97 protein-coding genes and 10 pseudogenes (1 of these 107 running past the window's edge) are annotated in these 115343 nt (G+C 67.9%); 42 read left to right on the forward strand and 65 right to left on the reverse strand.

Annotated elements, in window-relative coordinates; genetic code table 11:
• The first annotated feature begins 65 nt into the window (after positions 1-65).
• Positions 66-2555 (forward strand): DEAD/DEAH box helicase, encoded by a 2490-nt coding sequence (locus F8R89_RS00005; protein ID WP_225994248.1) that lies wholly within the window; start codon positions 66-68, stop codon positions 2553-2555.
• A gap of 37 nt (positions 2556-2592) precedes the next feature.
• Here the strand turns inward: F8R89_RS00005 and F8R89_RS00010 are convergent, their stop codons facing one another.
• The gene (locus F8R89_RS00010; protein WP_151781997.1) at positions 2593-4194 is read right to left on the reverse strand and encodes a hypothetical protein; all 1602 of its coding nucleotides are present in this window, start codon (positions 4192-4194) and stop codon (positions 2593-2595) included.
• A gap of 1335 nt (positions 4195-5529) precedes the next feature.
• On the opposite strand from F8R89_RS00010, the gene F8R89_RS36030 reads away from it, so the two are divergent.
• Both F8R89_RS36030 and F8R89_RS00015 read left to right on the forward strand, forming a co-directional pair.
• Complete coding sequence (locus F8R89_RS36030; RefSeq protein ID WP_192805992.1) at positions 5530-5667, forward strand: hypothetical protein; 138 nt, start codon at positions 5530-5532, stop codon at positions 5665-5667.
• A 316-nt stretch (positions 5668-5983) separates the two neighbouring features.
• Positions 5984-7177 carry a helix-turn-helix transcriptional regulator gene (locus F8R89_RS00015; protein WP_151781998.1) on the forward strand — a complete coding sequence of 398 codons (1194 nt, stop codon included), beginning with the start codon at positions 5984-5986 and terminating at the stop codon, positions 7175-7177.
• Positions 7178-7277: 100 nt separating this feature from the next.
• Here the strand turns inward: F8R89_RS00015 and F8R89_RS00020 are convergent, their stop codons facing one another.
• The 3 genes from F8R89_RS00020 to F8R89_RS00030 form a co-directional block, all read right to left on the reverse strand.
• Entirely contained in the window at positions 7278-8702 is a 1425-nt protein-coding gene (locus tag F8R89_RS00020) for a hypothetical protein (RefSeq protein WP_151781999.1), read from the reverse strand.
• 305 nt (positions 8703-9007) lie between these two features.
• Positions 9008-9331, reverse strand: coding sequence for a helix-turn-helix domain-containing protein (locus F8R89_RS00025; protein ID WP_151782000.1), 324 nt, complete (start codon positions 9329-9331; stop codon positions 9008-9010).
• Positions 9331-10326: a tyrosine-type recombinase/integrase gene (locus F8R89_RS00030; RefSeq protein WP_225994249.1), complete on the reverse strand. Its 996-nt coding sequence runs from the start codon at positions 10324-10326 to the stop codon at positions 9331-9333. Before F8R89_RS00030 ends, F8R89_RS00025 begins: the two co-directional genes overlap by 1 nt.
• A gap of 253 nt (positions 10327-10579) precedes the next feature.
• Here F8R89_RS00030 and F8R89_RS00035 point away from each other — a divergent pair, with 253 nt between their 5' ends.
• Together F8R89_RS00035 and F8R89_RS00040 are read left to right on the forward strand one after the other, a co-directional pair.
• The gene (locus F8R89_RS00035; protein ID WP_151782001.1) at positions 10580-11026 is read left to right on the forward strand and encodes a TadE/TadG family type IV pilus assembly protein; all 447 of its coding nucleotides are present in this window, start codon (positions 10580-10582) and stop codon (positions 11024-11026) included.
• A complete protein-coding gene (locus F8R89_RS00040; protein WP_151782002.1) occupies positions 11026-14544 on the forward strand; it encodes a LysM peptidoglycan-binding domain-containing protein in 3519 nt (1172 codons plus the stop codon). The genes F8R89_RS00035 and F8R89_RS00040 overlap by 1 nt, the downstream gene beginning before the upstream one ends.
• A 193-nt stretch (positions 14545-14737) precedes the next feature.
• On the opposite strand, the gene F8R89_RS00045 is transcribed toward F8R89_RS00040, so the two are convergent.
• Both F8R89_RS00045 and F8R89_RS00050 read right to left on the reverse strand, forming a co-directional pair.
• Positions 14738-15337: a DUF6058 family natural product biosynthesis protein gene (locus F8R89_RS00045; RefSeq protein WP_151782003.1), complete on the reverse strand. Its 600-nt coding sequence runs from the start codon at positions 15335-15337 to the stop codon at positions 14738-14740.
• 360 nt (positions 15338-15697) lie between these two features.
• Positions 15698-16282: a 3'-5' exonuclease gene (locus tag F8R89_RS00050; protein WP_151782134.1), complete on the reverse strand. Its 585-nt coding sequence runs from the start codon at positions 16280-16282 to the stop codon at positions 15698-15700.
• A gap of 1037 nt (positions 16283-17319) precedes the next feature.
• Here F8R89_RS00050 and F8R89_RS00055 point away from each other — a divergent pair.
• A complete protein-coding gene (locus F8R89_RS00055; protein ID WP_151782004.1) occupies positions 17320-17511 on the forward strand; it encodes a hypothetical protein in 192 nt (63 codons plus the stop codon).
• A 308-nt stretch (positions 17512-17819) separates the two neighbouring features.
• Entirely contained in the window at positions 17820-18479 is a 660-nt protein-coding gene (locus F8R89_RS00060) for an HNH endonuclease family protein (protein ID WP_151782005.1), read from the forward strand.
• 13 nt (positions 18480-18492) lie between these two features.
• On the opposite strand, the gene F8R89_RS00065 is transcribed toward F8R89_RS00060, so the two are convergent.
• Entirely contained in the window at positions 18493-19221 is a 729-nt protein-coding gene (locus F8R89_RS00065; RefSeq protein WP_151782006.1) for a prepilin peptidase, read from the reverse strand.
• Positions 19222-19381: 160 nt separating this feature from the next.
• Between F8R89_RS00065 and F8R89_RS00070 the strand changes: the two genes are divergently transcribed.
• Positions 19382-20674, forward strand: a complete 1293-nt coding sequence (locus tag F8R89_RS00070; protein WP_151782007.1) for an IS256 family transposase — start codon at positions 19382-19384, stop codon at positions 20672-20674.
• An 88-nt stretch (positions 20675-20762) separates the two neighbouring features.
• On the opposite strand, the gene F8R89_RS00075 is transcribed toward F8R89_RS00070, so the two are convergent.
• Entirely contained in the window at positions 20763-21743 is a 981-nt protein-coding gene (locus tag F8R89_RS00075) for a hypothetical protein (protein WP_151782008.1), read from the reverse strand.
• Positions 21744-21754: 11 nt separating this feature from the next.
• Positions 21755-22726, reverse strand: coding sequence for a serine hydrolase (locus F8R89_RS00080; RefSeq protein WP_318841255.1), 972 nt, complete (start codon positions 22724-22726; stop codon positions 21755-21757).
• Between the two features lie 875 nt (positions 22727-23601).
• On the opposite strand from F8R89_RS00080, the gene F8R89_RS00085 reads away from it, so the two are divergent.
• Positions 23602-24264: an HAD family hydrolase gene (locus tag F8R89_RS00085; protein ID WP_192805994.1), complete on the forward strand. Its 663-nt coding sequence runs from the start codon at positions 23602-23604 to the stop codon at positions 24262-24264.
• Here the strand turns inward: F8R89_RS00085 and F8R89_RS00090 are convergent.
• On the reverse strand, positions 24245-25468 hold the full coding sequence (locus F8R89_RS00090; RefSeq protein ID WP_151782011.1) for a helix-turn-helix domain-containing protein: 1224 nt from the start codon (positions 25466-25468) through the stop codon (positions 24245-24247). The genes F8R89_RS00085 and F8R89_RS00090 overlap by 20 nt on opposite strands.
• Positions 25469-26022: 554 nt before the next feature.
• On the opposite strand from F8R89_RS00090, the gene F8R89_RS37275 reads away from it, so the two are divergent.
• On the forward strand, positions 26023-26466 hold the full coding sequence (locus tag F8R89_RS37275; protein WP_225994250.1) for a DUF6415 family natural product biosynthesis protein: 444 nt from the start codon (positions 26023-26025) through the stop codon (positions 26464-26466).
• 329 nt (positions 26467-26795) lie between these two features.
• Entirely contained in the window at positions 26796-27200 is a 405-nt protein-coding gene (locus F8R89_RS00095; RefSeq protein ID WP_151782012.1) for a hypothetical protein, read from the forward strand.
• 229 nt (positions 27201-27429) lie between these two features.
• Here F8R89_RS00095 and F8R89_RS00100 read toward each other — a convergent pair whose 3' ends face one another.
• Positions 27430-27789, reverse strand: coding sequence for a hypothetical protein (locus tag F8R89_RS00100; protein WP_151782013.1), 360 nt, complete (start codon positions 27787-27789; stop codon positions 27430-27432).
• 53 nt (positions 27790-27842) lie between these two features.
• A complete protein-coding gene (locus F8R89_RS00105; RefSeq protein WP_151782014.1) occupies positions 27843-28913 on the reverse strand; it encodes a hypothetical protein in 1071 nt (356 codons plus the stop codon).
• A gap of 382 nt (positions 28914-29295) precedes the next feature.
• On the opposite strand from F8R89_RS00105, the gene F8R89_RS00110 reads away from it, so the two are divergent.
• The gene (locus F8R89_RS00110) at positions 29296-29577 is read left to right on the forward strand and encodes a hypothetical protein (RefSeq protein WP_151782015.1); all 282 of its coding nucleotides are present in this window, start codon (positions 29296-29298) and stop codon (positions 29575-29577) included.
• A 92-nt stretch (positions 29578-29669) separates the two neighbouring features.
• Here the strand turns inward: F8R89_RS00110 and F8R89_RS00115 are convergent, their stop codons facing one another.
• Both F8R89_RS00115 and F8R89_RS00120 read right to left on the reverse strand, forming a co-directional pair.
• Complete coding sequence (locus F8R89_RS00115; protein ID WP_318841242.1) at positions 29670-30410, reverse strand: hypothetical protein; 741 nt, start codon at positions 30408-30410, stop codon at positions 29670-29672.
• Positions 30407-30943 (reverse strand): RNA polymerase sigma factor, encoded by a 537-nt coding sequence (locus tag F8R89_RS00120; RefSeq protein ID WP_151782016.1) that lies wholly within the window; start codon positions 30941-30943, stop codon positions 30407-30409. Before F8R89_RS00120 ends, F8R89_RS00115 begins: the two co-directional genes overlap by 4 nt.
• A 1063-nt stretch (positions 30944-32006) precedes the next feature.
• Here F8R89_RS00120 and F8R89_RS00130 point away from each other — a divergent pair.
• On the forward strand, positions 32007-32912 hold the full coding sequence (locus F8R89_RS00130) for a hypothetical protein (RefSeq protein WP_151782017.1): 906 nt from the start codon (positions 32007-32009) through the stop codon (positions 32910-32912).
• Between the two features lie 180 nt (positions 32913-33092).
• Here the strand turns inward: F8R89_RS00130 and F8R89_RS00135 are convergent, their stop codons facing one another.
• Together F8R89_RS00135 and F8R89_RS00140 are read right to left on the reverse strand one after the other, a co-directional pair.
• Positions 33093-33248 carry a hypothetical protein gene (locus F8R89_RS00135; RefSeq protein WP_192805995.1) on the reverse strand — a complete coding sequence of 52 codons (156 nt, stop codon included), beginning with the start codon at positions 33246-33248 and terminating at the stop codon, positions 33093-33095.
• A gap of 27 nt (positions 33249-33275) precedes the next feature.
• The gene (locus F8R89_RS00140) at positions 33276-34568 is read right to left on the reverse strand and encodes an IS256 family transposase (RefSeq protein WP_151782007.1); all 1293 of its coding nucleotides are present in this window, start codon (positions 34566-34568) and stop codon (positions 33276-33278) included.
• 197 nt (positions 34569-34765) lie between these two features.
• On the opposite strand from F8R89_RS00140, the gene F8R89_RS00145 reads away from it, so the two are divergent.
• Positions 34766-35551: a hypothetical protein gene (locus F8R89_RS00145; protein ID WP_151782018.1), complete on the forward strand. Its 786-nt coding sequence runs from the start codon at positions 34766-34768 to the stop codon at positions 35549-35551.
• A gap of 28 nt (positions 35552-35579) precedes the next feature.
• On the forward strand, positions 35580-36182 hold the full coding sequence (locus F8R89_RS36435) for a NucA/NucB deoxyribonuclease domain-containing protein (RefSeq protein ID WP_225994251.1): 603 nt from the start codon (positions 35580-35582) through the stop codon (positions 36180-36182).
• Positions 36183-36242: 60 nt separating this feature from the next.
• Here F8R89_RS36435 and F8R89_RS00155 read toward each other — a convergent pair whose 3' ends face one another.
• On the reverse strand, positions 36243-36710 hold the full coding sequence (locus F8R89_RS00155) for a hypothetical protein (protein ID WP_151782019.1): 468 nt from the start codon (positions 36708-36710) through the stop codon (positions 36243-36245).
• 107 nt (positions 36711-36817) lie between these two features.
• On the opposite strand from F8R89_RS00155, the gene F8R89_RS37280 reads away from it, so the two are divergent.
• On the forward strand, positions 36818-37054 hold the full coding sequence (locus F8R89_RS37280; protein ID WP_192805996.1) for a transposase zinc-binding domain-containing protein: 237 nt from the start codon (positions 36818-36820) through the stop codon (positions 37052-37054).
• Between the two features lie 407 nt (positions 37055-37461).
• Here F8R89_RS37280 and F8R89_RS36440 read toward each other — a convergent pair.
• A pseudogene (locus F8R89_RS36440) lies at positions 37462-37724 on the reverse strand (transcriptional regulator); the annotation flags it as partial.
• On the opposite strand from F8R89_RS36440, the pseudogene F8R89_RS36445 reads away from it, so the two are divergent.
• The 3 genes and pseudogenes from F8R89_RS36445 to F8R89_RS00175 all read left to right on the forward strand — a co-directional run.
• Positions 37721-37991, forward strand: a pseudogene (locus tag F8R89_RS36445) (hypothetical protein); the annotation flags it as partial. The pseudogenes F8R89_RS36440 and F8R89_RS36445 overlap by 4 nt on opposite strands.
• Positions 37992-38461: 470 nt before the next feature.
• A complete protein-coding gene (locus tag F8R89_RS00170; protein WP_225994252.1) occupies positions 38462-40003 on the forward strand; it encodes an FAD-binding oxidoreductase in 1542 nt (513 codons plus the stop codon).
• Positions 40004-40015: 12 nt separating this feature from the next.
• Complete coding sequence (locus F8R89_RS00175; protein ID WP_151782021.1) at positions 40016-40918, forward strand: LLM class flavin-dependent oxidoreductase; 903 nt, start codon at positions 40016-40018, stop codon at positions 40916-40918.
• Positions 40919-41092: 174 nt separating this feature from the next.
• Here F8R89_RS00175 and F8R89_RS36040 read toward each other — a convergent pair whose 3' ends face one another.
• Positions 41093-41272, reverse strand: coding sequence for a hypothetical protein (locus F8R89_RS36040; protein ID WP_192806010.1), 180 nt, complete (start codon positions 41270-41272; stop codon positions 41093-41095).
• Between F8R89_RS36040 and F8R89_RS37285 the strand changes: the two genes are divergently transcribed.
• Positions 41240-41527 carry an aldehyde dehydrogenase family protein gene (locus F8R89_RS37285; RefSeq protein WP_225994268.1) on the forward strand — a complete coding sequence of 96 codons (288 nt, stop codon included), beginning with the start codon at positions 41240-41242 and terminating at the stop codon, positions 41525-41527. The two genes, F8R89_RS36040 and F8R89_RS37285, sit on opposite strands and share 33 nt — an antisense overlap.
• Before the next feature lie 257 nt (positions 41528-41784).
• Here F8R89_RS37285 and F8R89_RS00185 read toward each other — a convergent pair whose 3' ends face one another.
• Positions 41785-42510 (reverse strand): NAD(P)H-binding protein, encoded by a 726-nt coding sequence (locus F8R89_RS00185; RefSeq protein WP_151782023.1) that lies wholly within the window; start codon positions 42508-42510, stop codon positions 41785-41787.
• A 384-nt stretch (positions 42511-42894) separates the two neighbouring features.
• On the opposite strand from F8R89_RS00185, the gene F8R89_RS00190 reads away from it, so the two are divergent.
• The gene (locus F8R89_RS00190; protein ID WP_151782137.1) at positions 42895-43416 is read left to right on the forward strand and encodes a MarR family winged helix-turn-helix transcriptional regulator; all 522 of its coding nucleotides are present in this window, start codon (positions 42895-42897) and stop codon (positions 43414-43416) included.
• 34 nt (positions 43417-43450) lie between these two features.
• Here the strand turns inward: F8R89_RS00190 and F8R89_RS00195 are convergent, their stop codons facing one another.
• From F8R89_RS00195 to murQ, 4 genes are all read right to left on the reverse strand, one after another.
• Complete coding sequence (locus tag F8R89_RS00195; RefSeq protein ID WP_151782024.1) at positions 43451-43993, reverse strand: hypothetical protein; 543 nt, start codon at positions 43991-43993, stop codon at positions 43451-43453.
• A gap of 559 nt (positions 43994-44552) precedes the next feature.
• Positions 44553-44807, reverse strand: a complete 255-nt coding sequence (locus F8R89_RS00200; RefSeq protein ID WP_151782025.1) for a hypothetical protein — start codon at positions 44805-44807, stop codon at positions 44553-44555.
• A gap of 362 nt (positions 44808-45169) precedes the next feature.
• A complete protein-coding gene (locus F8R89_RS00205; protein ID WP_151782026.1) occupies positions 45170-46735 on the reverse strand; it encodes a PTS transporter subunit EIIC in 1566 nt (521 codons plus the stop codon).
• A 34-nt stretch (positions 46736-46769) separates the two neighbouring features.
• Entirely contained in the window at positions 46770-47717 is a 948-nt protein-coding gene (murQ, locus tag F8R89_RS00210; RefSeq protein WP_151782027.1) for an N-acetylmuramic acid 6-phosphate etherase, read from the reverse strand.
• Between the two features lie 698 nt (positions 47718-48415).
• On the opposite strand from murQ, the gene F8R89_RS00215 reads away from it, so the two are divergent.
• On the forward strand, positions 48416-48787 hold the full coding sequence (locus F8R89_RS00215; protein WP_151782028.1) for a hypothetical protein: 372 nt from the start codon (positions 48416-48418) through the stop codon (positions 48785-48787).
• A 223-nt stretch (positions 48788-49010) separates the two neighbouring features.
• A complete protein-coding gene (locus tag F8R89_RS00220; RefSeq protein ID WP_151782029.1) occupies positions 49011-49355 on the forward strand; it encodes an SsgA family sporulation/cell division regulator in 345 nt (114 codons plus the stop codon).
• A 210-nt stretch (positions 49356-49565) separates the two neighbouring features.
• Here F8R89_RS00220 and F8R89_RS00225 read toward each other — a convergent pair whose 3' ends face one another.
• Positions 49566-50264: a TetR/AcrR family transcriptional regulator gene (locus F8R89_RS00225; protein ID WP_225994253.1), complete on the reverse strand. Its 699-nt coding sequence runs from the start codon at positions 50262-50264 to the stop codon at positions 49566-49568.
• A 206-nt stretch (positions 50265-50470) separates the two neighbouring features.
• On the opposite strand from F8R89_RS00225, the pseudogene F8R89_RS36450 reads away from it, so the two are divergent.
• Positions 50471-50626 (forward strand): annotated as a pseudogene (locus F8R89_RS36450) (transposase); the annotation flags it as partial.
• 74 nt (positions 50627-50700) lie between these two features.
• Here F8R89_RS36450 and F8R89_RS37290 read toward each other — a convergent pair.
• Positions 50701-50883 (reverse strand): annotated as a pseudogene (locus F8R89_RS37290) (DUF5959 family protein); the annotation flags it as partial.
• Positions 50884-51225: 342 nt separating this feature from the next.
• On the opposite strand from F8R89_RS37290, the gene F8R89_RS00240 reads away from it, so the two are divergent.
• A complete protein-coding gene (locus F8R89_RS00240) occupies positions 51226-52032 on the forward strand; it encodes an IS5 family transposase (RefSeq protein WP_151782032.1) in 807 nt (268 codons plus the stop codon).
• Here F8R89_RS00240 and F8R89_RS00245 read toward each other — a convergent pair.
• Both F8R89_RS00245 and F8R89_RS00250 read right to left on the reverse strand, forming a co-directional pair.
• Positions 51950-52489 (reverse strand): hypothetical protein, encoded by a 540-nt coding sequence (locus F8R89_RS00245; protein ID WP_151782033.1) that lies wholly within the window; start codon positions 52487-52489, stop codon positions 51950-51952. The two genes, F8R89_RS00240 and F8R89_RS00245, sit on opposite strands and share 83 nt — an antisense overlap.
• A 116-nt stretch (positions 52490-52605) precedes the next feature.
• On the reverse strand, positions 52606-52983 hold the full coding sequence (locus F8R89_RS00250; protein ID WP_225994254.1) for a winged helix-turn-helix transcriptional regulator: 378 nt from the start codon (positions 52981-52983) through the stop codon (positions 52606-52608).
• An 84-nt stretch (positions 52984-53067) separates the two neighbouring features.
• Between F8R89_RS00250 and F8R89_RS00255 the strand changes: the two genes are divergently transcribed.
• Both F8R89_RS00255 and F8R89_RS00260 read left to right on the forward strand, forming a co-directional pair.
• On the forward strand, positions 53068-53967 hold the full coding sequence (locus F8R89_RS00255) for an LLM class flavin-dependent oxidoreductase (protein ID WP_151782035.1): 900 nt from the start codon (positions 53068-53070) through the stop codon (positions 53965-53967).
• On the forward strand, positions 53964-55268 hold the full coding sequence (locus F8R89_RS00260; RefSeq protein WP_151782036.1) for an FAD-binding oxidoreductase: 1305 nt from the start codon (positions 53964-53966) through the stop codon (positions 55266-55268). Before F8R89_RS00255 ends, F8R89_RS00260 begins: the two co-directional genes overlap by 4 nt.
• Positions 55269-56492: 1224 nt before the next feature.
• Here the strand turns inward: F8R89_RS00260 and F8R89_RS36465 are convergent.
• The 16 genes and pseudogenes from F8R89_RS36465 to F8R89_RS00350 form a co-directional block, all read right to left on the reverse strand.
• A pseudogene (locus tag F8R89_RS36465) lies at positions 56493-56674 on the reverse strand (thiazolylpeptide-type bacteriocin).
• A 749-nt stretch (positions 56675-57423) separates the two neighbouring features.
• Positions 57424-58155: a DedA family protein gene (locus F8R89_RS00280; protein WP_151782037.1), complete on the reverse strand. Its 732-nt coding sequence runs from the start codon at positions 58153-58155 to the stop codon at positions 57424-57426.
• Positions 58155-58787 carry a hypothetical protein gene (locus F8R89_RS00285; protein ID WP_151782038.1) on the reverse strand — a complete coding sequence of 211 codons (633 nt, stop codon included), beginning with the start codon at positions 58785-58787 and terminating at the stop codon, positions 58155-58157. The genes F8R89_RS00280 and F8R89_RS00285 overlap by 1 nt, the downstream gene beginning before the upstream one ends.
• A 1030-nt stretch (positions 58788-59817) precedes the next feature.
• Positions 59818-60807 (reverse strand): GTP 3',8-cyclase MoaA, encoded by a 990-nt coding sequence (gene moaA, locus F8R89_RS00290; RefSeq protein ID WP_151782039.1) that lies wholly within the window; start codon positions 60805-60807, stop codon positions 59818-59820.
• A gap of 110 nt (positions 60808-60917) precedes the next feature.
• The gene (locus F8R89_RS00295) at positions 60918-61757 is read right to left on the reverse strand and encodes an SDR family NAD(P)-dependent oxidoreductase (RefSeq protein WP_151782040.1); all 840 of its coding nucleotides are present in this window, start codon (positions 61755-61757) and stop codon (positions 60918-60920) included.
• A gap of 263 nt (positions 61758-62020) precedes the next feature.
• The gene (locus tag F8R89_RS00300) at positions 62021-62779 is read right to left on the reverse strand and encodes an SDR family NAD(P)-dependent oxidoreductase (protein WP_151782041.1); all 759 of its coding nucleotides are present in this window, start codon (positions 62777-62779) and stop codon (positions 62021-62023) included.
• Between the two features lie 34 nt (positions 62780-62813).
• Complete coding sequence (locus tag F8R89_RS00305) at positions 62814-63437, reverse strand: SDR family oxidoreductase (RefSeq protein WP_151782042.1); 624 nt, start codon at positions 63435-63437, stop codon at positions 62814-62816.
• A 13-nt stretch (positions 63438-63450) separates the two neighbouring features.
• Positions 63451-64593: a thiolase family protein gene (locus tag F8R89_RS00310; protein WP_151782043.1), complete on the reverse strand. Its 1143-nt coding sequence runs from the start codon at positions 64591-64593 to the stop codon at positions 63451-63453.
• Complete coding sequence (locus tag F8R89_RS00315) at positions 64593-65027, reverse strand: Zn-ribbon domain-containing OB-fold protein (RefSeq protein ID WP_151782044.1); 435 nt, start codon at positions 65025-65027, stop codon at positions 64593-64595. Before F8R89_RS00315 ends, F8R89_RS00310 begins: the two co-directional genes overlap by 1 nt.
• A 26-nt stretch (positions 65028-65053) precedes the next feature.
• Complete coding sequence (locus F8R89_RS00320) at positions 65054-65857, reverse strand: enoyl-CoA hydratase/isomerase family protein (RefSeq protein WP_151782045.1); 804 nt, start codon at positions 65855-65857, stop codon at positions 65054-65056.
• Positions 65858-67075: a CaiB/BaiF CoA transferase family protein gene (locus tag F8R89_RS00325; RefSeq protein ID WP_151782046.1), complete on the reverse strand. Its 1218-nt coding sequence runs from the start codon at positions 67073-67075 to the stop codon at positions 65858-65860. It lies immediately after the preceding gene.
• Between the two features lie 4 nt (positions 67076-67079).
• Positions 67080-68288: a CaiB/BaiF CoA transferase family protein gene (locus F8R89_RS00330; RefSeq protein ID WP_151782047.1), complete on the reverse strand. Its 1209-nt coding sequence runs from the start codon at positions 68286-68288 to the stop codon at positions 67080-67082.
• A gap of 2 nt (positions 68289-68290) precedes the next feature.
• On the reverse strand, positions 68291-69370 hold the full coding sequence (locus F8R89_RS00335) for an SLC13 family permease (RefSeq protein ID WP_225994255.1): 1080 nt from the start codon (positions 69368-69370) through the stop codon (positions 68291-68293).
• Between the two features lie 11 nt (positions 69371-69381).
• The gene (locus F8R89_RS00340) at positions 69382-69711 is read right to left on the reverse strand and encodes a hypothetical protein (RefSeq protein ID WP_151782048.1); all 330 of its coding nucleotides are present in this window, start codon (positions 69709-69711) and stop codon (positions 69382-69384) included.
• Between the two features lie 71 nt (positions 69712-69782).
• Positions 69783-70652, reverse strand: coding sequence for an IS5 family transposase (locus tag F8R89_RS00345; RefSeq protein WP_151782049.1), 870 nt, complete (start codon positions 70650-70652; stop codon positions 69783-69785).
• Positions 70653-70701: 49 nt separating this feature from the next.
• Positions 70702-70965 (reverse strand): annotated as a pseudogene (locus F8R89_RS00350) (hypothetical protein); the annotation flags it as partial.
• A 334-nt stretch (positions 70966-71299) separates the two neighbouring features.
• On the opposite strand from F8R89_RS00350, the gene F8R89_RS00355 reads away from it, so the two are divergent.
• Positions 71300-72115, forward strand: coding sequence for an IclR family transcriptional regulator (locus F8R89_RS00355; RefSeq protein WP_151782051.1), 816 nt, complete (start codon positions 71300-71302; stop codon positions 72113-72115).
• Between the two features lie 110 nt (positions 72116-72225).
• Here F8R89_RS00355 and F8R89_RS00360 read toward each other — a convergent pair whose 3' ends face one another.
• From F8R89_RS00360 to F8R89_RS00385, 6 genes are all read right to left on the reverse strand, one after another.
• The gene (locus F8R89_RS00360; RefSeq protein ID WP_151782052.1) at positions 72226-74439 is read right to left on the reverse strand and encodes a xanthine dehydrogenase family protein molybdopterin-binding subunit; all 2214 of its coding nucleotides are present in this window, start codon (positions 74437-74439) and stop codon (positions 72226-72228) included.
• Entirely contained in the window at positions 74436-75371 is a 936-nt protein-coding gene (locus F8R89_RS00365) for a xanthine dehydrogenase family protein subunit M (RefSeq protein WP_318841245.1), read from the reverse strand. Before F8R89_RS00365 ends, F8R89_RS00360 begins: the two co-directional genes overlap by 4 nt.
• A gap of 40 nt (positions 75372-75411) precedes the next feature.
• Positions 75412-75942, reverse strand: coding sequence for a (2Fe-2S)-binding protein (locus F8R89_RS00370; RefSeq protein ID WP_151782054.1), 531 nt, complete (start codon positions 75940-75942; stop codon positions 75412-75414).
• Between the two features lie 821 nt (positions 75943-76763).
• The gene (locus tag F8R89_RS00375) at positions 76764-77408 is read right to left on the reverse strand and encodes a TetR/AcrR family transcriptional regulator (RefSeq protein WP_151782055.1); all 645 of its coding nucleotides are present in this window, start codon (positions 77406-77408) and stop codon (positions 76764-76766) included.
• Positions 77409-77501: 93 nt separating this feature from the next.
• Positions 77502-78713 carry an acyl-CoA dehydrogenase family protein gene (locus tag F8R89_RS00380; protein ID WP_225994256.1) on the reverse strand — a complete coding sequence of 404 codons (1212 nt, stop codon included), beginning with the start codon at positions 78711-78713 and terminating at the stop codon, positions 77502-77504.
• Positions 78714-78766: 53 nt separating this feature from the next.
• Positions 78767-79480 (reverse strand): alpha/beta fold hydrolase, encoded by a 714-nt coding sequence (locus F8R89_RS00385; protein ID WP_192805999.1) that lies wholly within the window; start codon positions 79478-79480, stop codon positions 78767-78769.
• Positions 79481-80089: 609 nt separating this feature from the next.
• Between F8R89_RS00385 and F8R89_RS00390 the strand changes: the two genes are divergently transcribed.
• Entirely contained in the window at positions 80090-81214 is a 1125-nt protein-coding gene (locus F8R89_RS00390) for an XdhC family protein (protein ID WP_151782140.1), read from the forward strand.
• Between the two features lie 302 nt (positions 81215-81516).
• Here F8R89_RS00390 and F8R89_RS00395 read toward each other — a convergent pair whose 3' ends face one another.
• Positions 81517-85014, reverse strand: coding sequence for a S8 family serine peptidase (locus F8R89_RS00395; protein WP_225994257.1), 3498 nt, complete (start codon positions 85012-85014; stop codon positions 81517-81519).
• A gap of 643 nt (positions 85015-85657) precedes the next feature.
• Between F8R89_RS00395 and F8R89_RS00400 the strand changes: the two genes are divergently transcribed.
• Entirely contained in the window at positions 85658-86656 is a 999-nt protein-coding gene (locus F8R89_RS00400) for a helix-turn-helix transcriptional regulator (protein ID WP_151782059.1), read from the forward strand.
• Positions 86657-86883: 227 nt separating this feature from the next.
• The gene (locus F8R89_RS00405) at positions 86884-89283 is read left to right on the forward strand and encodes a SpoIIE family protein phosphatase (RefSeq protein WP_225994270.1); all 2400 of its coding nucleotides are present in this window, start codon (positions 86884-86886) and stop codon (positions 89281-89283) included.
• Positions 89284-89501: 218 nt separating this feature from the next.
• Here F8R89_RS00405 and F8R89_RS00410 read toward each other — a convergent pair whose 3' ends face one another.
• Positions 89502-90362 carry an MBL fold metallo-hydrolase gene (locus F8R89_RS00410; RefSeq protein ID WP_151782061.1) on the reverse strand — a complete coding sequence of 287 codons (861 nt, stop codon included), beginning with the start codon at positions 90360-90362 and terminating at the stop codon, positions 89502-89504.
• A 153-nt stretch (positions 90363-90515) separates the two neighbouring features.
• Between F8R89_RS00410 and F8R89_RS00415 the strand changes: the two genes are divergently transcribed.
• The gene (locus F8R89_RS00415; protein WP_192806001.1) at positions 90516-91217 is read left to right on the forward strand and encodes a TetR/AcrR family transcriptional regulator; all 702 of its coding nucleotides are present in this window, start codon (positions 90516-90518) and stop codon (positions 91215-91217) included.
• A 2070-nt stretch (positions 91218-93287) separates the two neighbouring features.
• On the opposite strand, the gene F8R89_RS00425 is transcribed toward F8R89_RS00415, so the two are convergent.
• Both F8R89_RS00425 and F8R89_RS00430 read right to left on the reverse strand, forming a co-directional pair.
• A complete protein-coding gene (locus F8R89_RS00425) occupies positions 93288-93938 on the reverse strand; it encodes an FMN-dependent NADH-azoreductase (RefSeq protein WP_151782064.1) in 651 nt (216 codons plus the stop codon).
• A gap of 324 nt (positions 93939-94262) precedes the next feature.
• The gene (locus F8R89_RS00430) at positions 94263-94916 is read right to left on the reverse strand and encodes an FMN-dependent NADH-azoreductase (RefSeq protein WP_151782065.1); all 654 of its coding nucleotides are present in this window, start codon (positions 94914-94916) and stop codon (positions 94263-94265) included.
• A gap of 334 nt (positions 94917-95250) precedes the next feature.
• Between F8R89_RS00430 and F8R89_RS00435 the strand changes: the two genes are divergently transcribed.
• Positions 95251-96006 (forward strand): SDR family NAD(P)-dependent oxidoreductase, encoded by a 756-nt coding sequence (locus F8R89_RS00435; protein ID WP_151782066.1) that lies wholly within the window; start codon positions 95251-95253, stop codon positions 96004-96006.
• Positions 96007-96843: 837 nt separating this feature from the next.
• Here the strand turns inward: F8R89_RS00435 and F8R89_RS37035 are convergent.
• The 3 genes and pseudogenes from F8R89_RS37035 to F8R89_RS00445 all read right to left on the reverse strand — a co-directional run.
• A pseudogene (locus tag F8R89_RS37035) lies at positions 96844-97129 on the reverse strand (HNH endonuclease); the annotation flags it as partial.
• 30 nt (positions 97130-97159) lie between these two features.
• Positions 97160-97291, reverse strand: a pseudogene (locus F8R89_RS37295) (transcriptional regulator); the annotation flags it as partial.
• A gap of 54 nt (positions 97292-97345) precedes the next feature.
• Positions 97346-97663, reverse strand: coding sequence for a helix-turn-helix domain-containing protein (locus F8R89_RS00445; protein ID WP_151782067.1), 318 nt, complete (start codon positions 97661-97663; stop codon positions 97346-97348).
• Positions 97664-97863: 200 nt separating this feature from the next.
• On the opposite strand from F8R89_RS00445, the gene F8R89_RS00450 reads away from it, so the two are divergent.
• A complete protein-coding gene (locus tag F8R89_RS00450) occupies positions 97864-98133 on the forward strand; it encodes a hypothetical protein (RefSeq protein ID WP_151782068.1) in 270 nt (89 codons plus the stop codon).
• Positions 98103-98810, forward strand: a complete 708-nt coding sequence (locus tag F8R89_RS00455; protein ID WP_151782069.1) for a hypothetical protein — start codon at positions 98103-98105, stop codon at positions 98808-98810. The genes F8R89_RS00450 and F8R89_RS00455 overlap by 31 nt, the downstream gene beginning before the upstream one ends.
• Here F8R89_RS00455 and F8R89_RS00460 read toward each other — a convergent pair.
• A pseudogene (locus tag F8R89_RS00460) lies at positions 98797-99927 on the reverse strand (IS256 family transposase); the annotation flags it as partial. The gene F8R89_RS00455 and the pseudogene F8R89_RS00460 overlap by 14 nt on opposite strands.
• A gap of 178 nt (positions 99928-100105) precedes the next feature.
• On the opposite strand from F8R89_RS00460, the gene F8R89_RS00465 reads away from it, so the two are divergent.
• The 6 genes from F8R89_RS00465 (at position 100106) to F8R89_RS00495 (ending at position 108273) form a co-directional block, all read left to right on the forward strand.
• Positions 100106-101563: an aldehyde dehydrogenase family protein gene (locus tag F8R89_RS00465; protein ID WP_151782070.1), complete on the forward strand. Its 1458-nt coding sequence runs from the start codon at positions 100106-100108 to the stop codon at positions 101561-101563.
• Between the two features lie 731 nt (positions 101564-102294).
• Complete coding sequence (locus F8R89_RS00475) at positions 102295-102543, forward strand: hypothetical protein (protein WP_225994258.1); 249 nt, start codon at positions 102295-102297, stop codon at positions 102541-102543.
• Positions 102540-103781, forward strand: a complete 1242-nt coding sequence (locus F8R89_RS00480; protein WP_151782072.1) for a low temperature requirement protein A — start codon at positions 102540-102542, stop codon at positions 103779-103781. The genes F8R89_RS00475 and F8R89_RS00480 overlap by 4 nt, the downstream gene beginning before the upstream one ends.
• A gap of 238 nt (positions 103782-104019) precedes the next feature.
• Positions 104020-106779, forward strand: coding sequence for an ATP-binding protein (locus F8R89_RS00485; RefSeq protein ID WP_225994259.1), 2760 nt, complete (start codon positions 104020-104022; stop codon positions 106777-106779).
• 244 nt (positions 106780-107023) lie between these two features.
• Positions 107024-107848, forward strand: coding sequence for an alpha/beta fold hydrolase (locus tag F8R89_RS00490; protein ID WP_151782074.1), 825 nt, complete (start codon positions 107024-107026; stop codon positions 107846-107848).
• 53 nt (positions 107849-107901) lie between these two features.
• Positions 107902-108273 carry a putative quinol monooxygenase gene (locus tag F8R89_RS00495; RefSeq protein WP_151782075.1) on the forward strand — a complete coding sequence of 124 codons (372 nt, stop codon included), beginning with the start codon at positions 107902-107904 and terminating at the stop codon, positions 108271-108273.
• Between the two features lie 16 nt (positions 108274-108289).
• On the opposite strand, the gene F8R89_RS00500 is transcribed toward F8R89_RS00495, so the two are convergent.
• From F8R89_RS00500 to F8R89_RS00530, 7 genes and pseudogenes are all read right to left on the reverse strand, one after another.
• Positions 108290-109081, reverse strand: a complete 792-nt coding sequence (locus tag F8R89_RS00500) for an FAD:protein FMN transferase (protein WP_151782141.1) — start codon at positions 109079-109081, stop codon at positions 108290-108292.
• Between the two features lie 49 nt (positions 109082-109130).
• On the reverse strand, positions 109131-109361 hold the full coding sequence (locus tag F8R89_RS37180; RefSeq protein WP_318841249.1) for an FMN-binding protein: 231 nt from the start codon (positions 109359-109361) through the stop codon (positions 109131-109133).
• A 255-nt stretch (positions 109362-109616) separates the two neighbouring features.
• A pseudogene (locus F8R89_RS00510) lies at positions 109617-110776 on the reverse strand (ferric reductase-like transmembrane domain-containing protein); the annotation flags it as partial.
• 122 nt (positions 110777-110898) lie between these two features.
• Positions 110899-111768, reverse strand: a complete 870-nt coding sequence (locus F8R89_RS00515) for a universal stress protein (RefSeq protein WP_151782076.1) — start codon at positions 111766-111768, stop codon at positions 110899-110901.
• Between the two features lie 200 nt (positions 111769-111968).
• Positions 111969-112718, reverse strand: a complete 750-nt coding sequence (locus F8R89_RS00520; protein WP_151782077.1) for an SDR family NAD(P)-dependent oxidoreductase — start codon at positions 112716-112718, stop codon at positions 111969-111971.
• Positions 112719-112773: 55 nt separating this feature from the next.
• Positions 112774-113514, reverse strand: a complete 741-nt coding sequence (locus F8R89_RS00525; protein ID WP_151782078.1) for a hypothetical protein — start codon at positions 113512-113514, stop codon at positions 112774-112776.
• A 313-nt stretch (positions 113515-113827) separates the two neighbouring features.
• Positions 113828-114790 (reverse strand): zinc-binding dehydrogenase, encoded by a 963-nt coding sequence (locus tag F8R89_RS00530; protein WP_151782079.1) that lies wholly within the window; start codon positions 114788-114790, stop codon positions 113828-113830.
• 166 nt (positions 114791-114956) lie between these two features.
• Here F8R89_RS00530 and F8R89_RS00535 point away from each other — a divergent pair, with 166 nt between their 5' ends.
• Positions 114957-115343 carry the 5' portion of a TetR/AcrR family transcriptional regulator gene (locus tag F8R89_RS00535; protein WP_192806002.1) on the forward strand. The gene runs 258 nt beyond the window's last position, so only the first 387 of its 645 coding nucleotides appear in the window; the start codon lies at positions 114957-114959; its stop codon lies beyond the right edge, outside the window.

Raw genomic sequence — 115343 nt, forward strand, 5'->3', positions numbered from 1 at the left:
TGGGATCTGGAATGAGACAGGATTCCCTCTGAATACGTCCGGGAATGCGAGGCATTGTGGCTCAGATGGAATTGCGTCCGCATCAGGCTGAGGCTGTCGATAACGTTGTTCGTATTCTCGGGACTCCGGCTGGTGGCCATATGCCGCCAGAGGGGCTGCGTACGCAGGTAATCGCCGCCACCGGCTCAGGGAAAAGCCTCATCGGCGCGGAGTCCGCACGTCGTCTTTCCGCCCGCCGTGTGCTGGTGGTGGTGCCCACCCTGGACCTGCTCACGCAGACGGCCGGCGCCTGGCGCCGGGCGGGCCGGACGGGCGCGATGATCGGCGTCTGCTCGCTACGAGCGGAGGAAAGTCAGGGCCTGCCCTGCACGACCGACCCGGATGAGCTGGTGGCGTGGATGGAGGGGCTGGAGACCGTGACGGTCTTCGCGACCTACGCGTCGGTGGGCCTGCGGATCCTTCAGCGCGCGCACGCGGCCGGCCTCGGTGTATGGAGCCTGATGGTCGTGGACGAGGCGCACAGGACCAGTGGGGATGGTCTGAAGCCGTGGGCTGCCGTGCACGACCAGGCGCAGCTGCCTGCGGAGCGGCGGTTGTACATGACGGCGACGCCGCGGGTGTGGGAGGCGGAGGGTGAGCGGCCGCGTCTGGTGGCGTCGATGGAGGATGGGTCGCCGGTGTTCGGGCCGGTGGCGTACCGGTTGTCGCTGTCGGAGGCGATCGGGCGGGGCATCGTCGCGCCGTACCAGGTGCTGTGTCTCGATATCCGCGATCCAGAGCTCTATGCGGCGCTGACCACGGAGGCGACCGGCTCTGATGCGGTGCGCGGGGCGCGGCTGGCGGCCGTGCAGAGCGGGTTGATGCGCGCCGCGGCTGAGGAGCGGTTTCGGCGGGTGCTGTCGTTTCACAGCCGGGTGAGCGAAGCCGAAGCGATGGCGGCCGCCGTGCCGGTGACCGCGGGCCGGCTCGCTGAGGACGACCCCGGCACCTACCCGCCTGCGGACCGGGTGTGGGCGGACTGGCTCTACGGCGACCACTCCCCCGGACACCGCCGCCAGGTACTGGACGAATTCGCCTCCGACTTTCTCGGTGGGTCCGGCTTTGAGAGCCGGGATGTGCGGGCGGAATTGCGGGTGCTTTCCTCGGTCCGTGTTTTGGGTGAAGGGGTGGATACGGCCGAGTGTGATGCGGTCCTTTTCGCGGATGCTCGCGGCTCGATGGTCGATATCGTGCAGATGGTCGGGCGTGCCCTGCGGCTGGATCCGGGGCGTGGAAAGCTGGCCACGTTGATCGTTCCGGTATTCCTCGGGCCGGACGAAGATCCCAACGAGCTACTCACCTCTGATGCTTATGGCAGCCTGTCGAAGGTGCTCGGAGCCCTGCGGGCGCACGATGCGGAGACGATCGAGGCTCTCGCCGATCCCCGTGTGCGCAGTGGCAGTTGGCGTCCCGAGGGCGTCGACGGCGACGGGCTGGTGCAGGACGCTGAGGGGGAGGACGGCCAGGAGCAGGACCTGGTTCCGCCGGTGGGGGCCGCGGCGGCGGGAGTGCTGCGGTTCACCGAGGAACGCGACCCTGCCGCCCTCACCCAGTTCGTGCGACTGCGGGTCATCGACCCCGAGGGGGCGTATTGGCGGCGCGGTATCGAGGCGGCCAGGCGGTGGCTGCGCGAGACCGGCAGTACGGAGCTGCGGGTGCCGTTCACGTATGTCACGCCGGAGGACTGGCCGGGCGTGGGCTCGCATCCGCTGGGGGTGTTCGTCGCTGATCAGCGGAAGTACTACGCGGCCGGGGTTCTGGAGGCGTCGAGGGTGGCGGAGCTGGAGGCTCTGGGCATGGTCTGGTCCGTGCATGCATCCGCGTGGGAGGCCGGCCTGGAGGTGGCCCGCTCCTACGCCGACACGCATGGGCACTTCCTGCCGCCGGCGTCCGCGGTGTGGGGCGGGGACGGTTTCCCCATCGGGGTGTGGGCCAAGAACCAGCGTGCAGCGGCCAAGAAGGCGCGTGAGAACGCCGTACGGCGCGCGAACGGGGAAACGGGGGTGTCCAGTGCCGGGGAGCTTTCCCCGGCGCGGATGGATGCGCTGGACGAGATCGATCCTGGGTGGTGCCCGGCGTGGGAGATCGGGTGGCAGAGGTGTTACCGGCTCACCCTCGCCCACGTGAAGGCTGGCGGGGCTCTCCCGGCCGGCACGGGAGAGGTCGTCGTCCAGGGCGAAGACCTGGGGACCTGGATCGCAGGGCAGCGCGCCGGGTGGGATCGGCTGGTTCCGGCCCAGCAGTGGCTCCTGGAATCCCTCGGGATCGACTCCGAGCAGGGGCGGGAGCTCCGGCCGGTGCGGCGGTCCCAGGACGAGATCTGGGAGCAGAACATGGCCGCAGCCCGCCAGTTCCACGCCCGCGAAGGCCACCTACGCGTCCCCCGCCAGCACCGCGAGGAAATCGACGGCAAGCAGCTCGGGCTGGGATCGTTCATCGCCAACGCACGCCGCCGCGCAGCCAAACTCAGCCCTCAACGCAAGGCCGCGCTGGACGCCCTCGGCATGCGCTGGTGAAAGGCGGTCGAGCACGGGCCAAGATGTCACGTGTTGGCTACCACGGGCGGTGGAGTTGTGTGCGTTCTGCGGCGAGCTGGTTGATGAGGTCGGCGTCGTTGGGGGGCAGGGGCCGGCTGAGACGGTGCGAGACGTCGCGGTGGAGGCGTAGCGCGGCGCTGTCCCCGTCAGCGGCGAGAAGAGCTGACCACAGGGGGGTGTCAGGGGCGGTGTCGCTCTCCACGAGCGACAGCAGTTCCACCTTGTCCTCGTGGTCGAGGCGACCCAGCTGGTGCAAGCCGGTCTTCTGCTGGATTTCCGACCAGGTGGTGGTGCGTTGCTCGCGGGCCGCCTTCTTCAACGCACCGCGGACGGCCGGAGCGAGTTTCTGCGCCTTCTCCACGCGGGCCTGGAGGACGGAGCGTTCTTTGGCCTCTGCCTTCTCGGCTGCGCGCCTTTCTGCTCTCTCGGCCCATTCGCGTTCTGCAGTTGCGCGCCGCTCTGCCCTCTCACGGTCCTCGGCTTCGCGCCTGGCGGCCCTCTCCTGCTCCCGGGCCGCTCGCTCCTGCTCCTGAACACGCCGGGCTCGGGCCTCGACGGCAGCGACGATCTCCCTTTCCTCTGCCGAGGCGTCGGGGTCCTTCATCAGCTCAGCGGCCTGCCTGTACAACTCAGGGGCCGGCCGTTCCTGAAGCCGTTCCACGACAGCCCGCCGACGCCGTGCGCGCTCCTCCAGCCAGCGCTCACCGCGGCCCAGGGCGATGCGCAGCCTTGCCGCTTCGTGCGGTTCCTGGTCGGCCTCCAGGAGCCGCCGGATGGTCTCCACTGCGGGCAGGACTCCCCTTGGATGGTCACGCAGGGCGATGTCGAGACGAAGGAGCGCCCGCCGGACGGAATCGGCCTGCCGCGCCACGGACGCGGTGTGGGCGGTGGAGGGGGCTACGGTCACGATCGCCCGCCCCGCCGGAGCGGTCACCTGCTGTACAGCGGGGGCCGGCGCGTGGATGGCGGCGGGCTTGGTCGTGTGGAGCAGGTTCTCGGGGGTCAGGACGGCGTCGACCAGGCTGCCCCAGGTGGTGCCCTCGCCGGGGAGCTCGGTGCCGAATTGCATGGTGCGGCCGCCCTCGGGACGGTCGTCGAAGCGGATCCGGTGGACGTAGCCGCGCTGGGCAAGCACGCCCGGGGCCATGCGTACGCCGGGCCCCAGAATGGTCTCCCACGCCTCGTTGTTCCAGGCGACGGGTCGGTTTCGGTCGAGGTGGACCAGGAGTGACCGTCCGTCCTCCAAGCGGATCACCACAGCGGACCCGCGCGGCTCGGGGTAGGTGAACTCGGCAGCGATGCCGAGCTCACGCAGCCAGGACGCCAAGTGGGCCTTGGCGAAGAGATGGTCGGCGCTGTCCTTACCGCGCTCCTTGCGGCCGCACTGATGGCCTTCCCCGCCGCTTCCGTAGTGGGCGAAGTGGCAGATCTTGTCGGTGCACCGCCTGGTCATGAGCTGACGGCCACACCCGCCCTCGAACATGGTGCCGCACCAGATGGTGACGTCTTCGTGCTCACGCCGGAAAGCATCCAGTTCCTCAGGGGTCTCAGGACACAGAGCTGGCTCGTCAGAGTCCGGGCTGCCGAAGACCGCGGTACGGATGAGGCGCCTGTCCATCCTGCTCCTGTTGCTCCAGGTGAGTGACTTCTCATCATTGTGCTCCCGGGCACTGACAACAGGGCCGCGACGCACAGCAACGCACCACTGTCAGGAGAACGCAGTCGGCCCCTATGGGACGGCGGCGTTGGACGATGCGGCCCCCGAGCCGGGCCCCCGGGGGATGTCATGGCTGATCCCCCCGGGGGCCTGCGGCATCTATATGCCCTGCCAGGACGCGAGCGGATTCCCTCGCTGACCGGTGACTCGATCGGCCTCCTCACCCTGATCCTGATCACCGCGTGTCATGGGCTCGGTGCGGGTCCGGGTGCCGCTGGTCGCGCGGCTAGGCCGGTACTCGTGTAGCGGCCCGCACCAGCCTGCCTCGGATAGGGCGCGTCGTGTCAATGTTCCTGCTCCGCTGCGGGCTTGCGCCGCTAACACCTGACTCGATCACAGTGCGTGCCAAGGATTCTCCTGCTTTGGCACTGTCCAACCGCTGCTTGAACGCACCAGTGGGTGAAGCCTCCGTCTCTGGCCCGCCTTGTCTTTGTGGAGTTCCGACGTGACCGCGCCCCTCATCCCTGACAGCCTCAGCCCCACCGCGCTCGCAGGCCTGGCAGTACTCCCCGTGTGGGTCGTGCTTGCCCTCGCGCTGCCTCGAGTGCTCACTGCGGTGAGCCAGAGCGTGAGCGAGGCCCTCGCGGCTTTCTCCCGCTTTCGTACGGAGTCGATGCGGCGCCGGCACGAAGACCGTCTTCTCAGTCAAGTCACCGGGGCGGCAGAAGGCTTGGGCCACCTCGAACGCGTACGCAAGGCCACCCCACCCCCCACCGACGCACCGGCCGTCGAGACGGCGGCGCGGACGGATCCGCCGCCCGGATCACCTCCATGACCGCAGCCGGTCCTGGGCGCCTGGGCGGACAGGCGGACAGTGGCTGCGCGTCGCGTTTGTAGGTCCGTATGGCCGGAGCAGGGGCCTGGCTCGTGGTGGAGGCCCGTCGCCATCCGACAGCTGGCGACGCTCTTGTCGCGTGGGAACAGCGGGAACAAGCCGATGATCTTCTCGGCCCTTTGTTTACGTTCGGTCCAGGGCATGTGGAGCGCAGAGCGGCTCGTGTTGTTGCGCCTTTTGATCGTTTTCGCGCGAGAGCGGGTCCTGGTGACGTGTGCTCAGGAGCCTGATCTGGCTGGTGAGTTCGTTCTCACTGCTGATCTGCGCGCGTAGAGGAGAGGTGCGGTATGTGTCTCGGAATTGACGCCTGTGGATGCCGCTACGATGGTTCCCACTCCTTCCCATCGAGGGGCCCGGCCGACTCCGCGCGGGTCGACCGAACCCGGGAAAGGAGGACGACCATGTCGGTCGAAAGCTCGCCCCCCGCGGGCGAGAAGGAGCCCGGCAAGAAGCGTTACCGCCGGCGGCTTACCCGACTGGCGCTGAAGGCGGCCATTGCGGCTGCAGTTCGCGCGCTGTTCGAGTGGCTCTGGCCGTAACGAAAACGGTCCCGGCTGCGCCAACAGCCGAGACCGCTTCTGGTCGGACAAGGTGCCGTGTGCTCGAACCGTGGCAGGGGAGGGCACGCGGCATCTTGGTTTTCTGCAACAGATGAGTACCCCCGGCCAGGGGGCGCATCCGAGCTTTTGGTTCCATGTGCAGGGTTGCACATGGCTCCCAGCATGGGGAGTCAGCGCTCTCATGCCAACCATCTTTTGCATCTCAACAGTACCCAACTGAGGCTCCCGCCTACAATCAGGCTGCGGTATTACGCCTCACGCAGAGCCGCCTCACAAGGCAGCATGGTGAGCCTCCATGCACTTAAGCAGTTCCACGATTGGTCAGGATGCCATGGCACGGGGTGTCACAGGCTTCGACGGCGCGGCCCTGAAGTCCGCCCGTTTAGAGGCTAAATGCGAGGAGCACGGCCATACGCTGACCGCTGCCTGCCTGGCACGCAGCGTCGGCACGTCCAAGGCACTGATTCTCAGCTACGAGAACGGCCGCAGCAGTCCCTCCCCGGTGCGCCTTGCGCAGCTCGCCGCCTCTGTAAAAGTGCCGGCCACCGCTCTGCTGACCAGCGACATCCAGCTCTGCGACCTGCGGGTGGCGCGCGGGCTGACCATGAGCGAGGTTGCGTCCAGGCTTGGGGTCGCAGTGAACACCTATCGCCGGATCGAGCTCGACGGAGCCCTGCCCAAACGGCGTGCCGGGATCATCTGGGACCTGGCGGGGGTCTTCCACGTGGATCACACCAGGCTCCACAGCGCTTTCAGGCGCATCCCCGCAGTCGAGACACGTCTGAGGCTCGCCACCTCTCTGCTGAGTGACGTGGTGGCGCAGGCGCTCAAGCCGGGGGCCTTCGCACCGGTCGAGGACACAACGGCCGAAGCGCACGGCCTGGCCATCCTGTTCCGGTCCAGGCCGACGGTCGTGAGCCGACTGCTGAACATCCATCTGTCGGACCTTCGCCAGATCGCTTCCCAACGGGCCCAAGTCCAGGCACGACTGGACTTCTCAACAGCCAGCCACCGGTTCAACCAGCACTACGAGCGGGAGTTGCACAACCTGCAGGGCGAGATGGACAGGATCCAGCGGCAGGGGCCTGAACTCCTGGAGCAGTACCTGACTAACCCCATGTCCCAGCAGTGCTGGCAGACCCTCGTGCAGCTCTACACCGCAGGACCGATGGGGATGGAGCCTCAGCAGTTGGAGGCCTCGACCGTCGCCTCGCTTGAGAAGATCTTCGACTACTACCTCATCGAGAGAACGCTGAGCAGCGTCACTCTCTCCGCAGGCGGCGTCCTCTTCTTCGTCGACACGCTGCCCTACTACCGGGCCATCTATCCCATCCAAGGGGCTATCCGCCCCGACATGCAGCACTACGGCTGGCTTCCCTCATCCTTTCCGCGGGCTTCGATGCTCCGCCGGCACCTGCGTACCGCGCACGTCCTGGGACACGACCCGTACTTCTTCTGGAACGACAGCCGCCTGACCAACCGCCGCTGAGCGACCACAGACACACGACACGGACCTCCGCGTTCAAGCTCTGCTACCCGATGCCGTCCGGTGGTGGCAGGAGCGGCCCCGGGCGCAAGACCGGTCGGCGTTACGGGTGGGAATGACCCGGTTGCGGGCGCTGGAGGTCGGGGTGGCTGATGGTGCTGGCGTAGCGGTGGGCGGTGCGGGTGCTGATGCCGAACAGGTCCCCGAGTCGTTTGGCGTCGCCTTCGGTGGCGAGGGCTTCGTGGAGCAGGCGGTCGTTGCGCAGGGAGCGGCAGGTCAGGTGGGGGCCGAGGTGCAGGTTGATCCATCGGTGGCCGACGTGCGTGGTGGTGTTGGCGCTGCGGAAGTGTACGAACAGGTGCGGGTTGGCGGTGTCGGGCCAGTGCCGGCGGCGATGCTCGAGGTAGGAGGCCAGGCGATCGCGGACCGGGTCGGCGAGGGTGATCGTGCGGCCGTCGACGTCGAGGCGGGCGCCGTGCAGGTGGGTGAGCTGGAGGTGTTGCAGCTGGTGTGCGGACAGAGCGTGGAAGGCGATCAGGGCGCACAGCAGGGCCTGGGCAGGGTCGGTTGAGGTGAGGGCGTGGCGGACGTGGTCCACGCGCAGCGGCATCGGGATGGTGGGGTCCGGGTGAGCGGTCTTGATCTTGCTGGCGGGGTTGGTGAAGACGCGGCGGTGGGCTTTGAGGACACGGAAGAGCGAGCGCAGACCCTGGCCCATCTGAGTGCGTGCGGCACCGGCTGCGGGGAGCACGGCACGGACGTCGGCGGGGGTGATCTCACGCAGGGACGTCTTTCCCTGGGCGGCCCACTGGGTGAGGGCGGGCAGGGCCCAGCGCAGGTGGAGTCGGGTGGTGGTCTCGGAGCGGGGCCGGCGCCGCGGCATGGTGGCGTGGCCGTCTCGCATGACGGCGTACCAGGCCCACACCTCACCGGCCATCGCGGCGGGCAGGTGGGTGATGCGTGAGGCGGCCCAGGCGGTGAGGGTGGGAACACGGTCGTCGTCGGCCAGGAGGCCGGCCGCCTCGAGGACGTCCGTGACGTGCGCGTGGGGCAGGTTCGCCTCCGTCAGAACCGCGAGGTCGTCGGCGGTGACGGCCGCGCCGGGAGCGGTGAGGAAGCCGAGAATGATGGTGACGCCGGTCCTCACGCGCCAGGTCAGATCCCGGCTCCACCCGTGGCGGGCGGCCCGCTCGATGGTGAACCGGTCCACCCAGGCGGCCAGGTGAGGGTCGGCGCGCTCGGCCAGGCCCCGGAAGCCGCCGCGGCGGCTGAGGGTGCGGGCGGCGGTGAAGAGCAACAACTGGCGGTACGCCGGCGGCGGTGCCGGGAGGGGGCGAGAGGGAGCGGGCGCGGTCATCGCAGCGCCGCGGTGGCGGCTGGAGAACAGATCAGCGATGAACAGCTGCTGCCCACTGCGCGCGACCTCGCTGTAGGGGGTGCGCGCGTGCGGGCTGCGGATCAAGGCGGTCTGCTTGCGGCACAGCCGGCACACCCCGTCGGCGTCCAGGACCGCCGTATGCGCGCACACCGCGCAGGGGCCGATACGGGTGTATTTGCGGCACCAGGAAGCGCAGCCCTTGCACCGCCAGCCCAGATTCCGTGTCGCACCCCAGGCCAGGCAGCCGGTACACGAATCCGGCGGCGGGATCGCGCCCGGGTGGCAGCGCATGCACAGCCCCGCAGCCCAGAACAGACGGGACGACCCGCAGCGCAGACACGGCGGCGCCGCCACCGGCCCGCCCGGCCAGCACGTGAAACAGAACTCCACCCGCGCCATCGCCGGCGGCCGCACCCCACACACCCCGCACCTCGCCCTGGCACGCGCCGGACCTTTCACAGCGGCGGCACCAGACGCGTCCGGGAGAGCCCTGCGGCCGCGGGCAGAAAAGGCGGCGCGGCCGGCTGGTGGCCGGCCGCAGGAGCGAAGTGAGGCGGCGGGGCGGGTTCCTCCGGCACCAGCAGATCCGACGGCCGGCAGGCCAGCACCGCGCAGAAGACATCCAGATCCTCAAGGCGGACCGTCAGGGGCCTGCCCGACCACAGATGGGACATCTTGCCCGCGCTGACCCTCAGCCCCTGGCCGGCCAGCCGGCGGCGCATCTCCGCGGCCGTGACAATCCCCCGCTCGACAGCCCGCGCCCTCAGCTCCCAGCGCATCAGCCGCCCACCCCCAGACGAGAAGCCACCCGCGCGTTCGCCCGCACCCACGCCTGCTCGATGTGCTCGCTGCGCACATGGACGTAGCGGGTCGTCGTCACCAGCCACTCATGCCCGAGCAACTCCTGGATCGCCTTGAGATCCACCCCCCGCTCATACAGCGACGACGCACAGAAATGGCGCAGCGTGTGCGGGGTCAACCGGCCCGCCCACGCGGGCAGATGATGCAGCACAGCCCCCGCCAGTGCCGCACGCAGACTCGACGCCGCCACCCGGGACGGCCGGCCGTCCGGCCGGCGCCGCTCACTCGGAAACAACGGGGCACCCGCCGCACCCAGATCGTCACCGAACCGCGGACGCAGCTCCGTCAGCCACCACTGCAGCAGCACATCCACCCCATCGATACCCGGCACCAGCCGAGCCCGGGGCCCCCGCCCCATGCTGCCCTTGCCGAACCGCACATGCAGCTTCCCGAACCCGCCCAACTCCGGCCGCCAGTCCGCCACATCCAGCATCACCGACTCATTGATCCGCAGGCCCGCCCGCCGCCACAACGACGCCACCACATAATTACGGGCCGCCGGCAGATACTTCCGCGCACCCGCCACCTGCCCCCGCCAGCCGTCGAACAAGCCCGCCACCTCCGCCACCGACGGCGGAACCCGGACCATCCCGTAATCGGTGTGCCGGGGCCGGTTGAACTCATCAACCGGCTGCACCACCACCCACCCCGTACGGGCATACACCTCCTGCTGACAGCGGGCCAGCACAAAGCCGTAGAACCGGGCGACCGTGTTGGCCCGGTCATACACCGTCGCCCGCGCCAACCCCCGCACCCCACGCAAATACACCAGCCAGCCATCCACCACCGCCGGCCGCACCGTCCACAAGCCTGCGCCCACAAAGGCAGCGAACTCCATGAGGACCTGACGGTCCTCCGCCAGCGACCGATCCGAAACCCCCGCCCCCGCCCCCGCGAGGACGAACCGGTCCACCAACTCCCCATCCAACCCACCCGGGCCCGACCGCCCACCGGTCCCTGGCCCGGACGACTGCACCACCCGCAACACCACACCCACCCCCCGACCTCGCCACACCCCCTCCGGGATACCCCGCACCCATCAGGAATCCCGACGCCCACCGACCAAACCAACCGACCGAGCGAACCCAAAACTCCCAGACCAACACACCAACCAGCCACCACACCACCACCCACCAACCCAGCACCTTTCGCACACGAGGTACGTGATGCTCTTTCGGCGGTGGCGGGTGGACCCGCAAGAGGACGCAGGAGGCGTCACCGTGTTCGTCGCGGTGTGCGTCCTGGCGTTGATCGGCATCATCGGCGTCGCCGTGGACGGCGGCGGCAAGATGCGCGCCATCCAGCGCGCCGACCACATCGCCGGGGAAGCCGCCCGGGCGGGCGGGCAGGCCATCGACCCCGCCGAAGCCATCCGTGGCAACGCGATCGTCGTGGACCCGCAGGACGCGGCGGCCGCCGCCCAGGCCTATCTGCGATCCGCCGGCGCAACCGGCACCGTCAGCGTCTTAGGCGACGGCACGACCCTCAGCGTCCTTGTCACCGGCTCCTACGACACGACGTTCCTGGCAGCGCTCGGCATCGACTCCCTGCCCGTGACCGGCCACGGCAAGGCGAGCCTCCTGCACGGCGTCACCGCTCCCGAAGGAAGCTGATGCACACCACCACCCGCTCCCCCGCCGCAGCGGCAGGCCACACCCTGGGCCGTGTCATCAAAGCCGGCTCGAGCCTTGCCGCCCTGACGGCCTCGGTCGCGGGGCTGCCGCTGCTGCTGGCCTGGGCCACCCCGGTCATCTGGACGGCAACCCACGACGACCTCACCCACCTGCTGGACCGTCAGGACACCGGCAGCGTCTTCCTGCTGCTGCTCGTCTGCACCGGTTGGATCGGGTGGGCGCAGTTCAGCTACTGCACCGTCCGCGAACTGATCGCGCAGCTGCGAGGGCACACCTGGCACGCCCCGCGAGGCCTGGGTGCCTCGCAGCGAGCCGCTGCCCTGCTCGTGGGCAGCATCCTGGTGCTGCTGCCCACCAGCTCGGCGATCGCCTCCGACGCCCAGGCCGCACCCGCATCCACCACCGCACGCATCCCCACGGCCCACGATGACTCGCAGGAGAGCGGCCCCACCGGCCAGACGTCACCCGCATCCCCCGCAAACACCCCTGCCTCGCCTACGTACACAGTGCGCGAGATGCGGCCGGCACAAAGCCTGTGGGCCATCGCCGAACACGCGTTGGGGGACGGCGAGCGATGGCGGGAGATCGCCGACCTCAACGAGGGACGGACCATGACCGACGGCACCGTCTTTCACGCCAACAGCTTTCTGCAGCCCGGCTGGCAACTGCACATGCCCGCGACCGCTATGGCCGCACAAGGTGCCCGTACCCAGCTGGGCGAGCGCGCCCCGGCCGGCGACGAGCAGAAGGGCCAGCACGTCGTCACCGTCCAACCCGGCGACTACCTGTCGAAGATCGCAGAAGCAGAACTCGGCGACGGCGACGACTGGCCGCAGTTGTTCCAGGCAAGCCGGGGCACGCCGCAGCCGCACGGACTGCCCGAGATCACCGACCCCGACGTCATCCACCCCGGACAGCAGGTCACCGTGCCCGGTACCCACTCCGACCAGCCGTCCCACGACCACGACCAGGACCAGGACCAGGACCAGGACCATGGTGAGGAGTCCGGCAGCCAGGAGACCATTGCCCCGGGCGCCCAGAACCCGGACGACACGCAGACTCCGGGCGCCAGCAACGAGGGTGCGCCAGCGCCCGCCCCCAGCCGGACGGCGCCCGCACCGCGGACGTCGGCGCCCGGCGTGCCGTCCCGTCGCCCGGCCGACCAGCCCGGGCAGGATCAGTCCTCACCGTCCGCTGCCGCGTCCGCGACACCCGGGCCCAGCGCGGGCACGTCGGCTTCTGGTGCCACACCGTCGGCGCCGGCCGTGCCGTCGGGCTCCGCTGCATCCTCCCCCGCCGCCACGACGCCCAAGCCCCCACCGGCAGCTTCGGCCGACAGTCCGCTGAACCTGCGCACCGTCCTCGGTGCCGGCGCGCTGCTCGCCGCCGCCATCACCGGGGCCCTCGCGCTGCGCAGGACCCTGCAGCGGCGCCGCCGCATGCCTGGCGAGAAGATCGCCATTGCGTCGCAGCCGTCCACGGCAGAGGCACAGATGGCGGCGGCCGCCGAGCCAGGCGGGGCGCTCCGCCTGGACGTGGCGCTGCGGACCCTGGCCCACCAGACGGCTCAGGAAGGCGACGCCGGAGCCGTGCCGCCGCTGCGGGCCGCCCGGATCGGGGCCCGCACGGTGCAGGTGCTGCCCGAGGACCTGGCCCACAGGCCGCAGGCGCCGTTCGTCTGCGGGGAGGACGCCTGGTGGGTTCTGCCCTCCGATGCGGTCCTCCTGGACGAGGAGGCTTCCCGCGACGTGCCCGCACCGTATCCGGGGCTGGTCACGATCGGCAGCACCGAGGCGGGTGACCTGCTGCTGGTCAACCTCCCCCAGTTGCCCGCGCTGCTGCTGGACGGCAACCCGCTCCACATCACCGAGGTGTGCACCTCGCTCGCCCTGGAGCTCGCCATGAGCCCCTGGGCGAGCGATGTCGAGGTCGTCACCGTCGGGTTCGGCGAGGACCTGCCACAACTGCTGCCCACCACTCGGATCACCCACATGCGGCAGGCCGCGCACGCGCTGCGTGATCTGAGCGAACGGCTGCTGGAGGCGCACCAGATCCCCGAAACCCGGCATCAGCCCTACCTGCTGCTGTGCACGTCCGTCCTGGACGAGGACACGGCCTGGCAGTTCGCCGACGTGATCTCCCGGGCCGGGGCGGTGCCCGTCACCCTGATCGCCCCCGCGACGACGGTGGCCGCTCGTTTCCCCGAGGCGGAGATCCTCAACGCCTCTCTCAGCGAGCCGCAGCCCCTCGAGTGCGCCGGCACCGACATCACGGTGCAGCGCCTGGAGCACGCCGCCTACCTTCAGATCACCACCGCGTTGAAGATGTCCGGGCAGCCGCCCCACCCGGCCGGCGGCCCCTGGCAAGACGTCCCCGACGAGCACGACACGCAACAGCCCAAGCACCCGTCGCCGCAGAAGTCCGCGCCCGCGACCACTGCCTCCTCGATCCCCTCACCGGCAACGGCAACGGCAACGGCAACGGCAACGGATGTGAGCAGCGGCATCTTCCCGGCCGTGCTGGCCGCCGGCACCGATCCGTCCGAGCTTCGGTTCCTCTCCCCCACCCCCACGCCGTCGACCCGGCACGACGAAACCGGACCGGGCGCCGAAGCAGCGGTGCCTGCCTCCCCGGCGGCCACCGGGGAGGGCGCCGGCACGGCACAAACCGCGGTAGCCGACCTCCCGGGGGCGGTCCTCGAAGAGCCCGCGGCGCCGCAAGGAGACGAGAGCGAAGCACGAGACCTGCACGCCCCGCAGATCCGGGTGCTGGGGCCGGTCGAGGTGACGGGGGTGGACAGCACCGGGCACGGCCCCAAAATGGCGCAGCTGGCCGCCCTGCTGTACTTCCGGCCCGGGCGCAGCGCGGACGTGCTGTGTGCCGACATGGATCCCGTCAGCCCATGGTCGACCAGCACCCTCAATGCCCGCATGCAGGGCCTGCGCAGCTGCCTGGGCAGCGACCCGGCCGGCAACCTCTACGTTCCGCGTCGCAAGGCGCGCGAAGACCCCTACCGGCTGGCCCCCGGCGTCCGCTGCGACTGGACCCGCTTCCTCCGACTCGTCGAAGGCGCCCTGCCGCAGGGCCCAGCCGGCCTGACCGACCTGGAGAAGGCACTGACACTGGTGCGTGGCAAGCCCTTCGGCGGCCGGCCACTGCCCTGGGCCGAGCCCCACGCCCAGGAAATGATCACGCGGATCATCGACGTCGCCCACACCATCGCCACCCATCGCATCCCCCCAGGCCCCCACCACGACCTGGCCGCCGCCCGCCGAGCCATCACCACCGGCCTCGACGCCGACCCCACCGCCGAACTCCTCTACCGCGACTGGATGCGCCTGGAAGCCGCCCACAACAACCGCACCGGCCTGCACACCGCCATCACCCGCATCCAGCAGGTCAACCGGGACCTGGACTGCTCACTGGAGTTGGAGACCTCCCAGCTCATCGACCACCTCCTCAACCACCCGAACACAGCAGAAAACACGACCCATTAGGGCGTGTGCCGGGCATGCTGCAGGCCGGCTCACGCGAGTGCGCGGGGGCGGGGGCGGGCTGTGAACGCTCCCCGCCTCGTCGCCCCTCGCCCGCGTCGGGGCCCACTTCGACGGCCCACCTCGTAGAACATCTGGAAGTCCGCGCCACAGGAACGGCCCGACCGATCCGCGGAACGCCACCCACGGCTTCGGGTCACGGGCGCGGGAAGCGGGCGCGCACGGCGTTGATGCAGGTGTCCCGGGAGGTGGGTCCGCCGAATCGAAGGCGGTCATAGCCCGTGAACGCCGGCTCCAGGGTGTCGAGTTCGTCGACAAGAGCGTGCAGCCGCTTCGACCATTGCACTGAACCGGCATCCGGCTCGTTCACTGCGGCACCGATCGCGGTCGTCAGGGAATCCTTACGCTGAATGGTGGCGGGGGTCACGGAGTGCAGGCACACGTACTGTCCGCTGAGATACGCATTCCACTCCGCCTTCCCCGTCATCGGGTCGGCCCAGTGAGCGGTGAACCATGCTTCGAGCAGGTCTACGCCGCCGGCCTCGTCGGCGAGAGCGAACAGGTCGGCCGGTACCATCTCAGCACCGTCGGAGCGCAGATATCCCGGAAGCGGCAGACGCTGCTCGAGCATCAGCCGGCGGACCGTATCGGCTTCGCGGCCATGGACTGCGCACAGTTCCTCCAGGGCAACGAACTGTGCGCTGACGTACACGTCATCCGCGTCGGTCATCGGATGGCCGCCGTTGACCTCGCTGAACCGCTCGGCGAGCTGCTGCTTCAGGTCCGTCTCCGACACAGGGGGCCTCCGGCGTCATCGGCGCGGGCGTCTCCCGCACAGGGGTTCTGCACGCTACAAGCCGGACGGTTCGGCACCCACCGAACAATCGATGAAACCACGAAGAACCAGGGCACCTCGCTCTCACCTGCGCCCGCCGAACCACGATCCTCGGCATTGACCGGGCGATACGCAGCACCCCACCATGCGAGCCGACCAATCAGTGCTCACAGCCGTGCGCTACCGCACCCGCGTGTTGGGCCAGGCGCCACTGTTCTTGGCTTCGCTGCCGGGGTGCAGGGGTTGAAGCCGACGGTGGTCAGCCTGCCCGCGAGGACCGTTCGTACCAGCGCATGATGACCTTCAAGCCGGGCGGGTGCGTCAGGCGGGGTGTTCTGCCGTGGCTGGCCAGACCCCCCGTTCACAGAGGTGAAGGACGAGGGCCGCGATGTTCCAGGCGTCGTCCTCGCCCCGGTGGTGACGGCCTTCGAGCCGCTGCCCGGCGATCCCCAGGGCCTGCGCCATACCGGGGCGCTTGCGCAGACCATACGCCTCGGTGAAGACAGCCTTGGCGTTGGTGTGGCAGCGGCCGAAAGGGTAGGGCGTCCGTGTGGCCTGACACTGCCGTGTGAACTGGTGGCGGTCATAGTCGCCCCAACTCACCCACGGCCGGGCGCCCGCGTGGTGCTCGGCCGCCAGCAGCCGGCACGCCTCGGCGAAAGTGACCCCCTGATCGACTTCCTGCTGAGTGAGACCGGTCAGCTCCGTGCAGAACTCACTGACCATGGACCGGGCGGGCCTCACCAGGATCCCGTGCCGGGCGAGGCGCTCACCGGCGGCCAGGTCGACGACAGTCAGCCCGATCTCGATGATTTCGCTGACCTCGCCACGCGGCTGGCCCCCAGCCCAACACGTCGCTTCGACGTCCACGACGTTGACGAGGCCCTCGGCCCAGGCGCTGTCCATGGCAGGCAGCGTAAGGAGGCGCAACAGGCTGGAGCACGTCATTTTCGACCCCGCCCTGACGCGGACCCGCCCCACACCGCCACAAGCAAAAACCTGGCACGACCTCGCCAAAGGAGCCAGATCAAGTTCGTCCGCCATGGAGCCGCTTTCGGCGGCACCGCGCCAGGAGAACTCGCCGTGCAGGTGGTGGGCGAGCCGGCCGACGGCAAACACGAAGACGAGGTCCAGCGGCGCGGCGCTGCGGCGCACGGAGGCGAGCCACGCGCTGCTCATGCCGGTACGCCGCTACGGAGTCCGGGGCGGCTCTGCACGATTCTCACGATCCAGGCCCCCCAGCACGACGCGCAGACTCTGGGTCTACTCCCCTGGCCTGGCGGCGGGCAACCGGGCAGGGTCATGCCGCGGAAGCGTGGTGGAAGAGGGCGATGACCAGGAAGGCGACCGCGCCCGCCGCAATGCTGTCGCAAGATCGCTCACCGGCCGGGCCTCTCCGGGCGCCAGCGGGAAGAGGCCGTGCTCATGGGCACGGCGGGGTCCTGACCGCTCGGACCGCCTCGGCCAAAGACTCCGATGCGTGGCGGCTTCGTCGAGCGCCTCTGGGCACGTGGCGTCGTGCATCGGCCGGGCCCTTGCCAGGAACCGAAAACCGGTGGCCGTGATGTCAGTGTCGACGCCGCGGCGGCCGGTCGGGCACAGGTGCCGCGCCATCAAGCCGCAGCCCTCCAGCCGGCTGACCCAGCGCGTGGTGGACCGGACGCCAAGCCGTCCGGGCCGAAGGGAATGATCGCCGCCTGACGGCCTCTTGCCACGACACGCCGTAGGTCCCCCGAAGGAACTACCCGACAAGTCGACCACCAGGTGCAAGGCAGTTGCCGGACCAGCTACCTCGGGGCGAAGCGACGGCCGAACGCCAAGGCCCTCGACGGACACGGAGGCTTCTGCCAGTCCCTGGGCGAGGCCGGGTCTCGCGACGAAGAGCGCGGCGCCGTGTTGACGACGCGCCCCGACGGCGAATGATCGTCTGCCAAGCTGACGCGATGAGCGTTCGCCCGTTCCCCTCCCGTGACCGCGCGCTGCGGCAGGTCATGCGCCGACACCGCAACGAGATCCCCGCCGCCTTCCGCGCCGCCCAGCCCGGCGGCCCCGAATCAGCACAGCGGATGCGTGCCGTCGTCGCGGCGCTTCCCGGCGCGCCCTCCTATGTCCTGTCGACGCGCCGCTCGGTATAGGGCCGCTCCCCCGCGCCCGCGGCCGTGTCCGAGAGCGAACCTCCCGCAACGGCTGTCCACTTCGGGAGGGCTCACGCACGAGCGGATCACCGAGGCGCGGGACGACGCTAGGGCAGGGTGAAGGACCGGTGCGAACAGCCGCGCCATGCGCCTCGCTCCAGTCGTGTGCAAGCCGATCTTGTTCGCGTTTCAGCGGTGTGCACCGAGGCGGAGCGAAGCGTTTCTCCGGTATGACCTTTCCCCCCACACGAGCGAGACACGGACGAAGCCGCTGATCAGCCCCTGCAGTGGGCGGCTATCAACGGTGCATGGTCAACGCCGTTCTTCGCGGTCTTGCTGCCGCAGCCCTCGCCGTCCTGCCCGTCCTCGCCCCCGCACCCGCGCAGGCCGCCGAGACCCTGCCGCTGGCCGACGCCGTCACCGGCCTGCCCGTGGCCCTCGAATCCCGCGACGGCTACGACCGCAACAAGTTCCGCCACTGGAACACCGGCGACGACCCGGCTGATGGCTGCAACACGCGCGCCGAGGTCCTCCTGCACGAAGCGATCACCCCGCCCACGATCGGTGCCGGATGCCGCCTTGGTGGCGGCAGCTGGTATTCCTACTACGACACCACCGTGGTGACAGCCGCCGCAGGCCTCGACATCGACCACATGGTCCCCCTCGCCGAAGCCTGGGACAGCGGAGCATCCGCATGGACCGCGCAAAGGCGCGAAGCCTACGCCAACGACCAAGGCGCCGAAGCCTCCCTCGTCGCCGTCACCGCACGCTCCAACCGCAGCAAAGCCGACCAGGACCCCGCCCAATGGCTGCCGCCGGCCACCGCCGTGCACTGCCGGTACATCGGCGAATGGGTGGCCACCAAACTCCGCTGGAACCTGACCGTCGACGAGGTGGAGCTCACCGCCCTGCAGGACGCGGCGGCCGGCTGCCGCGGACAGACGGTCACCTACGAACCCGCCCCCTAACAGGCGCCCGGCTTCAGGACATCGCAGAGCCCAGCAGCACTCCCGCAAGCGCTCCCGCGAGGAGAAATGGGCCGAACGCAAGCCTCGAGCGCCGACCGGCCCGGCCCGCCATCACAAGACCGATGCCGTACACCGCGCCGAACAGGCACCCGGCGAACACCCCGACCAGCAGAACCGGCCAGCCGTACCAGCCCAACACCGCACCCAGTCCGAGGGCAAGCTTCACATCACCCAACCCCAAGCCCCCGCTGAACAGGAAGAGCACGAAGAAGCAACCACCCAGAACAAGCAGGCCGAGCAGCGCAGACGTCCAACTGCCCCCGGCACCCGGGAACAATGAGGCACCACCCAGCAGCACACACGCCCCCGCGGCAAGCGGCAGCGTCAGCACATCAGGCAGCCGGTGAACGGAAGCATCGACGACGGCCAGCAGCACGCAGACCGGAGCGAGCAAAAGCCACACCACCAACTCCGGGCGAGCACCGGAAGTGGCTGCGAGCAAGGCACAGACCCCAACCGTCACGGCCGTGATCGCCAGGCTACCGGGGCCGCACCGATCCCCCGCCGAACAGCGAGCCGGGCCAAACCATCCGCCGCCAGTGCCCACGAGAGAGTGGCCCGCCGGACACTGCGACCGCCAGGGATCCCCGACAGGCACCGACAGCCGGTAAGCGGGACGGGATATCAGCACACCCGTGGCACCACCCCACACAACAGCAGCCGTGATCAGTAACGCCTCCACCCCACCGAGCCTAGACGCACCCAGCGGGAATCACGGGGCTACTTCTGACAGAGACGACACGGGCGGCTGTTGCATCCGCAGCCCTCCCTTTCTTCCGCCTGCCATCGCTCAGGGGACTGTAAAACGATCGGTGTAACTCCTGATCAAGGAAAATGCATCGATGACCAGCGACAACGTGACCGAGGCCGAGTCCGTCAAGGCTCCTGAGCCGCAGTCGGCGAAGAAGGTGGACGACCAGCTCATCGACGAGTTGGTCGGCCGCGCACAGGCCGAGGGACTGCAGCTGACCGGCGAGGGCGGGCTGCTCCAGCAGCTGACCAAGCGGCTTCTGGAGTCCGCCCTCGAAGGCGAGATCACCGACCATCTCGGCTATGACAAGCACGACCCGGCCGGGAAGAACGGCGGCAACAGCCGCAACGGCACCCGGGCCAAAACCGTGCTGACGGATGTCGGCCCGGTCGAGATAGCCGTGCCCCGCGACCGCGAGGGCAGCTTCGAGCCGAAGATCGTCAAGAAACGGCAGAAGCGCCTGTCCGGCGTGGACGAGATGGTGATCTCGCTGTCCGCGAAGGGCCTGACGACCGGTGAGGTCCAGGCCCATCTGGCCGAGGTCTATGGCGCCGAAGTCTCCCGCCAGACCATCTCCACGATCACCGACAAGGTCATGGACGGCATGGCCGAGTGGCAGAACCGGCCCCTCGACGCCGTCTATCCGGTGATCTTCATCGACGCGATCCACGTGAAGATCCGCGACGGCGCCGTGGCGAACCGGCCGATCTACGTGGCTCTGGCCGTCACCGTCGAGGGCCGGCGGGACATCCTGGGCCTGTGGGCAGGCGACGGTGGCGAGGGCGCCAAGCACTGGATGCACATCCTCACCGAGATCAAGAACCGTGGCGTGAACGACGTCCTCATGCTCGTCTGCGACGGCCTCAAGGGCCTGCCCGACGCAGTCGAGGCTGTCTGGCCCCGCACTACCGTCCAGACCTGCGTGGTCCACCTGCTGCGGAACTCCTTCCGCTATGCCGCCCGCCAGGACTGGGACAAGATGGCCAAGCTCCTCAAGCCCGTCTACACCGCTGCGACCGAGGAAGCCGCACTCGAGCGGTTCGCGGAGTTCGCCGACGCGTGGGGAAGGAAGTATCCGGCGATCGTCAGGCTCTGGGAGAACGCGTGGGAGGAGTTCACGCCGTTCCTCCGGTTCGACACCGAGATCCGCCGCATCGTCTGCACCACGAACGCCATCGAGTCGGTGAATGCCAGGATTCGGCGGGCAGTCAAGGCACGCGGCCACTTCCCGAACGAGACCGCGGCCTTGAAATGCGTCTACATGGCCATCATGTCGCTGGACCCCACCGGCAAGGGCCAGGCCCGCTGGACCATGCGCTGGAAGACTGCCCTGAACGCCTTCGACATCACCTTCGACGGCCGCCTCTCAGCAGCCCGTCAATAGCCCCAACACCCTGGTTACACCGCTCGTTTGACAGACCCTCGCTCAGCCCGGATGGTCACCGTACGGGCCGCACGATTCCGTTCTGTTCTTATGGGGTGACGTCGGGGGCTCGTGGGGGGTGTCCGCGGTCGATGCTGAAGACGACGCTGCTCCCGGTCTGCAGCGGGGTGGTGAAGATAGCGTGTGCCGCGACCTTTCCGAAGACATCGGGGTAGGTCTGGCCGTAGTGGGCCATGCCGCCAGCACCGAGCCGACTGAGCCCCGACACTTGCGTGTTGAGGATCTGCGCTCCAACCGCCTCTCCGACGGTGAGTCGGTACTCGGCATCCAGGACCGGCCGGAACACGTACACCTGGACGCGGATCTCCCGGTCCCGTCCCAGATATTTGCGGGCCGTGACGGTGAACTCGACCGTGTGGAAGCCGTTGTGGCGGCGTGGTTCGGACACCGGATAGCGGTACTCGACCGCGGGAGCCCCATGCAGGTTCGTCGAACGAGGTGCGGCGGCTCGCAGGACCTGCCCGTCGACGCTCACGTGGCCGACTGTGAAGCAGCCCGGGTCGCCTGGCATCAGGCCTTCGTCGACCTGCCAACGAAAGACGTAACGAGGGTCTCCCTCAAGGCGGGTGAAGGATTCGTCAGTCAGTGAGGACACGCAGATGAATCGCAGCTCGCGCGGTATCTCATGCACCTGATAAGACACGCGCATGGCTTGCCGTGCATAGCCATCCGGGTCGGGGGCTCCGAGGTGGCAGTCCCATCGGTAGCGCGCCAGCGCCCCCGCGAAAAGGTTCTCCCTGATCGGCTCCAGAACTTCACGCAGGGCGTCGTCGATGGCCTGGTCGACCTGCAACGTCGTGTCGCGGATGGTGATCTGTCCGAAGATGAAGCTCACCATCGCGGCCGATACGAGTGTGGTGCCGATGACTTCCAGCGACTTGATAACGACGTCGTCATGGGCGCGGTTGACCGAGAGCACGAGCGCAACCGCCCCTACCACGAACACCAGCAGGTTGTAGATGCGGACGGTGCGCCGCACCTCGTTCATGAGGCGGCGTTGGTCGCTCATCGACGGTCCCGTCACACGGCTTCGCCGAGCAGCCGCCAGACGTCTGCGATGCAGTCTCCGATCTCCATGCCGACGTGCGCCGTGTCTGACTGGTCGTCCGTGAGGAAGACCGCCACCACATCCCTGTCCCGTCCATAGAGAATGCCCGCGTCGTGAGCAAGTCCCCGGAGGCTACCGGTTTTGTGCGCCACGGGCAGTTCGTCCGGCAGGCGCAGCGGGAGCCGGAAGTTACGCATGCTGTTGCGCATGGCCCGAACCATGGTCTGCAGGTGTGGCTGAGATGCGGTGTACTCAAGGATGAGGGACATATCGGCGGCCGTTGTCGTGCTTTGCCGTGCCGGCGCTGCGAGTTCGTCATCAGTGAATCCGACACGCATACAGGTCTCAACCGCTCCGATTCTGTGTGCGGTCTGCGTCACGGCTGTCATGCCCACCCGGTCCGTCAGGTAGGAGCCGATGGGGTTGTCGCTGGTGGAGAGCATGAGGCAGCACAGCTCCCGCAGAGTGAACGTGTGCTGTTCGTCGAATACTTCGAGCAAGGACGGATACGCCGTCGTGCCAAGATCTGATCGAGACACAGTCTGCTCGGCGTCCAGCTGCTCCAGAGTCGTGATGGCCAGGGGAACCTTCATCAGACTCGCGGCCGGGAACACTCGACTGGCATGGCGTTGGACGCACACGGGGCTGCCTCGCAAGGACTGCACCACGACGGCTCTCGAAGGATGGGTACTGACGAATGCGTCGATGCGACTCTCAACATCCATTCCAGCCCCCGTGTTGGCTGTCTCCGGCTGCCTCAGGGTAAGGCGCCGGCGACCTGGGCGTCTATGCGACCCCAGCCCGCAGCCCGGGCCTCGGAAGGCGGTCACGTGTGATCGGTCCTGGTCCGTCCCTGCTGTGCGGGCTCGTCGCGCACGTGCCGATGCGGGAAGAGCGGGGCGGTGCTGTACCGCCTCCGGGGCCAGACGGGCAGGCCCCGGCATTGGGGCGAAGCGCTTCCTCGGTATGACCTTTCGACTCACACGAGGGCCCCTGTAACGAAACCGCTGGCCATGGACCCCGCCGTATCTGCAGCTGTCATCGCCGTGCCCACTGCGGTGCTCGCTGCCACCGCCGCGTACGCCGGGGGCGATCTCAGGCTCGGAGCGCCCATCGCGGCCCTGTTGATGCGGTGCGCCGTCAACATCAACGCGACGCGTATGCCGCCTTCCTGGCGGCTCTCCACGCCTACCAGACGGCAACGCAGTGGGACGCGTGCTACAAGCGCGTCACGGCCGAGATGCACGCCGTCGGCACATCTCCTGTGGACTGGGCCGAGACGGCTGCGGACCGTACCCGCGTGCTGGTCGCGGACGCGTCGTTGGATGACCTGATGCGGACTGGTGCTGCTGTCGACTTGGAGGGGCCCGAGCACATCGCTGCGTGTGCCGCAATCACGTTGGGTACCGCTCGTGAGCTCCGGAGGGTGGCCAGTTGGCCACTCTGGTCTTACGACGATCCCTCCGCTGTGGTTGCAGCGCACGGACGACTGGGGGTCGCGATCACAGATTTCGTACAGGCGGCGCGCGCTCATCTCAACGACTTCGACGGATGAGCCGCCGAGCCTAGTGCGCCTGCGGGCAACCGGCCCTTGCAAACCCAGTTGTCCTGCTCAGGCCTGTGACTGGCTGAGGGTGCGTCCGGCAATGTCCCGGCGGAACTGCGGGGCGTTATTGGCGATGACGTGCCGAGAACGTCCCTACCGGCCAGTGACGCCGTCTCGAGACCGGACCCTGGCGGCTCATGCGCAACAAGGAGAAGGCGTTCCACAGGCAAGCCGACCCACTTTCTCGGCGTGGGCCGTGGGTACGCTGCCTGCATGATTCGCGCTGTGATCTTCGACGTCGGTGAGTGTCTCGTGGACGAGACGACCGAGTACGGCACCTGGGCGGACTGGCTGGGGGTACCCCGTCACACCTTCCATGCGATGTTCGGCGCGGTCATCGCTCAGGACCGCGACTATCGGGAGACCTTCCAGGAATTTCGGCCCGGGTTCGATCTCAATGTGGAGCGGGAGCGGCGGGCGCAGGCAGGACGGCCGGAGGCGTTCGGTGAGGAGGATCTGTATCCGGATGTGCGTGAGGCCCTGGCGGCCTTGCGCGCGGGTGGTCTATGGCTGGGCATCGCGGGGAACCAGACGGTGCGCGCCGGGCGGATCCTGCGGGAGCTGTTCGCCGGGGACGTGGACCTGATCGGGACGTCGGACGACTGGGGCGCTTCAAAGCCGGCGCCTGAGTTCTTCGAGCGGGTGGCGCAGGTGGTGCCGGTCGAGGTCGAGGAGATGTTGTATGTCGGGGACCGGGTCGACAACGACATCCGTCCGGCTCATGCGGCGGGGATGCATACGGCGCTGGTGCGGCGGGGGCCGTGGGCGACGATCCAGTGGCGTAGCGAGGAGGCGTTGAAGCTACCGACCTTTCGGGTGGAGAGCTTGCTGGAGCTGTCGGGTTTGATCGCGCGGTTCAACGGCTCAGTGCGCTGATGGCGGTTGCCCAGCCGTAGAGGCGGTCGTCGAGTTCGCGTACGCAGGGTTGGTGCTGGTGGTCGGTGAGCAGGCGGCGCACTTCCCGTATGCGGTCCATGCCCATGGCGTACCAGGTGCACTCGAGGGCGTCGAGGGCTTGAAGGGCGTACTGGCAGGCTTGTTCGGGCTGGCCAGACATGGCCTCGACTGCGGCGAGGTCGCCCAGGACAACTGTTCGCTGTTTGTCGTCGGTGGGGCTGAGGGTGCTGAGGGCTTGTTGGAGAGTCTGTCGGGCTTGGGGCAGGTGGCCTGCGATGAGTTGCGTGTTGCCTTTGAATGCGGCGAGGCGGACGGGGGTGAACCAGTCCAGCCATTCGGGGCTGGTAGGGCTACTGCCGGCGCTGAGGACATGCTCCGCGTGGTCGATGAGCTGTAGTGCGGTGCGGGGCTGGCCGCAGCGTGTTTCACATTCGGCTTCTACCGCGTCCAGCCAGGCCAGGAGGTTGGCGCAGGCTGGACCTCGGCGGGCGTAGGTGCGGGCGGCGGTCATCCGCTCGAGGGCGGCTTCCCTGTTGCCGGTCCAGGCGGGAATGAAGGCGGAGTGCGCGAGGATGGCTGCGCCGAGCAGGGGAGCATCGGCCTCGCCTGCTGCCTGCAGCGCGCGGACGAGGGTCTGCTGGGCGCGGTCGGCGTCGCGTAGATCGAAGAATTCGATCCGTGCGGTCAGCAGCCACGTCTCGCCGAGCGCTGCGGCGATGTATTGGCGGGTCTTGCCGGCCGCTTCTGTGAGCAGGGCGCATCCCAGGGTGGCGTGAGCGAGCGTCGTGGGGTGGAGAGTGGCGGGTGCGACGGACCAGTACAGGCGGCGGTGGGATCGAGTGATGGCGGTGTAGTCGTCCGCCGCGGTGGCCGGCTGCAGGGAGGCAGGCCGCCTGGGTACGGACGGTAGACCTGATTTCGTTCCAGGGGCGGCGAAGGCGACGTGCCGAGTGCGGTCGGGGTCCGGGCCGTTCGGTGGGGTGAAGCCCAGGGACACCAGGTCTTGGCCAAGGAGGCGGGAAAGGGCGTGGCCCACTTCTGGCTGTGGCCACGGTGGAGTGCTGGACTCCCATCGGCGGACCTGACGTACTCCGACGTGCAATGCATCTGCGAGGGCCTGCTGTGAGTGGTAACCGGCCGCCACACGGGCGGATTTAAGTCGAGTGTTGCCTGCAGTGGGCACGGTGTCTCACCTCCGCGTCATGGATGCTGACGGCAAGTGTCGCCGAAAGTCCTCCACTTGACCACTCTGCATCCGTGTAGGCCTGGAAGTCCTTTTCTGTGCCGCGAGAAGACCTATTGAAGTCCTCGGATTCCCGCTCATTGAGGACCAGGCTGACACTCCTTAGTTGATTCTCAGGCGCCAAGGAGTCACGTGATGCCGCACACTGTCCCGCCCTCAGCCTCGCAGCCCCACGTGCCGACAGATCAAGACAGGCTCGCGGCCAGCATGGGTCGACGGCACAGTGTCGGATCTATCGCGCTCCTCACGGAAGGAGGCTCGGCACCAGCCGGACTGCCCTTCGCACTCCCCCAGAGCACCGGTGAGGAGCCGCGCCGGGTAGACCGGCCTGTCAGACTGAGCCTCTGCACGCTTGGGGCACTAGCTCATACGCCCGAGGACGATCGCGCACACCCAACTCCGCACCGGACGCTCGCCTTTACCCCATCGGGCACGGCCCGATGAACCGCGCCCCGTCGGCTACGTCAGCGGCCCAGCCCCTCGACATCGACACCATGCGCCACACCATCAGCCGACTCCTCGGCCCGGACGCACCCCCGCCAGCGAGTGAGGAACTGGGAGTGTGGGAGGTCCTGGTCCGCGGGCACATGCAGTTGATCATTCCCGAGGTCGAACGTGCTGCTCTGGCTCGTGGTCTGGATGATGTGTCCGGCTACTGTGCTCTCGCCTGCGTCGGGGAGGCCCGCGGCAAACTCCGTTCAGCGGTCGGGCCGGGAGCGGAGCGTGCTGTAGTGCACGCGCGCCGGCTTACCCGGTGCCTGGCCGCGCTGTGTGACCACTACGAGGCACTGACCGGTGTCACGACGTGTCTGGCCTGCGATGAGCCGTTGCGGAACGGTGAGGAAACACTCCCCTACGACCACAGCCGCCCCAGCGGAGCGGCCACCCGCGCAGGGCGCATCCACGCCCACTGCGCCAACACCGTCCGCCGTCACTGACCCTCCCTCCACCCGCGATCGGCACCAGCGCCCCTCGAGCCCGAGCACGGCTGCCTTGCGGGCGGGCCTGATTCCCTCAACGTACGCCGACCGGCTCGCCCCCAACGCGACATACACGCACCCCCGGCCCTGACACCGACCCTTAATACCGCCACCGGAGACTCCTGATGAACACGCACGCCGATCCCCCACCCACCAGCCCACCGCCTCACCCGCGATTACCGCTGCGCAGCGAGCGGGCGCCTGATGCTCCTCACGTGGTCCGTGAGTGGCTTGCCAGCGCGCATGAGGTTCCCGCTCGGGCGCAGGCGGAGTGGAGTGATCAGGGTGTGGCGCTGTTGCCGCTGGGGCATCGGTTCGCCGCTGTGCGTGTCCCCGGTGTGCTGGTCCATGCCGCCGCCGGCACCGACATGCCGGAGCAGGTTGCGGACATGCTGCGTGCGGTGCTGGACGGGCCGGTGATCCATGATCACCTCAGCGCCGGGCCCGTCTACTACGCCCTCGTCGCTTACGGCCGCGGTACCAGTTGGTGGGGGGCGGACGACACCCCTCTGCTGACCACTGGTAGCTATCTCGGGGTGCCCGTCCTCCATCGGATCGCGCCGCCTGGCACCTACTGGGTGATCCCGCCCCGCTACCGCAACGACCTCTGTTCGCGGGAGGCCGTCTTCGACCTCATCCTCAAGGGCCGACGGCAGTTGCGCGCGGTGACGCCCCCGCCCGGCAGAGCCTGATGGCCTTCGGCATGTGCACCGTTCGGATCCGGTGGAACGGACGCCGGCAGCACAGCTGAGGGATTGTCACTGCTGGCCGGCCCACCCTTCCGGGGCGGACCACTGACCGATCCCGGTTGCTCGTTCTTTCCCCCGAGGCGGGCAGCCGGGGCCACCCCCTCAGCGCCCACGCGCACGAGCGTGGGCGCTGAGCTGGAGGGGCCGTTGCCTCGCGCTCCCCCGCCACTGGTCAGGCGGTGCGGCGTGAAGGGGTGTTGTTCGTGGTCGGGGTGCTGCTGGTGGAGGTGTTGGTGGCGGAGCCGTGCTTGGCGCGGCAGACGGCGATGGTGGTGTCGTAGCCGACGGTCAGGGAGGTCAGTCCGAAGGCCATGAGGCTGTCGCCGGCCTGGATGGTGTGGGTGAAGTGCAGGGTGGCGGTGGTGGCGATGGCGGGCAGGGCGAGGCTGCCGATGGGGCGGCGCATGGCCTTGATCTTGCGGACCCAGCGTTCGCGGATGTGCTTGGGCGGGATGACCTTGAACCAGTTGCTGCTGGAGGAGGGGTCGTGCGGGGTGTCGTTGTCGACGAGGGCGAGGGGGGTGTCGTTCATGGTGGTTCCTCGAAGGGGGCGTGCGGGTTGCGGGTGCGGGGTGGTTCGGTGGGTCAGGCGTCGTTGAGGTCGAAGCCGAAGTCGTCGTCGAGATCGTCGGGTACGGCGAGGGGGTCGAGGTCTTCGGCTGCGTGGGCTTCGGCGGTGAGGATGCGGCGGATGCGGCGGGCGGCCCACAGGTCGCGGGCGATGATGAAGTCGCCGAAGGACTGTTCGCCGGTAACGGCCTTGAACATGTAGCGGCTGGCGTCCCAGGGCTTTTCGAGGACTTCGCCGCTGTCGAGGAAGAGGACGATCATGCCGTGGCCGGTGGCGACGGGGATGATCGCGGAGTTGAGGACGGGTTCGGTGAGGTGGAAGGCGACGGGGACCTTGCCGCCGAGGACGGCCTGGGCGACGGCGCTGCTGGTGTCGTAGGGGAAGAGGGGTTCGGGGTAGTGGCGGCGCATGCGGGAGGCGCTGTCGGTCATCGAGTGGGGCAGGACGATGTAGTTGGGGTCCTCCTCGGCGACGGCGGGTTCGCCGGTCATGGCGAGCCAGCCGTCCTTGAGGGTCAGGCGCCAGGAGCCGGAGCAGTCGCTGAGCAGGGCGGTGGCGGCGGTGACCTGGGCGGCGTACAGGGGCCGGCCGGGGATGTAGGTGGTGACGGCGATCGAGGTGGCCTGGGGGTCGCCGGTGGACAGCCAGCGGCGCAGGGAGCCGGTGAAGCAGACGCTGACGACGGGGCGTTCGGCGCGGACGTGGGCGCGGAAGGCGGCCTCGCGCTCGCGGGGGGTGCCGTCGGCGCCCAGGACGGTGGGGGTGCGGCCGCCTTCGGTGTCGAGGCTGTGCAGGGTTTGTTCGACGGCTTCGACGAGGCGGCGGCGGCATGCCGCGGCCTGGGTCTCCTCGTGGGCGTCGCGGGAGGGGATGCCGGGCGGGATGTAGCGCTGGCCGAGGAGAGCGAGGACCTTGCGGTCCTGTTCGTCCTGGGTGAGGGGCTGGTCCAGGTCTTGGCCGTAGATCTTCTCGCGGGCGAAGGTGTCGAACATGTGCAGGGCGGTGCCGCAGACGTGGGCGGTGACGCCGCCGGCGCCGAGGGGCTGCTGGGGGCCGTTGGTCAGGGCCTGGGGAAGGTCGTGCACGTGAACTCCTCGGTGGGTGCTCGTCACTTGCCACTGTGCGCGGGGCGTGCGCGGCTCATTGCGCTGCGTAGCCTCGCCTCAAGCGGGCATTCATGTAGTCCAGTTGGAGGATTGCATGTCCGACTACGACACGCCCTCAACACGCCAGATTTCCGGAAGTGTTGAAGGCCACACCAGAACCTGTACAACCGGTGACCGGTAGTTGACGTCTAAGGCGACACATAGCGGTAAGGCACTACGGGAATGCTTGTAGTGCCGTAGTCTGAGCGGCGTTCAGTCAGCGGGGGGCCGGGACCTGCGTGTTCCGACCACCCTGATACGACAGTGGCGTGCCCCGGTCCCTGGCACGGACGGGGTAGCAGCCCCGACGAAGGGAACACGCGTGTCGAACGATCACAGGAAGAGCCCCGGCGAGGACAAGGACCGGCAGGTCGTCGTCTCTGTCAGGTTTCCCTCAGAGCTCCTGGACCGTATCCAGGCCATGGCCGCGGTGACGTCCACCACCGCAAACGCCCTCATCCGCGAGGGCATGGAGGCCTACGTGCAGCAGCGGGCGGCCAGCCCGGAGTTCAAGAAGGCCAGCGAGACCTACATCGCCCAGGCCCAGGCCCGGGTCGCCACCGTGCTCGGCACCGCGGGCGAGGCCCGCGCAGCGCGCGGCTGACATCGATATCCCGGATCGCCAGGCGACAGGTGTGCACCCGTGCCCACTTTCATCGATCCACTCCCCTACGGTCCCCACACGCCGGGGCCCCTTCACCGGGCCCCGGCATCCCCGCACTCGAAACGCACGGCGTCCTGAACCCGCTCGGCGAGCTCGCGTTCGGGCAGCACCAGGACGTGGCCGTCGTCGCTGCGGGTGGCCAGCCGCTCGACCTCACGGGTCAGCCCGTGCTGCAGCCGCCGGGTGGTGCCGTGACGGCGGACATAGCCGGCGAACTGCTCCACCCCCAGAAGGAATTCATCGTCCGGGCCGTCGACGTGCCCCTGAAGCTGATCGCGCCAGTGCTCGGCCTCCTTCAGCTCGCCGAGCTGGAGATGGTGCAGGTGCAGGCAGTAGGCGGCGGTGCGGTCCCCCGCGCCGGCGGCGAGCTGCCACCAAAACGACGCACTCTCGGGATGACCGGCGAGGTAGAGCATGCAGGCGAAGACGAGAGCGCCCTCGATGTCCATGTCCTTGAGCGGGGCGCACCGGTCCGTGCCCGCACCGGCCACGCCGATCTCCTCGGCCAGCCGCTCGACATGACCGGCCGCCTGCGGCAGGTTCAAGACCCACCGGGCCACCACCGCCAGGTGGTGCCCCGCCCTCGGCCCCGGCGGCACCTCCCGCTCACCGGGCACACACGACAGTGCGCGCCGCCTCGGTACGCTCGGCGCGCTCGGCGCGTACCCGGCGTCCTCGGCCAGGCGGCGCAGTCCCGCGCCGGCGTCGAAGGGTCGCCGCTCCTCGCGCAGGGCCCTGCCGGCCGCGCCCAGGCGTTCTGCCACACTGCTCACGTGCGGTCTCCTTCCTTCTTCAGATGGGTGGAAACGGCCTGCTCCAGACGCTCCTTGGCCTTGCGGCAGTGATAGTCGACCGTGCTCGCCGACACACCCATGTACCAGCTGATCCTGCCGGTGTCGCACATCAGGACGTGCCGCAGCACGATGGCGTCGAACTGGCGCGGAGGCAGGCTGCACATCGCACGGAACAAGCCGATGTCGCCGCGCAGCAGCGACAGCTTCCTGCGAAAGCCGTCCAGCGCCTGCGACAGGACCACACGGCGCAGGATCGCCCAGGCCTGCTGCTGCAGGTTGCGCTCCTCCAGCAGAGCGCCCCAGTGGTTGAGGATCTCCAAGAAGGCCCGGTGGACCGCCTCCTCGGCGGCGTCGTTGGTGCCCAGGTAGAACAGGGCGTACTCGTGCCAAGCCTCCTGGTTGGCCACATAGAGGGCCTCGAACTCCAGGGGCAGCGCCAGCACCGCCCCGGCGTCGGCGCCGACATCGGCGACAGGACTGTGGCCGTCCTCGGCCCGAAGGTCTTCGGTCATGAGTCCTCTTCATCGAGGGCTGGAAAGAAAGATGTCAGCGCCGCGGCCCCGCACGGTTCCGCCGCCCGCTGCTGGTGACCACTCAACCCGCCGATCGGCCCGAACACGCATGCCCGCAGGGACGAAAATCACGCAACGAACATCACCGAACGCCGTAAGTGATCACCGAATGCGGGCGCATCCGCCGTGAACTGCGCCGATGTGCCGAGCCGCCCCCGGCGCACGCACCCCCACCCCACGCCCCCCTGTGATCCACATCACAGACCATGCCACGCCAGACCAGCACCCCCGGCCCCACGAACGGGTGACATGCGCCCAAAACTCCCACCCACAGCACCCGGGACATGCCGTACCGAAACCTACCCACACGTCAACAACGGCCGAAAACAGCGTGAGTGCGGTGGTACTCGGCCTCGAAAGCGCCTCCGCGCAGCGCATCCGCACATCTCGCGTCTCGGCCTTCGTCAGCGCGCGGCACAGCTGCTCACCGACGTGCTCCAGAACCTGCTCGATCTCGCGGTTGAGTTCGGAGAGTTCGGCCAGGGCCGGCCCGAGTCGGGCGGCCTTCATGGCCCGCTTCGGTGAGGCGCCGGAGGCCAGGTGGCGGGCGGCGATCCCTCGGCATCGGGATGCATGCCGAGCCCGAACAAGGCCCGCATCTGCGCATCGCTCACGACCCCGGACAGCCCCAGACCGCTCCCTCCCTACCCGTGCCACACCCCCGGTGGCACTCGGGCACGTTGGAGAACACCGCCGGCTCGGCACCCCGGGCGCCATCCCCGCGGGCGAGCTCCAGCCGGTAGTAGCGCTCGCGCCCCGCGGTGAACGCGTTCGCTGTCATCCCCACCAGGTAAGAAGATCACCGTCGCGAGGGCCGGTGCGGACGGAGACCCGCCTAAGAGGGCGATACGCGAGCTGATGTCCGGTTCGGGACCGCGGGTTGAGTGAGGTTGGCGGGTTGGGTGTCCGGTCGGAGGTCAGGGGCCGAGCCGGGCGAACACGCCCCTGGTCGGAGTGGGTCTGGGCGGTGAGCCCGTCGAGGTGTTGTGGCACCATCCCGGTTGTGGATGAGCGTACGCATGACGTGGACTGGTCCGACTTGTTCCATGCCTCAGGACCTGCCGGCGACACGCCGCGGCATCTGGCAGCTCTCCTCGACGACGATGCCCGGGCTTCCGCCGACGGGTATTCGCACCTGTGGTCGGCGACGCTTCGCCGCGAGGGAAGGGCCTGGCCTGCAACGGCGCCCACCGCGCTGCTTGTCGTCGAACTCCTGGACAATCCGTTGCTCGGACCCGACGATCCCTCCCTGCGCGATGCCATGCTCGCCTACCTCTACGAGGTCGGCGTCGCCGCTGACCTCGGCGATCGGGCTGGGGAGATTCGTGATCGGATCCAGGATCGCGCACCGGAGCTGCGGGCCTGGACCGTGGACTACCTTACGGCCGATGCGGATGGCCGGGCGCGGATGTGGCAGGACGGCACGGGGCTGGGTGAACTCGTCCTCGATCAGGCGGCGCTTGCCTGCTTCGACCTCGTTCCCGCGCTCCTGCGGCGGACAGTGCCGCACCTCGCGTCGGAACGGTCCAGACGCAGGACATGCGCCGCGGCGGCGGTCGGGTCACTGGCGCGGCATCCCGCAGCCGCCGCACAGCGTCCGGGGCTGCTGAAGGAGTTGACGTCGATGGCCCGAGCCTCCGATTCCTCGTACGATCTGGCAACGATCCTGATTGCCATTGGCCATCTCGGCGGGGATACGCGGCCCTGGCTGACTGATCGGCACCCAGGCGTTCGGGTCTGCGCGGCCCTGGCACCCGGCCTTGCCCATGACGCCACGGCGAGCCAGATGCTGTTGGAGCTGGAGCGGTCGCCGCAAGCGTTCGGCAAGTCCTTCGGCGACATGGCTCCGCCCCTGCAGCTCCAGTCCAAGTCGTTCCAGGATCTGCTCGCAGGACGACGCGCGAGCTGACGGCCCGTGTCTGCGACGGGATTACGGTCGCGGCAAGGTGAACAGCCCCTGCTCGGCCTCAAGCAGGATTCCCCGGTCGGCGAGCCGCTTGAGCTTCTGGCGGACGTTGTTGATGTTGCTGTGCGCGATCTCCACGTCCATCGCCTCACGGCCTGCCCGGTTCCGCAGTGGGTGATGGTGTCAGGTCGCGCCGAGGCCGTTCAGGAGGGTGTCGGCGACAAGATCGGCGGCCTGCGGGGGTTCCAGGTCGGGGAACCGGTGGGCGACGGTGTCGACGAGTTCGTCCAGGATCGTGCGTGCCCAGGCCTCGTCGACGCCTGCTTGCGGGTCTGTCAAACGAGCGGTGTAACCAGGGTGTTGGGGCTATTGACGGGCTGCTGAGAGGCGGCCGTCGAAGGTGATGTCGAAGGCGTTCAGGGCAGTCTTCCAGCGCATGGTCCAGCGGGCCTGGCCCTTGCCGGTGGGGTCCAGCGACATGATGGCCATGTAGACGCATTTCAAGGCCGCGGTCTCGTTCGGGAAGTGGCCGCGTGCCTTGACTGCCCGCCGAATCCTGGCATTCACCGACTCGATGGCGTTCGTGGTGCAGACGATGCGGCGGATCTCGGTGTCGAACCGGAGGAACGGCGTGAACTCCTCCCACGCGTTCTCCCAGAGCCTGACGATCGCCGGATACTTCCTTCCCCACGCGTCGGCGAACTCCGCGAACCGCTCGAGTGCGGCTTCCTCGGTCGCAGCGGTGTAGACGGGCTTGAGGAGCTTGGCCATCTTGTCCCAGTCCTGGCGGGCGGCATAGCGGAAGGAGTTCCGCAGCAGGTGGACCACGCAGGTCTGGACGGTAGTGCGGGGCCAGACAGCCTCGACTGCGTCGGGCAGGCCCTTGAGGCCGTCGCAGACGAGCATGAGGACGTCGTTCACGCCACGGTTCTTGATCTCGGTGAGGATGTGCATCCAGTGCTTGGCGCCCTCGCCACCGTCGCCTGCCCACAGGCCCAGGATGTCCCGCCGGCCCTCGACGGTGACGGCCAGAGCCACGTAGATCGGCCGGTTCGCCACGGCGCCGTCGCGGATCTTCACGTGGATCGCGTCGATGAAGATCACCGGATAGACGGCGTCGAGGGGCCGGTTCTGCCACTCGGCCATGCCGTCCATGACCTTGTCGGTGATCGTGGAGATGGTCTGGCGGGAGACTTCGGCGCCATAGACCTCGGCCAGATGGGCCTGGACCTCACCGGTCGTCAGGCCCTTCGCGGACAGCGAGATCACCATCTCGTCCACGCCGGACAGGCGCTTCTGCCGTTTCTTGACGATCTTCGGCTCGAAGCTGCCCTCGCGGTCGCGGGGCACGGCTATCTCGACCGGGCCGACATCCGTCAGCACGGTTTTGGCCCGGGTGCCGTTGCGGCTGTTGCCGCCGTTCTTCCCGGCCGGGTCGTGCTTGTCATAGCCGAGATGGTCGGTGATCTCGCCTTCGAGGGCGGACTCCAGAAGCCGCTTGGTCAGCTGCTGGAGCAGCCCGCCCTCGCCGGTCAGCTGCAGTCCCTCGGCCTGTGCGCGGCCGACCAACTCGTCGATGAGCTGGTCGTCCACCTTCTTCGCCGACTGCGGCTCAGGAGCCTTGACGGACTCGGCCTCGGTCACGTTGTCGCTGGTCATCGATGCATTTTCCTTGATCAGGAGTTACACCGATCGTTTTACAGTCCCCCGCGGTGCTGATCTCGGTCAAAGTGAGGCTGCGATCACGCCATGGCAGGCTGGTCGCCGAATATTCGAACAGTCTGTTCGATAGAACTGTCCCCGACCCGGTGTCAGTCATCAGGCCTGACACCGTATGAGCTCGGGGGTTCGATCGAATGAAAACGACGTGGTTCAGACGCCGCGCCGCGCAGGTCACGGCCGTGATGCTGCCGGCTGCCCTGCTGACGGTAGTGCCGTCGGCAGCGACTGCGGCAGATGCCGGCGAGCTACGGGTGGAGACGTATGTGCTGCCTCTCGGGGCGGCGAAGCCTTCGCTTGAGGAGTTGCAGAACGGGGACGGCACGGCTCGGTTGCGGCAACTGGCTGCTGCGGCACCGCAGGCGCAGTCGGCGCTGGAGACAGTCGGCCCTGCCGCTTCTTTCGGTTCGTTGTCGACGCAGGCGTCCGGCGACGCGCCTTCAGTGTCGGAGCGGGATCGGTCGTCCGCGGCTGCTGGGCCGCGGGCAACTGCTCCGGAGCCGGCGAGGAAGATGAGCTTGGATGAGTGCGCGAAAGGTCTGGGCACCGACAAGAAGTTCTTCGTCAAGTCACGGTTCGCGGTGTGCGACGGGGCATCGTTCGTCCAGACCTGGTTTCGGAACAACCGCCCTGTGGGCGAGAGCATGTTCAACGTTCGCGTGATCGGCACCGTCGCGCGCAACAGCCGCACGATCAACTACGCGTACCACTTCAGCGACTTCCTCAAGACCGGCAGCAACGCCGCCGACGGGCTGTCGATCACGACCAAGGGGAGCACCCCCGCAGAGCTGGCCTTCCAACGTGCGCTACACCCGTGGTGGCGACCTGCCGACGGGGGCGAGAACCTTTGCTCAGCTGAGGACGCAGGGCACCTACAAGCAGACGGTTCTCGCAAAGCCGGGTCAGGGCACGGGATCGGCTGACCTCGTCTTCGCCGTCTACGAGCCGACTGTGAAATACACCGCCCCGGCGCCCTGGACTCTCAACGGCAACGGCGGCAACCTGTTCATGCTCGCCCCTCGCTGGGATGCAGCGTCCTACCTGGCCAACTCCACCGGAGGCGGGAATCCGGACAGGAAGGGCGCCGCGACGTTCAGCTACATAACCCCGCTCACCCTGAGCGCGAAGCCGGGCGCGGAGGAACGGGCAGAAGCCCAGCACATCCGACAGGCATTCCTGGTCCCGCAGGACACCAAGCCGTACATGTCCGCGAAGAAGGTGCCCGGCCAGACGGCCAAGGAACCACTGCACCGGACCGTCAGCGAACCCCGCAACAAGAAGAACAGAGCGGCGGCGGTCAAGCAGTGCAAGCGCTACTGGGGACCGAACTACACCAACGGCGGCAAGGAATGCGATGAGTACCCGTTCGCCAGCACCTACGAAGGCGCCGCAGAAGTGGACTACGACCCGGAGGCCAAGAAGTTCAACTTCTCCGCGAAGCCGATCCCGGGTGATGACAACCAGGCCGGCGGCCTGATCCTGAAGAGCTACTACGCCAAGAACCGCATCATCGACGGATTGAATGACGGCTTCATCGTCAAGATCGTCACCTAACCGGATGCCTTACCGGCGGGGGCGGCGCCCAGGGCCGCCCCCGCCCACCGGTTCCGCGTGCTACGCGTCGGCCGGCCAGAACTGCACGAGGTAGCGCTCCACACCGTCACCGGTGCCTTCGCCCTCCGAAAGCGCCGCAGCCGCGGCCCGGCCAACGCAGCCGACGCGCACGCGCCAGGAGCCGCCTGCTTCAGCCAGCGTGATGACCTCGCCCGTCCGGCCCGTGTGCATGGACCACACCGCGACCTGCCCGCTCGTCGACTCGAAGTCAGCTTCAGCCTGCTCGTCCCAATCATCGGGATCGTTGGGGGGCGGCGCCCCGTCCCACACCTCGACGTCGACCGTGGCGGTGTGGGTATGCCCGCCACTGGTGATGTCCAGACGCCCCGGATGCATGCCGAGGAAAGAGCGGCGGTGAAAGTCGTCAGGGAAGGGGACGGGCAAGTCCGCGTCGTCGGACTCCTGGAGTCCGAATGCGTGGTACCCCACCAAAGCGCTCACGCGCTGTCGCCGGACAAGCTGCGCCACAACTACCCCTTCACTTGAGAACACGGCCCTTCTCCAGGATGCTAGATCGCTACCTGCAAGGGCACACAGCACAGCAAATCAGCCGCAGTGACCGTTGAGGGACGTTGATGTGCCCTTCGCGTGCGTGGAAGGCCCGTGCGGCGGCCAGGCCGCGCTGGAAGGCGCGCTCGCGCGCCGGCAGGCGGCTCTCCACCTGCGAGGAGGCGGATGTGTCAGATAGTACGACTAGCCCCAACTCCTGCAGCAACAACTTCTGTTCAGGGTGTAGGCGGTCGGAACGGGCGCGCTGGGCCTCAATCCAGCTCTCTGCCTCGGCGGCCGTCTCGTTGGCTGCCAGGTTCTGACGGGCAGCGTGGTAGGCCCGTTGTTAGGTGATCGGCCAGGGCGGGTTCCACCACCGGTCCAGGACGGTGAGGAGGGAGCCGTCCAGATCTACTACGTCCTCTATGGAGCGGCGCAGGCTCTCATGGCCGGGGTTGCCTCGTCCCCGGCGCCGTGAAATGACGGTCTGGGCTGCGTGACCCGTGGTGGAGTGACGCCGACGAAATCAGCGTCGAGTGGCAGGATGCGACCGTGCTGCGTGCGTCGGTGTCACAACAGTACGAGTTGCCGACGCAGCGGCTTCAGCTTTGAGCATGCCAAGTGCGGTGACGGGCGCCCGGTGGACATTAAGATCTGGTCCTTCACTTAGCGGTCGGCGGGACGCTGGGAGATGCGCACCGTCCGGGCGACCGCTTTGGCACTCTTGAGTGAAGTCCAGCGGCGACGTGCCGTCGGCCGCGTAGACGACGCAGCCGGACAGGATCGCACCGGGTACTGGCCGGTGAACGCCGCGCGCTTGACGATCTTGCGGTGCAGGTTGATCCGGGTGCGGGAGATGAGCGCGCCCGGATGGCCCGCCGCCACGTCGGCCCGCCACGGTTCGCCCGGCCACCAGCCCTCACCGCGCGGGCGCCCGCGGAGCTTGCCCAGGCATCCCTGGACCGTCACCTTGATCGCCGAGACGATGCTGGCAGCAGGGGCTTACCGACCTGGGTGCGACCGGCAAGCTCACGCGCGCCTACCAACCGCAGACAACGGCAAGGTCGACCCTGCTCGACTAATGGGCCGACCTGCGGCTACACCAGCAAACACAGAACCCGCGGCACGGACAGCCTTCCTACACACCTACAACCACCACCGCTGCCACACCGCAGTGGCCAGCCACCCATCAGCCGCGTGGACACTGCGGGTCATCCACACCTGGGCGCCAGCCACCACGTCGGAATATACTCTGCTTAACAGATGGTTTGCTGTGATGGCAGTCATTTGAGACGCGCATGGTGGATGGACTGAAGATGGAACTGGGAATCGCACTCAACCCGTCGGAACCCGGGGCTTCCGCGGACGCGTTCGGCAAGCTGGCGAGGCAGGCGGAGGAACGAGGCCTCACGCTGGTTGTCGTGGAGACACCGGGCGGACCGGGCCGCCTCACGGACCGGAGGGACGCGGTGGGGGCGGAAACCTCCGCTGCAAAGCAGCCGCCCGACGGTACCGGCGCACACGCCCTGGAGACCGGTCTCGACCCGTGGACCGCGGTCACCTGGCTGGCGGGCAGGACTGAGAGCATCGCCCTCGGGCTCGCCCTTCCACAACCCGCGCAAGCGTCACAGAAGGATGCCAGGGCGCCCTATCCGACGGTGGTGGCGAAGGCCCACGAGAGCTTTGACATCCTCGCACCGGGTCGGCTCCTCACGGACGCGTCCGCATGGGTGACCGCCCCCCGCGGTGCCTCGCAGGAGGAACTGTCCGCCCTGGCCGCGGGTGGCAAGCCCGTCGTGGTGCCCGTCGACTCGGCGCAGGAGGTGGACTGGCTCGCGGCCCTCCAGCCCACCACCTCCGAAAACCCCGGCCGGCGGCGTTCGCGTGCCGTACGCGCGCGCCGCCACCCGGGTATCGACTACGAGTCGATACCGGATTCCCTGGCGGCCGGGGCGGTGGAACCGGGCGACGGGGACTACCGCGGCGTCTCCTCCAACTATCTGCGCGGCGGTGCCCCCGGACTCGTCCTGCGTCCCGGCACCCCAGACGAGGTCGCCGACGCACTCGCCTACGCGCGGCGCCACACCCACCTGCCACTGGGTATCCGCAGCGCTGGCCATGGCGTGAGCGGCCGCTCGACCAACAAGGGCGGCCTCGTCATCGACGTGCGGCGGATGAACTCCATCGAGGTGCTCGACCCTGGGCAACGCCTCGTACGCATCGGCCCTGGAGCGACCTGGAAGCAGGTGTCAGCCGCCCTCCACCCGTACGGCTGGGCGCTCGGCTCTGGTGACTACGGCGGCGTCGGGGTCGGAGGGCTCGCGACCGCGGGTGGCATCGGGCTGCTCAGCCGCGCCCACGGGCTCACCATCGACCATCTGCGCGCCGTCGAGATGGTGCTCGCCGACGGCAGCCGGGTTAGGGCGAGCACCGATGAGCACTCCGACCTTTTCTGGGCAGTGCGAGGTGCCGGAGCCAACTTCGGTGTCGGCACCGCGTTCGAGTTCAAGGTGGACGAGGTCACCGAGGTCGGACACGCCGAACTGGGGCTGATCACCGACAACATCGGTCAGGCGCTGGCCGATTTCGGCCGGATCGCCTCCGAGGCGCCTCGTGACACCACCGTCTTCCTCGTCACCGGGCGGCCTCGGCAGGGCTACTGGAACATCCAGCTCTACGGTGTCGTGGACAACCCGGATCCCGACGTCATCGTGGAGCGGCTGACCCCCTTCGCCCAGATCGGCATGCTGACGCAGCAGCAGGTCGTCGTCACCCCCTACGCGGGCGTCATGAGCAAGGCTGCCGACGTCGGTCCCGAGGGCCACCAGGGCTTCGGCGATCCTGTCTCCCGCTCGGCTTTCCTCCCGGAGCTCACCCCCGAGTTCGCGCGGGACGCCGCAAGGCTCCTGAGCACGGGACAGGTGTACTTCTTCGAATTGCGCGCGATGGGCGGCGCCATCGCCGACGTCCCTCCGGAGGAGACCGCCTTCGCCCACCGGTCGTCCGCCTTCCAGCTGACCGCCATGGGAGGCGACGAGCAGGCGCTGAACCAGGTCTGGGATCCGCTGCGGCACCACTTCCACGGTCTCTACTTGAGCTTCGAGACCGACCTGCGGCCCGAACGCCTCCGCGACGCTTTTCCCCCCGCGACCCTGGAGCGGCTGCGCCGGATCAAGCGCTGCTACGACCCCCACAACCTCTTCCGGGACAACTTCAACATCATTCCGAACCCGGGCGAACAGGCCGCCCCTGTTCCCGCCCCCCTCAGCTAAGGACGCACCCGAATGACCGACTACGGACATGACCTGCTCTTCGGCTCGTTCGTCACGCCGACCGCGGGCAGGGCCGGCCAGGCCGTCGAGCTGGCCGTCACCAGCGAACGCGCCGGCCTCGATCTGGTCACCTTCCAGGACCACCCGTACCAGGCCGCGTTCTTGGACACCTACACGCTGCTCGCCTACGTGGCGGGCCGCACCGAACGCATCCACGTCAGCGGTAACGTCACCAGCCTGCCGCTGAGACCACCGGCCGTGCTGGCGCGGGCGGCGGCCTCCCTGGACATCCTTTCCGGGGGCCGGTTCGAACTGGGCATCGGCGCAGGTGCGTTTTGGGACGGCATCGCCGCCATGGGCGGCCGGCGCCTCACCGCAGGACAGGGCGTCGAGGCGCTGCGCGAGGGCATCGCCATCATCCGCGATATATGGGACACCGACACCCGAGGCGGCGTACACCACCGCGGTCGCTACTACGAGGTCGACGGGGCCAAGCGCGGCCCGCGTCCCGCGCACGACATCCCGGTCTGGGTCGGTGCCTACAAGCCCAAGATGCTTGCCCTCACCGGCGCCGTGGGCAACGGATGGCTGCCCTCCATGGAGTACCTGCCGCGAGGGGTGGGCTCGCTGCCCGAGATGAATGCCCTCATCGACGAGGCTGCCCAGTCGGCCGGCCGTTCCCCGTCCGACGTACGCCGCCTGATGAATTTCATGCGGGCTGAGTTCTCGCCCACCTCGCGCGGTCTGCTGAACGCCCCGGCCAAGGCGTGGTCGCAGCAGATCGCCGAGCTTGCGCTGGAACACGGCCTCAGCACCTTCATCATCGGCGGCGACGACGCGGCCACCATCGAGCGCTTCAGCGCCGAAGTGGCCCCGGCCGCCCGCGAACTCGTGGCGCGCGAACGGGGCCGCTGACGGAAGACAGACCTTCCTCCTGAGTGCAATGTCCTCCGCCCGGCCCCTGGGGCCCGGGGAAGGACGCTCCTGGCGATGAAGGTGTATAATCGCGTCCCCAGGGCTCCCTTTCCACCGGCGACATGGCGTCACGAACCGTTGCCGACAAGACCTCGGAGCAGTCGCCCCGCGACATCAGCTAACCGAGAACGGGGCATCACTCAAGACGGCTTTGCCCTCCCCCTCCCCGATAAGGACGATCTGGACTGGACCGCTGCCAACGGCTTCATTGTGCGCGGCGAAGAAGGTCTGATCCGGTATGTCGGCGAGGAGAAGCTCGCCGTGAAGGATCTTCGGGCCTGCGCTCGTGGTCATCTCCTACCAGGACGACGACGTGGCTGTCGCATTGCCAACGACTCCCCCTTCGGTCTGCAGGCACACGTCTTCTCGAGCAACCCCCAGCGAGCTCACCAGGTCACCGAACGAATCGAAGCCGGAACCGTCCTCGTCAGCAGGATCTTCGACGACTCCGAGGCTCCCTTTGGCGGAATGCAGCAGCCGGAGATCGGGCGCCACCATCACAGATACGGGCTCGTGTCCTACCTGAAAACCCGAGCCATCACCGCGTGACATCCGAGAAGCGTCGCCGTGGAGCATGCGCACCGCAGACCGTTGGCCGCGATTCTCGGTTGGTCTTCTGCCATCTGCCGGTTGTGTCCCATCGCCGGCTTGGGTAGACCGACCAAGCGGATCATGTTGTGCCGACTACGGCGGCTAGTGAGGCCAAATGATGGCGGCACTGCCGCCTCGGCGGCTTGCCACAGCTAGCGCCGCCGTCAGACAACGCCCATCGTGCCGACGTCCCAGACTGGTGACCGACTCGCTCGCTACACCAGGGCGGCGACGGCTTGTGCGACCGGTGTCTCTCCGCTGATCAGTTCAACCGTCCGCCCCGCTGCGCCGGGTGTATCAAGCAGCGCGGCCAGCACTGCGGCAACATCTTCGCGTGGGACACCGCCCACCCCGGTCGCGGGTGCCAACAAGACCTTCCCAGTGCCCTTGTCATCGTTCAGCAAGCCAGGCCGCAGAATCGTCAAGTCGAGCGTCTCGCGTGCGCGCAGAGCCTCATCAGCAGCCCCCTTGGCTCTCAGGTAAGCGCCGAACAAGGGCGAACTGCCGTGCTCGTCCTGTCCATTGTTCGGATCGTGTTGCCGCAGGTAGGCCCTGAATTCCGGATCGACAGCCCCGTCTACCGCTTGAGGATCAGCCCCCATCGACGACACGACCAGATATCTGCGCACGCCGGCGGCCTCCGCCCCGTCAGCAAGGAGCAATGCTGCATCGCGATCAACCAGTTCCTTGCGTTCTGTCCCTGTGCCTGCGCCGGCAGCCGCTGCGAAAACGACGGCATCCGCGTCCTGCACCAACTCCGCGATGCGCTCGACAGATGCGGTCGCGAGATCCGCCACAAACGGTTGGGCACCCACAGCGACTAGGTCATCCGCCTGCTCAGGTTTCCGGATGATCCCTGCGACGGAATCCCCGCGCTCGGCAAGGATGCGTTCCAAGAGGAGCGCGACTCTTCCATGTCCGCCGGCGATGACGATACGCATGATCGTGACCCTAGCGGCCGGACGCCGCCTCGCCGGCTCTTCGACACACCTGGCGCCCCAGTTGAGCTACGCCGACCGACCGGCAGGCAGGCAGGCAGGCAGGCAGGCAGGCAGGCAGGCAGGCAGCGAATGATGCGGGTGGGAGCACTGGCGCTGAATCCCGCTCCGCACCGCACCTGCCACGACGCCGGCACTCGACGCGGGTGTCGGCCCCTACTGAATTTCAGCTCACGTCTGCTTGATAGTCACTGAAGGCCATTGGTGTTGCATACCTTCTGCCAATAAGACTAGTGTGGAGTGTGCAGTGATCTGATTCGTGTCGAAGGTTGGAGGTTCACGGTGACGTCACGAAGCACGGCCGGCCGGGCAGACTCACCGACGGTGATGCCTCTGCTGGAGGACGACTTCGGGTTCTCGATCGGCGTGGTCTTCCGCGCCTACGCAAGATCTGTCGAAGCGGCCGTCTCGAAGCTCACCGGCGGCCCGCGAGGCTACTTCATCCTTGCGGCCGCAGTTCGAGGAGAGGCGTACAGTCAACGGTTCCTCGCCGACCGACTGGGCGTTGACCGGACCATGATGACCTACCTGCTGGACGACCTGGAAGAAGCCGACCTGGTCGAACGCAAGCCGGACCCGGCGGACCGCAGGAGTCGACGCATTGTGGCCACCTCGCGCGGCGCAGAGTTGTACAAGGTGCTGCATGCGGAGGTCAGCGAGATCGATGGGCTGTTGCTGTCCGCTCTGCCCGATGAGTCACAGGCCGCGTTCCGGGAGATGATGTACGCGGTCGCGCGCAAGGTCACGGCGAACGAGCAAACCGAAACCGGCGAGAGCGCAGCGGAGTCGGCTGGTACCGAGAAAGCCGCGCAGCCTGTCCGGCGCAGGCGCTCGCGCCCCAACGTCTGACCCGTTTACTTAAAAGAGCAAGCTTTCACTCCTCTCAATCAGCCGGTGCCTGATACAGACCCTTGCCTGCGCGTCGCGCCCGAGACGTAGCGACGAGCCGGTCGAGGGTGCTCCGGACCGCGTTGATGCTGCCCGCGTTCTCGTCGCGGCCGAGAGCCTCGGCCACATCCCTGGCGCGCAGCGCCACACTTGGGTTGCGCGCCAGAACAGCGATCACCTGTTCGGTGAAGCGGCTGCCCCGTGGCGCGGACTCTGCAGGGGAAGCTGCTTCGAACTCGACCTCCCGTCCGGTCGACTCCGGTGCGGCCTCTGTGTCCTCAGGCTCTGGAGCAGGAACGACGTGCGGTCGCTCCGCACCGGTCTCCGGCGCGGCGGACTCGACGGACGGCACCGCGCTCAGCGCGGCCAGTGCTCCACGGATGGATTCGATATTGCCCGAAACGACCGCCAGGTTCGTCTGCACCAACTGCAGCTGGTTCTGCAGATCCTTCCGTTGCTCCTCAAACCGGCTCAGCTCCGACTGAAGCAGCGCGGTCGCCGTCTCGATGCTGTTTGCCGCCGAGGATGGCGCTGACATATGTACTCCTGCTCCTGAGATGACCGTCGGTGTGATCGAAACGAGTGTCGCCGCAGAGCATCACTTGGACGGTCTCGGGTATCTCCACCGCACATGAGCATACGTCGGGGCAATCAGGCCATTGAACAGGTGTACACCTCGTCAGCGGCTCATTGCTCCGGCAGCTCTGATCACCGGACTGCCCGCAACCGACCGGTTGCTCCCCCGTGGGGCCCCGACTGCAGCGGTGCCGCCGGCCGTGGGGCGTCCTGTACAGCAGGCCGGTTCCAGCAAGAGCACTTCATGCACGAAGTGGTGTGCCCGTTCTGCGGTGCGAGTTGCTCAGGATCGCAACCGCGAGGGACTCGCGGGCCATCTGCATTGCAGTCACTCACCACCGATGTCTGGGCCAGCCCCACCCTGGCCATGTCTGTCAGGAAAAACATGAAGGGTAGCCAAGCCCGGATTCGCTGGGGATCGCTCCCTCCCACCACCGCTGACCGGCTGTGCTCGGTCGGCACAGAAGCGACGTCCATCTTGCGTGCCGCGCGCGGAATCGGCTGTGCCGTCTGTCCCGCTATCACGGCGTCGGTGGAATGTTGAAGTTCTGATTGGACACCTCGTGCGGATCCCATTCAGCCTTGAGCCGGCGCAGGCGGGTAAGAACCGGCTCCGGAAATGCATCAAGCAACCGCGCGGGATCGGTGCCCGTCTCGAAACCCAGTACATGCCGTTCAGCAGTGGATAGAGCCTGCCCCAATGTTCCTCGAGACGAGGCGCCTTGGTCGGGGCTGTCGCAGCGAGTACGGAGAAGTGCTGGGTGCGGTGCGCTCATGCCATACGGTCCCACGGAACATCGTGCACCGCTCCTCCCATCGACCGGAACTGCATGATCATGATGTCGCCGGACTTTATCGCCATCTCAATGTTCGCTGCGCCTGCACGGCACTCCCTGGAAACTCACCATTGCTGCGTCGTACAGGCCGGCGGTGTGGCCAGGCGCCTCGCCAGCGGCGGACTGACCAATGCCCCCGCTCGCCTCCGGCGGACGAACAGCCGCTCTGTAGCGGCGGCCCCCACGGGCCCGTCGCTGTTCGATCAGCCTGGCGCCTACCAGTCCCGAACGCCCGTGTCTGGCCGACCGGCAACTGGTCGGCCAGACGAACGGGGTGAAGCTCCTGCACGTACCTTGGATGGTCAGACGTCCGCGACGTCCCCTCGAGATGAGGCCACCACCAGTTCTTCGTGAGCCACAGGAGACGGTGCATCGGAGGCAGGAACAGTGGGCTCGGCAGTGCCCACGTTCAGTTCGGTGAGCATGGTCTTCGTGAAGCCGTAGTAGTACGTCGCGAGAAATCCCCCGACGTAGCCGACAAGCAGTCCTCCTGCGTAGATCGCGATCGATACGCCCAGACCCTTGTTCCCGTCGAGCAGAGGGAAGAGCGCCCAACCGGAGGGGCCGATCGCGGTGGAGCCGACCGCGTCACCGAGTTGGTTGAAGAAGCCCACGAACGCCCCACCGAGCGCACCGCCGACGGAGGCCGTGATGAACGGACGACCGAGGGGGAGCGATACACCGTAGATCAGCGGTTCGCCGACACCAAGGAACCCGGGCCATAGCGCGGACTTGATAGTGGTGCGGATCGAGGTGTTGTGAGGAAGGCGGAGGTAGACGGCGATCGCCGCGCCAACTTGTCCCGCACCCGCCATGGCGAGGATCGGAAGGAGGACGGTGAAGGAGTCCTGCTCGATCAGCGTGGTGTGGATGGGAATCAGTGCCTGGTGCAGACCCAGCATGACGAGCGGCAGGAAGAGCCCGCCGAGGACCAGACCAGCTCCTGCACCACCGTTGGCTAGCAGCCAGTTCGCGAAGTCACCGATGGAAGTCGAGACTTCCCCGGCCGCGAACATCAAGCCGAAAAGGGTGACCAGACCGGCGACGAGTACTGTGATGGTGGGGGTCACCAGAACGTCAACAGCTTCCGGCACCCAACGGCGGGACCACTTCTCCACCTGTACGCCGAGCAGCGCCGCCCCCAGTGCGCCCAGCACGCCGCCCTGGCCCGGGGAGAGGCTCTGGCCGAATGCCTCGACATTGGCCACGCCGGCGTAGACGATGACGGATGCGACGGCGCCGCCGAGGATCGGTGTGCCGCCGAACTCCTTCGCCGTGTTGTAGCCGACGAAGACCGCTATGAGTGCCATGAAGCCGGAGGCTATGGCGGCGAGGGCGGGGGTGACGCCCGGCAGCCACTCCATGTTGATCAGCAGGCCGTTGATGCCCGCGATGATGCCGGATCCGATGAGTGCCGGGATCAGCGGAACGAAAACGTTCGCGATCCTTCGCAGGAAAACCTTGAACGGTGTGGCGTTCCTGGCCTTGCGTTCGGCCCTCAGTGCGGCGCCCTGCGCGGCCAGCTCCTCGGCGGTGACGGGCGCAGGATCACTGGGGGCGGAGGCGGTGTCTTGAGGAGCGGTGGGGACCACCGGCGCGGCCGCGCGCTCCTTTTGGACAAGTGTCTCGAACTCTGGGGTGACCCGGGCTACGGTGCCTGGCCCCAGCACGATCTGGTAGGTGTCGTCGTCGACGACGCCCATCACCGCGGGCAGCGCCTTGAGTGCCTCCTCCTGAACCAGCGAGCGATCGCGCAGCCCCAGCCGCAGCCGGGTCATGCAATGGACGACCGAGGTGACGTTCCCGGCACCGCCGACCAGCGGAAGGATCGCGGCCGCGGTGTCGCGGTGCTTGTTGTCGTTGCTCATGGAGCGGGTGCCTTGCTGTGAGGTGGTGAGTGCGTTACGCGGCGGCGGCCTCGAGGGCCTTTCGCAGATGCCCGTGGGCGTCCTCCAGGAGACGTGCGGCGGTCGGGCCGTCAACGGAGCCAAGCAAGGAGAGGATGGCGTTCTTGACCTCACCATCGGTGGCGGCGAGAGCCTGCTCGATCGCGTTGTCAGACGCCTCGGTCGCCAGCTCGACAATGCGGTGCGAGCGTGCCCTGAGCTTCTCGTTCGAGGCACGGAGGTCGACCATCAGGTTCCCGTAGGTCTTGCCGATTCTGACCATGGTGATGGTGGAAAGCATGTTGAGAACGAGCTTTTGGGCTGTCCCCGCCTTCAGGCGGGTGGAGCCAGTGATCACCTCAGGGCCTACCACAACCTCAATGCCGTGCTCGGCGGCTGCCGCCAGTGCGCTGTCCGGATTGCACGACAGGCCTACGGTGAGTGCTCCTCCGGTGCGCGCGTACCTGACCGCTTCAACGGCGTACGGTGTGCGCCCCGAGGCGGAAATGCCGACCACGATGTCGTCCGCGCTGAGCACCAGCTGGTCCAGGTCCTGCCGGGCAAATTCCTCGGAGTCCTCCGCCCCCTCCACGGCCTTGACCACGGCGGACGGGCCGCCCGCGATGAGACCGACGACCTGGGAGGGGTCGGTGTTGAAGGTGGGCGGGCACTCGGAGGCGTCCAGTACACCCAAGCGCCCAGCCGTGCCGGCACCCGCATAGATCAGCCGGCCGCCACGGGCCATTCGCTCGGCTATGGCATCGATAGCGGTGGCGATCCGAGGCAGCTGAGCCTCGACGGCTTTGGTGACGATGGCGTCCTCGCCGTTCATGAGCCGTGCGATGTCCAGGGTGGACATACTGTCGATATCGGCCAGCTCGGGCCGATACTCCTCTGTGGCCATGGTGGCCAGCTGCGCGCGCAGTTGGCCATGTCCGGGGGTGGTGTCAGCGGTGGAAGTCATCAGAAGTACTGCCTTCGCGTGCGGGAGCGTGGTGGGGAGCATGGGTTATGGCAACGTCTGCGGCGATCGAGGGTGGTCTGGCGACTCGCGTCTTTGCGCCGCGTGCTCCCTCGTGGACAGCAGCCCTACTGCTCAGGGCGGCTGGCACCGGGTGGTCCCAGAAGACACCCGGTCGGCCATAGAAGGTTTTTTTCACCTTTACCATTACCTCTGAAAGATATTTTCAGGCCTGAGATGGAGTCAAGGGGGCCCACTGATCGATGAGTCACACCACTCAACCCAACACCTCATCTCCGCCGGGGTGACACTGCCACGCTTTCAAGTCGCCCCTAGGGCCGCCGACACCGGATCCCCCTCACATCTGCCACTGCGTATGCGGTGCCGACAGGGGGGGCCAGACTGCAAGGCCTCTAGGGCCACCCACCCAACAGTCGCCAGGAGGCCGCACCCTCCGTCCGTCCGCAGCCCCAAACCGATGGGGTCGATTGGTCAACGGCCCACCTTCACTCCGAGCAGCCGCCGACCTCTCGTGAGGGGCAACACACTTAACCTGAGGGGACCCTCATGTACGCTAGCGTAGCACTTAACCTGAGGGAGCCCTCAGGTTAAGTGTCCTCGGGATCGAGCCGTCGCCGGTTCTCCTGGAGGAGGCCCACACCTGGGCGGAAGAACCCAGCACAAGCACATGGAGACTGACGATGAATACATTTGCCAAGCGGGTCTCGCTCGCGGTCGCTTCGGTAGCGATTGCAGGCGGCGCAACTCTCGCTGCCCCGGGGCACGCGATGGCAGCGTCTGGAAACCTCGGCCACCACTCGGAGACTGACGGCCGCGACGACCGACGCGCCTGGTCCGCGGACCAGGCCCACCCTGCTCTGTCCGCACAGGAACGGGACCACCGGTGGGATGAGCGACAGCGCAACAACCGGACCTGGGACAAGGTGGAGTACCGCTGGGATGGTCATCGGTTGTACCGCCTGATGGACGGCCGGTGGATCGATGTGACGCCATACCGCCACGGCGTCGTCGATCGTTGGTACGTAGACCAGTTGATCATGACCCAGCACTGAGTGTCCGTCCGGACGAGACTCGCTTGTCTGCAGGCGCCCCGGTCAGGTTGCCGGGCGGTCGTCCGCACAGCCGGCGTGCGCTGTGCCTCTCCCGCCCGGCAACAGGTGTCCGGCGAACCGATCAGAGTGACCGGAGTGAAGAACCGTGGAATCGAGCAGGACTGCTGACACAGAGCTGTCCGTGAGTTTGTTCGTGCATCCCACAGGCAGTGGGCCTTGCTGCATGCGCATGCAGTATGAGGCCCACGATCCCTATGCCGTCCGTGCGACCTTCTACCTGGACGGCAGTCCAGCCACCGCAGTGGAATGGGCTCTTAGCCGCGACGTACTGGCCGAAGGACTGAAACATCACGCCGGCCATGGCGATCTGCGGGTATGGCCGGGGACCGGCCCGGAACCGGACGTGCTGTACATCGCTCTCGGTCCGGTGTGGAAATCGGCACTAGTCGAGGCCCCTTACCGGGATGTGGAGCAATTCCTGGGCCGAACGCAGCAACTGGTCCCTCTGGGCACCGAGCATGAGCAGTTCGATATCGAGGCCGTGCTTGCCCGCCTGCTGTCGAACTGAACTGTTGCCGACAGCACCGGGCTCCCGGAGGGAGCAACTGACCGTACGATGACCGCAACTGACGATCACTGACCGGGATGCGCGACCGGCTCAGGCCGCTGATGCCGGCGGCCTGTCGGCGGGCACCGGTGGACTTGTGCCCGCCTGCCTACATTAGGACGGCACCAGCATTGGCTTGACGGAGTGTCCGGCGCATTAGAAACAGGCAGATCACTCCGCAGCGAAAACCTTGCAGATGGCGCGGTTCTTCGTATCGTCCTGTGCGCTGCCCTTCACCCCTCGCGCGATGGCGTGAAGCGGGGGCACAGGAAGAGGTGTCGCCCGCTCCGCCCGGAACCCATCGAGCATCAGCGCCAGGTGACGGCGCCAGGCCTCTGGCGCGACATCCTGGATGGCGGCCATGATGCCGCCGTGGGCCCAAATGACGAAAGCCATATCGTCCGGCGACACATCGGCCCGCAGAGTGCCCTGGCTCTGCGCGCGCTGGACGATGGTCTGCCCCAGGGTGCGAATGCGCGCCAGACGACTCTCAACGCACTCAGCCAGGGGCGTACTCATTGAGGTGAGGTCGCCTAGACCCCGGTCATCAGCTTGCAGTTCGCAGATCATCTCAAGGTACTGGGCGAAGCCTGACCACGGGTCCTCCGCCGTCGCGGCCTTCTGTGCCGCGTCCAGCCACGCATCGATCTTCTCCTCGAAGACGATCTCCGCCAACTCGAGCCGGGTGGGGAAATGACTGTAGAGCGTACCGATCGCTACGCCAGCTGCTTTGGCAATGGGCTCAAGCGGCGCCCCCATGCCCTCCCGGGCGAACGCGTCCGCCGCCGCAGCCACAATCGCCTCACGGTTGCGCTGGGCATCCCGCCGCAGGGGACGTCCTGCGCGTTTAACCGACTTCGCTCCATGCATGGACAGACACTACCAAAAGTTGAGGACCCCCTCAAGTTGCCCGAGGTGAGATCAGCCGCACACTGACAGGCCAACTCCGTGGGCGTCGAGACGCTGTGCTGTGCTGAACAAAGGATTCAGGCCTTCGCGGGGGATTGCACCGCGCTAACGCTTCGAGGGCCGGCCCGGCATCCGGGACGCAAGTGGCATCCGGACCCGTATTCCAGGGCATCCTGTTCGTGCTGCACACCGGGATCTCGTGGGAACACCTTCCTCGGGAACTCAGCTACGGCTCGGGCATGACCTGCTGGCGCCGCCTGGCGGAGTGGACCGAGGCCGACTTGTGGCCCCGAATGCACGAGTTCCTCCTCGCCAGGCTCCGCGGCGCGAACGCCCTGGCCTTCACCACCCGTCCAAGCAGCCTTCGCTGCTCGTCGATCCAATCCTCTTCAAGGTTCACGGAGACGCACGACCTGCCCGGATCCTCTACATAAACAGCGGGAGCCTCGTGCTCTTCGTTGTGCGGCTGGATCCTGATCTCAGGGCTGTGATCGTCGTCCCTCCAGCAGATGTCCTGCCCTGGGTCCAGAGCCCGGGACCAGCGCTCCAGGTCGGCAGGGCTCTGCTTACCTTCACCCACGAGGGCTCATGATGCCGAAGCAAAGCTGCAGCCACAACCAGATTGCCCCAGTCTCATTCCGTTAGGAGTTCTTACTGCCTGTTCTCTATCCGCTCGCGTGGTCGGGCAGGTTCGAACGGGGTCCTGGTTCGGGTGAGTTGTCCGGGGCGGGTGCATGAAGGAAGGGCCTCTTGGTAGCTCGCGGATGTCGAGTCCAGCGAGGAGCAAGAGGCCCTGTTGTCGAAGTGTCGCGTGGTCGTGGTCGCCGGGTCCAGTTCGTCCACTCGTGGGTGTGACTGCCTCGCTCACAGGTTCGGGAACGCTGTCGACCGGCCGCAGCGCCGGCCCCGGTACGGCTCGGACATGAGCGATGCCGAGTGGGCCGTGGTGAGGGACCTTCTGCCGGTTCCGGGCTGGCTTTCGGGCCGCGGCGGGCGTCCGGAGGGCTACTGTCACCGGCAGATGATCGATGCCGTGCGCTACCTCGTCGACAACGGCATCAAGTGGCGGGCGATGCCTGCGGACTTCCCGCCCTGGCCGCGCGTCTACGCCTTCTTCGCCCGCTGGCGGGATGCGGGACTGGTCACCGAGCTGCACGACCGGCTGCGGGAAGCCGTCCGCTCCCGTGAAGGCCGCAGCGCCGAGCCGAGCGCGGGAGTCGTGGACTCGCAGTCGGTGAAGGCGGACGCCACCGTCGCTCACACCTCACGCGGGTTCGACGCGGGCAAGAAGATCAACGGCCGCAAGCGGCACCTGCTCACCGACACGCTCGGACTTCTCCTGGCCGTGGCTGTCACACCGGCGTCCGTGACCGACCGGGACGGCGCCCGGTCCCTTCTGCCGGCGGCGGCCGGGCGCTACCGGCGGCTGGCCCGGGTCTGGGCCGACGGCGCCTACACCGGCCACCTCACCGACTGGACCAGCCAGCACCTCGGCCTCGTCCTCGACATCGTCCGCCGCAGCGAGGACGTCCGAGGCTTCCAGGCCCTGCCCCGCCGCTGGGTCGTCGAGCGGTCCTTCGCCTGGTTTCTGCGCAGCCGGCGTCTGGTGAGGGACTACGAACGACGCACCGACACCAGCGAAGCCGTCATCCGCTGGTCGATGACCGCCCTGATGAGCCGCCGCCTGGCCGCACAATCCGGTCGGCCTGCAGTCCTGACGGCAGGGTGAACCTCCCGGGCTTTGCTTCCACCAGCCAGCCCCGTTCCACCAGCCTCTTCAACCGTGCTCTGGCACCCTCGACGCGTGAGGCCGAGGCGCTGTCCCAGCCGAGCACCACGGCCGCCCGCCGGGCACCCAGCCCGTCGCTTCCGGCCCCAGCCGCGGCTGCCATCACCGCCTGGTAGTCCACCGACAGGTCTTCGACCCCGGCCGCGTTCTGCCGATGCGGCACCGCACGGCGCGGGCCCACCGGCCTCCTCCGCAACGGACCGGCGTCTGTCCCGGCCGGCTGTTCCTCCTCGGCGAGCGCTTCCAGATACTGCTCCAGGCCGATCGTCCGAAGCCTGAGAACCTCCTCGGCATCCGCCAGCCCTGCCCGCACCCGCTCCAGTTCGGCTTCGAGTTCCTCCACCCGCACGGCAGCGGCCTTCCGCCGCGCTTCCAACACCGCCCGCATCGACGGCATCCGCCACCCCCACCGACTCGATCAGCAACGAGTCGAGACTCCCGCCACAGCCGCAATCTCATGCCTGACCAGCGGAATCCGCACACCACATTCGGAAAGAGAACGGCCTCTTAGAGCTACCCGCCGTCAGTGCTTGTATAGACGGAGGCATGAGCCGCCGCGGCAGCCCTTCGCATGTTCCACTTCACCAAGGGCTGCAACGCATCGATCAGGGCTTCCCCCGTAGGTGTAAGGCTGTAGGTGATCTGGACGGGTGTGGTCGGCACCACGGTCCTCTTGATAAGTTCCTGGCGCTCGAGCTCCTTGAGCCGCTGGGAAAGCAGGCGGTCGGATATACCATCGATCACTGCCCGGTACTCACCGAATCGTCTGGCACCTTGTGCGGCAGCAACCAGGATCGAGCCCGTCCAGCGACGGCCGACGACTTCGAGAGCCTCCTGGAACCTTGGGCAAGTCTCGTCATGGATGGAACTGCGTTCAAGCTGTCGAGGCACGCGATCACTCCTTTGTTGCTTACTATACATTAGCACCTTATGGGTTATTTGTCATGGGTTAGGTGACTGCCGCAGTGTGATGACATGACCGACTACGGACACCAGCTGTCGTTCGGCTTGAGCCTCAACCCGGCGGCGGATGCTCTTGAAGAGACTCGTCGGCTCGCACGCCGGGCTGATGAAGACAGACTGGACTACCTTGCCGTCCAGGACCACCCGTACCAACCCGGATACCTGGAAACCTGGACGCTGATCAGTCACCTATCAGCGGTGACCAACCGCATCTCCTTCGTAACCGACGTGGCCGACCTCCAGCTGCGCCCTCCGACCATGCTCGCCAAGGCCGCCGCCTCCCTGGGCATCCTCACAGATGGCCGCATCCAGCTCGGAGTCGGCGGCGGCGCCTTCGCCGACGCGATCGCTTCGATGGGCGGCCTGCCCCGGCGCGGCGCGCAGATGGTCGCCTTCACCGAGGAGTCCCTCCACCTCATGCACCAGGCTCTGGCCGGTGGCGTGGTAAGGATGCAGACCCCCCACCATGCCGTGACGGGATACCGTGCCGGCCCGGTGGCGTCCACACCGGTGCAGCTGTGGCTGGGCGCCCAGAAGCCGAAGATGCTCAACGTGACGGGCCGGGCGGCCGACGGATGGATCTCCCCGCTGAACATCTACGTACCTCCCGAGGAGGTACCCGCGCGCCAGCAGATCATCGACGAGGCGGCCACGGCCGCCGGGCGCGATCCGCGATCCATCCGGCGCATCTACAACGTCATCGGGACCATCGGGGCGCACGGCGCCGGTCAGGGGCTCGTCGGAGACGTCCAGGTGTGGGTGGACACCCTCAGCGACTGGGCTCTGCGACTGGGCTTCGACACCTTCATCTTCTGGCCCACGGGGGACGCGGAGAACCAGCTCGAACTCTTCACCTCACACGTCGTACCCGCCGTGCGTGCACGCGTCGCAGCCGTGAGGGGACAACGATGAATCGGGAACTCGCCACCGTGTCGGCCGCACTGTCCGGCAAGTTGATCACCCCCGACGACAGTAGCTACAGGGAGTACCGCTCCACGTACACCACCGTGGGCAGCCCCGCCGTCGTCGCCGTCCCCGAATCCGCCGGTGACGTCGCCGCCGCCCTGCTCATGGCTCGGGAGCGCGGGCTTCCTCTCGCGGTGCGCAGTGGCGGGCACGGACTGTCCGGCAGTGGCACCAACAGCGAGGGCATGGTCATTGATCTCCGGCGGATGAACAAGATCACGGTACTCAACCGCAGGAAGCGTCTGGTGCGGGTTGAGGCCGGGGCCCGGTGGGCGCAGGTAGCAGAGGCCCTGAGTCCGCACGGCCTGGCCATCAGCTCCGGTGACCACGGCAATGTCGGTGTCGGCGGGCTGGCCACGGGCGGTGGCGTCGGATGGCTCGTCCGGAGCTTCGGACTGACTGTGGACCGCATACGCGCCGTCGAGGTGATGCTTGCCGACGGTTCGGCCGTGCGCGCCGATGCCTCCAACGAGCCTGACCTCCTGTGGGTGATGCGCGGTGCGGGAGCAGGCGCGGGTATCGCCCTGGCCTTCGAGTTCGAGGCCATCGAGCTGCGCAACGTGGGAGTCGCGCAGCTCATCGCACGGGTCGATCCCGCGGGCCATGTGCTCCAGCGCCTGGACGCGGCTCTAAAGGACGCCCCGCGGGAGCTCACGACCGCTCTCATGCTGTCCTCACAGGACTTCGTGACGAGTGCCTTCATCACAGCGGTTGTGGCCACGGACGATGAGCACGTCATCCGACGTTCGATCGAACCGCTTCTCAGCATCGGTGACGTGGCACTCCAGCAGGCCGGGATCACCCCCTACACGAACCTGGTGCCGCGTCAGCACATGCACTCCAATATGGGGCAGATGCGCTCCTCTACGACGAACGGCCTGATCACTGACCTCACACCCGCCGCTGCCCGTGCGATCGTCGACATGGCGAGCGGTCCCACTCCCGCGCACATCCAGATGCGGTCGCTCGGTGGCGCCGTGTCCGACGTCGATCCCGCGGCTACTGCGTTCCCCCACCGGCATCAGCGGTCCCTCGTCATCGCCTCCACCTTTCCCCCTTACGGCCACGAAGCCCTGGGCCGGGCATGGGAGCCGGTGGCGCAACATACAGAAGGGGCGTACGTAAACTTTGTGAGCAACCCAGACAAGGCCACGTTCGACCAGATCTACCCAGGGCCCACCGGTACCCGCGTCGCCGAGCTGTGGAAGCGCTACGACCCCGAGGGCATGCTGCGTCCAGGTAACTGACCACGGAGCAACCCTCGTCGCCGAGTGCTGCCAGCAGACGAGCGCTGTGGCTTTTGTATCGACGGGGTTCTTACCCCCGGAACACCAGCATGACGTCGGCAGCCCGCACAAGCGGAAGGGCGCAGCCATCCGTCCGTGTCCCCGCCGCGCCACTTGATGCCGTGCGGTGTGCCGGAACCGATCGGGAAGGGAGGGCCCCGGCCGAGTACGGGGGGAACTCGACCGGGGCCCGGATCACGGGGTGGGCACATCACTGACGCACCACGCAAATCGCGTTGGCTCGCAGCTGGGCACTGGATCAGCGGCTACGGCTGATCATGTTGTAGACACTAACATGCCGGTGTGACCTCCCTCTGCGAGCACACTGCTTCCGTAGTGTCATCGGTGTCAGTGGTGTTACGCACGACAGTGATAGTTACTCCTCACCACTGATGCGGTCGTTCCCTGCCGGCCACGGTGGTCCGTGGTTTCCACGGGGCACTGCTTAGGCGCAACGATCTTCTGGTCAAGGGATCGACGTGCGTGCACCAGGTGGCTATTGTGTCGGTGGTACACCGGAAAGCCCATGTGGCCCCGTACCGGCAGCCACGGGCCGTGCGCTCAATGGGGGGACGTCTACGCTTCGTGGGAGGCCACACGTCCGCCCACTCACGACTGGCCGATGACGTGCGTTTCTGCCGCGATGAACGCGGGCCATGATGTCGGTGTGGTGAATCAAACCACACCCGAACAGCAGGGCATGGGACTGCGTACGGTATGTGTTCTGACGCCCGGCCTGCTGCCGATCGACTTCGGCTGGACTCGGCAGCGTGCGCTGACCCTGCCGCGTCTGCGCACCGCCGCCGTCGGGGCGGATTGCGCGAGACAGACCTGGCCGAGTCGGAGATCCGGCGGACCCCTCATCCGTTTCCGTAAGACGCTCCCGCTCGCGTGATCACGCGCACGCCGGGGACGGGGGCTTCTCTCTCCCTGCGGCACTGCGGACGATCCCACAGGCTCGCACCGTCCTACAGCGGCGTGACCCGTCACGCGAGTCTCCTCATCCACCGGTGAGGAGGCGGGAGGCCGACACGGACCCGGTAAGCCGTGCCCGGTCTGTGCTTCGACGCCAGGCCCCTACCTCGCTGCCGTTCTCCCGCTCCCCCGCTCCCCCGCCGGACCGGTACAGCGAACCGTGGGTGCCTTTATTTCCACTGACGCAGGCACCGTCGACCGGCGAGGCTGTCATCGCGTCAGGCTGCTGGAGGTGGTGGAAGTGGAGGAGCAGCTCGTCGAGCTGGCGAGCACGACCTCGCTCGCGTCCAGTAGTTCGAGATCTCGAAGGTCTCCGACTCAAGCTCCAGGATTTCGTCGGCGAGGGAGACGAGGACCGGCTTGTCAACCGTAGTGACTCCTGATGTCAACATGTCCTAGCCGTTCCCGGGGCTGTCTGGCTCTCCCATTGCGCCGGTCGCCGCTGACGCCTGCAGCCTCCCTTCGCTGGCACTTCGCTGCCCCCTGTGTCGTACTGCGAGGGCTGCCGTCGCTGATACGTCCCCTGACGGTGTTCGCACTACCGAGCCGTCCGGAGGGGAAGCACGCACTGCGGCCTGTCTTGCCGACGGAGGGCTACGACGTGGCTCGGGGTGTCGGCGGTCACGGGGTGGTCGGTGTACTCGTCAACGGCAGTGGACGGCGCGTCATGTTCAGGGTGGAGTTGGACGCATTGCCCGTGGAGGAGCAAACAGGCTTGCCGTAACCGCCGTCGGGCCGCTGGCCCAAGCCTGCGGTCACGACTTCTAGACTGCGGCCGTCTTGGGGGTCGCGATGTTACTGGCCCGCGCGAGAGCGTATTGGTGGCGAAGCTGGCCACTCGGTTCACGGCTGCGGGGCGGTGCCGCTCTGCTATTGATGGTGGGGATCGCAGCCCGCGGCAGTGGGCCCATGTGCCCGGGTCGAACGTGGCGGAGCGGCTCGCTGCTCTGCCACCCAATCACTCACCGGGCTTCGCCCCGCATCTTCCCACCGCACTGCCTGCCGCGACGTCCACGATGACCGTCGCCGCGCTGATACAGCTGAGTCCGTCCTGTAAGCCGTCGCCGCCCTAGCTGAGGCTGCGGTGTTCGCCCGGCTAGCGAGACGGTCCGAGCCGTTGCCGCCTGATCGGCTGTTCTATCTAGGAAACAGACCTGCGGACGGCCTGCCCCTGCGGGGGCAGGAGTTCGGTGTCGGCATCGAGAAGGGCCCGGTCCTGGACTGCCTCTTGGAGGGAGCGGTGAGAGGCCACGATTGACGAGCCGGCCCTGCCTGTGTGCCGACGCCGCTTGAGCAGCCGCAGTCCGACGAACATCGCCAGCGCCATGGCGGCGAGTGCAAGCGCTCCGACGGCTCCTGCCGAGTGCAGGAACTCGGTGGCCGCCGTGCCGGCGAAGTATCCAAGTCCCACGTTCCCGACCCCCCAGACCACCGACGCGAGAGTGCTGAAGAAGAAGAAGCGTCTGTAGGACATTGCGGACGCGCCTGCGGCGAATGGCAGGAAGGTACGGATGAATCCGATGAACCGCCCGGCGAACACCGCCTTCCCTCCGTGCCGCACCAGGAAGGTCTGGGCTCTTCGAAGGTGGGCATCGAGGCGGAATCGGCGGAGTCGTCCGCTGCTGGGACGTCGTCCGCACCGGCGCCCCAGCAGGTAGCCAAGGTTGTCCCCGATGATGCCACCGGTCACCACCGCCGCTGCAAGGATCACCGGGTTGAGGTCGCCTTTACCGGCCAGTGCAGCAGCGATGAGGATGGCGGTCTCGCCGGGCACCAGCAGGCCGAGGAAGGCGCTGGTCTCGCTAACCGTCACAGCGAACACCAGCAGGTATGCCCACCAGCCAGCCGATTCGATCAGGGTATCGATGTGCATTAGTGGGCCTGCCTGCCGATGCGCCGAGGAAGCATGGAACTTTCCGCTCGCTGAAATCGGGGCGAGGAGAGAAGGAATGCTGCGGCGTACCACGCCAGAAGTGGCAGGGCTCCGGCCAGGAGAGCGCTGAGGAGCCGGTTCTCCGCAGTCAGTACCGCGGAGGCGCCGATGAGGACAGCCGCCGCAAACGCACCGAGCCGCGCCCACGGCGCACGGGTGGCGGCGATCAGCGCCAAGGCCATCAGGACGTACCAGCCGGCCCGTACGCCGGGCGCCTCCAGGTAGTGGAGGGCTAGTGGTGTCTCACGCGCAGAACACCGGAATACGGCAAGGACAGCAAACCCGGCACCGCTGGACAACAGCAGAGCAAGAGCACCGCGCGTGTAGAGAGCTTGGTGTCGATGGCCCAGCCAGAGCAGAGTCAGCGCCATCAGGGGCCAGTGGGCAACACTGTGCACGCCTGACAGCACATGCGCCGCGCTCTGCCCGTACTCCCCCCATCCTGTGGGCATGTCGGTATGGCGAGAAGCGATCGCGGAAATCCAGCGGACCGCGCCGCTGGGCGTGGCGTCCCTGGTCCTGGTGAGCAACGCTGCATAGAGCAGCGCGGCACCGGCCGCCATGACCGTCATCCGCCGAAGTCGGCCTCGGACCCCGGCCCACGCTGGGTGGGGCTCCCCAGTGCGGGACTGGCGGTGAGCGCGTGCGCTGAGAGACCATCCCTGTCCGGTCGGGGAGAGTTGAGATCCGTGGGGGGCGGGGGAAGCATCGACGTGCCATTGCTGGCGTGCCTCTCGTGAGGTCGCGAATTCCTCGCCTCGCTGTTCCGTTGTGCAGGGCGGCGCGGCGCCGCCAGCGGCACATGTGGACGGGTTCACAGCACCTCCTGAGCGCTCTGGGCCGCAACGCGCGCGGCGCCGCCCCTCGCTCACGTTGAAATGACAGTTGCCTGCTCGAGCGCTGGCGCATGAGCCATGACGAGGGATGGCCCCCGTTCGTCCGCGAATACCGCGAGAACTTTTTTGAGGCCACCCTCAAGTTTGCTTGGCAAACATAACCCGAGGGTTGCCTCATTTTATTGTTAGCATCGTCACAGATGGGCGGCGGGCTCCTGCAAGGACACCCGCGGCGTACCTCGGGGTGAAGCAAGAGAATCCGCCGGAAGAGCCCCGCGCCCGTCGGTTGGCTCGCCGGATCCCGGCGGCCCGGCCGCCGGCCTTAAGGCTCTGGTCAGCGGATCATGGCCAGCCCCATATGCGAATCACTGCTGCAGACAGGGCTATGGAGAACGCACGCCTCTTGCCCTCACGAGGGCCGGGCCCGTTCGATTTCGGTTCCTGCAGAGATCGCAGGCCGAAAGTGGCTGGCCAGCCTGCACTGCCTGTGAGTCGTCCGAGGCCAAGACGTCCTTGAGCTGCTGAGACGTGCGTACATTGCCGGTTCGGTATGCGACAGGAAGGGCAGGTCATTACCTGAGAGGGGATTAGTGCATCCCCGCGGGTGACGTGTGTCACCAGCAAGGCCTAGTCGCTCGGCGCGTCTGCGCCTGCGCGGGAGCCGCGGCAACCACGGCGGCAGGTCAACGGCCCGTCGCCCGCAATCTCTGCAAGCGCCGCAACGAGGTGGAACGTCAACCGGCTCACGTGCTGCCTCGCCTTTCCGCTAGCCCCCGATCGCTGACATGGGACGGTCGGGTTGCTCGAAGTCCGGAGCGTCGAGGCCTGCGCCGGCCTTCTTTCCCCACGTGGCCACGCGCCAGATCCGGGCGATCTCCTCATCGGGAGCACCGTGGCGCAGTGCACCGCGCAGGTCGGTCTCCTCGGTGGCGAACAGACAGGTACGGATTTGGCCGTCGGCGGTCAGTCGGGTCCGGTCACAAGCACGGCAGAACGGGCGGGTCACAGAGGCAATGACGCCGACACGGTGCGGGCCTCCGTTGACGAGCCAGCGCTCGGCCGGAGCGGAGCCCCGCAGCTCCTTGTCTTCCGGAGTCAGGCAGAAGCGGCTGCGTAGAGAGATAAGAATGTCGTCTGCGGTGATCAGGCCCTCACGCTTCCAGCCGTGCTGGGCGTCGAGCGGCATCTGTTCGATGAACCGCATCTCATAGCCGTTCTCGATAGCCCAGGCCAGTAGGTCGGGGGCCTCGTCGTCATTGAGTCCTGCCATCAGCACCGCGTTGACCTTCACCGGTGTCAGTCCTGCTTCACGGGCGGCCTGGAGACCGCTGAGCACGTCGTGGTGCCGGTCTCGTCGGGTCAGGCGCTTGAAGACGTGGGGGTGCAAGGTGTCCAGTGAGACATTGACCCGGTCCATCCCGGCGCCGGCCAGCGCCATTGCGGTGCGTCGCAGGCCGATGCCGTTAGTGGTCAACGACATGCGAGGGCGCGGTTCTAGGGTTGCGCACTGTTCGACGATGCCCATCAGGCCGGGCCGCAGCAGAGGTTCGCCGCCGGTGAAGCGGACCTCGGTGATCCCCAGTTCGGTGATGGCGATCCTCACCAGCCGGACGATCTCCCCGTCGGTGAGCAGGTCCGGTTTGGCCAGCCACTGCATGCCTTCCTCCGGCATGCAGTAGGTGCACCTGAGATTGCACCGGTCAGTAAGTGACACCCGCAGGTCTGTGGCCACCCGGCCGAAGGTGTCAGTAAGCAAGCCGACCACCCCTGACAGTGAATACCTCTATAAAATTACACAATCTTCCGTTTTGCCACTCAGGGGATATATTGCATGCGCACGTCTTGTTCACCCACGGCGCCGCTCCGTCAGGCACCGTCCAGGCCGGCGGAGGAGGACCTGCCGTCGGCAGATACATGTCGCGTCAGACGGAACGTCTGCATCATGAGCCGGCTTCTGAAGTCGGGGTCTAGCGCGGAGGGGTTCGGCTTCGCGGGCCGATCTTCAGCCAGATAGCGTCCGCCCCAGGCCTCGGCGGACAGAGCCGCCTGCACCACATTCCGCGCGCCTTGCTCCACAGGCGCTCCGCCGATGTCGTACATCGCATGCAGCAGTGCCGTGTGAATGACACCTGGATGCACACTCACCGCATCGAACCGAGGTGAGGGCGCTTGATCGGCGAGCCATCGTGCGTGCGCTACGAGCCCCAGCTTGGAACGTGAGTAGGCGACGGTCGGGGTGTAGGCCGTGTGTTCCATGTTGAGGTCGTCGGGGTCCAGCGACGCCGACAGGTGCGTGGCCGAGGAGACATGGACGACGCGTCCGTGTGCGGCGCGGAGCAAAGCGGCAAGACGATCGGTCAGCAGCACGGGCGCAAGGTAGTTGGTCTGCAGGGTGAGTTCGTTGCCATCCGTACTGAGCTGCCGAGTCGGGGGGCCCGGGCGTCCTGCATTGTTGATGAGCACGTCAACCCGGTCGGTGAGGGCGGCGATCCGGTCGGCGAGGGCGCCGACCGCAGTGAGGTCGCCGAAGTCTGCCAGGACATAGTGCACCTCACTTTGCCCCAGGTCCCTGAGCTGTCCGAGGAACCGGTCCACGTTCGCGGGATGCTGAGGGCCGTGCACAATCAGCCGGGTCGCCCGTGAGGTCAGCAGACGGGCGACGGCTTCTCCGATACCGCTGGTCGCGCCCGTAAGCACCAGAGTCATGGAAACAGGACCGCCAGAAGACATTTCGGATACCGTTCAACGCAGACAGTCGGCGGCAGGGCTACCCGCGAGATCCGCAGCGTGCGGATGCCCCGCCCTGCCATGAGCCCAGCCTCGGCCGACTCCTCCAGCACCGCAAGCCCACCTCGATCCGAGATTACGAATGCATATCCAGATTTTCGGATGAATGGAGGCTGCGATGCGGTCCGGCACGGTAACAGGCATGCGCGCCGGGACCACTCACCAGCTGTACGGCGACATGCTCAGACCCGAGCCGGCTGGGCGTAGAGGCTCTTGCCTCCGCAGACGTACATCACCTGGCCGGTGACAGCACGGCTGGCGGGAGAAGCGAAGTAGTGGGCGGCCCAGGCCACGTCGGTCGGCGCGCCGATCGTTCCCATGGGCTGGGCGGTCAGGAGGCGGTCCATGACCTCCTGCGGTTCCCGGCGCAGCAGCGGGGTGTCGATCAAACCGGGGGCAAGACAGTTGACGGTGATGCCGTACTTGGCCACCTCGATGGCGAGGGACCGGGTGGCTGAGACGACCCCGCCTTTGGATGTGGCGTAGGCGAGCTGCCCGTACCAGCCGAGCCAGGCCCGGGAGGCGATATTGATGATGCGGCCGGTACGTCGAGGGATCATGGAGGTGAGCGCCGCCTGACTGCACAGGAAGACGCCGGTCTGGTTGATGGCTTGCGTCTTGTTCCACTCGTCGTCCGTGATGCGCCGTATCCCTCGGTCGATGCTGATACCGGCGTTGTTTACGAGGACGTCTACCGGGCCGAGCCGGTCCTCGACCTCGGTGAAGAGTGCGGAAACGGCTTCTCGGGAGCTGACGTCCACGGGCAGTCCCACGGCCGTCGCGCCCGTGTGAGTGATTTCGTGGGCCGTGGCCTGTGCTCGCTGTTCGTCGATGTCGGCTATCGCCACTTGCGCGCCGGCGGCGGCGAAGTCGCGGGCGATAGCGAGGCCGATGCCGCTGGCCCCGCCGGTGACGACTGCGACCTTTCCGTCGAGATTCATTGTGTCTCCTTCAGTGTTGATCATGGTCGGTTCTTTAGACGGACAGGCTTGACAGGAGGCTGGCACCACCGCAGCAGTGCAGGACCTGACCGGTGATATAGCCACTGCGGGGGTTCAGGAAGAAGGCTGCGGTCTCCGCGATGTCGTGGACGGTGACGGGGTCGGGGGTCAGCGCCTCGGGTTCGTACAGGTGGGTGTTCTCGGGGTGTCCGGCCTCCCGCAGAGGGCTGCCCTCGGGGGGCAGTGCAGCTATGACGTTCACAGTCGTGCCCGTGCGACCGAGTTGGAGTGCCAGGCTGCGCGCTGCCGAGACGAGTGCCCCGCTCTGGGCAGCCAGGTCGGGACGGCTCGGCCAGCCGAGGCCGTCCCGGCTGGCGATGACGACGATCCGTGACCCGCCTTCCTCGGGTGTGCGCAGGAAGGGAATCAACTGCGCTACGCGCGTGAGCAGCTGTTCGGCCGCGCTGCGGGTGGGTGTGCCGTCCAGAAGGCCAGGATCGTAGACGAATGCATCGATCGGGCCGGTGGGCTCGGTGAAGGCCGCGTCTGCGTCGACGCTGTAGCCGGCGGTTTTCAGACGGGTGGTGACGGCGTCCGCTGTGGCGGTGCCGGCCGGGGCCAGGACGAGGGCGCGGCGTGCGAGATTGCGGTGGGACATCTGGCAGTGCCTTTCAGTCGGCGGTGAGGATGTGCACGGAGCAGGCGCCGTTGTCGACGCCGAAGATGCCGCCGCCGGTCACGTGGGTGAGAGCCACGGATGCTCCGGGCACCTGCAGGGAGCCTGCCTGGCCGGTGAGCTGCCAGTAGGCTTCGCAGATCTGTGTGGCCCCGGTGGCCCCCACGGGGTGGCCGCGGGACATGAGGCCTCCGCTGGGGTTGACCGCGATGCGCCCGTGCCGGTCGAAGTCGCCGTCGCGCACGGCCCGGTGTGCCGTGCCGCGCTCGGCAAGTCCCAGTGCCTCGGAGTGGAGAAGCTCAGCGATGCTGAAGGCGTCGTGCAGCTCGACCAGGTCGAGGTCGGCCGGGCCGAGCCCTGCCATCGCGTACGCCGCCTTGGCGGTGCGCTCGGTGATGTCGGGCCACGTCATGTCGCGGTACTGGGTGTGGAAGGTGCCGGAGCGCACCACGCTGGCGCGAATCCGTACGCGGGGTGTGTGCAGTTGTTCGGCGACTTCCTGGGAGCACAGCAGGACCGCGGCGGCGCCGTCGCTGTTAGGGCAGCAGTGCAGCAGGCGCAGGGGGTCGGCGACCGGCCGGGAGTTGGCGACGTCCTGCGCGGTCACCTCGTGCTGGAAGTGGGCCCGCTCGTTGAGAGCGCCGTTGGTGCGGTTCTTCACGGAGACCGCGGTCAGGTCGTCCACCGTGGCGCCGAAGTCGTGCAGGTAGCGCTGAGCTCGCATGGCGTAGGCGGCGGGCATGACCATGCCCTGCTCGATCTCGATGTCGTTGGTTGTCAGGGGGAGGGTTCCGCCGCCGAAGGACGAGAGGTTTTCTGCTCCGAAAGCGATGACGGCGTCCGCAGCGCCGGAGGCCACGGCCTGCCAGCCCAGATGTATGGCGGATGCGCCGCTTGCGCAGGCGTTCTCCACGGTGAAGGCGGGCTGGCCTGATATACCGACTCGCTGGAGGACTCGCTGGGCCAGCAGGGATCCGCCGTACGAGGAGCCGGCGAAGCCGGTGTCCACGGTGTCCGGGGTGATTCCCGTTGTCTCGAGCAGGGAGTGGACGGCACGGTAGCCGAGTTCGGCTGCGTTGAGCTCCGGGTGCTTGCCGAAGGGGTGAACGGCGGCGCCGGCGACGTAGACAGGCTTCATCACTGCTCTCCGGTGGTTGTGTGCTGGTCGTCGAGGGCGGTGACGACGTAGGAAGTGACAGCGCCTTCGGGGGTGTCTGCGATGCGGGCCACCGTCAGTTCCACCGGGGTGCCGGGTGCCAGAGCGCGGTCGGAGGAGGGGCTGTGGGCGAGAAGGCGCACGCCGCTGATGTCGACGTATGCAAGGACGTAGGGAGCCTGGAAGCCGCGCGGAGCGATCCTGACGACGCTGGAGGCATAGACGCTGCCGCGCGTGTGGCTCGTGATGTTCTCCACGTCGGAGGAGGCGCAGGTCGAGCAGGTGTCCCGGGGCGGGAACCAGCGGCCGGAACATGCATGGCAAAGGGTGATGGTGAGGGTGGCGTGCTCACCGTCCTGGTGGGTCCAGTGGGCGCCGATCTGGTGTGCCGCTGGTTGCGTCTGAGGGAGTGTCATAAGTTCGGTCCTTGTCGGAGTTCTGCTCAGTGGCCGTGGTACTGGGGCGGGCGGCGTTCAGCGAAGGCGGTTCGTCCTTCCACTCGGTCGTCGGTGTCCCGCAGAACGCCCCACAGCAGTTGCTCGAGGGCGACGGACTGGGTGAGCGGCATGTCCTGTGTCCGGTCGGCGAGTGCCTTGAGGCTCTTGATCGCCAGAGGTCCGTTGGAGGTGATCCGCCCGGCCAGTTTCATCGCTGTGGGCAGAAGCTCATCGGCCGGGACGACGTCGCTGACCAGGCCGACGCGGTGGGCTTCCTCGGCGCTGATGCGGTCGCCGGTGAGGATCATTTTCATGGCGACGGCCCGCGGGACCGCCCGCAGCAGTTTGGATACGCCGCCCACCGCGGGAACGCTGGCCCAGCGGGCTTCGGGCAGGCCGAAGGTGGCGTTCTCACTGGCGATGCGCAGGTCGCAGTCGAGCGCGATCTCGGCTCCTCCGCCCAGGGCGTGGCCGTTGACGGCGGCGATGAGCGGCTTGCCGATGTTGAGTTCGCTGAGTGTGATGGCCCGTACGTATAGGCCGTCCTCGATGCTCTGCTCGTACGGTGCGAAGTAGGCCTGGGCGAAGGAGGCCTTCGGCGGCAATGTCTTCTTGAGGTCGGCGCCGGTGCAGAAGGCGCGGTCACCCGTTCCGGTGACGATGCCCACGGCGAATGTGGGGTCCTCCCGGAAGTCCCGGAGGACCTGGTTGAGGGTGTGCATGGCTTCGACGTCCAGCGCGTTCAGCGCTTCGGGACGGTTCAGCCGGATGATGAGTGTGGCGTCGGCGCGCTCGGTCTGGATGGTCATTCAGCCCACGACTCCTTCTGCTGCGAGGTGCTGGTATTCGTCCGGGGTAAGTCCGAGAAGGTTCAGGCAGACGTCGCGGGTGTCGGCGCCCAACAGGGGGGCCGGCTCGCGCAGGCGGCCGGGGGTGGCGGACAGCCGGTAGGGGATGTTGTCGTACACACTGGGACCCATTTCCGGGTGGTCGAGGACCTTCCAGTGCTCCCGGGCGTTGAGCTGGGGGTCGGTGAGGACTTGTGCGGCGTCGCTCACAACTGCTGCGGGCACACCAGTGGCGGCGAGGGCGTCGGCCAGTGCTTGCGCGTCGTAGGCAGGGGTGATGGCTGCGATGCCGTCGTCGAGTTCCTCTCTTGCTGCCTGGCGGCCGTCGGCGGTGGCGTAGAGGGGCTTGGCGGCCCATTCGGGGCGGCCCAGGACGTTGGTCAAGGCCTCCCATTGGTCGTCTGTGGTGACGGCGATGGCACACCACCGGTCCTTGCCCGCGCAGGGGTAGACGCCGTGGGGAGCGGCGGAGGTGTCGTGGTTGGCTTCGCGGTCGATGCGCTGGCCTGCTGCTGCGGCCAGCAGCGCGGGCCCGATGACGTTGACCGTGGACTCCAGTTGGGCCAGCTCGATGTACTGGCCCTTGCCTGTCCTGCGGCGGTGACGCAGGGCGGCAAGGACGGCGACTGCTGCGTGCAGGGGGTTGGGAACGTGGTCGGGGTAGTTGGTTCCCGTTCCCACGGGCGGGTGTCCGGGGTAGCCGGTGAGGCCCAGGAGCCCACCGGCTGCCGCGATGGTCAGACCGTATCCGCGGAAGTCGCGGTGCGGTCCGGTGTTGCCCTGCATGGGCATCTCGAGACAGATGATGTCGGGCCGGACGGTGGTGAGGTCCCGGTAGCCCAGCCCCAGCCGGTCCATGGTGCCTGGTGTGAAGTTGCTGGTGACGATGTCGCTCTTGGCGATCAGGGCGAGCGCGAGCTCCTTGCCCCGCGGGCTCTTCAGGTCCAGACAGATGGATCGCTTGCTGGAGTTGCGGTTGGCGAAGTAGCCGCTGCGGTTGGGCCCGGGCCGGCCGTCGCGGAAGGGTGCCATGCTGCGGATGGGGTCGGTGCGCGTGCGCGATTCGACCTTGATGACATCGGCGCCGTGATCCGCGAGCGGCTTGGTGAGGAAGGGTCCTGCGCCGACCCAGGTGAAGTCGGCCACGCGCACCCCTTCGAGCGGGAGCGGAGAGGTCATGCTGCTATTCCTTGTTTTCTGCGGCCGTGCGAGCCGCGGGGAGGGTCTCCAGGACGGCCTGGGTGTCAGCACCTGGCTGTGCTGGTGGAGCGCCTGGCGCGACCGTCATGCCGTCGAAGCGGTAAGGCGAGCCGGGGAAGGGGAGGGTCCGGCCGTTGACGGGGAGGGCCAGGAAGAAATTGCGTTCGAGGAGTTGCGGGCTGGTCAGGAGGTCATCGGGCGTGGAGACCGGGGCGATGCTGATGCCCCGGCGCTGTCCGTCCTCGTAAAGAGCCTGCTTCGTTCGCCCTGCTGCGAAGCGCTCGAAGAGACCGCGGAAGGTTCGTACTGCTTCGCCGCTGCGGCGCCAACTGCGGTCGTGCCAGCGGGGATCGTGCAGTTGTGCGGCCTCGTGGAGGCCGCTGTCGACCAGCCATGTGGTGATCGATTCCCAGGCGAGGGGGAGGCCGCCGAGGCCTCCCACCAAGTAGATCCATCCGTCGGAGCACGGGAAAAGGCCCGTCCCTGCTTCCACTGGGCCTGATCCGACACGGTGACGGACCGTCTTCTCAAGGTCGACGTATTGCACGGCGTTTTCCAGGGAGTGGGCGACCGCCTCTTGCACCGATACGTCGACAATCTGTCCCTGGCTGGTTTCCTCCAGCACGAGAACGGCCATGAGTGCTGCGGTAGCAGCGTGGACGCCCGCGATGACCGAGGTCTGGTTGCCCCAGGCGCGCACGGGCGGCAGGGCGGGATCTCCGGCAAGCGCAAGTAGTCCGCCGGCTGCGAGGAGGGTGAGGTCGGTTGCCGGCCGGTCGGCCCATGGGCCGCTGAGACCGAAGGGGCTGATGCAGACGTGTATGAGTTGCGGGTGTCTGTGTGTGACGTCAAGGGGGTGCAGTCCACGACGGCGCAGACTGCTAGGCCCTTCGCTGGTGAGCAGTATCTGCGCTGTTTCCAGCAGACTTTCCAGCTGCTCACTGCAGGCGCCGATTTCGTTGCCGTCGAGGACGATGCTGCGTTTACCCGCTTCGGTGAAGGCGAAGGGGAGGCTGGTCCCGTCGTCGGTTAGCGGAGGACGGGATCGCTCGGGGGCGCCGCCCTTGGGTTCGACCCTGATGACGTCGGCTCCGAGGTCGGCGAGGAGTCGTCCTGTATAGGTGCCGAGGCTTGTGCTGAGGTCGACGACGCGGAGGCCTTCAAGGGGGCCGGGGGAATTGATGTGTGTCATGGTCACCACCCCGCCAGGACGGTGAGGGCAGTCCAGCTGACAAGAGGGGCGGCCAGGACGAGGCCGAAGCCCCACTTCATAAGTTGTCGGTAGACCATGGCTTGTTGTTCCTTGGGAGCGTTGGCGACCACCATGGCGCCGTTGGTGGAGAAAGGGCTGCTGTCCACGACGGATGACGAGATGGACAGGGCGGCCACGAGACCGATCGCGGTGACCTGGCCGGTGGCGATGAGGGGTACCGCGAGGGGGATCAGGGCGCCCAGGATGCCGGTGGTCGAGGCGAAGGCCGACACGACGGCGCCGATGTAGCAGATGAGGAGCGCCGCAAGAAGCGGTGCGTCGACCTTGGAGATGGCGTTGCCGAGATAGTCGACGGTGCCGATCTTCTGCATCAGTGCGACATAGGTGACGATGCCGCAGACGAGCAGGACGACGCTCCAGTTGATCTGGGTCACTGCTTCCTTGGCGGTGCCGGGAGAAAGAAGCGTGAGAAGGACGGCAGCTGTCAGGGACATCAGGCCGACATCGAGGTCCAGGACCAGGGCGCCGATCACCAGCGCGACCATGCTCCCCAGGGTGACGAGGCGGTCCCGGTCCAGCGAGAGGACGGCAGTTTCGACCGATGCGGGTTCGGTTGCGATGACGGCTGTGGTGGACGGCCCTGAGGTCGTGTGGTGCAGCTTCGCGCTGACAGGGTTGTCGCCCGTGGCGGCTCGGGAGGCTACGCGTCCGGCGGCAATGAGGTGACGGCCGCCGAATCCAAAGTAGATGCCGGCGCCGAGCAGCACGTTGAAGACCAGGTTGGACAGGAAGAGGACCGCAGGGTCCCCGGCGATTCCGCTGGTGTCGACGACGCCGTTGGTGACGACGCCCAGCACTCCCAGGGGAGAGAAGTTCCCGGCGGCAGATCCATGGACAACCATCAGCCCCATGAGCAGGGGGTTGATGCCGTACCTACTGGCGAAAGTCATCCCGATGGGGGCGATGATCGCCACGGCTGCCGGGCTTACGGCACCGAGGGACACCAGTACACAGCTGACGGTGAACATCACCCAGGGAATCGCTGCCACCTTGCCGCCCACTAGGGCGTGTTTTAGAACTCGCTGACCTGCTTGGTGGGCCGTCCGGGGAAGTCGCGGGCGGCCATCCAGATGGTGAGGTCGCGGGCGATGCCGTTGACACTCGTGGCCGTGGTGACCTCGTGCTCGTTGCGGGAGGTGTCACGGCGGACGATCTCGTAACCGCCTTCACCGACGACGGCCACGGAGGCGAACCAGACAGGATCGTCCTCGTCCGGCTGGACGACCACGAACGTGTTGTCGGAGTCGTTGAGGTCGCTGATCATCATGAACAGCGCGTCTTCAGAGGGGTCGTCGATGCGGTCGCCGTTCTCGCTGTCGGCGCCGTAGTACTGAGCCCCCATCGTTGCCTCTCCCTCACCCTGAGCACCTGGTCGCGGTCAGCATGGCACGTGGCACCGACAGTTCAGGCCGGTCATAACCATTCGCCGATGGCGGCGATCAGAACGGTGGCTTCGAAGCGGACGGCGAGTTTGTCGAACCTGGTGGCGACCGCGCGGTTGCGCTTGAGCCGGTTGATTCCGCACTCGACCGCGTGCCGGGCCTTGTAGTCCTCGCGGTCGAACGCTGGAGGCCGCCCGCCGGCTTTGCCGCGCCGTCTGCGGTTGGCGGCCTGGTCGGCGGGCTCCGGGATCGTGCAGCGGATTCCGCGCTTTCGAAGGTAGGCCCGGTTGGCGCGGGAGGAGTACGCCTTGTCGCCCCGTACCCGCAGCGGCCGGACACGAGGACGGCCCGGTCCGGTGCGGGGCACCCGGATGCCTTCCAGGACGGCGGCGAACTGAGGACTGTCACCACGCTGACCTGCGGTGACCAGCAACGACAGCGGCCGTTGGCCTTGCTCGCAGGCCAGATGGATCTTGGTGGTGAAGCCTCCCCGTGACCGGCCCAGGCCGTGGTCGTCGGGCTCGGTGCGGATTCCGCCCGGCGGTTCCTTCTGGGCCTGTCCGTCACGGCGGGCGCCTGCGGCGTGTTGATGGGCTCGGCAGATCGTGGAGTCCACGTTGACCTCCCACGTGATCAGCCCGTCCGCATCCGCCCGGGCCTGCAGCCGGGTCAGCAGTTCGGGCCAGGTGCCGTCACGTTGCCAGCGGCGAAAGAGCCCGTAGACGGTCTGCCACGGCCCGTACCTCGACGGCAGATCCCGCCACGGAGCACCGGTCCGCACCCGCCAACGGATCCCGTCGATCAGCCTCCGCCGACCCAACGATGGCCGCCCCAGCACCGCGACCGGCAACAGCGGCTCCAGCACGGCCCACTGCCCGTCAGAAAGATCCCCTCGCCCCACACCGCGATCATCACGGCACAGGGCAAGGGGCGAAGCCCACTTCTAAAACACGGCCTAGGCGTACCGCCGCCTGGACGAGCCACTCCACAGTGCCGTTGTTCCGGGCGATCGCGAACAGATAGGTGACCCCGACAAGGATCACGAAGAGCTCGCCCGGGAAGCCAGCGAGCACCTCGGGGGTCCTCATCCCCAGAACGCCGGCTCCGACTGCGAACGAGGCGACGAGGGCCAGGGCGCCGAGGTTGACCGCACGCAGTGTGCCGATCAGGAAGATCACCAGCAGGGCGAGGATCGAGATGAGCTGCTCAGACAAGCGTGTCTCCTTGAACCGGATCGTGTGCCGTCTGGCCAGTCGTCCGCGTGTGAGCCAGACGGGGCGCCAGGATCAGGAGTTTCGAGATCTCGAAGTTAACTCCGTATTTACGTAGCAGTGAGCCTAAGGAGGCCACCGAGCGGCGTCAAGAGCCGTCCTCGCCGCAACCGGTGTCTGGTGCGCTCACCTGGGGGTCACCGCTGTAGCTGTCCGTCGGGCCCGGTGCCGTCGTGCAGGCCTGCCGGGACGACGGGAGCGCTTCTCGAATACTGTTTCTGGCAGGGCGGACGTCGGTGCGCCCTGGGCATCAGCAGTGGAGTGAGAGGGGTTGCCGATGAATCCGGCCCGCATCGACCGGGCGCTGGCCATCCTGGGCTACCTGGCCGAGCATCAGGAGGGCTCCACACTCAAGCGGTTGAGCGAAGACCTCGAGCTACCCATGAGCAGCGCGCACGATCTGCTTCAGACGCTTGTCGGGCTGGACGTGGTGAAGATGCTGGGGCAGCGAACCTACGGACTGGGGCCCAGGTCGGTCGTCCTCGCCCTGTCCATCGTCGACAGCGTGGACCTGCGGCATGTAAGCCAGCCCTATCTGGCTGAGCTGTGCGAGGAGATCAACGAGAATACCTACCTGGCCGTCCGGAGCGGTGCCGGCGTGGTCTACGCCGACCGGCATGAGGCGGGTCAGACCCTGTCGGTCGTGATGAAGTTGGGCGGACAGCGCCCGCTGCACGGGTCGAGTGTTGGCAAACTCATGGCTGCCCATAACCCGGACTTGGAGCAGCGAGTTCTTCAGGCTGCCCGACTTGAGCAGTTCACGCCGCGCACGCTGGTCGACCGCGGGGAGCTGCGGGAGGAGTTCTCATCGATCCGTTCCCGGTGCTACAGCGTGAGTGACGGTGAGAGCGTGGAGGGCATCCTGGGGCTGGCAACCCCCATCGTTGATGCTGCTGGCACGGTGAGCGCGGCTGTGCACGTCTCCGCTCCCAGAGGCCGTCTGTCCGCGGACCGTCTGCCCTTCGTGGTGGCTGCGATGTCCCGTGCAGCAGCACAGATCTCGCGGCAGCTGGGGGCGGCAGAGGACAGTGTGCCTTCACGCGGCATTGATGAAGTGCGGGCCTTCGAGGAGCAGCGCAGGGGCACGGAGTAGTCGGAGTACTCCGGCACACACCGGCGTGGTGTGGGATGCGAGGGCTGTGAAAACGCCCCACCGGTGCGACGAGGAGGGTTCCTCGTCGCACCGGTGGAGGCGGTGTGCGGTCAGAAGAGCTGGTCGATGGTGAAGGGGAGGGAGCGCAGCCGGCGGCCGGTGGCGTGATGAACGGCGTTGCCGATGGCGGCCGCGATGCCAACCAGACCGACCTCTCCGACACCCTTGGTGCCGACCTTCGTGGCCCAGTCTGGCGTGCCACAGAAGATGACTTCCATGTCGGGGATGTCTGCGTTGACGGGCATCAGGTAGTCGCCGAAAGTTGCGTTGGCGATGCGCCCGGTGCCCGCGTCAGTGGCTGTGGCCTCGAACATGGCCTGGCTGATGCCGCCGACGGTGCCGCCGTTGATCTGGCTGGTGGCGGTCTTCTCGTTGAGGATGCGTCCGCCGTCGATGGCGGAGACCACCCGTGCCACCCGCAGCAGACCCAGTTGCGGATCGAGGCGTACCTCGACGAACTTGGCTCCGAAGGCACCGGCAGTAGCCATGCCGATCTTCTGCGCGTCGGGAGGCACACTGCGGCCGTCGGCGCTGAGCTCTTCCAGTCCGTGGCGGGCGAGGATGTCGGTGTAGGCCTCCCCCTGATCCGGAGCGTCCGTGCGGTGCAGACGCCCATCACTGGCCGTGACCTCCTCCGGCGTCGCTCCGCGCAGTGGTGACTTCTCGTCGTCGCGCACGACGTCGAGGAACTCCCGGACGAGGTTGCCGCATGCGGTGTGAACCGCATTGGCCAGCGCACCGGTCAGGCCCGAGCCGCCAGCCTGAGGGGCATAGGGCATGTCCGAGTCGCCGAGGTCGAAGCGGACACGCCCGAGGTCCAGGCCGAGGAGTTCGGCCGCGAGTTGAGTCATGACCGTGTAGGTACCGGTGCCGATGTCGGTGGCGGCGCTGGTCACGTAGGCCGAGCCGTCACGGCGCAGCGACGCCCGTGCCTGGCAGGGAACCTGGTAGTAGGGGTAGGACACTCCGGCCATGCCGTAGCCGATGAGCCACCGGCCGTCCCGCATGGACCCGATTTCCGGGTTGCGGCGCGACCAGCCGAACCGCTCCGCACCCAGCGTGTAGCACTCGCGGAGCGCCTTGCTCGACCAGGGCAGTCCGAGTACGGGATGGTTCTCGGCGTAGTTGCGCAGCCGGAACTCCAGCGGATCCATGCCGATCGCGTGGGCCACCTCGTCGATGGCGCTCTCCAGGGCGAAACTCCCCTGGCCTTCCGCGGGGGCTCGCATCGATCCCGGGCAGGGGATGTTGAGGCGGGCTTGGCTGTCACGCGTCCGTACGTTGGGGCATGCGTAGGAGACGGCCGAGCCGAAGGCGACCGGCTCGTAGTCGTCGTCTTCCATCGCTACCGACGAGATGCTGTGGTGCTCGAGGGCTACCAGGTCACCGGCGCTTGTCGCGCCGATCTTGATCTGCTGGACGCTGTTGGGGCGATGTCCGACCGAGGTGAACATCTGCGGCCGCGTCAGCACCAGCTTTACCGGGTGCTTGACTTCACGTGCGGCCAGCGCGGTGAGGATGGTGTGGGACCAGACCCGCAGGCCGGCGCCGAAGCCGCCGCCGACATAGGGGGCGAGCACTCGCACGCCGCTCTCGGGAATCTGAAAGATCTGGGCGAGTGAGGTCCGCACGTTGTGCGGCCACTGCGTGGAGTCGTGGATGGTGACCGAGTCGCCGTGCCAGGAGGCGATCGTGGTGAACAGGCCGAGCGGATTGTTGGTGTTGTCCGGTGTCGTGTACCGCTCGTCGATCACGGCGTCGGCCGTGGCGAGTCCGGCCGATACGTCGCCTCGCTCGGTGTCCAGGCCCCAGGGGTTCTCGACGATCTCGGCACGCGGGTCCTCGACGTCCAGCAGCGCTTCGGCAGGCTCGTATTCCACACGCACGAGGGATGCGGCGTGCCGGGCCTGCTCAGGACTGTCGGCAACGACGATCGCGATGTGCTGGCCGTAGTGCAGGATTCGGTCGTCCTGCATAGGCGCCGGAGGCGACGGCCCCAGCAGCGTCATCGGCCCGCGCTCCAGCTGCGGTGCGGTCAGGTGCGTGATCACCGTGAGGACGCCCGGGGCGGACTGCGCGTCGGATGCGTCGATGCTGCGAATGCGTCCCGCGGCAATCGTGCTTCCCACCACAGCCGCGTGCACCATGCCCGGATAGCTGAAGTCGTTGGGGTAGTGAGCCGCCCCGGTGACCTTCAGCGGGGCGTCCACACGGTCCACACCCTCGCCGACGACCGTGTCTGTGCGGGTTTTGACGGTGGTCATGAGTGGGCTCCTGCAACGGTCTCCAGAGTGCGCACCAGGGTGCGCTTGGCCAGTTCTACCTTGAACGCGGTGCCCGGCAGGGTCTGCGCGCCCTCCAGGGCTGCTTCTGCCGCTGCCCGGAAGGCATCCTCCCCCGCCTCGGCTCCCCGCAGAACTTCTTCAGCGCCGAAGGCCCGCCACGGGATTGTGCCGACCCCGCCCAGTCCGATCCGGGCCTCGCGGATGGTGTTGCCCTCGAGCTGAAGGGCGACGCCGGCCGAGGTCAGAGCGAACTCGTAGGACACACGGTCGCGCACCTTCAGGTAGTGCGACCTGGTTCCTTCCGGGAGCAGGGGGATCTCGACCTCGGTGATCAGCTCGCCGTGCTCCAGTACGTTCTCGATGTGCGGTGACGTGCCAGGCTGCAGGTAGAACTGCGTCAGGGGGACCGACCGAGGGCCGTCCTGGCCCTGGATGTGGACAATCGCATCGAGTGCTACGAAGGGGATCGCAACGTCCGAAGCGTGCAGGGCGATGCACTGATCGCTCGTGCCGAGGATGGCGTGCATGCGCTGAATACCTGTGATGGCGGCGCAGCCAGATCCGGGGTCTCGCTTGTTGCATGCGCCTACCGTGGGGTCGCGGAAATAGCGGCAGCGTGCGCGCTGCAGAAGATTGCCGCCGATGGTGGCCATGTTCCGCAGCTGCGTGGAGGCTCCCAGGAGAAGCGCCTCCCTGACGAACGGAAGCCTTTCACGCAGCAGGGAATCCGCCGCCAGCTCCTCCATCGTCGTCAGCGCGCCGACGTGTACCGCAGCGTCGGCGTGCATGATGCCCTTAAGCGGCAGGCGGGTGATGTCGACCAGGCGCTCAGGGTCGAGAACGCCGTCTTTCATCAGGTCCAGCTGGGTTGTCCCACCAGCAAGGAAGGAGGTCTTTGGGTCTGCGGTCACGGCCGCGATTGCCTGTTCGGGCTCGGCGGGCCGAACGTACTCAAAGGGACGCATCGTTACCCTCCGACACTACTTCGCGGATCGCGGCACGGATGTTCGCGTAGGCGCCACAGCGGCAGATGTTTCCGCTCATGAATTCGCAGATGTCTTCCTCTGTCCCTGCACGGCCCTCCGCCTGCAGGGAGACGGCGGACATGATCTGTCCGGGGGTGCAGTAACCGCACTGGAACGCGTCGTGGCGGGCGAACGCCTCCTGTAGCGGGTGCGGCCGGCCGTCGTCGGTCAGACCCTCCACCGTGGTGATCTCATGACCGTCGTACTGGGCGGCCAAGGCGAGACAGGACACCATGCGTTTCCCGTCGACCAGAACCGTGCATGCGCCGCATGCACCTTGGTCGCAACCCTTTTTCGCTCCGGTAAGCCCCAGATGATCACGCAGGGCGTCGAGGAGCGTGACACGGGCGTCGAAGCGCAGGCGATACTCTTCGCCGTTCACGTTCAGGGTAACTTCTACGTCAGGACGTTCTGATGTTGCTTCGCTAGGGCGTATCGCGGTCTCGACATGCTTCATAGCGCCTCGATTCGATTGATCTTGCCCGGGGCGGGGGGAGCACTACGTCAACCAGAGCGGTGTCTGTTTGATGCTAGAACCGCATGGGTCAGCTCGCCATTCGCGCCCTGGACGGGATAGCGGATACGACTGGCATCACGAATAGATACTTTCCAGTTTGCGCATCAGGGCGGGGCATGCATGTTGACACGGTGATCCCGGATGGAGTCCCCCTTAATGGGCATGCCAATCTCAGGGCCTGTGCCGCCTTGGAGGAGCAGATGCCTCTCTGCCGGAAACGGTCACATGCCCTGCTGACTTCGCAAGATCGGCAGCATCTAGCTCACTGCGGCCAGGGATCCTCGGTGCCGGAACGGACCCAAGGTGTCCTGCCCAGTGGCGCAGCGAGCAACGGAGTCGTCCGCCAGTCGCTCCACAGGACCGCTGAACAGCACAGCGGTCATACCGCGGTTGCAGCGCCGCGGCCACGCAAGCCGCTCCGGATCATCGAGCTCCCGGATCATGGCCGTGCAGATTCGTCGGCCACAAGCTTTGTCCGCCTGGCAGGCCTCCCTTCAACCCAGGCGTCCGAGCGACGTTCCTCGTCCTGGGCTGCGGCGATCAGCATCGGCGATCGGCGGTTCGCATCGCGAAAAGGGGAAATTCCAGGTGCGGGCTCCTGCGAGTAGGACGACAGCGGCTCGCATCACTGCGGGGAAGGGAATCGCCCGGGCACTTCGGGAAACCTGCCCACTCCGGGATCCGGGCGGTTCAGGCAGCTGTTCCCACCCGTTGTGACACGCTCGCTTCACTGTCCGCGTGGGTCTGCAGACGACCGTTCTTCAGCCGCCGTGAGTTGCTGCCGCGGGCCGCCGGTAGACACCGTGCCAGTATGCGAGTGCGAGTTCACGGGCCACCTCGCTGTCATCGCTACCCTCGCTGCAGGCGACCTGCCTTGCGATGACTTGGCCGCCTCCCTGCACAATGAGCCGTCCGGCCAGCACCGGATCAATGTCCTGCGGCGTTCGGCCGGCTTGTTGCTCGCCCTTGAGCACCGTAATCGTGTTGTCGATGAACTGGCTCTGGTACGCGCTCCACGCCTCACGCACAGCGGGGTCGTACGCCGCAACCTCATTGATCGCTGCAAGCAGAGCAGCGTACTTCCGGTAATGCTGAAGGATACGTTCATAGGTGCGGGCCAAACCGTCGACACCCCCATCGGCGCCCGTTGGTTGCCAAGCAGCTGCGATGGCGTAGCTCTCGCTCCTGAGGCTTCCACTGAGACGGAGCAGAACATCTACTTTGTCACGAAAGTAAAGATAGAAGGTGGAACGAGAGATTCCCGCAGCTTGCGCTATTTGCTCAACGCTCAGCTCTGTGTAGGTGACGCCACCCTGGAGAAGCCCTTCGATGACGGTGAGGATCCGCTTCTCGAGGATGGCCCGTCGGTCTGATGCTCTGGAGGGTCGTCGGGTGGTGGAAGCCATGTCGTCATCTTAAGGAGTACCGGACTGCCGTCTGGTCCGGCTCGTTCTTCCGGGTGGGCTGCCGACCTGCGGGGCAGCCCGCCCTCCCCCGGGTCAGACCATGAGGCTTACGGGTTCCTCAACACCCAGGAGCGTCTTGCCGTAGGCCTCGAACCCGACGGCTGGCACCAGGCCAGCATGGCGCGCGGCGGTATTGGCGTCTCGCCAGATCCTCTGGAGGGGGTTGGACTCGGCGAACGCGCCCGCCCCGTGAACGTTCAGCAAGGTGTTGATGGCTACGAGGACCTGCTGGGCTGCGTAGCCGGCCTGCGCTCTGATCTGTGTGCGCGTCGCGAAGTCCATGGCCCCGGATTCCTGGTCCACCCGGTCCACGGCCTGGTACACGTGCAGCCTCGCCGTCTGTAGGTGCAGTGCCGCATCTGCCATCTGTATCTGCACACCCACGGAGTCCGCCTGCCTGCCGTGCACGGTGAAGGACAACGGCTTTTCCGTCGCTGCGTTCTTCACCGTCTCAAAGGCGGCTTTGCCAAGGCCCAGCAGTGGCCCCGCAAGGCAGAGCAGCAGCATCGATCCGAACACCGACGAGTAGAGCGGCTCGTCCTCTCGGAAGGAGCGGGGGTAGCTGCCCTGGGAAGCGGCGCGAACTGACAGCATTCGGTGTTCGGGCACGAAGACATCTCGCCCGATCAGCGTGTTACTCGCCGTACCCTTCATGCCTGCTGTGCGCCAGGTGTCCTCGATCGTGAGGTCCGAGGCAGGGATCAACAGCATGGCCTGCTCCGCGGCCGCTCCTGCTTCGTCCTGCAACAAGGCCCCCAGAGCGGCCCAGGTGGCGTAGGGGGCACCGGAGTTGTACGACCACTTTCCGCTAACGAGCCATCCGCCGGACACGCGACAGCCGACGCCGGTAGGAGCGGCCACACCGGTGACCCGGGCATCTGGGTCGGCTCCGAACACCTCTTCCTGGGCCTTGTCGGGGAAGAGGCTGGTCAGCCAGTTGGTCACCGAGATGATCATGGCGGTCCATGCGGTGGAGCCGTCTGCTTCGCCGAGAGCCTCGGAAACGTCCGTCAGGGTGCGCAGGTCGGTCTCGTGCCCTCCGAAACGCTTCGGAGTCAGCAGTCGGAAGACCCCGGCCCCGGCAAGTTCGGCAACGACGTCTGCTGAAATGGCGCGGTCCGCTTCGCCGCGCTCCGCCTGCGCACGCAGAAGCGGTTGCAGGGCACGGGCACGCTCAACAAGATCCGCCCCGGTCACTGCTGGCGGACCCGGCGCATTCTTTTCGCATGCGCTGCTGGTGCTCACGACGATCTCCTCGTGCATTGTTCCGAGCTGGTGACAGCGTTGGGTGCCCAGGTTCAGGCGAGGGTGTTGCGCGCGATCTTCGACAGCAGGGCGGCAAGTTCTTCCGGTGCGGACAGGAAGGGTGAGTGACTGCTCGCCATGGGGTGAGCCTCGGTCGCCCTACCGGCCAGGGCCTCCTGATGTTCCACAGAAAGCGCCTGGTCACGTTCGCAGACGATGTACGTCGACGGAATGAGGTGCCAGCCTGCTTGCTCCACGACGTCACTGAAGGACCTTGTGCTCTGCGGCAGCAGCCGCTCTACAGCCTGCTCGGCTTCCGAAGCAGGCACGTCCGCGTAGAACACGGAGATCGGATCGTCCGGTACCGCCTGCTCTTCCTCCCCGTCGGGAGGAAGAGGCGCTCCGTAGAAGCCGAGGAGGCTCTCACCGACGTCGAGCTGGAAGGCAGCGAGGTAGACGACGTGCACAACGTTGGGTGCTTCGACGATGGCCTGGGTGACCGGAATTCCGCCGTAGGAGTGCGCGACGACCACGACGTGACCTTCTATGCGCGCGAGTACCTGCCGGATGGCATTCACATCTGCAGCGATTCCACTGCGCCCGCCTGCGCTGGGAAGGTCTACCGTGCGGGCCTCGGTCGCCTCTGTGTCCAACGCCGCCTGCAACTTTTCCCAGCACCAGCCGCCATGCCATGCCCCGTGCACGAGGAGCAGCGTGGGAGGGGTCATCGCGTCTGGATACAACAGCAGAACCACTTTCATGATCATCAACAACGCCGTCGCGCAGGGCCGAGAATAGAGTGGACTTGGACATGCTGTCCAACAAGACGTCCTAGACATCCACCCGCGCAACTCTCGCGGCGTTTCTCTTGCCAACGGAGGCCGCAGTGGAACCGGAATGCGTCGAATTCGTACAGCCTCAGCGAGCGCTCCCACACGTCGGCTCGCCGCCGCAGCCACAAGCAATGACGGGCGGCACCCGTACCGTCCCCACGACCCGGGTACCGCCCGATGAACGGGTGATCCTCCCGTCCCTTGCTGCGCCCCAGCGCAGCGCCTGCACCGCGATCCGCTCCCCAGCGCAGGCGCTTATCGGCTGTCCGACCTCCAGAGGTCTCGAGCAGCTCTTCAACGACCCTAATGCTATTCCTAGCAGATAATGTTCATATGTGACGATCCTCTCGTTGGGTCGCTCGAGCGAGCCGCGCCGGCGTCCAGCGCCGAGTGCTCGACATTTCGGTTCCGGGCATATCGCGCTATGGCCTACTAATCTGGTCGTACGTGTCTCGCTGCTCTGGTTCCGTTCGGCTCGGGGTTGACTGGCGCGGCAGCGGGTTCAAGCCGTCTCGGCACTCCGAAGTTCAGGAGTTGAACATGCTGGATGATGTTGCGGAACACTTGCACCGCTGGATCAAAGCCGACCAGGACTTCGCTGTCGCTACAGTCGTCGCCGTCAGTGGCAGCGCCCCTCGCCCGCCAGGCGCATCCCTCGCTGTCAACGCCGACGGAACGGCTGTGGGATCCGTATCCGGCGGATGTGTCGAAGGTGCGGTCTACGAGTCGTGCCAGGAGGCCCTGGAGCACGGCCGCAGCGTGGTGCAGCGTTTCGGTTACAGCGACGAGGACGCCTTCGCCGTGGGCCTTACGTGCGGTGGAGTCATCGACATCCTCACCACCCCCGTCCGGAAGGCCGACCCTTGCCGCCCTCTCCTCACCGCCGCTCTGGAAGCGGTGCGTGCCGGCAAGGCTGTGGCATTGGCGCTCGTCCTGGACGGACCGGAGCGTGCCATCGGACACGGGCTGCTCGTCGCAGCGGACGGTTCGGCGGAGGGAACAATCGGCGAAGGACCTGAGGTGGACCGTCTCGCAGCCGCTGAAGCCAGCGCACAACTGGATGCGGGACGTACTTCAACGATCAAGGTTGGAGCGGACGGATCGTACTGCGACCAAACCCTCCGCCTGCTTGTCGAATCCAGCGCGCCTCCCCCTCGTATGATCGTTTTTGGCGCCATCGACTTCGCAGCTGCACTGGTCAGGCAAGGCAAGTTCCTTGGCTATCACGTGACCGTGTGCGACGCGCGCCCCGTGTTTGCAACACGGGAGCGCTTCCCCGAGGCTGACGAGATCGTCATCGAGTGGCCTCATCGATACCTGGAAAGCACCGATGTCGACCACCGGACCGCGTTGTGCGTGTTGACCCACGACGCCAAGTTCGACATCCCGCTCCTGGAGCTCGCGCTGAGACTGCCCGTCGCGTACGTCGGCGCCATGGGCTCCCGACGCACCCACTCGGATCGCATGCGCCGCCTGCGCGAAGTGGGCATGACCAGTGGGGAACTGGCACGCCTCCGTGCACCGATCGGCCTGGACCTCAAGGCTCACACCTCGGAGGAGACCGCGCTTTCGATCGCCGCCGAACTGGTCGCCGCCCGCAGAGGGGGCACCGGCCTGCCCCTCACTGGTACGCGCAACTCGATCCACAGTGATCTCTCAGTTCACTGAGAGGCGCCTGGACCTCCTGCTGGCAGATCATCGTGTGAGCCCGGTGTCCTACGCGCCGTTCAACCCGACCAGCGTCTCGAGCGTCCTCTCATGCCGCCCGCCGCCGCTCGCACGGGATTGGTGGCGAGGTGATCCGCCGTCATGGAGACGTCTGCCTCCAACTCAGCACGTCTTAACCGGACGTAGCGGCTGGTGAACGGCAGCTCCCTCTCCTCTTACTGGAAGGCCCTCGCCCTGTTCGGGGCTGTGCATTGCCCGTGAGCCGGGGGTCACCGGTTGCCGGTGCCCCCCGGCTCATCGCCTCACTTCAGGCCGAAAGCTCTGATGATGGTTTGCTTCACCGCATTGCCCCGATCGTCGGAGGCCGTGGCGCGTACCGCCACATAAGAGGCCTTCTGTGGTGCCTTCAGGGTGGTGTGCCAGCCGGCCGAGGTGCGGGTCAGGGGCATTTCGTGCCAGGTTGCGCCGTCGTCGTACGACACCTCCAGGCCGGCCTTGCCGATGGCAGAGGTGGGCGGCAAGGCGTTTTGGACGGGTGAGGTCAGGTGCGAGGGGGTGAGCGTGAGTTTCGCGGTTCGCTTCGCCTTGCCGGCCGTGTCCGTGTCGATGCCGTAGTCGAGCTGAATCAGCGGTAGGGGCGCCTCGTTGTCAGGCCCAACCGTCGCGGAGACGAAGTCCCAGGACGTCTTGGTCCGCGTCGAGTACGGGGCTCCCCAGGTGCCGTGGGACGTCTCAAGGACGTAGCGGTAGGGAAGCCGCTGAGGCTTGAGGTCGGTGGCGTAAATGAAGGTGGATCCCGGTGTACGTGAGAGCAGTCTGTCGCCCTGATAGAGCGAGGCCGTCTGCGTTGTGCCGGGGGCCATTAGGTAGGCCTGATGGTCGCTGCCGGAGTCCCCCCAGCCGGCAAGCTGGGTGATGATGTAGTCGCTGCCTCTGCTCGCGTGGTGTGCCTCATTGCTCCGCGGACGGCCGACGGGGGCAAACCACCGTTCCTTGGTCGCGCTTCCCGGTCGGAGGGCCGTCGGTGTGTCGTAGCTTGTGACGTCCCCGAGGACGGCTGCCGTCTGACGCCACTCGACCCCGGCCCCCGCGGTCACCCAGTCGGTACGGGACCCCTGCGCGGGGGTGGGCAGGCTGATCCCCAGCGTGATATCGGTTCTTCCAGGTTCGAGGTCGAAGCGGAACTCGGTTGCCTCTCCCGCCCTGTGATGCTCGAACGAAACGTCGATCTTGCTCAGGTCCTCAGTCTTCGGCCTGTATGTGAAGTCCTTCGGCAGCGACTTCTTCCAAGAGGCCACAAGGTCGTACAGGTAGTCAGTTTCTGCGTCGTACGACACCTTCAGTGCAACCGGTCCGTGGTCGGCCAAGTTCATCAGACGCAGACCCTCGCCGTAGCCGACGGTGATCACCGTCAGAGGTGGGGTAGCCGGTGTCCGCGGGTCGAGCCGCGTAGGACCAGGGTCGGCCACAATCAGGGCTTTCGCTCCTGCCTTGGCTGCAGCGGCGGCCTGGTCGGCCATCGTGACGATCGGGTTTCGCTGGACGAGAGCGGCCTTACCCCGAATGGGCAGCCCAGCGTAGTCCTCGGGAGCACCCTGGCCCGCGTAGACGGCGTCCAGCCGGGTGGCGCCCTCGGCGAGTGGCTGTGCGCCGCGCCGCACGATGGCCGATGTGAGGTTTTCCTTACCGACCTGCAGTGTCAATGCGGGTTCCTCCTCCCGCCAGCGGACCTTGAGATCGAGGGCGCCCTTGGTCACCTTATGGGCGGTCGGGGAGGCGAAGAAGCTGTCGTAATGGGGGTACAGGTTGAAGGATCTCTGGGTGACATCCGTGTCCGTCAGCGCGCGGGTGAAGTCGACGCGCGCATAAGTGGTAGCAGTGTTCTTGGGCGTGACCGCGCTGACCCTGCGTGTCGTGGAGGCGTCCAGGGAGATCGGCATATCCCGGTCGACCTTCACCTCGGGCAGGGTGACCAGGGCGCGACCGAGGGACTCCGCACCGTGGGCGCCCTCTACGTCGAGTAGCACGCTGAAGGACCAGAGTCCGGGTTCCAGCCTCAGTCGGGCCGAGGATCCTATCGGTACGTCCTTCACGTCCTGCGCGGTCCCGCCGACCCGTTCTGCCATGAGGGTGGCCGCACCGGACGCGGGCTTGCCCGAACGGTCCTTGATCGTCAGATCGACAACTGCCTTCTCGCTTTCCGTGACGAGCCCCACCGCAGTGGTTACTGTCACGGTTCCCTTCTCCATGGCCGTGATCCGGGTCGTGTAGGCGTGGTTCTCGACAGTGTGGTCCAGGTGGGAGGAGAGCGTCACCGAACTGGAGGCGCCCGGAGGAACGGTGACCTTTGAGGAGGAAAGCGTGAAAAGGCCGGCCGGGGCGGTCCCGGTGTCTAGCGCGAGGTCCAGTGTGACGGGGCTGGTGCCGGTGTTGGTGTAGGTCACCTTGCGGTCGACGGTTGCCCCGGGGGGCGCGGGGACCTCATGCAGGCCTACGGAGACGACGCCGGTGCCGTAGACGGTGGCCTTGGTGGCCGCCACGGCGTCCACGCGTCCGTTGCCTGCTTCGAAGGGGCTGTGCGCGGGAGTGGGCTTGGCTGTGCTGACCAAGGCTTCCTTCAACTTCGCCCCGGACCAGTCTGGATGCTCAGCAGCAAGCAGCGCCGCCACGCCCGCGACATGCGGAGTCGCCATCGAGGTACCGCTCTTCGTCGTGTACGCGCCCTCTCCGGGGGAGTATTGCGACCGGGCCGCCAGCACATCGACTCCGGGCGCGGTGATCTCCGGTTTGACGGCGGCGTCACCGACGCGCGGTCCGCGCGAGGAGAATCCTGCGAGCGTGTCCTGGGAATCGACGGCACCGACCGTGAGTGCCGCGTCAGCCGCCCCGGGGGTTCCGATGGTGGAGTTTCGGAAGCTGTTGCCCGCGGCGATCGTGAAGAGCGCCCCTGTCTCGGCGCTCAGGCCGTTAACTGCGGCACTGAGAGGGTCCGTGCCGTCGGTGGGGCCGCCGCCCAGGCTCATACTGACGACTTTGGCCTTCTGATCGCGCGCGGCCCACTCCATGGCCGCCACAATCCAGGAGTCCTGACCAAACCCGCTGTCGTCCAAGGCTTTACCGATGTGCAATCTGGCCCCGGGCGCAACTCCCTTCTGCTTACCGTCCGAGGCGGCTCCCGTCCCGGCGATCGTGGATGCGACATGGGTTCCGTGACCGTTCACGTCGTCTATGGGCTCGTCCGGGACGAAGCTCTTCGTGGCTGCGATCCGGCCGACCAGGTCGGCGTGCCCCGTGTCGACGCCTGTGTCCAGGACTGCGACGTCAACGCCCTCACCGGTGTTGCCTCCCTTCCACACTTCAGGCGCACCGATTTGTGCGACGGTGTCGGAAAGGGCAGCTCTGACTTTGCCGTCGAGCCATACGCGTTCGATTCCGTGCGCCAGGACGGGTCGCTTGCCGTCTCTACCGCTTTGCAGCGCGGCGGCATCCACACCCGTGGTGAGGGAGGACCAGAAGACCTCGGCCTTATCACGGGGTTGGGCCAGGGCGGCGCCCTGGATGCTGGTCAGCCTGCGGAGACTTTCGCCTCCCTCGGGCGCGGCTGCTTCACGCACATCAGAGCTGTCGGAGTACCGCACGATCACCGGCAGACGGTCGGATCGGGCGTCGTCGTAGCCGTACTCGAGCAGCCGGGTGATGTTAAAGAGCTGCTTGTCCAATGTCTCCGCCGCTATGTACGGCAGGACCTCTCGTGGATACACGTACGTCTCGCCGTCGACAACGGTGGTGTCAGCGTCCACAGGTTGGCCTTGACTGCCCGTCACTTCGATCAGCGGGGACGCGCCGGAGCCTGTCACAGACACCCTGTCACCGTTGATCAAAGTGATCGTGCGGGGGGAACCGAGGGGGCGGTGCCCTGTGCTCAGCGCGGGCGGGGCGCCGGCTAGGGAAACGGTTGGGTGCACGGCGCCGGTTGCCGAGGTACTGCCAAACGTCGCCAGCACAGTCAGAGCGATGCCGACGACGGTCACCCCTCGGCCGGGCAACGGGGATGGGGGCATGAAAAATTTCCTAACTGGATGGAGGTGCCGTAGAGCGGGAGCGCTGGTGAATGATCCGCAATGGTCCCGGGGTCTGCCTAGCCGATGAGGTGACGCCTTGATGTCATGGCGTCAAGGCGTCACCCCCGGCCCCGGCGGACGGCTGACCGGAGGTACCGGTCAGGCACGGCGGTGGTGTGCCGAAAGCCCGGTCGCAGCAGGTTGGGCGTGCGAGCGGGTGCTGACAGAGGCAGCGGGGCGAGGTGGACGCCAGCGATGCAGGCGCATGGTGGCGGCAAGCCGGGTTAGTCGGCTCCGAACCCACTCGCCCCACCACTCACACCACATCACACTGAATGGAGTACGGTTCCTGTTGTGGACCGGCTGCAGAGAGGTGACTGACGTGACACTGGAAGTCGCAGGACTCTCGCCGGCCGAGGAGGCCGTCTACCGGGTTCTGGTGACCGAGGGCCGGGTGCCGGCCGACTATGTGATGCGCCGCACCGCCCTGTCCCGGCCCGCGGTCGAATTGACTCTGGCCGTGCTCACCTCTCAGGGCTTGGCAAGTCGCACCGACAAGCTCCCCTTCCTCTATTGGGCGACACCACCCGATGTGGCTCTGACCCCCCGCCTCAAGCGCCACGCCGAGGCGCTTGAGCTCGCGCGCAACGAAGTGGCCGGTCTCTTGGAGGCTTACCAGGACACCCTGCGCAGGCAGGACACCAGTCAGCTCATCGAACTGGTCACAGGAACGGAGTCGCTGCGTCAGCACTTGCGGCACATCCAGTCGGCGTCTCGGAGCGAGATGCTCTGGTTCTGCAAACCGCAGTACGTGGCCATGCCGGCAGGCAGCAACGATGCTGAGTTCGAGGCGCTGTCACGTGGTGTGAATTATCGCGTTCTGTACGAGAAGGCCTACTTCGACGACGAAGGCGCTGTCGACAATGTGGCGCGGGCCGTCCGCGCAGGGGAGATAGCCCGTGCGGTACCTCATCTGCCACTGCGTCTGGCGATCGCCGATCGGTCTATCGCTGTGTGCCCGCTCGTTCCGGGAGGATCTCACGGAAGCCCAGGCCCCCCCACCGCAGCCTTGATCCGGGACGGCAGTCTGGTGTCTGCTCTGACGGCACTCTTCGAGCGCTACTGGGAGGACGCGATACCTCTCTCTGTCGACGGCTCCGGAAACGCCGGCGACATCTATACGGCCCCACAGTCGCTGTCCGTGCTGGACAGGAAGCTGCTGTCACTGCTCGTGGCAGGTCTTGGCGACAAGGCGATCGCGACGCAGACGGGACTGAGCCGGCGTACGGTCCAGCGGTATGTGCAGCGGATGATGCAGCTGGCCGGCGCCACGACGCGCATGCAGTTGGCTTGGCAGGCCGCCCGCCGCGGCTGGCTGTAGCCGCGCAGCACTCAGCAGGGCGACCGGGCTGCGAGAGACCGGGAAGCTGCTGCCCTGCCCGGTCATGCTCTCGGCGCGGCGCCGTCCCGCCCGGCTCTTTGATCCACGGGCTGGCGCAGTCATCCGCCGACGGACAAGCGAGGTTTCCCCCTCGCCAGGCCGCAGTCGCAGGACTGAAGGTCCAGATGCCTTGCATGCCGATCTTTGTCATGCTGGCTCACGGGGACATGAGGAGACTTGATGTGAGTACCTCACGTGCACATGAGCCGGATTCGTTCGCAGCGCGAGCCCATGCAGGTGCCGAGATAGTCATCGACGAGCACGGCGCCGTTGCCACATGGAGCGACGAGGTCCAGGAGCTGTTGGGATTCACCTCTCCTGAGATCCTCGGGAAGCCGGCCTCCAGCCTCCTGGCAACGGACTCGTCGAGCCCTTGGGACGGAACCGGCCCACGGCAGGGGTTCTCCGCACCAGTCGTGCTGCGCTGCCGGGACGGCCGCGTGAAGGCATGCCGGTTGCGGATACGGCCCTCTTCGCGCCCTTCGGGCAGCTGGACAGTGGTGGTGTCCCCGGCAGCAGAAGAGCCCGATGCAAGAGCCATCGACGTGGCAGTGTTGGGCGCACTGTTCAAAGACTCTCCCTCGAGCTTGTGTGTGTACGACGTTGACCTGCGTCTTCGTCGGTTCAACCCTGCCGCGGAGGGGATGCAGGGAGTCTTTCGAGAAGGCTCCCTCGGCCTCATGCCGCACGAACTGTGGCCGGACTCGAATTCTGTGGAGTTCGAAGCACGCATGAAGGACGTGCTGAGGTCGGGTGTGCCGCACGTCGGCTTCGAAAAGCGTGGCCGTCCTCCCGATGATCCTGACCACGAGCACATCTTCTCGAACTCCGTGTTCCGCCTCGAGGATGATCTAGGCCGTGTAGTGGGTCTCGCCACCACTGCTGTGGAGATCACCGATCAGCGAACGGCAGAAGAGCACATCGCGCTCCTGGCGGATGCCAGCGCTCTGATCGGTGCTTCACTGGACGTGATGGCCACAGGTCAGGAACTTGCAGACATCACGGTGCCACGCTTCGCCGACGCCGCCACGGTCGACGTGTTCGCGCCCGTCATCTCCGGCGACGAGCCCGATCCCGCCCAGAGGGATCTTCGCAGGGTGGGCCTGCGGTGCGCCGCAGGCCCTGCCGCATCCCACGGCACCACGACGCGCTCGGCACAACCACGATTCCCCTACCCGGTGGACCCGGACCGGCTCGTGGCCGACGGTCCGCGCCGTGGGGAAACCCTGCTTCCTGGCGACGACGGGGAGCCGCTGTACCCAAGGGCCGGTCGTCAGTCTGCTCATTGCCTCGTGGTGCCCATGCAGGCCCGGCGCACCCTCATCGGAGCGGTTACGTTCTACCGGATGGGGCGGACCAGCGCCTTCTCCGACTTCGACGTACTCACGGCCCGTGACCTGGCCTCGCGAGCTGCATTGAGTATCGACAACGCACGTCGCTACACACGTGAACATAGCGCCGTGCGCATGCTGCAGCGTCGGTTCCTCCCCTCGGACACCGCCGACCAGAGCGCTGTGGAGACTTCCCACTACTTCGCTCCCGCCACCTCGGGCACCAACTGGTTCGACGTCATCCCCGTGTCCGGAGCCCGCGTTGCTCTCGTCGTCGGAACGACGAACGAGGACGGCCTGTCCGGTGCCGCGGTCATGGGCCGGCTGGGAGCAGCCGTGCACGCCCTGACGGACCTGGACCTCAGCCCGGACGAAGTGCTGGCCCGCATGGACACTCTGGCTCAGCGGATCACCGGTGACGGCGGCCCGGCTTCCGCCGACACCGTTTCGCCCGAAGTCACATGCGTCTATGCCCTCTACGACCCGGCATCAGGCAGCCTGTCCCTGGCCAGTGCCGGACACGTCCTCCCCCTCGTGGCAGAACCCGGCGGGCATGTGCGGACTCTGACCGCCCCGGTGGGCGCGCCCCTGGGGTCAGCCGACAGGCACTCCACCGCCAAGGACTTCACCCTGCCGGCTGGCAGCACGCTCGCCTTCTACACTCCTGCGACTGCGCGTGGCGGTCAGGCTGCGGGGGATGAGTCCTCACTACTTGCCGAAGCACTGCACTCTGCGGCCGGTGTCCCCCTGCCGCAACTGCGGAACGACATCGGGCAAGCCTGGTCCGATGAGCAGGCCTTGCCTCGAGGGACACTCGTGCTGCTGGCACGGACACAGCGTTTGGGCGAAGACCAGATGAGTATCTGGGACCTGCCCAGCGACCCCGCTGTGGTCGCCACCGCACGCAGCCTGGTGCAACGTCAGCTCGCCACGTGGGGGCTGGAGGAGACCGCCTTCGTCACAGAACTCGTCGTCAGTGAGTTGGTCACCAATGCGATCCGTTACGCAGAAGGGCCGATCCACCTCCGTGTGATACGCGACCATCATGCGCTGATCTGCGAGGTATCCGACACCAACGCCACGGCACCGCACTTGCGCTACGCGCGTTCCGGCGACGAGGGCGGTCGAGGGCTGTTCCTCATAGCCCAACTCACCCAGCGATGGGGCACACGATTCAGCAACACAGGCAAGACCATCTGGACCGAGCAGGAGGTGGCAGAGGAAGAACAGACATGATCGAAGGAGCCCTCACACTGCTGCGACCGCCAAGGGAAGGGTTTGAGGCGCGCTTCACAGCCGGATAGCTGGGGCGAGCATCCCTTGCTCGGCCTGGCAAGAGTGGGCCGACCACTGGCTCGATCTCTGGCTCTGACGGTGGCCGCCAGTCTCCCCCTGTAGGGTGATCGTATCCACACCGGCCTTACGACTCACATACATCTTCCAGGTCGGCCCAATTACGCGAGACTCTGCAGGCGATAGGTATCGTCCCCGTCGGGAATGACATAACCAGCGGTGGGGCCCGGGAAGTGCGTGCCGATAAGCAGCGTTCGGGTACGGGCAAGCTCCTCGAGCACAACCCGTCTGGTGGTCGCCGCACGGCCGGGATCGTGGTCTCCGGCGGACGTCCAACTTGGCCGAGCCAGTTGTACGGGGTGATGGATGAAGTCTCCCGTGATGAGGGCTCGTTCACCTCGCGATTCGATGAGGATGCTGACGTGTCCCGGCGTGTGGCCTGGAGTGGGCACCATCTGTATCTCGGGTGTTACCTGCTCGTTGGCCGGTACCAGATCCACCAGTCCGGCCTGCACTAGTGGGGTCACGGAGTCGGCGAAGAGTTCGGCCGTCCCATGGCCTGGGGCCGCCTCGGCATGTTCGAACTCGGTGCGAGCGAACACATGCCGGGCGTTGGGGAAGGTTGGGACCCACTGGCCGTGCACCAGGCGGGTGTCCCAGCCGGCGTGGTCCACGTGGAGATGGGTGCACAGCACCGTGTCGATGCCGTCGGGCGGGAAGCCTGCGTCGGTCAGATCCTGCAGGAAAGTCCCCGTCATCCCGTTCCAGGCAGGGACGGGACGGCCCATTTTGTGATTTCCCAGCCCTGTGTCGACGATGATCCGACGGGTCGGTGTCACTACGGCGAATGCGTGAATGCTGGTCTTGAGCAGGCCGTCTTCCGTGGCGTAGTGAGGGTGCAGCCAAGTCACCTGCCGGACGGCCTGAGGGGTCGCGTCCGGCAACATCAGCTCGGTGTCACCTGTCGCTTCCAGCTCGGTGATCTTCGTGATGGTGACGTCACCGATCGTGAAGGTGGTCATCGCCGTCCTTCCAGGGGATGTGCCATGCAACAAGCAGATACTACCACTCATTGAGTACCGTTCAATGAATGATGTTCAATGAGTTCGGACGGTCCTGATCGCCTCTGCGCTAGGCTGACCTGGATCTAGCAGTGTGTGGAGGAGACTGAGACCGTGGCACAGTCGGCGAGCGGGAAGCCCCCCACTCGGCGGCAGCTGGCTGCCGAGGAGACACGCAGGAAGCTGCTCGCAGCGGCTCTCGAGGCTTTTGCCGACCGGCCGTACGCAGATGTCACCGTCGGCGAGATCGCGCGGTCCGCCGGAGTCGCCCAAGGGCTGCTCTCACACCACTTCAAGGGCAAGGACGGTCTTTACGCCGAGGCGGTCCGAGAGGTGGACGCCCAGCTCCGGGCCGCGAGGAGTGTCAGCAAGGGCGGCCCCCTCTCCCCGCTTCTGCAGCAGCGTTTTCGCTCTCATGTCGAATTCCTGGCTCGGAACAGAAAAATTGCCGTCCATCTGATCCTGCGCCGGGCCGGAGCGACCGAGGTAGCCTGGGCCGCATTCGATTCGACGCGCCTGCACGGGATCCAGGAGATCTGTCACCTACTGGACCTGGACCCTGAACTGCCCGCTCTTTTGCCAGCCCTGCGCGCCTTCGCCGCGGCCGCGGACGAACTCATCCTGATCTGGCTGCAGGATACGGACACGTTCCCTGTCGAAACCCTCGCCGCCGCGCTCGTCGACCTGCTGTCCGGCGCTCTGGCCGCCGCCGCCCGCCTAGCCCCCGACAAGCGCCTGAACGCCGTGATTGCCGAGCTGCGAAAGTATCAGGCTGGGCAGACGGGCACCACTCAAGAGCCACCGGCCTCACAGTAGACATTCCATGCCCGCCTGCGAAGCATCTCGGCACGAGGGTCTGCTGCAGGGCCATAACCGCTGGACTTCCCAGGGTCCGCAGAGCCTGTGCATCGCCCGCCCAGCACCACGGCGGCTGGACTGAAGCAGCCGGCTGTTCCTCAGACGTGTTGAGTACACCGGACCTCAACGCCGTTGACGAAGAAGAGGGCCAGGCAGTTCTTGACTGCGAAGAGGCTGCCACAGACGCCCTGCCCCTGCAGCAACAGACCGTCAGCGCGTGCTCCATGTCTAGGTGCCGCTCCCCCGGCAGTCCCGGAGTTGTATGTCGCTGCCGTCGGGTATCCGTACGAGATGCAAGCCGGTTTCCGGTGGCCGGCGGAACGGGGACAGGAAGACTGCGGTGGGCTGTCAATTCGCCCCTGAGGTGCTACACGGAGGGCGGCGCTCGCCACCGTGTTGCCGACCTTCATGGCAGCATCTTCAGGGCAGCGAAAGCATCGTGGTGACAGCTCACCAGAGGCTTCGGAAGTGTCATTGTGCCGTGTGATGTGAGCCTCTCCCGGGAGGCCAGCAACACCCTCACCCGTCTGGTGAAACACACCAGTGACCACCATGCGCATACGCGAGGCCTCGCGGACCAGACCGGCCGCGGTTCACGCCGCCGGGCAAACGTACCGGGCTGTCCACCAGATTTGAGGAGCGCACGCTGCTCCTGCTTCGTAGGCTGCAACCGCCCAACAGCACCAGACGGCGGGCCCGCTGCGACAGACACCGTGGCAACGAGCGCCCCCACGCTCCGACCTTGATCGAACTCAGCTGGCGCAACAGACGCTCGGTCATCTACTTTATTCACGACAACACTGAAAGACATCAGTTCACACGCAAGTGCTGAGGGTTGCAGTGGTGGTCCTCCACTGCGGGCCGCTCACGGACGGGCATGATGACTGCCTCCTGCTCGAGTCCCCCGGTAGATCCTGACCCACTCATTGCTTGCTCGCGCGCGTACCTTCGGCTCAAGAAAGCAGCTCACGTATGTTTGCAACGTTCTTCAGGGCATGCTGCCGTCGCCTGCGGGAACCTGCATCGGCTCTAACCGCTGCCGTTCTGCTCGGTGGCTGCGCACCGCACAGCCCTGCAATCAGCAATGGCCACCGCCAGGCTCCGCCCCCGCAAGTCACGCCGCTCCATACACGCCCTGCGGCAAAAGATCAGCCACAGGCGTCCACCGTCCCGGCCGGGGTGGGGCCCGGCACCCTGGCCTCCATACCCGACGAGAGCCACCAGGTCCTCGTCGTCACTGGAGCGGACCGCAACAGCAGCACGTCCACAGCAGCTCTTTACGAGCGCTCCGCTACGGGATGGAAACAGATGGCAGGTCCGTGGGCTGCTCAGAACGCTCTGAGAGGATGGACCTCCGATCACCGCATCGGTGACCTCCGATCCCCCGTCGGCACCTACACGCTGACCGACGCGGGCGGGCTACTTCCCAACCCCGGCACACGTCTTCCTTACCACCAGTCGGCAGGGTTCCGCCTGACAGGGACCGGTTTCGAGGGTGAGCCCCTAGCTGGCGCATTCGACTACGTCGTGGCCATCAACTACAACCGCAAGCCAGGTACCACGCCACTGGACTGGACACGCCCATGGGGAGCGGACAAAGGCGGCGGGATCTGGGTCCACGTGGATCACGGCGGACCGACTCAAGCTTGCATCAGTATCTCCCTCACCCACATGCGGCAGCTGCTCAGAACGCTGGATCCCGCGCTCAGACCGGTCATCACCATGGGAGACGCAGCATCGTTGGCCCGCTGAAGTTGTCCCACTGACGCTCGCCGCCAGCAGCGGGCGCACAGGAAGACTGTGACACACCCCGTGAGAGCCCGCAGGCGTGAAGCTTCGAATTGTTAGCTGCCCACGTAACCAGCCTTGATCGGTGAACCACGCGCAGCCGTCCGGCAGATGTGACCACCAGAGCACGCCGTGCGAGGATCTACCCGCATTTCAGAGCCGCCCCAGGGGCTCGCGTCCACAGGTGCCGGTCCCGAGCGGGTCCGCCCTCTACAGCAGCAGGGCGGTGAGGGGCGTTGCTCAGGTCGCGTCGCGCTTCCCCAGGGCTTGGGCTCTTGCGGACGCCTCCTCCAGGGCTCGGTTCCGGGACCACTCGAAGAGCGGGACGAGCGAGGCCATAGACGGATCGTGCATCGCCTGCGTGAACTCCGGAACGATGAAACCGACGTCGAGGCGCATCGCGTGTCCGAGAACCGTGGTCAGATAGTTCTGGACGTGTTCGTGTTCCTCGTCTGGGGTGCACGGCGCGTACGAAAGACCCCGGCTGGTAACGACCGTGGTGGGGGTGCCGGCCAGGGTCGAGTTCTCCCCCGCTGTACGGCCGAAAAGGACCACATTGTCCAACCAGGCCTTGAGGGTCGAGGGGATGGTGAAGTTGTGCATTGGTGCGCCGAGCAGTATCGCGTCGGCCCGCTCCAGTTCCTCGATCAGCCTCTGGCGGGCGGCAAAGGCGGCGACCTGTCCCGGGGTGCGGTTTTGGGGGTCGACGAAGCCCGCTGCGTATGCCTCGGTGGTGAGATGCGCAACGGGTGCGACGGACAGATCCCGGTAGATCACCCTTGCGCCGGGGTGCCGGCTCTGCCAGGTCCGGCGGAAGGCTTGGGTCACAGCGCGTGAGACAGATGCACCGGCCGGGTGCACGGACGAGTCGATGTGCAGCAGCGTGGCCATGGGGTGCTCTCAGACTGGACGGACACCGGTGAGTGCACCGCCATGATCGTGTAGTCAGGTCCGGTCAAGGGTCTAAGCAGTGATGGGCTGGCAACGTCGCGGCTGGTGGTGCTGGCGCAGGTTTGGCAGCCGGGCCCGAACACCGCCCGCCACCATGGACTCCCCTTTTTCGGGTGATGAGTCGTTCGGTGGGCGTCGGGGCACCGCCGCCATTCGCCTGCCAGAAGACAGCGCACCGTCCGCCTTCCTCTTCCGCATCGTCGGCCACGGCCCCCACAACCCGGCCCCCGCGGTGTGCGGAGGCCGGGACGGGACGTGCGGCCGTCAGGCAGAGGTGACGTGCTGGGCGATCTCCTTGCCCTTGACGGTGGCCTCCTGCAGAGCCCGCGCCCAGGACTCCTCGGCGAGGGGAACGAGCTCCGCCATGCTCGGGTTGGAGTGCGCAGCGGTCAGCTCCGGGACGATGAAGTCCAGTTCGAGGCCCATGTACTCGTTGAGGATGGACTGCAGGTAGTTCTGCACGTACTCCGACGCTTCCCTGGGCGTACCCGGCGCATACGACCCGCCGCGACTGGCGATCACGGTCACCGGGAGGCCCTTGACGCTGGAGGTGTCTCCAGTCGTGCGTCCGACCATGAGGACGTGGTCGATCCACGCCTTGAGGGTCGAGGGGATCGTGAAGTTGTACATCGGCGCGCCCAGGATCACGGCGTCGGCCTGCTCGAGTTCCTCGATCAGCTGTACGCGGCGGGCCATCGCCGCGGCCTGCTCCGCAGTACGTGCCTCGGCGTCCACGAACGCCGCGGAGAAGGCGTGCTGGTCCAGGTGCGGCAGGGGGTCCGCGGCAAGGTCGCGGTAGATAACCTCGCCGTCGGGGTGCTGCTCCCGCCACGCGTCGCAGAACCTCATCGCCACGGTGCGGGACTTCGAGGTGGTGCCGGGGTTCAGGGAGGAGTCGATGTGCAGCAGAGTTGCCATGGTGTGTGCTTCCAGGTCAGTACGGACGAAAGATCGGGCGGCTCTCGAGGAGCCTGCATCCACACTGACCCCGCCCTCCCCCACCCATCAAAGCGCCTGTTAGTCGCTTACTTCTCGTAAGTGCCTAACAGGGTCGTTGTGGGCGGAGAAGGCCGTGCATACGGTTCTTCCAGGCCGACACGGGCCGTGGGGCGCAACCGCCCGACGCCTCCCCTCGCGCATAGTCACTCACCCGTGCGCACCCGGTCTCCTCACATTCGAGATCAACAGGAACCCAGGCCGACAGGCGGACCGATTCCTCCTGCTGGGTCACGGGTCGGATCTGGAGATGGTCATGAACACGCTTGCCGACAAGGTGGCGGTCGTCACCGGCGCCGCCCAGGGACTCGGTGCCGCCTTCGCGAAGAACCTGGCAGCCGAGGGCGCAGCGGTCGTCGTGAATTACTACCCCGGCGACAAGGAAAGGGCGGCCTCAGTGGTGGCTGCCATTGAAAATGCGGGGGGAAGGGCGATTGCCCTGCCCGCGGACGTCACCAAGGAGTCCGACCTGCAGACGCTGTTCGACGAGACGGTGCGCGCCTTCGGGGCGGTGGACATCCTGATCAACAACGCCGGCGTCTACGCCTTCGGCCCTCTTGAGGAGACGACCGAAGAGGACTTCCGCCGTCAGTTCGACACCAACGTCCTCGGCGTGCTCCTCGCCTCCAAGGAGGCCGTCAAGCACTTCGGACGCGACGGGGGGAGCATCGTCAACATCAGCACCGCGGCGGCTCAGCTCATCCAGCCCAATCTGAGCGTCTACACGGCGACCAAGAGCGCTGTGGAAGCGGTCACCCGTGTACTGGCGAAGGAACTCGGCCCGAAGAACATCCGGGTGAACGCGGTCGCCCCCGGTGTCACGGAAACGGAAGGCAGCCACTCACAGGGGCTCGTCGGCAGCGCGTACATCGACTCCCTGGTCGCGGACACCCCGTTGGGCAGGCTGGGCCAGCCCGAGGACGTCGCCCTCGCGGTCACCTTCCTCGCGTCCCCCCAGGCTCGCTGGGTGACCGGCGAGGTCATCGTGGCCTCCGGCGGCCTTCGCCCCTGACCTGCCCGTGAGAGGTCCGGGGAGGCCCTCACCGGACCGTGGCACGCCGGTGACACATCACCGTCCCCCCCCCAGCCCCACACAACTGAGATACTGCCCGGGCCGTCGGTTCACGCCGCTGGCGTGGATCTGCACCATGACCTGATCTTTTCCGGGCATCGGTCGGTTGATCTCGCCCGGAACGCCCACGCAGCGGTCGTAGCAGGTGCGGTATGAGCGAGGACGGCTGCCCGGGCCAGGTCGGCGGTGCCCCGGCGGGACCGAGGTGCACGGGGCCTTCGGCCCTGGACGCGGGTGGCTTGGTGAGGGCTGCGCGGGTTGGTCAGCCGGTGTGACTTGGGTGGTCCTGGGTGAGGAGTGTGTTCCAGGCCAGGGCGAAGCGGGCTGCTCTGATGACACGAGACCCCGTGCGCCCAGGAGTTTTGTCTCCCTCCTGCCTGCCCCCAGTCTTCGGAGGAAGCTGAGCGCAGCCTCGAGGCGGCATTCCGTTAGGAGCTGTAAGTCACCCCCTCCGCACCCTCAATCCGTCGGCCTGGGCTTGGGTGTTACGTAGCCCCGGCACCAAGCGCGGGCCAAAGCTGGTACTGCCAGCCCGGTATTCAGCAGTGCGAAAGGTGATGGCGTCGATCAGCGAGAACTGATCGACGCCATCACCATTCAGCACGACTTGTGATGAGTTGGACGCCGCACGGCCAGCGGGCCCGCGGGACAACGTCCCTAGAAGGGCAAGGCAGTCCCGCCGACGTGTGATGCTCCAACCTCCGAGTTGTCGCGCACGAGCCCGGACTCGCCCCTATTCCTGGCGGCCAGCGGCCTGGCCGTTGGCCGCCAGGTGAGTCATGCGGCGGGTTCGTAGGTCACGGTCTGATCGGGGCAGTCTGCCGCCGTCTCGCGCAGGGCTGCCACTTCGGTCTCGTCGGCCGCGAGGCTCCAGCGGAGTTTCGTGCCGACCCACTCCGCGGCGTAGCGGCAGTACGCCTCGGCCGCCGACGGCAGCCACTGGGCGGGGTCCTGGTCGGACTTGGAGCGGTTCGAGCGGGCTGTGACCGCGACCCTGGTCGTTGGCGTACGCCTCACGCCGCTGTGCTGTCCACGCGGACGCTCCGCTGTCCCTGGCCTGTGACTCCCAGTCGGGGAAGAGGTCACGGGCCGACATGTCGAAGAAGGTGATGCGGGCGATGTTCGGTCGGGGTTCGTGCGATGCGGGGTCCGGTGTCGGCAGTCCCCACAGGGCGAAGCCGAGCCGGTTGCCGCCCAGGACGTCGGCGCGTCGACCGACGACGATCGCGGCTTGCCCGCTGGCGGAGTCGACGAGTGCCTGGACCGCGGGCCGTAGCTTTTACGGTTCTCCCCGGTGGTTGGCCGTCCGGGCCGGCCGGGCCAACCGGTCCAGGTAGGCGCGTTCTTCCGGGGTCAGTTTGAGGACGCTCGCCAGGGAGTCGAGGACCGAGTCGGACACCTGGTGGCTCTCGCCGCGCTCCAGGCGCGTGTAGTAGGTGACGCTGATCCCGGCGAGGTGGGCCAGTTCCTCTCGTCTCAGGCCCGGTACCCGGCGTTGCCCGAAGGAGGACATGCCCGTCTCCTCGGGGGTGAGTGCCGCGCGTCGGCTGCGCAGGAACGCTCCTAGTTCCGCCGATGACGACCAGGTACTCCGCATGGTTCGAGTGTTCCAGCCGGCGCGTCGTGGTGCCTGTCCATGGCATGGTCCCCCATGCGTCGCCGGGACGGCGGTTGGCAGGTGCGGGCCGGCCGCCGGGACGGTGGTTGGCCGATGCCGGGCCGAGCGGGGGTGGCCGCCGGCCTGGGTGTCCACGGCGTGGTCTGGTTGCACGGCCTGTGGTGTCCGACCGTGGGGGCATGAACGTCAAGCACTCGTCCCAGGAGACCTCCGCGCGGCCTGTCGGGGCGGACTCGGACCTCTTCGTCGTCACCGCGGCCACCAGCGACACCGGCTCGGCCGTGGTCCGGGCACTTCTGGAGGGCGGATCGGACGTCGTGGCCGTCGGGCGTGACCGTGAGCGGCTTCGGCCCTACGCCGGGCTCGGCGCCCGTACGCACGTCAGCGCCCTCGACGACGGGGAAGGCTCGCCGAGGCCATGGAAGGGGCGAGCGGCGCGTTCGTCATGATGGCGCCGGGCCTCATACCGAGCAGCACAAACTTCCCCGCCTACCAGCGGGCCGTGATCGCCGCGCAGGCGCACGCCGTACAGACCGCGCACCGGCAGGGCTTGCTGCGCCGTGTCGTGACCCTCAGTGGCTGGGCAGCCAACTACCCCGGCGCCCGGGGGCCGGTGTGGGGGCTGCGGCGGCTGGAGGAGGCCATCGACGCCACCGGCGTCCCGGCGGTCCATCTGCGGGCGGGGTCGTTCATGGAGAACCTGCGCGCCGACATCGCGTCCATCAAGGCCACAGGCACCACGGGCGGCCTCGTTCCCCCGGACCTGCCGCTGCCGATGATCGCCACCGCGGACATCGGGCGCATCGCGGCGGAGTTCCTGCGCGGCGAGCGTGCCTTCACGCCCGGTGTGGTGGAGGTGGCCGGGCCTGCCTACCGGACCCTGGAGGAGGCCACCCGGTTGATCGGGGCCGCGGTCGGCGCCGACGGCGCCCGGTATGTTCTTCGCTCCCCCGAGGACGTGCGGGCCTCGTTGCTCGAGGCGGGGTTCAGCCACCACATGGCCGACGGGACAGTCGCGATGACGTCGGACGTGGCCGAGGGGCGCATCAGGTTCCTGGACGACGGCCGGGTGATCACCACCTCGACCACGCTCGAGGAGTTCCTCGCCACTGGCCGCGTGCCTTGACTGCCCGCCGAATCCTGGCATTCACCGACTCGATGGCGTTCGTGGTGCAGACGATGCGGCGGATCTCGGTGTCGAACCGGAGGAACGGCGTGAACTCCTCCCACGCGTTCTCCCAGAGCCTGACGATCGCCGGATACTTCCTTCCCCACGCGTCGGCGAACTCCGCGAACCGCTCGAGTGCGGCTTCCTCGGTCGCAGCGGTGTAGACGGGCTTGAGGAGCTTGGCCATCTTGTCCCAGTCCTGGCGGGCGGCATAGCGGAAGGAGTTCCGCAGCAGGTGGACCACGCAGGTCTGGACGGTAGTGCGGGGCCAGACAGCCTCGACTGCGTCGGGCAGGCCCTTGAGGCCGTCGCAGACGAGCATGAGGACGTCGTTCACGCCACGGTTCTTGATCTCGGTGAGGATGTGCATCCAGTGCTTGGCGCCCTCGCCACCGTCGCCTGCCCACAGGCCCAGGATGTCCCGCCGGCCCTCGACGGTGACGGCCAGAGCCACGTAGATCGGCCGGTTCGCCACGGCGCCGTCGCGGATCTTCACGTGGATCGCGTCGATGAAGATCACCGGATAGACGGCGTCGAGGGGCCGGTTCTGCCACTCGGCCATGCCGTCCATGACCTTGTCGGTGATCGTGGAGATGGTCTGGCGGGAGACTTCGGCGCCATAGACCTCGGCCAGATGGGCCTGGACCTCACCGGTCGTCAGGCCCTTCGCGGACAGCGAGATCACCATCTCGTCCACGCCGGACAGGCGCTTCTGCCGTTTCTTGACGATCTTCGGCTCGAAGCTGCCCTCGCGGTCGCGGGGCACGGCTATCTCGACCGGGCCGACATCCGTCAGCACGGTTTTGGCCCGGGTGCCGTTGCGGCTGTTGCCGCCGTTCTTCCCGGCCGGGTCGTGCTTGTCATAGCCGAGATGGTCGGTGATCTCGCCTTCGAGGGCGGACTCCAGAAGCCGCTTGGTCAGCTGCTGGAGCAGCCCGCCCTCGCCGGTCAGCTGCAGTCCCTCGGCCTGTGCGCGGCCGACCAACTCGTCGATGAGCTGGTCGTCCACCTTCTTCGCCGACTGCGGCTCAGGAGCCTTGACGGACTCGGCCTCGGTCACGTTGTCGCTGGTCATCGATGCATTTTCCTTGATCAGGAGTTACACCGATCGTTTTACAGTCCCCACCGACGTAAGCGAACCGCCGGCCCGATGTCAGTCAGCTGACGGAGGCTGTCGGACTGGTAGCCGGGACATTCTCGTGCAGACATCGAAACCGCCCGGAAGCATCGGGCGCAACCACGAGGAACAGACCATGAACACCATCGCGCGCCATTGGATCAACGGACAGTGGACCGGCTCCGGTTCGGTCCTGGAATCGATCGACCCGGCCGACGGCACCGTCGTCGGCTCGTTCTACGACGGTGGCGAAGCGGAGGCCTCGGCCGCCGTGGACGCCGCCGCCGCCGCGTTCGCCACCACCGAATGGGCGCGTACCCCCTCGCTGCGGGCGAGCGCGCTGAGCCGGCTGGCCGACGCCCTCGAGGCCCGGATACCCGAGGTCGCGGCCATGCTGTCCCGGGAGAACGGCAAGCTGCTCGGGGAGACCATGTGGGAGGTCGGCGGTGCGGCCGGGTGGCTGCGGTACGCGGCGGCCTCCGCGCGCACCCAGAGCGCCGGGCGCGCCGCCGAGACGGGACCCGGCCAGTACACCCACTCGGTGCCCGAGCCGCTCGGTGTCGCCGGGATCATCTCGCCGTGGAACTCCCCCGTCATGCTGACCGTGCGGGCGCTGGGCCCGGCGCTGGCGGCCGGCTGCACCGCCGTGGTCAAGATGCCGGCCCAGACGGCGCTGACCAATGAGCTGTTCGCGCAGGTCCTGGCCTCGGTCCCGGAGATCCCGGCGGGCGTGGTCAGCGTGTTCACCGAGTCCGGCAACACCGGTGCCCCGTTCCTGGTCTCCTCGGACAAGGTCGACGTCATCAACTACACCGGCAGTACGCCGGTCGGGCGCCGTATCGCGGCCGCGGCCTCCAGCACGCTGAAGCGGCTCGGTCTGGAACTGGGCGGCAAGGCGCCGATGGTGATCCTTTCTGACGCCGATCTGGACATGGTCATCCCGACCGTGGTGCAGTCGCTGGTGCTGATGAACGGGCAGTTCTGCTGCACCGGCTCCCGCGTGCTGGTGCACCGGGGCATCGCCGGCCAGGTGCGTACCCGGCTCACCGACGCGCTCGCGCAGGTGCGGCTCGGCTCGGGCGGCGATGAGAAGGCCCAGCTCGGCCCGGTCATCGACCGGGCGTCCGCCGAGCGGGTGGACGCGATCGTCGAGGAAGCCGCCTCCTACGGCACGGTGCTGCTGCGCGGCGGCATGGTCACCGACGGCCCGCTGGCCGCCGGGGCGTTCTACCGGCCGAGCCTGATCGAGGTGGACCGCACCGACGTCCCGATCGTGCAGGAGGAGGTCTTCGGGCCGGTCCAGACGTTCGAGGTCTTCGACGACGAGGACGACGCCGTGACCAAGGCGAACGCCACCATCTACGGGCTGGCCGCCTCGGTGTTCAGCGCGGACTCGATGAAGGCACGCCGGATCGCCCGGCGCATCCGCACCGGCACCGTGTGGATCAACACCTGGGGAGCGATCAGCGAGGACTTCGAGGAGGGCGGCGTCAAGGGAAGCGGCTACGGCTACCTGTGCGGGCCGCGCGCGATCGAGGAGTTCCAGGCCCTCAAGGTGTATGTGGAGCAGGACCACACCCCCTCCGCTGCCTGACGGGTCATCGCCTGACCCGGCCGGCGCCCGTGCGGGCGCCGGGCCCGAGCCCGGGGCCAGCACGGGCACCGGGTCGGGGCCGAGGCCAGGTCGGGACCGGGGCCAGGGCCAGGGCCGGGGTCGGAGTCGGGGTCGGGGTCGGGGTCGGGGTCGGGGCCAGGTTGGGACCGGGGCCAGGGCCGGGGTCGGAGTCGGGGTTGGGGTCGGGGCAAGGAGGCCGCCGCGCCATGCGGTCTGGTTCTCATCACCGGGGCCGGGAACGTTCTGGCCGTTCGCTGCGGCCGGGGGACTCGCGGACGTCGGGCGGCCGTTGTCTCTGTGCGGTCGTGCCCCGCAGCGACCGCGCCTGACGCCGGCCGCGCAGCGTTGCGGGGGCCGGGCCGTGCATCGCCGGTCTGTCGGCTCCGGTCGAGGCCCGGCGTGGCGCGGGTGAAGCGGCAGTACGGCACCGTCAGCGGCCGGCGGTGGTGAACCGTCCGGGCCCTGGGCGCCCGCCCGCCCGGCGGCTGCTGGCGCTGTTGGGCGCAGGCAGTCCCTCACGCAGCGCCGGCATCGCCTCGGCCGCGCGGGAGCCGACGGCATCAAGAAGAACGACATGCGGCATTTGGATTTTGGAGTGGTTCATGAACGGAAGAAGTGTTTCCCAGGCCTGCGGTGCCGGTGATCCCGGACTGCCGAGCCCGCCGGCGGGGACCGACGTCCGGTACACGGTCCGGGAGGAGGGCCGGAGCGTGTCCGCGAACGCCGGGCCCCGGACCGGCTGCACCGTTGCGGCCGTGCGGCGCTGGAAGCTGTGGCTCCTCACCGTGTGCGCCATCTACCCCACCATCGTCCTGCTGGGGTTGGCCACGAACCCTGTTCTGGGCGATCTGTATCTGCCGGTGCGGCTCGCCGTACTCGTCCCGGTGGCGGCAGCGTTGATGGTCTGGCAGGTCAGTCCCCGGCTGCAGCGGTATTTCGGAGCCTGGCTCACCCGATGACAGCCAGCCCGCCCCCGCCGCCGGCATGCACGGCGGCCCCCGCACACCACCGGCCACTGCGCAGGCTCACGGCGCGGGGCCGCGACGAGACGCACCGCGGCGTCTCCTCACTGGAGCTCTTCTTCGACCTGTGCTTCATCGTGGCCATAGCCCAGGCAGGCACCCAGTTGGTGCACGCCATGGTCGAGGGGCACACCGGCGAGGGGATCCGCGACTACCTGATGGTCTTCTTCGCCATCTGGTGGGCGTGGATGAACTTCACGTGGTTCGCCTCGGCCTACGACAACGACGACGTGCTGTACCGGATCGCCACGCTGATCCAGATGGCCGGCGTACTCGTCGTGACCGCCGGCGTCTCCCAGGCGTTCGAGGAGCACGCGTACCTGGTCGTCGTCCTGGGCTATGTGATCATGCGGCTCGCCATGACGGCGCAGTGGCTGCGCGTGGCGCGCTCGAGCCGGGGCCCCGAGCGGACGACGGCACTGCGGTACGCCGTCGGGCTCTGCCAGTTCGGCTGGCTGGGGCTGCTGGCCCTGCCGGAGGCCGGCCGCCCATGGGTCTTCCTGGTGATGGCGCTGCTGGAGATGGCCGTACCGCTGTACGCCGAACGCGCCCACCCCACGCCCTGGCACCCCCGCCACATCGCCGAACGGTACGGGCTGCTCACGCTCATCGTGCTCGGCGAGACCATCGCGGCGGCCACGGTCGCCGTGAAGTCGGGGCTCGACGAGCACGAGGCCCTGGGTGAGCTGCTGCCCATCGCCGGCGGCGGACTGCTGATCATCTTCGCCGCCTGGTGGATCTACTTCGCCGTCCCCATCCACGCACACCTGCGGACCAACCGGCAGTCCTTCCTCTGGGGCTACGGCCACTACCTGATCTTCGTCTCGGGTGCCGCGATCGGGGCCGGTCTGGAGGTGGCGGTGGAGCAGGCGGTGGGCACGGCACACCGTTCGGCGTCGGCGGCGTCAGCGGCCGTGACACTGCCGACAGCACTGTTCCTGCTCACCGTGTGGGCACTGCACTCGCGCTTCTACAAGGTGGGGATCGCCCAGCAGTCGGTGCTGCCGGCCACGGCGCTGCTGGTGGCCGTCTGTACGTTCCTGGGTCACTGGGCGGTGCTCGCGGCGGGGCTGGTGACGGCGCTGGCGGTGGCGGCCGGGGTGACGCTGGCGGCGCTCTGGGCGCGCCCGGAACGCGGGAGAGGCGAGGAGAGCGTCGCGGTGCCGGTTGTTTGAGAAAGTCCTCGCCGCCGCGGGAGCCTGGCCGGCAACGGCGTGCGACCGCGCCCGTGCCGTACGCCCGGTGCATCTGCTCAGTGACGGTGACGGGTTGGTCCCGCCGGCGTCGACGCCGCCCACTTCGCCGTTCGCCGGTGGGTGCGATCATTGCTGATCAAGTGCGTGGCTGGTGGTTCGACTGCCTCGCGAGGCATGGCGGGGGACACGGCGGATGTGGGCGAAGTCAAGGACGGACATGGGCGCCGGCCCGACCGGGCTGGTCGGCCGGGAGGGCGAGCTGGCCGGGCTGGCCGCGTTCCTGGACATGGCCGGGAGGGACGGAGCCGCCCTGCTGCTCACCGGTGATCCGGGCGTGGGCAAGACGGCGCTCCTGGACGAGGCCGCCGCGCTGGCGGTGGCGAAGGGCATGCGGGTCGTCCGTGGGAGCGGCGACGAGTACGAGACGGACATCAGCTTCGCGGGACTCCATCAGCTCGTCGGCTCGCTGCCGGACGAGCTCGGTCGTCTGCCGCATTCCACGCGGGAGGCCCTCGAGGTCGCCCTCGGTCTCGGCGCCGGCCCCGCGCCGAGCCGGATCGCCGTCCTCAACGCGGCACTGTCCCTGTTCGACGAGGCCGCGACAGAGCGGCCGTTGCTCATCGTGGTCGATGACCTTCATGTTCTCGACAGGGCGAGTCTGGCCGCGGTGGGTTTCGTCGCCAGAAGGCTGGGCGGCCGCCGCGTCGGGCTGCTCGGAGCACAGCGCGAGGAGTCCGGCGAGACCTTCCGGTCCACCGGTCTGCCGGAGCTGGCGATCGCGCCGCTGGGGGACGCGGACGCCCTGCGACTGCTGTCCCGGCGCTTCGCCCACCTCCCCCGCCGGGTCCTCTCGACCGTGGCCCACGAGGCCCAGGGGAACCCTCTGGCCCTGCTCGAGTTCGCCGGGTCCACCGGCGCGTCCGGCGCCCGACAGGGCCAAGGGGCGGGGTGGGCCAGCGGCCAGGGACGGGACGTGCGCGCTCTCTACGGCGCCCGCGTCGGACGGCTACCGCACAGAACGCGCGAGGTTCTGCTGCTCGCTGCCCTCGAGGGCTCCGGCGACATCGGCGTCCTCGAGGCGGCCGGCGGGCCGGACGCGCTCGACGGGCTCGCTCCCGCGGAGCGCGACCACCTGGTCATGGTCGCGGAGAACGGGCGCACGGTGCGCTTCAGGCACCCGCTGGTCAGGTCCGCGGTGGTCGACGGTTCCACCGGCGAGCAGCGGCGCACCGCCCACCGCCGGCTGGCCGACGCGCTGGGCGACCAGCCCGAGCGGCGCGGTGACCATCTCGCGAGAGCCACGGCGGCGCCCGACGAGGCGGTCGCCGCCGTCGTGGAGTCGGCGGCCCGCAGCAGCCTGCGACGCGGTGACGCCGACGGCGCGATCGCGAGGCTGCGGCGCGCGGCCGAGCTGAGCCCCGACCGGGCGGTCCGCAGGCGCCGTCTGTCAAGGGCCGCCTACGTCGCCGCCTGGGTCGCGGGTCATCTGGAGGTCAGCCACGAGATCATGCGTGAGGTCGAGGGCGATCCGGCGGCCCGGTCGCTCTCTGCGGCGGCGACGGCCGGCTTCCTCGTGCTCGTCACGGAAGGGGACGCCGACACCGCCCACGCGCTGCTGATGGAGGCGGTCGGGCCGGCGCCGGTGTCGCCCGGTACGCCGTCCGGGGAGCTGGAGACCGCGCTCTTCGCTCTCACGCTCGCCAGCCAGTACTCGGGCCGGACCGAGCACTGGCAGCCCCTTGTCGACGTGCTCGCCCGCCTCCCCCAGGCGTCGCCCGCCGCCGCGGCGTCGCTGGGGCGCGTCCACCACGACCTCGGCTCCGTCACCGACGGCATGCTGCACCGCCTGGACGAGGAGATCGCGGGGTTGAGGGACCGCAGTGACGCCGATGTGGTCGTCCGCACCGCCCTGACCGCCTCCTACCTCGACCGGCTTCCGGGCTGCCGCGAGGCCGTGTCCCGGGTCGTACGCGACGGCGGCGCGGTGGGGTCGAGCATGCCGGCCCTGATGTTCGCCGCTCTGGACGACCTCTACAGCGGCCGGTGGCAGCCGTCGGCCGACGCCGCAAACGAGCTGATCGCCCTGTCCGAGGAGACGGGATACCACCTGTTCGCCCAGGTGGGGCACTACATAGCCGCGATGACCGCGGCGCAGCGCGGCGACCTCGACGCGTGCCGCCGCCACTGCGAGGCCGTCTGGGGGTGGTCAGGGCCCAGGGGGCTGCGGCGGCTGGAGAACTGCGCCCACCAGGCGGCGGCACGGGCGGCCCTGGGCGCCGCCGACTTCGAGACAGCCTTCCATCACGCCACGGCGATCTGCGCCCCGGGGGTTCTGCCGCCGTTCAACCCCGAGGCCGTGTGGTCCGCGCCGGACCTCGTCGAGGCCGCCGTGCGCACCGGGCGGCACGCGCAGGCGCGACGGCACGCGGACGCGCTGCGCGACGCCGGTGTCGGCCACCTCTCGTCGCGGCTCGCGCTGAACTCGGCCGTGGTCACGGCGATGACCTCGGCCGCCGAGGACACGGTCAGGTGCTTCGAGGAGGCACTCGCACTGCCGGGCGTCGAGCAGTGGCCCTTCGAGGCCTGCCGGGCTCGTCTGGCGTACGGCGAAGCGCTGCGCCGGCAAGGACACAACCGTGACGCCCGGGTGCAACTGGCCGCCGCACGCGACGGCTTCGGGGAACTGGGCGCCCGTTCGTGGGAGGCTCGGGCCGCGGCGGAGCTCCGCGCCACCGGCATGACACGGGCCGGCCGGGGCAAGGCCGGTGAGGCCCTCACCCCGCAGGAGCTGGAGGTCGCCAGGCTGGCGGCGACGGGGCTGTCCAACCCGCAGATCGCGTCGCGTCTGTTCCTTTCGCCGCGGACCGTGTCGTCGCATCTCTACCGTGTGTTCCCGAAGTTGGGGATCACGTCGCGGGCCGAGCTCCGCGACGCCCTGCAGGCACTGCCTCCCGAGCCTTCCGCCACCCAGCCGTAAGAACTGCCAGCCGAGGCTCCGGCACTGAGGTGAGCGAACCACCGACCTGGTCCACCGGCACTTCCCCGGCACTGACATGAGCAAGCCACCCGCCGAGTCCCAACCCTCCCCCGGCACTGAGGTGAGCGAGCCGCCGGCCGGATGTCAGTCAGCTGACGGAGGCTGCCGGCACGGGAGCCGGGCCATTCTCGTGGAGACACCGAAACCGCCCGCCACCACGGGCGCAACCCACGAGGAGCAGACCATGCCGTTCGTCACCGCCGGCGACGGAACCGACATCTTCTACAAGGGCTGGGGCTCGGGCCCGCCGGTGATGTTCCACCACGGCTGGCCGCTGAGCTCGGACGACTTCGACGCCCAACTGCTGTTCCTCGTCCAGCACGGCTACCGAGTCATCGCCCACGACCGCCGAGGGCACGGGCGCTCCGCCCAGACCGGCCACGGGCACGACATGGATCACTACGCGTCGGACGCCGCCGCCGTGGTGGCGCACCTCGGCCTGCGCGACGTCGTCCACGTCGGCCACTCCACCGGTGGTGGAGAGGTCGCCCGGTACGTGGCCCGGCACGGTGCCGGGCGGGTCGCCAAGGTTGTCCTCATCGCAGCGGTCCCGCCGCTCATGGTGCAGACCGCGTCGAATCCGGGAGGGCTGCCGGTCGAGGTCTTCGACGGCTTCCGCGAGGCCGTGGCCACCAACCGCTCCCAGTTCTACCTCGACCTCGCCTCCGGGCCGTTCTACGGGTTCAACCGCCCGGGCGCGGACATCTCCCAGGGCGTCATCCAGAACTGGTGGCGCCAGGCGATGGCCGGCAGCGCCCAGGCTCACCACGAGGGCATCAAAGCGTTCTCCGAGACCGACTTCACCGACGACCTTTGGGCCATCGACGTCCCCACGCTCCTCCTGCACGGCGACGACGACCAGATCGTCCCGATCGCCGACTCCGCCGAGATCGCGGTCACGTTGGTCGAGAACGCGCGCCTGGAGGTCTACCCGGGGCTGTCCCACGGCATGTGCACCGTGAACGCCGACACCGTCAACACCGACCTCCTCGACTTCCTCGAGAGCTGACTCGGACCTACCCGCCCGGCCCTCGAGCACAGAGAACAGAACAGGGAATCACCATGACCGCAACACCCACCGGCTACGTGACCGTCGTCCGGGACGCGAAGGCGAAGCCGGGCAGGGAGGACGATCTGAAGGCGTTCATCACCGCCGCCGTCACCCCCTCACGCAACGACCCCGGCAACATCGACTACGAAGCCCACGAAGTCGACGGCCGGCCCGGCGAGTTCGTCATCTACGAACGCTGGGAGAGCCGCACCCACCTCGCCGCCCACCTCGCCGCGCCCCGCATGCGGGAACTCGCCCCGCAGATGCTCGAACTCATCGACGGAACCATCGAGGACGGCATCCGACTGCTGCGCCCCTTCCGCCCCACCCACCAGGGTCCGACGGCCGCCTATGACAGGAGTCCGCGATGGTGCGGTTCATGAAGCAGCACGTCCCCGGTCACCGAGGCCGGTCCCGGTGACCGAGGCAGGTCCCGGGGGGCCGAGGCCGGTCCCGGGGGGCCGAGGGGCCGAAGGCGCCCGGGAAGCCGCCGGTCCACCATGCGCGGCCGCCGGAGGTGACGGCGAAGGCCTCGACGCCGGGGAGGGAGTCGATCCAGTCACGGGCGCTCGCACCCATGGCGAAGGCAGCGGTCGCCCAGGCGTCGACATCGGTGAGATGACGGCCCACCAGGGTGATCGACAGCAGGTCCGATCCCGCCGGACGGCCGGTGCGCGGGTCGAGGATGTGCGGGCCGCGTTCGGCCGTGCCGGAGGTCGCCACGGCCAGATCCCGGCCGGACACGACGGTACTGAGCCGGCCGGGCAGCAAGGGGTGGGCGATGCCGACGCGCCAGGGCACGCCTGGGGCGCACTCGCCGCGCAGCTGGATGTCGCCGCCGCCGTTGACACAGGTGCTGCGGACTCCGGCCCGCGCCAGGATCTCGGACGCCCGCTCGATGGCCCAGCCCTTGACCAGGCCGGTCGGGTCGAGACGGCCACCGGGGGTGGTGCTGAACCAGCCGTCCGTGAGGCGTTGCGCGTTCTCGCACAGCCGGAGCACCTCGGTGACGTCCCGGTCGCAGTCGTCGACGGTGACCTCGCCGCGGCCCAGCCGGCTGATCTGGCTGCCGGGGCGGTAGGTGGAGAACACCTCGTCCACCCGGTGCAGCCACGCCACGGCCCGGTCCAGGGCGTGCCGTACGGCCGGCGTGGAAGCGTCGCGCAGGTCGAAGGAGAAGACCGTGCCCATGGCGTGCTCCACGTGGCGCAGTCCCGGGGTGCGTCCGGTGCGCGGGCTGTCAGGCACCGGCCTGGTCCAGGGCGCTCTGGAGGGACTGCATGTAGCCCTCGCCGGTGTAGGAGGCGCCGGAGACGGCCTGGATGCCGGCGCTCCGCGCGCCCAGGGCTTCCCTGGTCAACGTGGGCACGGCGTAACCGGCGATGGCCCGGCTGCGGGCGTCCTCGTCCGGGGTCCGCACGGCCCGGACCTCGGCCAGCTTGCCGTGGGAGAGGGTGACAGCGACCTGCACCGGTCCGTAGGGGGTCTGCTCGACGGCGCCGGTGAAGGTTCCGCCGGCTCCCGGCCCCGCCGGCGCCGGAGCCGGGAGCCGGCGAGGACGTCGCCGTACCCGGTCCGGTACCGGCCAGTGCGGGCGGTGTGGTGTGGTGCGGTTTGAGGGACAGCAGCAGGACCAGGCCCGCAACGCTGGACGCGGCCATGAGGGCGGCGCGGCGCACTGCCATGGGGCTGCTCCTTTCAGGGGTGTGGGCGGGTCGCAGAGCGCTCAGAGAGCGAAGGACTCGTGGTGGATGCGGCGGCGTGCCACTTTGGCCCGTCGCAGAGCGGCGATGGCCGCGGATGTCATCCCCGGGGGCCGCACAGGTAGACGTCGCGCTCGGCGATGTCCGGTACGAGGGCGGTCAGTGCGTCGGCGGTGAGGGGCGGGGTGCGTCCGGCGGGTTCGTCCACCACGTAGTGCACGGTCGCTCCGCGACGGGCGGCTATGACGTCGATCTCGCGCCGTAGCACCAGGTCCCGCGGGCGGCGCGCCCGGTAGACCAGGGTGACGTCGCCGGGCAGCGTCTCGAACAGGGCGATCAGCGGGGTGATGCCCACACCGCCGGCCAGCAGCAGCGCCTTGGAGGACGTTCGTTGTGCCGCGGTCAGGGCGCCATAGGGCCCTTCTGCCCATACCCGGGTACCGGGACGCAGACGTGCCACGGCCTCGCTGTGGCGTCCGGCCGCTTTCACGGTGATGCGCAGCACGCCCCGGCCGGCCGGTGCGGACAGTGAGTACGGGTTCGCCGTCCACCACATGCCGGGGGCGAGGAAGCGCCAGCGGAAGAACTGGCCGGGCCGCGCGTCCAGTTCGTCGATGTGCGGGCCGGCCATGAGGACGGACACCACTCCGGGCGCTTCGGGCCGTACGCCGGTCACGGTCAGCCGGTGACGCAGTCCCTGCCGGAGGGGGGTGAGGAACCGGTACCAGGTCAGCAGCGCGGCCACACCGATGTACAGGGTGTACCAGGCGAGCTGGGCGGGGCGGTGGGCGACGAAGTCGGCGCCGTTGGACAGTTGGTGGGAGAAAGCCAGGAAAATGGCGAGATATGTGGCGAAGTGCAGGTAGTGCCAGGTCTCGTAACTGAACCGGCGGCGTGCGGCGCGGGCCGAGACGACGCCGGTGGCGAGCAGGAGCAGCAGACCGGCCGTCGCCGGGAGCATGTCGGGATAGCCGAGGACGAGCGCGGTGGCCTGCCCGACGACGCCGGAGCGGGCGCTCGCCGCGTAGCCGAGGGTGATCAGCACGGCGTGGGCGAGCGTCAGGGAGATGGTGTATCGGCCGCCCAGGGCGTGCCAGCGAGCCAGGCGGTCCGAGCCGACGGCCCGCTCCAGGACGGGCAGGCGGGACATCAGGGCGAGCAGCACCGCGCAGGCGTATCCGGCGGCCGACGGTGGTGAACCGTCCGGGCCCTGGGCGCCCGCCCGCCCGGTCCCTGCACGGTGAACCGCGTCCGCGCCCCCGACGCGGTCCGGAGTCCCTCGCCGTCATGCGGCGGCGCCGGGGCTCAGTCGTCCCAGGCCCCAGGCACCGTGATCACCGGGCATTCGGCCCGGTGCAGCAGGCCGTGGGGCACCGAACCCAATCGCATACCCGTGTACCCGCCGCGCCCGTGCCTGCCGACGACGACAGCCGCGGCGTCGACCGACGCGAGGGCCAGTACCTCCACGGGGTGGCCGCGCACCACGTCCTGGGACACCCGAACGTCCGGTTGCCGCTCCGCCAGTCCCGCGAGGGTCTCGGCCAGCAGCCGGCGCCGTTCCGTGAGCCCGGCCTCCTCGTCGGTGAACGGCACGACCGGCCGACGCCACACCCACAGCACGTGCAGAACGGCGCCGCGCAACGCGGCCTCCTCCATGGCGTACGCGGCGGCGGCCCGGGAGGCCACGCTGCCGTCGACGCCCACGACGAGTCGCGGGGGCCGCACATCCGTGGCCTCCGGCTCCCGCACCACGACGACCGGGCAGTTTGCGCGGGCGCTGACCGGAACGGCCATCGAGCCGGACCTGAAGATCTCCTCCGCCCGGCTCAACCGGCGCGAGCCGAGCACGATCATCCGGGCCCGCGCCGCCTGACCGCACAGCACCGCCGACGGCACGCCGTCGAGCAGTCCCGTGGTCACCGGCACGTCCGCGCTCAGTGCCCGCACCGTTGCCGCCGCCTCGTCGAGCGCGTTCTCGCCCCGGGCCCGGAACATCGTGCGCCGGTAGGGTGCGTCGACGTGCTGCCCGCCCTGCACCGGGGGCACCCCCATGACCAGCCGCAGCGACAGGCCCCGGCGCCCCGCTTCGTCGACGGCCCAGGCGAGCGCCGGTACGGACTGCTCACGGGGGTCGATCCCGACGACGATCTCATCGCGTACGGCGGTGTCCGTCATGGATCCTCGTTCCTCCTGCCGGGCGGCCGTGGGAGCGGAACGTTCCTGTCGCGTGGGGGGCGCGAGCGGTGCAGCGCCGGGCGGACTCGTCCCCGCCGGGTACCGCACTGCCCTTTCATTCTGTCGTCGGGAGCGCGAGTCCGCCTGAAGCCGTGCCCCGCGCGAGCCGGCAGCGCCGCGCCCCGGCTGGCGGTGGCCCGTCACTCGCCCGACGACGGGACGGCGGGACCGCCGCTGGTCGATCCGCCGTCCAGTACGAACTCGCTGCCCGTCGAGTAGGTGGCGTCGGCCACGATGAACAGGACCATGCGAGCGACTTCCTCCGGTTCCCCGAACCGGGCGATCGGCTGATCGGAGACGAAGGAGTCGTCGATGCCGGCGGTCATCGCGGTGCGCACCGCCCCAGGGTGCACGGAGCAGACCCGGATCCCGTCGGCTCCGAGTTCCAGCGCCGCCGTCTTGGTCAGTCCTCGCAGACCCCACTTGCCGGCGACGTACGATCCCACGCCGGCATAGCCCATCAGTCCCGCGGACGAGGACATGTTCACGATGACGCCGCCACCGGCCCGGCGCAGCGCCGGGGTCACGGCACGGATGCCGAGCCACGGGCCTTGCAGGTTCACGTCGATCACGCGCCGGAACGACTGCACGCTCTGTTCCTCGATGGTGGCGAATTCGACGATCCCGGCGTTGTTGACGAGCACCGACAGCGGCCCCAGGTCGCGTTCCGCCTGCGACACGGCCGCTGTCCAGCCGTCCCCCTCGGAGACGTCCAGGTGGGCGTAGCGGGCCCGGTCTCCGAGTTCCGTGGCCAGTGCCGCGCCTTCGGCGTCCAGGACGTCGGCGATCAGCACGGCGGCGCCCTCCGCGGTGAACAGACGGGCGACGGCAGCACCGATCCCCCGCGCGCCACCGGTGACGATGGCCACCTGTCCGGTCATCCGTTCCATCTTGGCCTCCCTCGTCCGTGCGTCGACCCGCCTTTCTCGGCAGGCATCGCTGACGTCATTGCCTGCCTCGAACGCCTGGTGTGATCAACCCGTTTCCGTTCTTGAGGCGGTCCGCGGCGAGCCGGGCGCGCACGTTGTGGAACTGCCGGGTCTGCATGACGAAGTGCGCCGGCTCCCAGAGCCCGAGGTCGAAGGGGCGGGTGAGCCGTCGGGGGTGTCTGGCGCCGCGCGTACGGACCACCAGGCGCGTTCCGCCGTCGGGCGTCGGCCGCAGGTGGAAGCCCCAGATCCCGTCGACGCGCGCCGGCGGCAAAGGATCCCACTGCGGATCGAAGGAACGGCCGGACGGAATCTTCAGGTCCGAGCCCAGCACCAACGTCCTGTGCGGCTCCATTCTGACGACGGTGAACCAGGCCCGGCCGCCCCGGACTGTGCTCAGACGCTGCCCCTCCTCGACGCTCTGCCATTCGGGGACGACGCGGTCGGCGCTGGGGTGCCCGTAGTGGTCCAGCCAGTCCCAGCTGTACCAGCCTCCGCGGTCGTATCCCATCTGCACCAGCCAGGCCCACACCGCCTCGGGAGGTGCCGGGAGGGTCGTGGCCATCGTCGACGTGCCGTCGGGCTCGGGGACGAGCTCGTCGCCGGGGTACTCACGGGCGACCTCCTCGCGGGTCGCGCCCCAGGTCAGCATGCGCGGACGAATCCAGCGCGCGTAGCACCCGAGGGCGGCTGACGTCACGGCGAGCGGAAGCAGGCGGCTTCCGGTCGGCTCTCGGTACATGCGCTGCCTGTACATCGCTTCCTCCCTCGGCGCCGGGCCCGGCGCCGTGGAGCCTCGCACTGTCCGCGCAGTAGCGGCTCCCGGCTACCGGCCCGGGTCCGGGACACCCCCGGCCGGAGCGGGGACTCCCGCCCTGACGGGTCGGGGCCGCCGAGGGCACGTTGCGCCGGACGGTGCGCAACCTGCTCCGGCTCCTCCATTGCATCGCCGCGGGCCGGTGAACAGTAGGGCCGAGTGGGTCCTGCCGCTGGACCGTCGGACCCGGGGGCGGTGAGACCGTGCTCTCCTCGCCGTAGTCACCGATCGGCGATCACCGTCCCGCCCCGGCTCAGGGCGCCAGCACAACCCTGCCGAACACCTTTCCCGCGTCCATCTCACGGTGGGCCAGCACCGCCTGGTCCAGTGGCAGCACCGCATGCACGACCGTTCGCAGGTCCCCGTGCGCGGCATCGGCGAAGTGGGACGACCGCACGGCCTGCCGGTCGGGGCCGGGCACGGTATCGGAGCTGAAAGTCGCGAACGACCACGACCTGCGGAAGGCGTCCATCAGCCGCATGCCGAAGTCCGCCGGTGGCTGTCCACCGACCACGCCGACAGCCACGTACCGCCCGTTGGAGGTCAACCTGTCCAGGAAGACGGGAAGCTGGGGACCGCCCACGACATCGATCACCACGTCGAAGCCCGCCGGTGCATCCGAGGCACCCTCTCCGGAGCGGTCGAGGACATGAGTCGCGCCCAGGTCCCGCAGGCGGGCGCCACGCTGCGCCGACGACGTCGTGACCGCCACCGCCTGCGCACCACCCCTGGCCGCGAGCTGGACCGCCGTGATCCCGATGCTGCCTGCCGCACCACGCACGAGCACCGTCTCACCGGCCGTGAAACGGGCGCGTTCCAGGGCGAAGTGGGCGACCACGCCGGAGCCGCCGAGGGTCACCGCCTCAGCGCCGGCCAGGCCGTCGGGCAGCGGAAGGACGTCCTCGATCGAGGCGACGGCCTGCTCGGCGTAGCCACCGGACAGGCCGGTGAACGCCCACACCCGCCGCCCGATCCACGAGGCGTTCACGCCCTCCCCCACCGCGGTGACCTTTCCCGCGACTTCACTGCCGAGGATGTGGCCCGCCCTGAAGCCGTAGGCGGCAAGGGCTCCCCGGCGGATCACGGCGTCCACGCCGCCCACCCCGATCGCCTCGGTGGCGATCCGTACCTGCCCCGGGGTGGGAACGGGCACGGGCACATCGACGGTCTCCAGGCCCTCGGGGTCTCCGAACGTCCTGATCACGACGGCTTTCATCTCGGCTCCTCGGCTCGGTGGGGGGCGGATCGCACCTGCTGCGGCCGCGGGCGCCGTAACCGGGACCCACGACCGGGGCACCACCGTCGGCGTGTCGGGACGCGGTGGCGGCACCGCCATCGGACCGTAACGGACGCCTCCGTCCGTTTGGCTAAAGTGAGAAGGGATGACCAGCCATTTCTCTCAGACCGTGCGCTCCGACGCCCGTGACAACCGGGCCCGCATCCTGGACGCGGCCCGCGCGGTGTTCGGCGAGGAGGGACTGAGCGCACCCATGCGCGAGGTCGCCCGGCAGGCAGGCGTCGGCCCCGCCACGCTGTACCGGCACTTCCCGACCAAACAGGCACTGATCACGGAGACCTTCGCCGAGCAGCGGCGAGCCTGCCACGCCGCCGTCCGCGACGCCCTGGCGGCTCCGGACCCGTGGCACGGATTCCGCAGCCTGATCGAGCGGATCTGTGAGCTCCACGCGCACAGCCGGGGATTCGCCGACGCCTTCATGACGGCCTTCCCCGAAGCCATGGACTTCGCCGCCGACCGAGAACAGACTCTG

The organism is Streptomyces sp. SS1-1 (genome assembly GCF_008973465.1).
Lineage (GTDB): Bacteria > Actinomycetota > Actinomycetes > Streptomycetales > Streptomycetaceae > Streptomyces.

Bases quoted from the DNA above. Each gene is read 5' to 3' on its own strand.
- F8R89_RS00005 (WP_225994248.1), top strand. From the start codon at position 66: ATGGAATTGCGTCCGCATCAGGCTGAGGCTGTCGATAACGTTGTTCGT.
- F8R89_RS00010 (WP_151781997.1), bottom strand. From the start codon at position 4,194: ATGGACAGGCGCCTCATCCGTACCGCGGTCTTCGGCAGCCCGGACTCT.
- F8R89_RS36030 (WP_192805992.1), top strand. From the start codon at position 5,530: ATGTCGGTCGAAAGCTCGCCCCCCGCGGGCGAGAAGGAGCCCGGCAAG.
- F8R89_RS00015 (WP_151781998.1), top strand. From the start codon at position 5,984: ATGCACTTAAGCAGTTCCACGATTGGTCAGGATGCCATGGCACGGGGT.
- F8R89_RS00025 (WP_151782000.1), bottom strand. From the start codon at position 9,331: ATGCGCTGGGAGCTGAGGGCGCGGGCTGTCGAGCGGGGGATTGTCACG.
- F8R89_RS00035 (WP_151782001.1), top strand. From the start codon at position 10,580: ATGCTCTTTCGGCGGTGGCGGGTGGACCCGCAAGAGGACGCAGGAGGC.
- F8R89_RS00040 (WP_151782002.1), top strand. From the start codon at position 11,026: ATGCACACCACCACCCGCTCCCCCGCCGCAGCGGCAGGCCACACCCTG.
- F8R89_RS00050 (WP_151782134.1), bottom strand. From the start codon at position 16,282: ATGGACAGCGCCTGGGCCGAGGGCCTCGTCAACGTCGTGGACGTCGAA.
- F8R89_RS00055 (WP_151782004.1), top strand. From the start codon at position 17,320: ATGAGCGTTCGCCCGTTCCCCTCCCGTGACCGCGCGCTGCGGCAGGTC.
- F8R89_RS00060 (WP_151782005.1), top strand. From the start codon at position 17,820: ATGGTCAACGCCGTTCTTCGCGGTCTTGCTGCCGCAGCCCTCGCCGTC.
- F8R89_RS00070 (WP_151782007.1), top strand. From the start codon at position 19,382: ATGACCAGCGACAACGTGACCGAGGCCGAGTCCGTCAAGGCTCCTGAG.
- F8R89_RS00075 (WP_151782008.1), bottom strand. From the start codon at position 21,743: ATGAGCGACCAACGCCGCCTCATGAACGAGGTGCGGCGCACCGTCCGC.
- F8R89_RS00080 (WP_318841255.1), bottom strand. From the start codon at position 22,726: ATGCCGGGGCCTGCCCGTCTGGCCCCGGAGGCGGTACAGCACCGCCCC.
- F8R89_RS00085 (WP_192805994.1), top strand. From the start codon at position 23,602: ATGATTCGCGCTGTGATCTTCGACGTCGGTGAGTGTCTCGTGGACGAG.
- F8R89_RS37275 (WP_225994250.1), top strand. From the start codon at position 26,023: ATGCGCCACACCATCAGCCGACTCCTCGGCCCGGACGCACCCCCGCCA.
- F8R89_RS00100 (WP_151782013.1), bottom strand. From the start codon at position 27,789: ATGAACGACACCCCCCTCGCCCTCGTCGACAACGACACCCCGCACGAC.
- F8R89_RS00120 (WP_151782016.1), bottom strand. From the start codon at position 30,943: ATGACCGAAGACCTTCGGGCCGAGGACGGCCACAGTCCTGTCGCCGAT.
- F8R89_RS00140 (WP_151782007.1), bottom strand. From the start codon at position 34,568: ATGACCAGCGACAACGTGACCGAGGCCGAGTCCGTCAAGGCTCCTGAG.
- F8R89_RS00145 (WP_151782018.1), top strand. From the start codon at position 34,766: ATGAAAACGACGTGGTTCAGACGCCGCGCCGCGCAGGTCACGGCCGTG.
- F8R89_RS37280 (WP_192805996.1), top strand. From the start codon at position 36,818: ATGTGCCCTTCGCGTGCGTGGAAGGCCCGTGCGGCGGCCAGGCCGCGC.
- F8R89_RS00175 (WP_151782021.1), top strand. From the start codon at position 40,016: ATGACCGACTACGGACATGACCTGCTCTTCGGCTCGTTCGTCACGCCG.
- F8R89_RS36040 (WP_192806010.1), bottom strand. From the start codon at position 41,272: ATGACCACGAGCGCAGGCCCGAAGATCCTTCACGGCGAGCTTCTCCTC.
- F8R89_RS00185 (WP_151782023.1), bottom strand. From the start codon at position 42,510: ATGCGTATCGTCATCGCCGGCGGACATGGAAGAGTCGCGCTCCTCTTG.
- F8R89_RS00190 (WP_151782137.1), top strand. From the start codon at position 42,895: ATGCCTCTGCTGGAGGACGACTTCGGGTTCTCGATCGGCGTGGTCTTC.
- F8R89_RS00195 (WP_151782024.1), bottom strand. From the start codon at position 43,993: ATGTCAGCGCCATCCTCGGCGGCAAACAGCATCGAGACGGCGACCGCG.
- F8R89_RS00200 (WP_151782025.1), bottom strand. From the start codon at position 44,807: ATGAGCGCACCGCACCCAGCACTTCTCCGTACTCGCTGCGACAGCCCC.
- F8R89_RS00205 (WP_151782026.1), bottom strand. From the start codon at position 46,735: ATGAGCAACGACAACAAGCACCGCGACACCGCGGCCGCGATCCTTCCG.
- murQ (WP_151782027.1), bottom strand. From the start codon at position 47,717: ATGACTTCCACCGCTGACACCACCCCCGGACATGGCCAACTGCGCGCG.
- F8R89_RS00215 (WP_151782028.1), top strand. From the start codon at position 48,416: ATGAATACATTTGCCAAGCGGGTCTCGCTCGCGGTCGCTTCGGTAGCG.
- F8R89_RS00220 (WP_151782029.1), top strand. From the start codon at position 49,011: ATGCGCATGCAGTATGAGGCCCACGATCCCTATGCCGTCCGTGCGACC.
- F8R89_RS00225 (WP_225994253.1), bottom strand. From the start codon at position 50,264: ATGCATGGAGCGAAGTCGGTTAAACGCGCAGGACGTCCCCTGCGGCGG.
- F8R89_RS00240 (WP_151782032.1), top strand. From the start codon at position 51,226: ATGAGCGATGCCGAGTGGGCCGTGGTGAGGGACCTTCTGCCGGTTCCG.
- F8R89_RS00245 (WP_151782033.1), bottom strand. From the start codon at position 52,489: ATGCCGTCGATGCGGGCGGTGTTGGAAGCGCGGCGGAAGGCCGCTGCC.
- F8R89_RS00255 (WP_151782035.1), top strand. From the start codon at position 53,068: ATGACCGACTACGGACACCAGCTGTCGTTCGGCTTGAGCCTCAACCCG.
- F8R89_RS00260 (WP_151782036.1), top strand. From the start codon at position 53,964: ATGAATCGGGAACTCGCCACCGTGTCGGCCGCACTGTCCGGCAAGTTG.
- F8R89_RS00280 (WP_151782037.1), bottom strand. From the start codon at position 58,155: ATGCACATCGATACCCTGATCGAATCGGCTGGCTGGTGGGCATACCTG.
- F8R89_RS00285 (WP_151782038.1), bottom strand. From the start codon at position 58,787: ATGACGGTCATGGCGGCCGGTGCCGCGCTGCTCTATGCAGCGTTGCTC.
- F8R89_RS00295 (WP_151782040.1), bottom strand. From the start codon at position 61,757: ATGACTCTGGTGCTTACGGGCGCGACCAGCGGTATCGGAGAAGCCGTC.
- F8R89_RS00300 (WP_151782041.1), bottom strand. From the start codon at position 62,779: ATGAATCTCGACGGAAAGGTCGCAGTCGTCACCGGCGGGGCCAGCGGC.
- F8R89_RS00305 (WP_151782042.1), bottom strand. From the start codon at position 63,437: ATGTCCCACCGCAATCTCGCACGCCGCGCCCTCGTCCTGGCCCCGGCC.
- F8R89_RS00310 (WP_151782043.1), bottom strand. From the start codon at position 64,593: ATGAAGCCTGTCTACGTCGCCGGCGCCGCCGTTCACCCCTTCGGCAAG.
- F8R89_RS00315 (WP_151782044.1), bottom strand. From the start codon at position 65,027: ATGACACTCCCTCAGACGCAACCAGCGGCACACCAGATCGGCGCCCAC.
- F8R89_RS00320 (WP_151782045.1), bottom strand. From the start codon at position 65,857: ATGACCATCCAGACCGAGCGCGCCGACGCCACACTCATCATCCGGCTG.
- F8R89_RS00325 (WP_151782046.1), bottom strand. From the start codon at position 67,075: ATGACCTCTCCGCTCCCGCTCGAAGGGGTGCGCGTGGCCGACTTCACC.
- F8R89_RS00330 (WP_151782047.1), bottom strand. From the start codon at position 68,288: ATGACACACATCAATTCCCCCGGCCCCCTTGAAGGCCTCCGCGTCGTC.
- F8R89_RS00340 (WP_151782048.1), bottom strand. From the start codon at position 69,711: ATGGGGGCTCAGTACTACGGCGCCGACAGCGAGAACGGCGACCGCATC.
- F8R89_RS00355 (WP_151782051.1), top strand. From the start codon at position 71,300: ATGAATCCGGCCCGCATCGACCGGGCGCTGGCCATCCTGGGCTACCTG.
- F8R89_RS00360 (WP_151782052.1), bottom strand. From the start codon at position 74,439: ATGACCACCGTCAAAACCCGCACAGACACGGTCGTCGGCGAGGGTGTG.
- F8R89_RS00370 (WP_151782054.1), bottom strand. From the start codon at position 75,942: ATGAAGCATGTCGAGACCGCGATACGCCCTAGCGAAGCAACATCAGAA.
- F8R89_RS00375 (WP_151782055.1), bottom strand. From the start codon at position 77,408: ATGGCTTCCACCACCCGACGACCCTCCAGAGCATCAGACCGACGGGCC.
- F8R89_RS00385 (WP_192805999.1), bottom strand. From the start codon at position 79,480: ATGATCATGAAAGTGGTTCTGCTGTTGTATCCAGACGCGATGACCCCT.
- F8R89_RS00405 (WP_225994270.1), top strand. From the start codon at position 86,884: ATGAGGAGACTTGATGTGAGTACCTCACGTGCACATGAGCCGGATTCG.
- F8R89_RS00410 (WP_151782061.1), bottom strand. From the start codon at position 90,362: ATGACCACCTTCACGATCGGTGACGTCACCATCACGAAGATCACCGAG.
- F8R89_RS00425 (WP_151782064.1), bottom strand. From the start codon at position 93,938: ATGGCCACGCTGCTGCACATCGACTCGTCCGTGCACCCGGCCGGTGCA.
- F8R89_RS00430 (WP_151782065.1), bottom strand. From the start codon at position 94,916: ATGGCAACTCTGCTGCACATCGACTCCTCCCTGAACCCCGGCACCACC.
- F8R89_RS00435 (WP_151782066.1), top strand. From the start codon at position 95,251: ATGAACACGCTTGCCGACAAGGTGGCGGTCGTCACCGGCGCCGCCCAG.
- F8R89_RS00445 (WP_151782067.1), bottom strand. From the start codon at position 97,663: ATGCGGAGTACCTGGTCGTCATCGGCGGAACTAGGAGCGTTCCTGCGC.
- F8R89_RS00450 (WP_151782068.1), top strand. From the start codon at position 97,864: ATGAACGTCAAGCACTCGTCCCAGGAGACCTCCGCGCGGCCTGTCGGG.
- F8R89_RS00455 (WP_151782069.1), top strand. From the start codon at position 98,103: ATGGAAGGGGCGAGCGGCGCGTTCGTCATGATGGCGCCGGGCCTCATA.
- F8R89_RS00465 (WP_151782070.1), top strand. From the start codon at position 100,106: ATGAACACCATCGCGCGCCATTGGATCAACGGACAGTGGACCGGCTCC.
- F8R89_RS00480 (WP_151782072.1), top strand. From the start codon at position 102,540: ATGACAGCCAGCCCGCCCCCGCCGCCGGCATGCACGGCGGCCCCCGCA.
- F8R89_RS00485 (WP_225994259.1), top strand. From the start codon at position 104,020: ATGGGCGCCGGCCCGACCGGGCTGGTCGGCCGGGAGGGCGAGCTGGCC.
- F8R89_RS00490 (WP_151782074.1), top strand. From the start codon at position 107,024: ATGCCGTTCGTCACCGCCGGCGACGGAACCGACATCTTCTACAAGGGC.
- F8R89_RS00495 (WP_151782075.1), top strand. From the start codon at position 107,902: ATGACCGCAACACCCACCGGCTACGTGACCGTCGTCCGGGACGCGAAG.
- F8R89_RS00500 (WP_151782141.1), bottom strand. From the start codon at position 109,081: ATGGGCACGGTCTTCTCCTTCGACCTGCGCGACGCTTCCACGCCGGCC.
- F8R89_RS00515 (WP_151782076.1), bottom strand. From the start codon at position 111,768: ATGACGGACACCGCCGTACGCGATGAGATCGTCGTCGGGATCGACCCC.
- F8R89_RS00520 (WP_151782077.1), bottom strand. From the start codon at position 112,718: ATGGAACGGATGACCGGACAGGTGGCCATCGTCACCGGTGGCGCGCGG.
- F8R89_RS00525 (WP_151782078.1), bottom strand. From the start codon at position 113,514: ATGTACAGGCAGCGCATGTACCGAGAGCCGACCGGAAGCCGCCTGCTT.
- F8R89_RS00530 (WP_151782079.1), bottom strand. From the start codon at position 114,790: ATGAAAGCCGTCGTGATCAGGACGTTCGGAGACCCCGAGGGCCTGGAG.